We start from the raw sequence: 115343 nt of genomic DNA on the forward strand, positions 1-115343 counted from the left end.
GCGTCAGCTTACTCCCGATGTGACGCTCGCCTTTGCCGCGACCGGCAACAGCCTACAACGCTGGATGCAGGAAGCTCGCCGCACCGGCCATGAAATCCTTTTGCAGGTTCCTTTCGAGCCTTTCGATTACCCGGACAACAATCCCGGCCCTCACACGCTGCGCGTCGGGCTGGATGCAAAGAAAAACCTGTCGGAGCTGCATTATTCGCTGGCGCAGATCACCAATTATACCGGCGTCATGAATTTCCTGGGCGGGCGTTTTCTTTCTGACGCCGACGCACTGGAGCCGGTGATGCGCGACATCGGCAGACGCGGGCTGCTTTTCCTCGACGACGCCACATCGGCGCAGACGCTGACCGGAACGCTGGCGGGGACGATCGGCGTACCACACGGTTTTGCCGACATGGTCGTCGATGACCAGATCGATCGCACGGCGATCCTGAAGAAACTCGACGAACTGGAACGCATCGCCAGACGCAATGGCGGCGCCATCGGGGTAGCCTCGGCATTTGATGAAAGCGTTGCGGCCATTTCCCAATGGATGGACGAAGCCAGCACGCGCGGCATCGAATTTGTCGGCGTTTCGGCGCTCGTCAAAGATCCGCAACAACAATAGCTTAAGCCTGCAACAGGGCAGATTTCATCCGCCCGACACGGCAGGATCAGAAGAGGGCATGCACATGAGCAAGGACAAATCAAAACCGGTAAAGGCCGACGACCTGCCTTATCGCCCCTGTGTCGGCATCATGGTGCTCAACCGGGAGGGGCTCGTCTGGGCCGGGCGGCGCATTCCCATCGGTAATTCGGAATATGACGGCTCGGCGCAACTCTGGCAAATGCCGCAGGGCGGCATCGACAAAGGTGAAGATCCGCTGAAGGCAGCCTATCGCGAACTCTACGAAGAAACCGGAATGACCACCGTGTCGCTGCTGGCCGAAGCACCCGACTGGATCAACTACGACCTGCCTCCTCACCTGATGGGCATCGGCCTCAAAGGCAAATATCGCGGCCAGACCCAGCGCTGGTTTGCCTTCCGCTTTGAAGGCGACGAATCCGAAATTGCCATCAACCCGCCGCCCGGTGGCCATGAGCCGGAATTCGACGAATGGGCCTGGAAACCAATGCAGGCGCTGCCGGACTTGATCGTGACGTTCAAACGTAGGGTCTACGAGGATGTCGTGGCTGCGTTCGGGCATCTGGAGGGAACCGCGTCACTGTAAAGGCACGCTTCCAGCCGCTGCCTGTTGTGCGTCGAAATAACACGACAGATCAAGATAGGCGCAAACCCGTTGTCGCTATTACCGTAAACAGATGGCGGAAAGCACGTGACGGATACGCGCACGCCAGTGGAGGCTTTTGCAAGAGCCTGCCTGTTCGAAACCACACCGGATGGCAGCGCCGTAGGCTGGCGGCGTGTCTTCCGTCGCAGGCACGTTTCGCGTCAATAGCCCGGTCCCCGAAGGGACAACCAAGGGTCGGCCGGTTCCGGCAAAGGCGGCATTAAGCGCTCCGAATCTTGCAATTCTCTCTGAATGTTCGCAGCGGAGGCTTCGCTTTTCAGGCTGCCCAGATTTCCTAAGACCGCCGCGACACGCCCTGAGCATCTTGCGAGGCGGTTGGAAATCAAATTGAAGTTTACCGGAAGAGCTGCGTTCCCTCACTCGCCCGAAGTCTGATCGTTTGCGCGCTTGTTCGCCGCTTCTTCTGCGGCCTTTTTATGCCATTCCCGGTCTATGCTGCCTTCTTCCGCCTTGTGAAAATACTGCGCACAGACCAGCCACCCTTTAAGTGGCCGGAGCAACAGGAGCGACGCGAGCAGCGTCAGCGGCACGGTGGTCACCAAATGAACCCACAGCCGCGGTTCATAGGTGAACTGCAGCCAAAGCGCGAATGCCAGGGCCGGCACCGCCACGATGCTCATCGCAAAGAACGCCGGGCCATCGGCCGGGTCTGCAAACGAATAGTCCAGGCCGCAGGCCTCGCACCGCGGTGCCAATTTCAGGAGGCCCTGAAACAGATGACCGCGCTGACATCGTGGACATCTACCTTTGATACCCGTCAGGGCAGGATTGGTCGTTGGTGTGAAGTGTTCCGGCATTTGCGTGCTCCTTCTTAAAAGAAGGGCATATCAGGTAGCCGAGGGTGCCGTAAGCGGGTGCGCTCAAAACACGCAGGCATGGAAAGTCGGGGCTGCACTCCCGATGAGGGTGAAAAGCGGATCGAATTTGGGCCGATAGCCTGGCGTCAAAAAGCCCGCGCGGGGAAACCGGCGGGCTTTTCGTAAATTCGCGGAGGTCTTATTCGGCCTCGTTGGCCGGTGCTGCATTGAGCTGGCCGTATTTCTCGGCGCCGATCTTGTTGAACAGATCGAGCTGGGTTTCGAGGAAGTCGATATGGCTTTCCTCATCCATCAGCAGCTCTTCGAACAGCTTCATGGACACATAGTCGCCCGCATCATGACAGATGTCGCGGGATTTCTTGTAGGCCTTGCGGGCATCGTATTCGCCAGCGAGATCGGCCTCCAGCACTTCCTTGACCGATTGGCCGATGCGAAGGGGGGCAACCGTCTGCAGATTGGGATGGCCTTCAAGGAAGATGATGCGCGAAACCAGCTTGTCGGCGTGGTGCATTTCCTCGATGGATTCGGCACGCTCTTTCTTGGCAAGCAGCGTGTAGCCCCAGTCGTCGAGAAGACGATAATGAACCCAATACTGATTGACGGCCCCGAGCTCGAGATACAGCGCTTCGTTAAGCTGCTCGATGACTTTTTTGTCGCCTTTCAAGATCCGCTCTCCTGTTTTCTTCATGGAATTGTTTGAGGCGGCTCATGAAATCAAATATCTGGTCGCCCGTCGAGGGGCGGCTGGCGTGATATTGCTCGGTGGTGCGGATGATGATGTCGACGACATTGGGGAAACAGCCGCAACAACGGCCGCGCTTTTCCATCGCGTGATAGACTTTTGCGGGCACGATAAGCTGCCAACAGTCGGCATCGAGCATCTCGATGATGACGTCCTGAATGTCCTTATCGGTGATAAAATTGCAGCTACAAACCAGCATTTCGTCTGTCCGTGATACGCAACGCACTGAATTCTATCCATAAAGCAAAAGCGGATATTTGGTGTCAACAAAAAATGCCACATGATTATCACCGGCAAGTCCCGACTCCATATTAGAGCAATTCTAAACTTGATAAAAAACATCGTGTTTTCATTAGCTTAATAAGAGGACCGCTGAACACGGCCGGATTTTTGGTGGAATTCAAGTTTTCTTGAGTGACCAAAATGCCAAACAATTTTTGTTACAAAGGAGTGGAAAACGGGCACGGTGGGGGCTGCGCCCGATGAGGCGCTTCCCCTCCTGTCCCCAAGGTTTCCGCCTCAATGAAAATTGCGGCCCTTCGGCATGACGCTTACCGTCTCGACAATCTCACGATGGCTGGCCTTGCCTTCGTCCTCTCCATTGAGGGACACTGGCTGTCGTCCAGCTGGCCGTCTCTTTTGGCGATGATCCCTTGTTGGACGAAGGACTTCGTCTGCCCGCTCGCACGCTCCAAACCGGCGCACCTCCTGTTGAAGCAAACCCAGCATTGGCGTCATGTCCTCGATATGCTCGGCCACAACGTGGATCACCCCGCTCTCGCACTGCAATTTTCCTCTGATTTTGACCAGCCGGGCGCCCATGACGATGGATCGGTACCGGTCGAATGTCTTGGTCCAGACGATGGCATTGGCAACGCCGGTTTCGTCTTCCAACGTCATGAAAATTACGCCTTTGGCCGAGCCCGGCCTTTGGCGGACCAGAACAAGTCCGGCAATGGTAACCCTCTGCCCGTTCGGAACATTCAGAAGGTTCCCGTTCGGCATGACCCCGGCCTGCGCCAACACAGAACGCAGGAAAGATACCGGGTGCGCTTTCAAGGAGAGAGAAAGATAACGATAGTCTTCGATGACCTGTTCGCCCGGCAGCATGTCCGGAAGTCGAGTTTCCGGCTCCAATTGAAGGTCGGCGCGATCCGCGCGATCGAACAGAGGCAGGCTTTCCGCAGCACTTCTGGCATCCAGCGCCCGCACGGCCCAGAGCGCTTCGCGCCGCGAAAGCCCGATGGAGCCGAAGGCATCGGCATCCGCCAGCCGCTCGATATCGGATTTCTGTAATCTCGACCGTAGCCAGAGGTCGCGCACGGAAATGTAACGCTCGCCGCGATTGGCAACCAGGTCTGCCATGTCGCTTTCCGAAAGACCTTTCACCTGCCGGAAGCCAAGCCGCACGGCTCTCTGCGTCCTGATGATCCCCCGCATCGACGCATGCCTCTGGTCGATCGCGCCTGGGTCGAACTCGGCTTCTTCCAGAAGGCAATCCCATTTTGAAGAATTGATATCAACCGGCCGCACTTCAACGCCGTGCTCGCGCGCATCCCGAACCAGTTGCGACGGCGCGTAAAAACCCATCGGTTGCGAGTTCAACAAAGCGGCGCAGAAGACGTCGGGATAGTAAGCCTTGACCCAGGAGGATGCGTAGACCAGCAGGGCGAAGGAGGCGGCATGGCTTTCAGGAAAGCCATATTCGCCAAAACCCTCGATCTGCTTGAAGCAGCGTTCGGCAAAGTCACGCGTGTACCCATTGGCCACCATGCCATTGACCATATCGTCTCTGAACGAATTGACCTGTCCGGAGCGCTTGAACGTTGCCATCGAGCGCCGCAGACGATCCGCCTTTGCCGGCGAAAATTTTGCTGCCGTAATGGCGATCTGCATTGCCTGTTCCTGAAAGAGCGGAACACCATGTGTGCGCTCCAGAATGGGCTTCATTTCATCCTTGGGGTAATCCACCTTGAAACCGGGGAGATGGGCTCGCCCCCGGTTTTTGAGATAGGGATGCACCATATCGCCCTGGATGGGGCCAGGCCGAACGATCGCGACCTCGATGACGAGGTCATAAAATATGCGTGGGCGAAGGCGGGGCAGCATGCTCATCTGCGCGCGGCTTTCGATCTGGAATACGCCGATCGTATCGGCCCGGCACATCATGTCGTAGACCGGCTCGCCATCCTCGTGATCCTTGTTTCCAAGATCGGCGAGCGTCTTCTTCACGTCATAGTGGCTCTCCAGAAACTCAAAGGCTTTGCGCAAGCAGGTGAGCATTCCCAAAGCCAGGATATCGACCTTGAGAATCCGGAGATTGTCGAGATCATCCTTGTCCCATTCAACCATATACCGGCCCGGCATGGCCGTGTTCATGATCGGCACCACCTCGTCGAGCCGATCCTTGGTGATGACAAAACCACCGACATGCTGGGTGAGATGCCGGGGAAAGCCCAGAAGCTGGGTCGCATATTGAAGAACATTCCGGGTTACCGGGTCGGACAGATTGAGTCCGGCTGCCTTCGCCTCACGTTCGGACAGATCCTCCGCCGACCAGCCCCACACTGTGCTGGCAAGAGCCGACTGCACATCCTCCGAAAGCCCGAACGCCTTCGCCACCTCACGGCCGGCAGACCGGGCACGATAGCTTGTCACCGCCGCCGTCAGGCCGGCATGCTCCCGGCTATAGGTCTTGTAGATATACTGGATGACCTCTTCACGCCGATCATGTTCAAAATCGACATCGATATCCGGTGGCTCATCCCGATCCATAGACAGAAACCGGTCGAATAGAAGCGTGCTTTTCTCCGGATTGACCTCGGTTATCTCAAGGCAATAGCAGATGACAGAGTTTGCCGCCGAACCCCGCCCTTGGCACAGGATCTTCAGCACATACCGGGCATGCTGGATGATCTTGTAGACTGTCAGGAAATAGGGGGCATAGTCCTTGTCTCGGATGAGCTTCAGCTCATAACCGATCTGGGTTCTGACCTTATCCGGAATACCTTCCGAATCTGGGTAGCGTTTTCGAGCGCCTTCCCACGTCAAACGTTCGAGCATGTCGGAAGGTGTTTCTCCTTCGTCGCCTTCATCTGGATAGTTATGCTTCAGTTCATCCAAAGAGAATGTGAGGCTATTGAAGAAGGTCTGCGTGTTAGCAATCGCACGTGGATAGGCACGGAACACCCGCGACATTTCACGTGAATCCTTGAGGTAACGTTCCGCATTCGGCGCTAGCCGGAAGCCGGCTTCAGCAATCGTCACGTGTTCGCGAATGGCAGTGACGATGTCTGACAGCGGGCGGCGGGATTTGTCATGATAAAGAGGCTGGTTGCTTGCGATCAGTGGCACGCGATGGCGGTTAGAAAGTAGCGAGAGCGCGGCAAAGACCTCTGCATCCCGCCCGTCATAGGATGGCGACAGAATCATAAAGAACGTCTCGCGGAAGCGTTCCCTCAGGCGATCTAGGCAATCCTCCAGCCTTTTCCGCGCGTCTTCTCCATCCAGTAAAGAGGGATGAGGAACAAGGGCGAGCATCATCTCGTCACCCCACTCGATGAGGTCTGCTTCATTGAGAATGCACGCTCCCTTTAGCGCCTTAAGATTTCCGGCACTCAGCAGGCGGCAGAGATGCGCCCAGCCTTTTCTGGTCTGCGGGTAAGCGAGAATGTCCGACGTGCCATCGGCAAAGACCAGCCGTGCACCCGGCTGAACCTTGAAAGCTTCAATATGCTTTTTTCCCTCCGCCCCACCTCCATAAAGCATCGGGTGCTTCTCAAGGCTCTCTTCATACTTCTCCCGCAGCGCCTTGATCTGCGCATGCGCTCTGACAACCCCTGCGACCGAATTCCGGTCGGCAATCCCCAAGCCGGAAAGCTTAAGGAGGGCCGCCTGTGTCACCATTTCTTCCGGCCCCGAAGCGCCTTCGAGGAAGGAAAAATTCGAGCGGGCGCCGATCTCGAAAAAGACGGCATGGGCGTTCATGCGAAAAGTCCATGCATGAACCAGCGCGGTGGCGGCATCTGGCCGTAAAGACCTTCGCGGTAGAGCCAGAAGCGATGACCGGTATCATCCTCAAGGCGAAAATAATCCCTCGACTGCGCGTCTGCACCATCGATCCACCATTCCATGGCAAGCCTTTCCGGCCCCTGGCTGCGAGAGACGCGATGCACGATGCGGCGCCAACGAAAGCTTTCGGGCGGCCCCTCCGGTACTTCCGCCAAAGAGACGTCCACCAGTTCCGGCTTGCGAAAAAGCCGGAGCGGACGCTCGCTGCGGCACCAGGGAAAGCTGCTTACGGCCAGTTTTTTGCCCGGCGCAAGCGTATGAATAGCCGGTATTGCGGCCATCGCCCGCTCCGGCACATGGCTCTCGCGCAACTGAAAACTCTGCAGGCAGTCAGCGCCGAGACGGGCCGAAACGCGATCGACAAACCCTGCGAGAGAGACATCCTTTTGCCGGGCGCCGTCAAAATCCTCCTGCGGCGTATCGAAGGCTTCATACCGGATGACGTTGAGCCGCAGGATTTCGAAACCGTAGCCGGCATCGAGGTCGTCATGAACGGCTTGAAGACGTTCGGAAAAAAGGGCCGCAATTCGCTTTGGATCCCGCAATGGCTGCGAAGCGCCAGCGGCGATACGAAAGACCCGGCCATCGACCCGGAACAACATGAGCTCGAAAGCCCGTCCGCCGGCACCCCGCTCTTCTAGGCTTGATTTCAGCGACAGGGCGATCTGCCCGGTCAGAGAGAGGATATCGTCCTCCGCCTGAATGGGCTCGATGAGACGCCGCTCGGCAGACAGGCTGGCGACGGGCCGGCGCGGAGAGACGGGCTCTTCATCGCGGCCGAGTGCCTGATCGAGCCGCAGCAACACCTGCGCTCCGAAACGGCGTGCCAAAGGTGCCCGGGGGGCTGCGATGAGATCGCCGATCTGCTTCAGTCCGAGCTTCTGAAGCGCGGCGACAGTCTGCTCTTCCAGCCGGAGAGAGGCGACCGGCAAGGGTGCCAGCACCTGCTCCATGTCTTCCTCGGCGATGACGCCGCCGTACCCGAAGCGGGAGGCTGCCCAAGAGAGACCCGGCGCTGATGATATGGCACCACGGGCATCGATACCCATCTGGAAGAGCCGCATGAGAATGTCCTTGAGCAGCGCTTTCTCGCCACCGAAGAGATGAGAACTGCCGGTAATATCGAGGAACAATCCATCTGAGCCATCAAGCGCCACCAGCGGCGTGTAGCGGTCACACCAGTCAGCGATGCCATCGAGCAGGCGGCGATCTGCGGCCGGGTCTTCTTCCACGACATCGAGACTGGGGCACATGGCCCGTGCTTCCGCCACGCCCTGGCTTTTTCTGAGACCGAACGCTTCTGCCACTTCATCGAGAGCCGTCAGCCGCATCGCGTTATTGACCCGCCCCGAACAGACGATCGGCGGGCCGTCAGGACGCCCGGTCAAGCGCCAGGACAGACCCCAGTTTTTGCGGGAAATCCGGTCGGTTGGCAGATGCGGGAAGGCGAGGGCCAGGATGCGCTGCGAACTCGGCCGGAAGCCGAGCAAACTCGGGTTCGCGGAGAGGGAGAAACTGACGGTCATGGGGATTCCATTCGAGGAGTAGGGAGACCGGAGCCGGATTTCGGCTTTTCTCCAAGGTGAGACGGAAAACCGGATTGCCGATGCTGCCGCCAAGCATTGACCGATCCGGCAAAAACCGGCTTGTCGCGGGCGCGGGTTCAACCAGGAAGCGGAAGGGCGCACTGCTTGCCTCTTCCTCTCCGGACTGGCGTACAATGAGGAGAGGGCGTCCTGCCGCCTTTGCCCGCAGGCCCAGCCGCCGGCTTTCGGTCAGTCCGAAATGGGCCGGATTACCCTTGACCTCCAGAATGCTGACCGAAAAGGCACCACTTTCGACCGCGGTTTCGGCAAGCCAGAGCGCCTCCTCCAGCCTGCGTGGAACTGCATGTAGAAACCGCTCCGGCTTCAGGCCGAAATCCGCCAGCCCCAAGGCATAGGGAATGCCTGTTTCCATCGATGTAACCGTATCGCTGATCCACAGAACCGGCGAGCGATCCTCACCCGCCTCTCGCTGCAAAAGGGCGGCAAGCGCCAGTGCAAAGCCGGTTGCTGCCGTTGCATCCCGCATCAACTGCGACCGGATTTCGGACATGCCATTGAGCGGCAGGCCACCCTCCAATGCTGCATCAAGCGATGGCACGCCCAGCGAAAAACGATGGCTTTCCCGCCTCTTTCCCTGACCACTCTCGCCTGCCAACGCCTCCTGCCTGGCGGCGGCAATGGAACTGCCTTCCAGTCTAGCTACCTGTTCACGGAGCGCAAAAAGACGCTCGCGCGCCATGGGCGTCTGCGCCATGACGTACTCCAGTTCAAATTGTTCCTGTTATGTTCTTATAGATTCCAGAGCTTCAGGAAAGAGTCAACGGGAATCTCTAAGAATTTATTCCTTGACTGGGGACGTAGAAATTCAACCCTCGAAAAACACTGATGAAATGGCTATATCAGGGGGTAAGTAAGGAGTGCCCATGGCCCGCATAGACCAGAGCGATGATTGGCGGGAACGCCACGCGCCGACAATCAGCACATTCGAATCCCTGGCATTGGAGGCTTACAGCCACCTACCGGAGGAATTCCGGGCGCTGGCAACCAATCTGACCATCGAGATTGACGATTTTCCGACCGAGGACGTTTTCGAGGACATGGCGCTGGAAACGCCGTTCGATCTGCTCGGACTCTTCGAGGGACGCGGCATCGGCGAGCGCTTCACCATGGAAACCGGCGAAATGCCGAACCGGATCATTCTCTATCGCCGGCCGATCCTCGACTATTGGGCGGAGAACGAGGAGACGCTGGGCGATATCATCACCCATGTGCTGATCCACGAGATCGGCCATCATTTCGGCCTGTCGGACGACGACATGGAGCGGATCGAGGAAAGCGTCGAGCATGTGGGCGGCTGAGAGGGCTTGAAAGCCCTCCCGCCATCGTACAATCAGTGTTCGGACAGTTTGGTGTCGGCGGTGTATTCCTTGCCTTCGACATCCTTGACGACGGCCTGGCCGCACATCATCGCCCGCGTTTCCTGATTCCACGCATAGGTCGGCGAACCGTACAGGTCCCAGCCCTTGTTGAGGGCGGCCGTCACCTTGTGGCAGAAAGTGGCATCGTCGATGGCAGTCAGCAAGCGGTAGAGTTTCAAGATTTTTTTCCTTTTTTATGAATAGCATCGGCCTTGGCGACAAGCTTGAGCGCCTGCTCGAGATGCAGGCGCTCGACCATCTGGCCATTGAGGTTGATGACGGCTTTATCCGCATTTTCCGCAAGCGCAAAGGCATCGATGATCGATCGCGCTTCGGTCACGGCATTGTCATCGACCCCGAAGTGACGATTGGCCGGGCCGATCTGGACCGGGTGGATCAACATCTTGCCATCAAAACCCATGTCACGCCCTTGGGCGCACTCCGCTGCAAATCCAGCATCATCATGGAAATCGTTGAAGACCGCATCGATGACATCGAGGCCGCAGCTACGGGCAGCAAGCAACACCTGCATCAGCCAGGGGACGAGATAGACGCGGCCGGGCAGGGAGGGCACGCCGGTCTCCTTGCGCAGGTCGTTCAGCCCCGGCACGAAACAATCGAGCCTGCCGCCACGGGTGCGGCCGGTTTCGGCGATCGCCGCAGCATTGAGTACGCCGCGCGGAGTCTCGATCATCGCCCAAAGGCGCAGGCTATCCAGCGCGTCGTTTTCCGAAAGAAAATCAACGACGGACTGGATATCCTGCGGGCTTTCGACCTTGGGAAGCAGGATGACATCCGGCGCCATGGCAAGCGCGGCCAGCAGATCTTTTTCACCGAACGGGGTTTTCAGGCTGTTGATGCGGACGATCACCTCGATATCGCCGCGCCGCGCCTTGGCCAGATGATCGGCGAGCGTCTTTCGAGCGGCAGCCTTGTTGTCGTAGGAGACAGCATCCTCGAGATCATAGATCACCGCGTCGCAGGAAAGGCTCGCGACCTTGGCAAGAGCGCGAACATTATCGGCAGGCACACAGAGCACCGAACGGCGAAGGCGGGCGGGGTGGCGATCAAGGGATGAATTCATGCGGCTTTTGTGCCTGTGTTTCGCCACTTTCGCAAGGCAGGGATGCAATCCGAAAGTAGGCCTTGCAACGCGAGGCGGGCGGACCCACATTCCAGACAACGAAAGGGTAAGATCATGCAAAGCATTCGTTCTCTCCTCCTGACAGCCGTCGGCATTGCCTTCACGCTGATGGCGCTGGTGTTCACCGCATCGCTCGGCCTGGCACTCGCCGGCATCGCCACCGTGTTCGTCATCGGCAGCGCGATTTCCGCACGGCTTATGCCGAAACCGGTCCGCGCCACCGTGAACCGCAATACCGGCCGGCGTGAGCGCGAGCCGCGCATCTGGAACGACGGACGCGGTACGATCATCGACATGTAAGCGCCGGTCGCCTGTTGTTGGTGCCCTGAAGTGAGATTTTCCTTCATTTCGGCATGAAATTGATCTAAACGCTGGGCGGAAGTTTTTCCGCCCCGTTGAAATCGAAGGCCATAGCCATGGACAAGTTCGTCAAGCTCACCGGCGTTGCCGCGCCGCTCCCCGTCGTCAATATCGACACGGACATGATCATTCCGAAGGATTACCTGAAGACGATCAAGCGCACCGGCCTCGGCACGGGGCTTTTTGCCGAAGCCCGCTATCATGAAGACGGCTCGGTCAACGAGGATTTCGTCCTCAACAAGCCCGCCTACCAGAACGCCAAGATTTTGGTTGCCGGCGACAATTTCGGCTGCGGCTCGTCACGCGAACATGCGCCGTGGGCGCTGCTCGACTTCGGCATCCGCTGCGTCATCTCGACCTCGTTTGCCGACATCTTCTACAATAACTGTTTCAAGAACGGCATCCTGCCGGTCGTGGTCTCGCCGGAAGACCTGGAAAAGCTGATGGATGACGCCAGCCGTGGCTCCAACGCCATCCTGACGGTCGATCTGGAAAACCAGGAAATCACCGGCCCCGATGGTGGCAAGATCACCTTCGAACTCGATGCGTTCCGCCGCCACTGCATGCTGAACGGCCTCGACGATATCGGCCTGACGCTGGAAAAGGTTAGTGCCATCGACACGTTCGAAAAGGCCAATGCTGCTTCGCATCCCTGGGCCTGAGCCCCGATGTCCAGCCCGCGAAAGCTGATTTCTTCCGGCTCGCCGTTTGAAAAGACGGCGGGTTATTCGCGGGCTGTCGTGCAAGGCGACTGGTGCTTCGTTTCCGGCACGACCGGCTACGATTATCAGACGATGACCATGCCGCAGACGGTGGAAGAGCAAACCCGCAACTGCCTGAAGACAATCGAAGCGGCCCTGATAGAAGCCGGTTTCTCGCTCAAGGATGTGGTGCGCAACCACTACTACGTGACCGATGCCGCCTTTGCCGATCTCGTCTTCCCTATCCTCGGCGAGGCTTTTGGCGATATCCGCCCGGCAGCGACGATGGTGGTTTGCGACTTGATCCGCCCGGAAATGCTGATCGAGATCGAAGTCACCGCCTTCAAGGGGTAACTTCCCCTTCGACGAAGGGTGGCCCCAAGGGCTCGGCCAGACCGGCGTTTGCCAACTCCTGATGATAATGGAGAAATATGCTGCGCCGGAACGCGATCATCTCGCGCTCCTCGTTGGTGGTTGCCTGCTCCAGACTTTCCGTAACCCTTTCCGGTGTCGCGAGATCAATAGTGTCCGCGAGAAAATCAAGCATCCTGCTCGTCTCGGCACTGGATGCATCGCGAACGCATTGAGGCATCCCGAAATAGATCACAGGACCGAGGCAGCAGCTATTGCGGCGGCAGCGGCGCACGCGGCACCGAAGATGGTTACACCATGCCATCGCGGCAACGCGAAACATGATCGTTTTGGAGAGCGAGGGTTTCGGCGCGATATAGGGCATGAAATCACGTCCTTCCTGATGGCGTGCGAAACCATCACAGGAAAACATCCCCGCGCGGTGACCGCCGTGGTTTGGAGATTTGCAATCATCGGACGGGGCACTGGAAACCGCCTCTAATGAAAGTATATATGTGACGCTTTCCAGCGCCCCGTTTGGCGTTCTCTCGGGAGCTTTCCTCCCTACAGACCCCGACTCCGGACCCTCTGCCCCGGGACAATCGTCATCACGCAGCTTTCCGGATCCGGCATTCAGCAACACGGCCCGGTACGTCACGCTTCCTGTCCCGGCATGTGCATCCCACAGATGCGCCCACCCCATAAGGACGGAGGGAATCCATTTTCCGGGGGCTCTCCTTCCGGTCCGCCTGACGTTCGCGGCCTCCTTGCGGGAGACCACGAGGCTTCACGTGGAGCGCCAGCCCTGCCTCGCCGCCAACGTCTTGCGGTGTATCCGTGACAGAACGCCATCATCATGCCACGGGTTTTCAGGGCGGGGATTCTGGAGGAAGAAAACTCCAACAAAACTGTTCGATATCAACGCAGAGCGATGTAGCATCCGGCATAAACATGCACGCCAGAAGGGGAAAACGATGCTTTTGAGAATGGAAGCGAAACTCGCTGGCGTCTGTACGCCGGTTTTCACCAGCCATCCGGTCCGCTGGCTGGGGCTGGCGGCACTCTGCTCTGCCTATATTCTGAGTGGAGTGACCAAGCTGATGGATTTCGGCAGCGCCGTCGCCGAGATGGAGCGGTATGGGCTCCTGCCGGGAAGGCCCATCGCCGCCGTGGTCATCCTCTTCCAGCTGACCGCTTCAGCGATGGTCATCAGCGGGTTTTTGCGTTGGATCGGTGCGCTTTCGCTGGCTGTCTTTACATTGCTTGCGACATTCATCGCCTTTCGCTTCTGGGAGATGCCGTTGGGGCAGGACCGTTTCATGGCGATGAACATCTTCTTCGAACACCTTGGGCTGGCCGGGGCCTTTCTTCTCGTCTCCTGGTACGACCTGCACAGATGGCGCCGCGGCGAGACGGACTGGAGCTGATGTGCATATTCCCTGCTTCAATCGGCTTTGTTGCATCAGGCGATACAGCGGCCATTGCGCATCATGAATGATACGTGGCCCTTTAATCGTGTTGCAGTCGATGGGGACGACAGGCATTCTGCTGTCTTGCCTTTCACCCCGCGCCTGAAAAGGAAACGCACGAATGAGCAGCATCACCACAAAGGACGGAACGGAAATTTTCTACAAGGATTGGGGTTCGCGCAATGCGCAACCAATCGTGTTCCATCACGGCTGGCCATTGAGCGCCGACGACTGGGACAACCAGATGCTCTATTTTCTGGCGCAAGGCTTTCGCGTCATCGCCCATGACCGCCGCGGCCACGGACGCTCTTCGCAGACATCGGGTGGCCATGAAATGGATACCTATGCCGCCGACGTCGCCGAACTTGCCGATGCACTCGATCTCAAAAATGCATTCCATGTCGGCCACTCCACCGGTGGCGGCGAGGTCGTTCATTATGTGGCGCGCGCAAAGCCGGGCCGGGTCGGAAAGGCCGTGATCGCCGGTGCTGTGCCGCCTGTCATGGTGAAATCCGACAAGAACCCCGGCGGGCTGCCGATCGATGTCTTCGACGGCCTGCGCAGCGCCCTTCTTGCAAACCGCGCCCAGTTCTTCATCGATGTGCCGTCCGGCCCGTTTTACGGCTTCAATCGCCCGGGCGCCAAGGTTTCGCAGGGGCTGATCGACAATTGGTGGCGGCAGGGAATGATGGGTGCCGCCAATGCGCATTACGAATGCATCAAGGCGTTTTCCGAAACCGACTTTACCGAGGATCTCAAAAGGGTTGAGGTTCCGGTCCTTGTCCTGCACGGAACCGACGACCAGATCGTGCCCTATGGTGACTCCGCGCCGCTTTCGGCGAAGCTCCTCAAGAACGGAACACTCAAGAGCTACGAAGGACTTCCGCACGGCATGCTCTCGACACATCCTGACATCCTTAATCCTGACATGCTCGCCTTTTTCAAAGCGTAACGCCTGCTAGAACCAAAAACCCGGCTGCAAGGGCAGCCGGGTTTTTGGTGAGGGCGTCAGGGCAGGGGCACCTATTCGCAGACGCGGATTTTCTTGACGATCAGATTGCCATCGTAATCGTAGGTTCTGACCTTCTTGACATAGCAATAAGGCTTGCAGTCGTCGTTGTAGTAGCCGGCCTGCGAAGGGGCAGCGAAAGAAGCGGCGGCAATGATGGCAACGGCGGCGGTCAGAACGAATGTGCGCATGCGTGGTCTCTCCTTGAGATCGTGTGGATGAGCTTCCTCATCCAGTGACCGGACTATCCCACGCGGCAGATATCGGCGCTGTTCCAGATGGAACAGGATTTCCAACATGAACCGTAAGGTCGCGGGCCATGCCTGCGTGTGTCAGTCGTTTCAGCAGTCAAATTCGGAAAGACGTCCGCCCAACCGAAGAATCTCACGCTTGGCCGGCACCCGCCCGTTTCAGCAGGAACTGACGGTGCGCGCACAATTCTTTCCAAAAACGCATTTTCCTTGAACGGAAGTTGCGTTAAGAACGCGCCAACATCTGACACGCCCACTCTTCGATATAAGGAATGCCCCATGACAGTGCGCAATCTTTTCCTTCTGCCCGGCGACGGCATCGGCCCGGAAGCTATGGCGGAAGTCCGCAAAATCGTCGCCTATATGAATGCCGAAATGGCCGGTGGCTTCACCACCGACGAAGGCCTAGTCGGCGGCTCGGCCTATGACGCGCATGGCGCGGCGATTTCCGATGCTGACATGGAAAAGGCGATGGCAGCGGATGCCGTGCTGTTCGGCGCCGTCGGCGGCCCGAAATGGGATGACGTTCCCTACGAAGTGCGCCCGGAAGCAGGCCTTCTGCGCCTGCGCAAGGACATGCAGCTGTTTGCAAACCTGCGCCCGGCGATCTGCTACCCGGCGCTTTCCGATGCCTCTTCTCTGAAGCCTGAGCTGGTCGAAGGCCTCGACATTCTGATCGTGCGCGAACTGACCGGCGGCGTCTATTTCGGCGAGCCGAAGGAAATCATCGATCTCGGCAACGGTCAGAAGCGCGGCATCGACACGCAGGTTTATGACACATACGAAATCGAACGCATCGCCGGCGTTGCCTTCGAACTGGCCCGCACGCGCGGCAACCGTGTCTGCTCGATGGAAAAGCGCAACGTCATGAAGTCGGGCGTGTTGTGGAACCAGGTGGTGACCGCGACGCACAAGGCAAAATATTCCGATGTGGCGCTCGACCACATGCTGGCTGATGCCGGCGGCATGCAGCTTGTCCGTGCGCCAAAACAGTTCGACGTCATCGTCACCGACAACCTGTTCGGCGACATGCTTTCAGACGTTGCGGCGATGCTGACCGGTTCGCTCGGCATGCTGCCATCAGCCTCGCTCGGTGCCCCGGACGCCAAGACCGGCAAGCGCAAGGCGCTCTATGAGCCCGTACACGGCTCCGCCCCGGACATTGCCGGCAAGGGCATTGCCAACCCGATTGCCATGATCGCTTCGTTCGCCATGTGCCTGCGTTACTCGTTCAACCTCGTGAAGGAAGCAGACAACCTGGAAAAGGCGATTGCCAACGTGCTCGACAAGGGCATCCGTACCGGCGACATCATGGCCACCGGCGCCCGCCAGGTCGGCACCGTCGAAATGGGTGATGCGATCCTTGCCGAATTCAAGGCGCTTTCGGCTTAAGACGTCTTCTCTCCCGCAAGGGCGGTTCTTCGCGGCATCCGGAATCGGAAGATTTCGGGTGCCGTTTTTGTTTGGCGGGGTTGAATCTTCGCCAGGAGGACCACAGGTTCCCGGGGACATTGCTCCCACCCCGTCATTCCTGTGCCTGTCACAGGAATCCAGCCACGCGATGTCCATCGCGTGAAAAGAGTCTCCGGCACCGCGGACGCGGTGCCGCTGGATCCCCGCCACAAGGGCGAGGATGACGGGGGAGGTAGGCACCGCGTAAGACTAAAACATCGCCATACCAAGAAAGTGCCTCCATGAACCGACCACTCTCCTCATCCCTCTGGCTTCTTCTCGCAACCGCTATTCTTGTCGCAGCGCTGCTGCCGTTTGACGGCATGATCTCGCAGACGGCGCAGGCGCTGCCGGGTGGGGTCGTTGCCTTCAACAAGCGGATCACCGATTTCGGCACCTTCGCCTGGATGATCTACGGTTCGGGCTCGATCGTCATTATCGCCTATATCCTCCACCGGGTATCACGCAGTGAAGGGTTTTCGTCGAAGAGCAAGACGGGCTGGCGGCTGGCCCTGTATTTCCTGGCGACGATCGGCAGTGCCAGCATCGTGGTGCACGTGGCAAAGCTGGTCATCGGCAGGGCGCGGCCCGAGCTTTACAGCGAATATGGCGCCCACAGCCTATCGTTCTTCTCCGGCCATGACTGGGTGTTCCAGAGTTTTCCTTCCGGCCATTCAGCCGCCGTCGGCTCGTTCTTCGGGGCCTTTTCGATGCTGGCCCCGCGGCTGCGGATCGTCTTCGCGCTGGGAGCCCTGGTAATCGGCATCAGCCGCGTCATCGTCGGCGCGCATTATCCGAGCGACGTGGCGGCCGGGCTGCTGGTGGGATTGTGGACGGCGCTGATGACTGCCTTCTTCTTTGCCCGGCAGAACTGGTTGTTCCGGCTGGATGAGAGCGGTTGGCCACGGCCGAAGAACAGTTTTCTGCCTTCGAAATGAAGACATGGAATGAATGAAAAAGCCCGGCGCAAGGGGCTGCGCCGGGCTTTTCCGTATCAATATCCAGCCGGGATCAATCCATGGTGTGGATATCGCGATCCTTGGTCTCGGGCAGGAACAGCATGCCAATCACCAGCGTGATGCCGGCGAACACGATCGGATACCAGAGACCGTAGTAGATATCGCCCTGCGCGGCGCTCATTGCGAAGGCCGTTGCTGGAAGCAGGCCGCCGAACCAGCCGTTACCGATGTGGTAGGGCAGGGACATGCCGGTATAGCGGATGCGGGTCGGGAAGAGTTCGACCAGAAGCGCTGCGATCGGGCCGTAAACCATCGTCACATAGATGACCAGCACGGTGAGCACGGCGATGACGCTGATCCAGCTGACGCGAGCCGGATCGGCGACCATGGCGAACGAGCCGCCCTTGTCGATGGTGTAAACAGGCATTTCGGTAACGCCTGCGGCTTCTTCCGCCGTCAGGAGCTTGGCCGCAACCAGAGCTTCGCCGGTCATGGATGCCTTGTCGCCTCCGCGAACGGCTGCAGCATCCAGCGTCAATTCCGGATTGGCGGCAACGAAGCCGTCAAGCTTGCTTTCCGGAACCTTTGCAGCTCCACGAACGAGCGGATAACCGGCGTCGTGAAGAGCAATGTTGATCTGCTTTTCAAAGGCTGCACCCGATGCCTTGGCCTTGTCGCCAGCAGCAATCGCGTCGTAGCCGGTGACGGTTTCTTCGCCGATCTTGACCGTTGCCGCTGTTCCGGCAGCCGCTGTGGTGACGACATCATACGGAACCGAGTTGCGCGTCAGGAACGACGTGGCGATATCGCAGGAAGTCGTGAACTTCGCCGTACCGGTCGGGTTGAACTGGAATTTGCAGTCTCCTGGAGCAGCAGTAACGGTTGCACGGATGGTTTCCTGTGCCTCAGCGAGCGCCGGGTTGCCGGCCCAGGTCAAGGCCTTGAACAGCGGGAAGTAGGTCAGCATGGCAAGCACCAGGCCGGCCATGATGATCGGCTTGCGGCCGATCTTGTCCGACAGTGCGCCGAAGAGCACGAAGAAGCCGGTACCGATCAGAAGCGAGATCGCGACCATGATGTTTGCCGACTGGCCGTCCACCTTCAGGATGTTCTGCAGGAAGAACAGCGCGTAGAACTGGCCGGTGTACCAGACAACAGCCTGGCCGACGACGGCGCCGAACAGGGCCAGAATCGCGATCTTGGCGTTTCTCCACTGGCCGAAAGCTTCCGTCAGCGGTGCCTTGGAACCCTTGCCCTCTTCCTTCATCTTCTTGAAGGCTGGCGATTCGTTCATCTTCAGACGGATCCAGACGGAAACGCCGAGCAGAATGAACGACAGCAGGAACGGAATGCGCCAGCCCCAGGCTGCGAAGGCTTCCTTGCCGAGCATCATCTGCACGGCGACGATAACCACCAGCGACAGGAACAAGCCGAGCGTTGCCGTCGTCTGAATCCATGAGGTGAAGTAGCCGCGCCGGCCCTGCGGCGCGTGTTCGGCCACATAGGTTGCAGCACCACCATATTCACCGCCGAGCGCCAGGCCCTGCAGCATGCGCAGCACGATCAGAAGGATCGGAGCGGCAATGCCGATCTGCGCAGCACCGGGCAGGATGCCGACGAGGAACGTCGAGAGACCCATGATGACGATGGTGACAAGGAAGGTATATTTGCGGCCGACGAGATCGCCGAGACGGCCAAACACCAGCGCGCCGAACGGACGCACAAGGAAGCCTGCCGCAAACGCCAGAAGGGCGAAGATGTTACGGGTGGTTTCAGGATATTGGGAAAAGAAGGTCGCGCCGATATAGACGGCCAGCGAACCGTAAAGATAGAAATCGTACCACTCGAAGATTGTGCCGAGCGAAGAGGCGAAAATCACCTTCTTCTGCTCGCCGGTCATCGGTGCAGCCTTTGCACCGGGCGCTACTGCGACATCTGCCATTTCGTTTGTCCTCCACTCAAAAACGGCTTTGTGCGCACCCTCAATTGCTTCGGAATCCTCCCTGATTCCGAAGCGGAATGCGCCATGTAACCAAAATGGCAGAAAACACCCTGAGGTGGCAGAGAGGCTTTGGGATTATGACTTTAGTCGAATGCGACGATCAGGCGCGCAGCGCAGCCGCGGGCGACTGGCGATAGGCGAGAAGCGCCGGCGCGAGCGCAAGCAGGGCTGAAAACACCACGATAGCGGCCACGCTCTTCAGATCGTCCCGAATGAAGCCGACCGGCAGGATGATGCCGCTTTCGCCTGAAAACATCATCGATAGCAGCATCGCCGCACCATAGCCCAACGCGAAGCCCAACAGAATGCCAAGCGCAATAAGGATGAAAAGCTCCAACCAGACGATCGCCAGCACAGCCGATTGCGGTGCGCCAAAAGCCCGGAGCGCACCGATCTGGCGGCGGCGCTGGCCGATATGCATGACCGTCACCATCAGGACGGCGGCGGCCACCAGGATTTGTGCGCCGACCGCAACCGCCGACAGCACACGCTTGGCATCGCCGAGCGTCGCATAGAGATTGGTCAAGACTTCGCCGGGAAAGACCGCCAGCGTGCCATTGCCGCGATAGTCCTGGCGCAATTTGTAGGCATCGGCGATGGTTTTCGGCTTGACGAGGATTGCCGGAAGGCCTGGTGCCTCGGCCGTCCAGTGTTCATCGAGTGGCGCGTCGGGATCGACATGGACATGCTCGTGGTTGTGATCATGTCCCGGCTCTTCCGAGTGCGCGGCACCGGCATCGTCCTGGTGGGCTTCATCCGCTTCGGTCGCGTGACCGTGCTCATCCTCATGCCCACCCATTCCATGCAGGCTCCAGACCGACTGGATTGGCACCAGGATTGCGCGGTCCCAGGAGGTACCGGTCGGCGCCATCCGGCCGGTGATGCGATAGGCAAGTTCGGTATGGGTTTCGCCCCCGAGCGTGGCGAGCCCATGGGTGGGTTTTACCGCATAACCGAGTGGTAGATCGACGGCGGCACCAACGACGGCTTCGCCCGCTTTGAAGAATGGCCGACCTTGAGTCAGGGCCGATAGATTTGAGGTGAGGGCCGTGGACGTACCGACGATCGGATAGCCGGAGAAGGAATCGCCGAAACCGACGGGCGCTGCCCAGGAGACACGCGGATCGGCAGCGAGCTTGCCCAGCACATCGCCGGACATCAGCGGCAGGGGAGAGGGTTGCAGGAAAACGGAGGAGAGAAGCAGCTGCGTTTCGCTGCCCGGCGCGCCAATGACCAGATCAAACCGGTCTGCCGCGCGGGCGCTGCCAAGCCTCAGCGCCCTCTCCTGCAACGTAACGGCAACGCCAAGTGCTGTGGCAAAGGCGATCAGAAGTACCACGACCAGCGAACCTGCCCAGAGGCGGCGCAGATCGGCAAGAATGAAACGGGTCATGCCGCTTTCTCCCGATGCCCGCGATCCGACGCGATACGGCCGGCCGACAGGGTGATGCGCCGATCGAGCTGGCCGGTCAGGCGCGGATCATGCGAGACAACGATCAGCGTGCTTTCGTTGCTGACGGAAAGATCGATCAGCAAGCGGGCGACCGCATCGCCGCTTTCACTGTCGAGGCTTGCCGTCGGCTCGTCGGCGATCAGCACACCGGGTCTTCGAAGCAGCGCCCGGGCAATCGCGACGCGCTGCATCTCGCCACGCGACATGGTTTCGATCTTCTGGTCGGCGCGGCAAAGGCCGACGGCATAGAGCAGCATCAGCGCGCGATCCGGATCACCCGGTTGCATCGCGCGCGAGAGGCGGGCGGGCAGGAGGATATTATCGACCGCGCTCAAACCCGGAAAAAGATGGAAATCCTGCATGACGAGGCCGATATGCGCGCCGCGCCAGCGATCACGGCTGCGCTCGGACATCGCAGCGATATCGGTACCACCCCAACGGATATAGCCGCCCGCGCAACGTTCGAGACCGGTGAGAATATTGACCAGCGTGCTCTTGCCGGAACCGGACGCGCCGGTGACCGCTACCCGGCTACCGGCTCCTACTGATAGAGAGGGAATATCGAGGACCGGTGAAGGGAGACCTGGGTAGGAAACGGAGATCTGATTGAGGTCGAGCGACAGCATCGCGGCTACACGGACGCGTATTCGGCGTTGCGCAGGCGCAGCAGGCTGACGAAACCGGTTTCAGGGTCGGTCCATGATCCGAACTCAAGCACACCACGCGCCTCAATTGTCTGCGATGGCTGCACGAAGGTTTGCTTTTCGCCGAGATAGACCACGACGATATTATCCGGCCAGTCGGAATCGGAGGAGCAGAATGGGCAGAGCGACATCGGAATTTCGGTCAACACGAAGAAGGCTGCCTCGGCTTTGAGTGGCGGCGCCATGAAACCGTTGATAGTGATTTCCTGACCGGCGAGCGACTTCACCTTTTCGGAGAACTCCAGGCCGAGAACGCCGAACTTGCTGTAGAGCTCATCGAACGACAAGGACGGAACCGCGGCGGCGGCGGGCCGGGCAGCAGCCAGAAGCGGCAGACCGACCAGAAGGCATAACGCATCGCGGCGCGTGGTTCCTGCAAAAGGACGGGTCATCGGGCGTCCACCTTATTGTATGACGTCAGGCCGGTAGAACACACCCGCTGACGAGGTCGATTTCTTGTCATTCGATGTCGGTCCCCACCAGTCTCCCGGCGGGATTTTAGCGGCGGCGTACCCCACATCCGTCATCCTCGCCCCTGTGGCGGGGATCCCAGCAACCCGACGTCTGTCGGGTCAAAGGACTTTTTCAGCCTAAGAACTTGGGCTGACTCGATTCTTGTGACGAGCACAGGAATGACCGAGAGTGAGGGTTGCGTAACGCCAACCAACTGCGTTTCGGTTCCGGCGGACTGTTTCATCAGCCCACCGGGACGATTACAGATCAGTTGGTCTGCTTTGCACCGAGTGCCAGGGTATCGGCGAGAACGCGGTAGATATCGCTTTCTTCCATATAGCCCTTGAAGCCTTCAGCACCTGGACCGGCGGCCTGCAGCACGACATCATCGACAGCATGCACGCCGCTATCGCCTTCCTTCGGGATATTGCCCTGCACAAAAACGGCACCGGGAACGTCCTTATAGGCTTCGTTGGCGATGTATTCCTTCTTTTCGTCCTGGATCGCCGGAACGAAAGGCCCATCCATCTTCGGGCGGAAAGTCTCGTAGTGGTCTGGACCATTGTTGGCGCTGAGGAACAGGCGGCGGGTCACGTCGATCTTGTCCGGGTAACCATCGCCATTCTCGTCCGTGTAGTTCGGGAAGCCGGCTGAGGCGTAGGTGCCGACCTTTTCGCGCATTTCGGTACCCTGCTTTTCGTCATCGACCGTACCGATGATCGAAACACCGTGAGTATGGTCACCCGTGAAGACGATCAGCGTATCAGGATGCGCCTTGGCGAATTCGCGGGCAACGCCGACGACCTTATCGAGCTCGATGGTTTCAATGACGGCGCGATCCCAATCCAGCGGATGCGACATCTTGTCGATATTCGCACCTTCCACCATGAGGAAGAAGCCTTCTTCATTCTTGGACAGTTCGCCGAGTGCAGCCTTGGTCATGTCGACCAGGCCCGGCTGGTCCGGGAACTTCTCGACTGTGCCCTTCTTCAGGAATTCGCGGTCGAGCGTGGTGTCCATGTTGCCGGTGTGGAACAGGCCGAGGATCTTGCCAGTGTTGGTACCGGTTGCCGTCGCCAGCTCAGTCTTGCTCGTTGCCAGCGTGTAGCCGGCTTCCTGGAAGAGCTTGATATAGTCCTTGTCATCCTTGCGCTTGGAACCGGGGGTTTCCTTGCCGAGGAAATAGGCTGAGCCGCCGCCGAGCACGACATCCGGCTTGACGCCGAACATCATGCCGACGATCTGCTCCTTGTCGGCACGCTTGCGTGTGTGGGAAAAAACGGCGGCCGGGGTCGCATCCTCGAGTTCAGCAGTCGAAACGATGCCGATCGACTTTTTCGTCTGGCGGCGCAGCGCTTCAGCGATGGTTTCGACTTTCGGATCGTCGAAGGAGTCCGGGGTACGGTCGGCATAGACGCCGAGAGCATTAACGGCAGTCTTATGGCCGGTCATGTAGGCTGACATCGTATTGGCGCTGTCCGTGGCAACGGCGTCTGTCGCCGACGTACCGACGAAAGCCATGTGGTCAAGATCGTCAATGTTGAGACGGCCGTTGGCCTTGCCCTCGGTCATACCTTTCGACATGATACGGGCTGCGGTGCGATGGGCGACAGAGAGACCGTCGCCAAGGATAAAGATGATGTTCTTGGCCTTCTGGGTTTCGCCGGTGTTGTAGACGTCCCATGTCACCGACTTCGATTCCGAGCCGGCGCTCACTTCAATCTTGTAGGCGCCTTCAGTCGGCAGGACGAGGCCGCGGGCGATCATCGCCGAACCGAGGATCTTGTCTTCCTTACCCTTTTCTTCGGCGACAAATTCGGCTTCCTTGCCGAGAACCGCCTTATAATCCTGGCCGTTGACGGTGATCTTGACGTCTTCCGGCTTGACGACGGCCTTGAACTCGACCTTGAAGTCGAATGGCGATCCGGCCAGGATCGTCGCGCGATCGAGCGGATAAACGGTGGTGGCCTGTGCGGCCCCAGTGAGGATTGTCGTGGCGGCGAGCGCCGACAGAAGCATACGCATGGAAACCCCCTTGTGGTTTGCTTTAGAGCTGACGGGCCCGCAATAGTCACCGCGGATGACATCGGCGTGACACTTCCATAACGTTTTAACGGCAAGTGCCGGCATGCCTTCCTGACGCGCGCCCTCAGCTTTCTGTTGACTCTACGCCAAAAGCGCGTATGAGCAGCAGCGGAAAAGGACCCACCATGCACCGTTTTGGTTACGCCATCGCTGCGCTGATCGCCCCGGCATTTGCTGCCGGGCGGGTTCGTTCTTTCTCGATATCTTCCAAAACAACGGCCAAAACGACGACGAAAACCGTCTGACGTCTCTGGCCACCGCTCTCTCCCCGGCACGGCCGGGGACCCGAAACCCGCGCCTTTGGCCGGCGGGTTTCCCCCAAAGCCCCGCGGAGAGACAGAAAGAGAGCAAAGACAATGGGTTTCAAGATTGCTATTGCCGGCGCGACCGGAAATGTCGGCCGCGAGATGCTGAACATCCTCGAAGAGCGTGGCTTTCCGGCGGACGAAGTCGTGGCGTTGGCCTCGGCCCGCAGCCAGGGCACCGAGGTTTCGTTCGGGGACAAGACGCTGAAGGTCAAGAACCTCGAGAACTATGATTTTTCCGACACGGACATTTGCCTGATGTCGGCCGGCGGTGCTGTATCGCTGAAGTGGTCGCCGAAGATCGGCGCGCAGGGCTGCGTCGTCATCGATAACTCCTCGGCCTGGCGCTATGATCAGGACGTGCCGTTGGTGGTTCCGGAAGTGAACCCGGACGCCATCACCCAGTTCACCAAGCGCAACATCATTGCCAACCCGAATTGCTCGACCGCCCAGCTCGTCGTGGCTCTGAAGCCACTGCATGACTTTGCCAAGATCAAGCGCGTCGTCGTTTCCACATATCAGTCGGTATCCGGCGCCGGCAAGGACGGCATGGACGAGCTGTTCAACCAGACCCGCGCCGTCTTCGTTGCCGATCCGATGGAAAGCAAGAAGTTCACGAAGCGTATCGCCTTCAACGTCATCCCGCACATCGATGCGTTCATGGAAGACGGCTACACGAAGGAAGAATGGAAGGTGATGGCCGAAACCAAGAAGATTCTTGATCCGAAGATCAAGCTGACCTGCACGGCCGTGCGCGTTCCTGTCTTCATTGGCCATTCCGAAGCGGTCAACATCGAGTTCGAAAACGAGATTACTGCCGATCAGGCTCGCGACATCCTGCGCGAAGCACCCGGTTGCATCGTTATCGACAAGCATGAGAACGGCGGCTACATCACGCCTTACGAAAGCGCTGGCGAAGACGCGACCTATATCTCGCGTATCCGCGAAGATGCGACCGTCGAAAACGGCCTGAATATCTGGGTCGTTTCTGACAACCTGCGCAAGGGCGCCGCCCTCAACGCCATCCAGATTGCCGAGCTTCTCGTCAATCGCGGTCTTATCAAGGCGAAGAAACAGGCTGCCTGATCAGAAAATATAAAGTTTTAACCAATTATATCCAATCGTGATGATACCAACCGTTGGGTTTCTATCATCGCGATTGGGTAGAAAGCCTCGCATAATCCGTCAAACGGGATGCGAGGCTTCTTTGTAAAAAGGCAACTGCGACGATTTTTCATAGTCGAAAGGAGGATTCACGTGAAACACGCCCTCCTGATACTGTGCCACCATCGTGACAGATGCCGCAAAGACTGGCATTTTGCGGAAACAAATTTGGATTCGGGCAATACGGGGTTTTTCATGCACAAGGCGAAGTGCGTACTGGCAGGTTTCACAGCAATCATTGCAGCTGCAATATTGCCCGCGCAGGCATCTGCCGCGCAATGCAGCAACACATCGGCAGGCTTTGATACCTGGGTTCAGGATTTCAAGAGCGAAGCCGCAGGCCGCGGTATCAGCCCGGCCGTTCTGAACAAGGCTTTCGCCAACGTCACCTACAACAAGGCAACGATCCGCGCCGACCGTGGCCAGAAGAGCTTCAAGCTGTCGCTCGACCAATTCATGCAGAAACGTGGCGGCCAGACGATCATTTCGCGCGGCAAGAAGATGAAGGCGCAGAACGCCGCCCTCTTCAATTCCATCGAAAACCGCTACGGTGTTCCGGCCGGCCCGATCATCGCGATATGGGGCATGGAAACCGGTTTCGGCGGCTTCCTCGGTAAGGAACACACGCTCTCCGCCGTCTCGACATTGTCGTTTGACTGCCGCCGTTCCGACTTTTTCACCAACCAGCTCTATGCAGCGCTCACCCTCGTGCAACGCGGCGACCTCAGCCCCGACGCACGCGGCGCAGCCCATGGCGAAATCGGCCAGACACAGTTTCTGCCGGCCAACGTGCTGAAATACGGCGTCGATGGCGACGGCAACGGTCATATCGACATGGTTCGCTCCAAGGCAGACGCGCTTGCCTCGACCGCCAACTTCCTGCGCGGTCACGGCTGGACTGCCGGCGCCGGCTATCAGCCCGGTCAGCCCAATTTCGGTGCGATCCAGGGATGGAATGCCGCTAGCGTCTATCAGCAGGCAATCGCCATCATCGGCGCCGAGATCGACGGCGGCCGATAAGCCAGCGCAGTTTTGGAATGACATGGGTCCGCAGCCCGGGAAACCGGACTGCGGATTTTTTATTTCAGGTTTGGCGCAGGTGCACAAACCAAACCATCACGTGCGGACGGCAGGTTCGTAGACAAGATGGTGCGGCGACAGGCTCTGCAGGAATTGCCCGGCGTTCAAGCGTAACTCCGCATGAAAACACCGGCCGCCTCAACGAGCACGCCGCACACGAAAAACATCGATCTTTCAGAAACTACACGCCCGGCCGGGCAAAATCGCCGGTCTTGCCGTCCATCACCCAGAGTTCGCCGGTCGATATATCGAACCAGGAGCCATGCAGCTGCAGCTTGCCGCGCTGCTCGAGAATCTTGACGCAGGGAAATGTGCGCAGGTTGGCGATCGAATTGCGGATCGACACCCGCTCCAGCGCCCGCTGGCGTTCGGCGGCGGTCATGACCTCGTTGTTCTGTATCTGCTCGGCGGCCGGCTTGAGAAGATGCATCCAGCGTCCGATGAAGTCGCCGGGAGACAACGGCTCGGCATTGACATCCAGCGCAGCCTTGATGCCGCCGCAGCGGCCGTGGCCCATGACCACGATGTCGCTGACTTTCAAAACCTGAACCGCAAACTCCAGCGCGGCCGATGTCGAGTGATAATGTCCATCCGGTTCGTAGGGCGGCATCATGTTGGCAACGTTGCGCACCACGAAAAGCTCGCCCGGACCGCTGTCGAAGATGGTTTCCGGGGCCGCACGGCTATCACAACAGGCAATAACCATGGTTTTGGGCTGTTGACCAATTTCGGCCAAGGCCTTGTAGCGTTGCTGCTGCTCGTTGAAGCGGCCATTCATGAAGTTGTTGTAGCCGTTCAGCAAATAGTCCGGGAAACGCTGCATGGTGTTCGATCACTCCAACTATTTAAGACAATTGAGATGTACATTCGCATGTCAGCTGTGCAGCACATATCATCTTTGTGCGCCGCACACAGGCGAATTTACGGCAGCCCGCGCCGCCGGTGACATCCGTGACATTCTCCGTATCGTTTTGCGTAGGGTGGAAAAGGTTTATTCGGTCAGGGCATGCGCTGGCAAGTGGTAGATCGGCCGAACATTATCAAGACCTGCGTTTCTGACCGGGATGCATCAACCGGCGCATCTGAACCATGGCCATCGGTGTCGCAAGACTGGCAGCATCCCGCTCAAGCGTCAGTTCATCCGCACCACGCTTACTGGTGCGAGCAATAATTTCGAAGACGCTGGCGGTCGCCAGCTGTAAGGCACGCTCTTCGCTCAAGCCTTCCAGAAGCCGGGCAACAAACAGAGCCGCCAGAAGGTCGCCGGTACCGTTCGGCGGATTGTCGATCAGGCGATGCTCGGCAAGCAGCGCGTGATTGCCGGATAAATAGAGATTGCCGGTGCTACCCTGCATCATCGGCATCGCCGACGTCACCAGCATGCGTGACGGCCCAAGCGACAGGGCGGCCTCCAGAATGGCGGTATTTGTTTCAAGTTCGGCGCCACAGAGCCACGACAGTTCGAACCGGTTCGGCGTCGCAAGCGAGGCCAGCGGAAGCAGCCGGTCACGCATCGCAATTGCCGTCGCCTCCGGCACGTAGAGCCCACCGACATCGCCCATCACCGGGTCGCAGGCATAAAACAGGTCCCGATTTTTGACCCGCAAAGCCTCGACCAGACGGGCAACGCCTTCCGCCTGATGGGCGGCACCGAGATATCCGGACAGCACGGCGCGAACTTCGCCTGTCCACGGCGCGCGGATGAGATCGTCGATCAATCTGTCGAAATCCTCGGCAGCGACCGTCACCCGCGTCGATTGCCCATGGCCGGGATGCCAGGGCAGGATAACCGTTGGCAGAGCCCATACCGGATAACCCAAAGTCTCGAGCGCAAAGACAGCGGCGCGATTGCCCACGGATCCGCGAATCACATGACTGGAAATGACGATGACGGCGCCGGGGGCAGGCTCGGACATTTCTGATTTTCCGCTGTTTCGACCTGCCCAGATCGCCCGACAGTCATGCCGCTGTCAACTGTGACTGCCAAAAGATCGGAAGGGTTCATTTTGGACTTGTTCATGAGAACAACGAAATATGCGATTATAACCGATTGAATTCGAAAATCAGTCAAACCTTGTCGAAAATTTCATAAAACCATTCCGATTTGGATCAATCTGACCGAAAAATAGCCACAAAAACAATCGCCATGGGCAATTCTTCTGTTAGGTTCGGCCAAAATGGTGATTGCGGGGAGTTACGTCATGGGCACCAAATACAATCCAAAAAAAGACCGTCATTTCGAAGCGGTGAGCGAAGCCGGCAAGTTGCTGGGGGTTAAAATGCTCGCTCCAGAGATCCTGTTTCGCCGTGCCAGCCATGACGATCTCGATGCCTATACGCCGGACATGCTGGCGCTGACCGCCGCTCATGCACTGACGGCCATCAGTTCCAAGGAAAGCGACAGGCCGGTCATCAGCGTTCAGACGATCGAAGGCATCGCCCCCAACGGCGACGACGTTTCGGTCCTGTCCGTGACCGATCGCAACATGCCATTCCTGTTTGATTCGATCATGGGCGAGGTGACGAGCACCCACCGCGACATCTTTCTTGCCGTGCATCCAATTCTTGTTATCGAAGCAGGCAAGCCGGCTAAGATCTTCGACCCCGAAGAAAAGAGTGAGCCTGCCAGCCGCGTCAGCCATATCCAGATTCACCTTTCCAAGCTGACCGCGGCGGAAGCGGAGGACCTGAAGGAACGCGTCGCCAACGTGCTGTCGCAGGTTCACCAGGCTGTCGGCGACTGGAGCCAGATGACGGTGCTGCTCGACCAGGCAATGAACGAGCTGGAAAATCATGCGCCGAGCCGTAAAAAGGGTGATCGCGACGAAGCCCTGGACTTCCTGCGTTGGCTGCGTGGAAACAATTTCACCTTCCTCGGCATGCGCGAATACACCTATTCCGGCAAGGGCGAGAATGCCGTCGTAGAGCGCGGCGAGGGCCGCGGGCTGGGTATTCTGTCCAATCCCGATGTCCGTGTGCTGCGCCAGGGCAAGGATGCCGTGCTAACGACGCCGGAGATCCTCGCTTTCCTGAATGGCCCAGATTTCCTCATCGTCACCAAGGCCAACGTCAAATCGCTCGTTCATCGCCGCGCCTATATGGACTATATCGGCGTCAAGCGTTTCGACGAGGCAGGTAATGTCACCGGCGAGTTGCGCATCGTCGGCCTTTTTACCTCCAGCGCCTATACGCGCCCGGCGGCGGAAATCCCGCTGCTGCGCTTCAAGGTGGAAAAGATCGTCGATCATTTCGGCTTCGATCCGCAGGGTCATTCCGGCAAGATGCTGACCAATACGCTGGAATCCTACCCGCGTGACGACCTGTTCCAGATCGACGTCGGCCTTTTGGCCAGCTTCTGCGAGCAGATCAACGAACTGGCTGACCGGCCGCGAATCCGGGTTCTTCCCCGTATCGACCATTTCGATCGTTTCGTGTCCGTTATCGTCTACGTGCCGCGTGAACAGTATGATTCCGACGTGCGCGAAAAGATCGGGCTCTACCTGAAAACCGTCTATGACGGCCGCGTTTCTGCCTATTACCCTGCCTTCCCGGAAGGCGGTCTTGCCCGCGTCCACTTCATCATCGGCCGCTCCGGCGGCAAGACCCCGCGCGTGCAGCAGGCCAAACTGGAAGAGGCCGTTCGCGATATCGTCACGCGCTGGATCGATCGGTTTAATCTGCTTGCCCGCCATGACGGCGTGTCGATCAACGTCAATGAAGCCTATCAAGCGGCTTTCACGCCAGCTGAGGCCCATGCCGATCTCGCCGATATCGCGGCCTGCTCGCCGGAGGACCCGATCCACATCGCGTTTTACCAGAAGCGAGGCAAGGGTACGGAATCACTCGAGCTGAAGATCTTCCATGCTGGCGAGCCGGTCTCGCTCTCGCACCGCGTTCCGCTGCTGGAAAACCTCGGCTTCCGGGTCATCAGCGAACAGACCCATGATATTACCGTTTCCTGTGCCAAGGGCGGCGAACGGCTCGTCGTTCTGCACGATATGGAACTGATCCATCGTGACGGGCATCTGCTCAATCTCGACAGGACCGGTCCAATGCTGGAGGAAGCCTATCTTTCCGCCTGGAACGGCGTCATCGAGGATGACAGCTTCAACCGGCTGATCCTGCTTGCAGGGCTGAGCGCCCGCGACGTGACGGTGTTGCGCGCCTATGCGCGCTACCTGCGCCAGACCGGCATCACCTATTCGCAAGGCTACCTTGCCGACACGCTGAACAAGTATCCCTCGATTGCTGCCGACATCTTCAAGCTGTTCGTCACCCGGATGGACCCCACGCTTGAGGATAAGCTGAAGACGAAGCTAACAACCAAGCTCCTTTCCGGCATCGAACAGGCATTGAACGATGTTCCAAGCCTCGACGAAGACCAGATTCTGCGCCGCTATATCAACGCCATACAGGCAACACTGCGTACAAACTATTTCCAGCGTGATGCCGATGGTAATCCGAAGCCTATGCTGGCCTTCAAGCTCGATCCAAAGGTTCTTGACGGCCTGCCTGAGCCACGGCCATTCCGCGAAATCTTCGTTTACGGAACGCAGGTAGAAGGCGTTCATCTTCGCTTCGGCAAGGTGGCACGCGGCGGCCTTCGCTGGTCCGACCGTTCGCAGGACTACCGCACCGAAGTGCTCGGTCTCGTCAAGGCGCAACAGGTCAAGAACGCGGTCATCGTGCCCGTCGGCGCCAAGGGCGGCTTCGTTCCGAAGCAGCTTCCGGTCGGTGGTACGCGCGACGACATCTTCAAGGCCGGCACCGAAGCCTACAAGACCTTTATCCGCACAATGCTGTCGATCACCGACAATATCGTCGGCCAGGATGTCGTACCGCCTGCCGATACGCTGCGGCTCGATGGCGACGATCCATACTTCGTCGTCGCGGCCGACAAGGGAACGGCGACCTTCTCCGACACGGCCAATGGCCTGGCACAGGAAGCCGGCTTCTGGCTTGACGACGCCTTCGCCTCCGGCGGCTCTGCTGGTTACGACCACAAGAAGATGGGCATTACCGCGCGCGGTGCTTGGGAAACCGTCAAGCGGCATTTCCGCGAGATGAACATCGATATCCAGACGACCCCCTTCAGCGTCGCCGGTGTTGGCGACATGTCAGGCGACGTTTTCGGAAACGGCATGCTGCTGTCGGAGAAAATCCGCCTGATCGCAGCCTTCGACCATCGCGACATCATCATCGATCCGGATCCGGATATCGAAAAATCCTTCGCTGAACGCAAACGGATGTTCGATCTGCCACGCTCGAGTTGGCAGGACTATGACCGATCGACACTTTCTGCCGGTGCAATGATCATTCCGCGCACCGAAAAATCAGTGTCCCTGACGCCGCAGGCGATGGCGGCGATTGGCCTTGAGAAAAGCCAGGCGACACCGTTCGAAATCATGACGGCGATCCTGAAGAGCCCGGTCGATTTACTCTGGTTCGGCGGTATCGGCACCTATGTCCGTGGCCCAACCGAAAGCGACGCCGAAGTCGGTGACCGTGCCAACGACCCGATCCGCATTACCGCCGACGATGTCGGTGCCAAGGTGATCGGCGAGGGCGCCAACCTCGGTGTTACCCAGCGTGGCCGCATCGGCTTTGGCCTCAAGGGCGGGCGTTGCAACTCCGACGCCATCGATAACTCGGCCGGCGTCAACTCATCCGACTTCGAGGTCAATATCAAGATCGCGCTTGCTTCCGCCATGCGGGACAACCGGCTGACGCGCGCCAAGCGCAACACGCTTCTGGCCTCGATGACCGATGAAGTGGCGGCTCTGGTTCTGCGCAACAACTACGAACAGTCGCTGTCGATTTCGCTGACGGAAATGCTCGGCGCCGGCAACCGGACGGCTCTTGCCCGGCTCATGACCCGGCTTGAAGCCGATGGCCATCTCAACCGCAAGGTTGAAGTGCTGCCAAACGATCCGGCACTGAGCGAACGCTACCAGAGCGGCAAGGCACTGACACGCGCCGAGATCGGCGTCCTGCTTTCCTATTCGAAGATCGTTCTGTTCGATGAAATCGTCGCCAGCGACCTGCCCGACGATGACTATCTGCTGACGACGCTTCGCGACTATTTTCCGGCGAAGATGCACAAGGCGCATGCGAGCGATATCAGCGAACACCGGCTGCGCCGCGAAATCATCGCAACAGTTCTCGCCAACGATGTCATCAACCGCGGCGGGCCTGCTTTCGTCAGCACACTGATCGACCAGACGGGCTTCATGCCGGCGGACGTGGTCAAGGCCGCAGTGCTGACACGCGACGGCTACGACCTGAAGCGCATCTATGGCGAGATCGACGCACTCGACAACGTCATCAGCGGCGCGGTGCAGAACGAGCTTTACCAGGAGGCGGCGCGGATCTTTTCCATCGTCACCGAACGGACACTCAGGACCTCGGCAATGCAGGCGCCACTCGGCGAGGCGATCGAGCGGCTGCGTGAAGCACTGCAGAAGTTGAAATCTGCGCTGCAAAGCTCTATTCCGGAGGACGCAACAGCGGACGTACAGCAAAGGGCTGCCTATTTCGTCGAGCGCGGCGTGCCACCGGCGCTTGCCGAGGAGATCGCAGCTCTCGCTGTGTTGACCTTCGTGCCGGAAATCATCCAGATCGCCGCCGATACCGGCGTGACTCTGGCACGCACGGCGCAGAGCTATTTTGGCGTGACACAGAACCTGCGGATCGCGCGGCTGCTCGCGGCTGCCGAACGTGTTTCGGCAACGGAGCAATACGAGGCGATGGCCCTTTCGCGCAGCATCAACGACATCGCGACTGCACGCAAGGACATCACCATCGCGGCACTCACCGGCAACAAGGACGAGAAAAATCCGGTCGGTGCCTGGCGCGACAGCGACCGGATCCGGATTTCCCGGGTGACCGACCAGCTGACCCAGTTGACGGAGAAGGGCGAGACAACGCTCGCCAAGATTACCGTTGCGGCGGGTTTGCTGAGCGATCTTGCGCAGAACAGGATGAGGTGACACTGTTTGCCCTAAACCGGGCAGACAGGCAGTGGAGAATCGGGTGAGCAGCATTACAGCACCGGCCGGCGACGAACCGAAAGTATCGCGCGCCGGCCTTGGAGGCTGGATGCTGTTTGACTGGGCAGCCCAGCCATTCTTCACCGTGATCATCACCTTCATCTTCGGTCCCTATTTCGTTGCCAGGCTCACCGATGATCCGGTTCACGGTCAGGCGATGTGGGGCTATACGCTGACCATTTCCGGCATCGTCATCGCGGTGCTTTCGCCCATACTCGGCTCGATCGCCGACCAGACCGGCGCGCGAAAACCCTGGATCGCCTTTTTCGCCGTCATCAAGATTGTCTCGCTGGCGCTTCTGTGGTTTGCGGTACCTGGCTCTTCGCTGATCTACCCGTTCATCTTCATCATCCTGGCATCGATCGCGGCGGAATTCTCGATTGTTTTCAACGATTCGATGATGCCGCGGCTGGTCGGCGCAGCGCAGATTGGGCGGATCTCCAATATGGCCTGGGGGCTCGGCTATCTCGGCGGCATGATCGTTCTAATCGCGGTCGTAACGCTTCTGGCGGCAAGCCCGGAATCCGGCAAAACACTTCTCGGCCTTGATCCTTTGTTCGGACTAGACCCGGCAACAGGTGATGACGCCCGTATCACCGGCCCGATTTCAGCCGTCTGGTATCTCATCTTCATCCTGCCGATGTTCCTGTTCACGCCGGACGCCCACAAGGCGGCTATGCCAGTGGCAACTGCGGTGCGCAGGGGAGTTGCCGAGCTGAGACACACCATCGGCGAGCTGAAACAGCGCTCAGGCATCCTACGCTTTTTGATCGCCCGCATGATCTTCCAGGACGGCGTCAATGGCCTTGTGGTACTTGGCGGCACGTTCGCCGCCAGCATGTTTGGCTGGCGGACTCTCGAGCTTGGCGTCTATGGCATAATCCTCAATGTCGTGGCGATCGGCGGCTGCCTCTATGCCAGCCGACTTGACGCGAAACTCGGCTCGAAGGTGATTGTCATGGCCAGCCTGATCTGCCTGACCATCGCAACACTCGGTATCGTCTCTACAGGGCCTGGCTACACGTTGTTCGGCTTGCTCCCGCTGTCGATGACTGATACCGGCGGCCTTTTCGGCACCGCCGCAGAAAAGGCCTACATCGTCTTCGGCCTTCTGGTCGGGATTGCCTTTGGCCCGGTCCAGGCCTCCTCACGCTCCTATATGGCGCGCAGTGTCAGCCCTGACGAGGCGGGACGCTATTTCGGTATCTATGCCTTGTCCGGGCGCGCTACGACTTTTCTGGCGCCCGCCGCTGTCGCCACCGTCACCTTGATGACCGGTTCCGCCCGCATTGGCATGATGGCCTTGGTCGTCTTTTTGGCTGTCGGCCTGCTCATTCTGATCCGGACTCCTTATCCGGCGAATAAACCTGCATAAAAAAACCCGCCGAAGGGGCGGGTTTCTGATTGATCGTACCGGGCTAAAGCCTCAGTGCCGGAAATGACGCATGCCTGTGAAGACCATAGCAACGCCAGCTTCGTCGGCGGCGGCGATGACTTCCGGGTCGCGCATGGAGCCGCCGGGCTGGATAACGGCAGTCGCACCGGCAGCGATCATCGACAACAGTCCATCGGCAAATGGCAGGAAGGCTTCCGACGCAACGGCCGAGCCGTGTGTCAGCGGTGCGGGAAGGCCGAGCGCCCTCGCGGCCTCTTCCGCTTTCAGGCCGGCGATGCGGGCTGAATCGATCCGGCTCATCTGACCCGCACCGATGCCGACGGTCTGGCCATCCTTGGCGTAGACAACGGCATTGGACTTCACATGTTTCGCCACCTTGAAGGCGAACTTCATGTCTTCCAGCTCCTGCGCGGTCGGTGCACGCTTGGTAACAACCTTCAGCTCGAGATCCTCGACCATGCCGTTGTCCCGTGTCTGCACCAACAGGCCGCCAGCGACTGTTTTTGCCGTCAGACCCGGTATGCGGGGATCGGGCAGGGCCCCGGTGATGAGCAGGCGCAGGTTCGGCTTGCTGCCAATGATGATCTTTGCGGCGTCGCTGACCGATGGCGCGATGATGACCTCGGTGAACAGCTTGACGATTTCTTCCGCCGTGGCGCCATCAAGCTCCTGGTTCAGGGCAATGATGCCGCCGAAAGCCGAGGTGGAATCACAGGCGAGCGCACGCTCATAGGCCTCAAGCAGTGTGTCGCCGGTGGCGACACCGCATGGATTGGCATGCTTGATGATGGCAACAGCCGGGGATTTTGCGGCCGGGAATTCGGCGACCAGTTCGAAGGCCGCATCAGTATCGTTGATGTTGTTGTAGGAGAGCTGCTTGCCCTGCAGGAGAGTAGCGGTCGCAACGCCCGGGCGGTTCTCGCCGGTGATGTAGAATCCGGCTTTCTGATGCGGGTTTTCGCCGTAGCGCATCTCTTCCTTGAGAATACCGCCGATAGTTCGGTGAAGCGGCATCGGGGTGTCGAGCACTTCGGCAAACCAGCCGGAAATCGCGGTGTCATAGGCAGCCGTGCGGGCATAAGCCTTCGCGGCCATTTTCTGGCGGAAAGCGAAGGATGTGGCAGCGCTGGTGCCGAACTCAGTCAAAAGAGCCGAATAATCGGACGCATCGGTGATGACGGTGACATAAGCGTGGTTCTTGGCCGAAGCACGGATCATCGCCGGGCCGCCAATATCGATATTCTCGACTGTCGTCGGGTAATCGCCACCCTTGGCGCGGACATCTTCAAATGGATAGAGTTTGATAACAGCGAGATCGATGCCGGTAATGCCATGCGTCGTCATTGCCTGAACATGGTCCTCATCATCGCGGATCGCCAGAAGACCGCCATGCACGCCCGGGTGCAACGTCTTGACCCGGCCGTCCATCACCTCCGGAAAACCGGTCAGTTCCGACACGTCGGTGACCGGAAGGCCGGCATCGGCGAGCGCCTTGTGGGTGCCGCCGGTCGAAACCAGGTGCACACCCTTGTCATGCAGGGCCCGGGCCAGATCGACGATACCGGTCTTGTCGGAAACGGAGAGGAGAGCGGTACGGACAGTGACCTGATCCGGGGCGGGAATCTTCTTGGAGGCGACAGCCATCATCAAGCTCCTTGGTAGGGCCGGATATCGGGAGGGTCTTCCGGCAAATGTCCGCCTGCCGTTAACACAGCTTTCTCCCCGAAGAAACCGCAGTCACGGCAATGAGCGCCCTACCGGAGAGATTGTCAGGCTTCGCGGGAAAAAATCCACTGGATTTCCGGCTGCGAAGCCACGGCGAAGGTAATGGTCAACTGCGACGACTTGCGCACGCCAGACGGATCAGCAAAGAAAATGTCTTCCTCGACCAGAACCTCGCCGTCACGGCAGGTGAACAACCAGACTTCGCCATCCGGTGCGCTCAGATAGACTTCATGAGCGCTGTGCTGACGGAGATTGATCGACGGGTGGATATGAAACCGGGCGACAGCGACGGCACTATTGGTTTCCGCTGGTTCCGAACCATCCGGCTGGAACAGCCGATCACGCCCGCGAACCGCATTACCCTGGCCGTTGATGCTGATATCGCGCTCATGCTGCAGACCAAAGACCTGGGTATAGCCATCGTGACTGGCGATGACCGCATCCGGCTGGCCAGCACGCTCTTCGCGGCGGACAGCAACCTTGGAAACGCCGCCGGTGACGATCGGACCGAGAAAACCCGATTGCGATAGGCGCGATGACGAGCGATCATTGATCGTCACGGTCGAATGCGCTGCGGTCGAACGCGCCAGTTGACGGAATCGTTCGCCGGCAAACTTTGGCGATCCGGAATTGATGACAAACCGATGGCGGCCGGACGACATTTCAAACGACAGGCATCCGGCATGCGCCGTGCGCGACAATTCCGGAGATAGCGGCTTACCCGTGTCCATGATGACAACAACATTGTTGTGCGCGAGACGTTCGTACTGGAGATGCGGCAGGCCTTTAAAGGGCGCACCGGCAGTCTCGTCATAGCGCAGCACCGCCATAAGCTCATTGGCAAGCGTGGAGGTCGCTCCATTGAAGAGAGCCAACTCGCCACCCTCATGACGGAAGAACCGCAGGGCGGGATACATCCGGTCGATGCACGGGATCAGCTTGGCCGGCACCTCGTGACCGAGATTGACATATGTCTGGCGCAACGGCAGCAGATCGATCAGCAATTCCAGACCTGTGCGCGGGTTGCGTGAGCTGTGGCCGCCATCCGGCAGGATTTGCCGGTCGAGTTCCACATCAAGATTGCGGGCAGCCTTGCGGATCGTCGCTTCAGAGGCCGGCATGGCCACGGAAGCCATGGCAAGCGCGATTCGCGCCCGCAGCCGCGCTTCCCCATCGCAGGTCGTGTCGGTGATATGGCGCAGATAGCGTACCTGAAACGCAAGGCTTTTCAGAAACCGCCGATAGAATGGATGCTCGGCGTTGCGCAGGATGATCGGCGAATGCGACAACCAGGCAATCAGCCGTTGGGAAATGATATCGGCGTCCCAGGCAATACCGCCGATGTAACGCCCATGCGTTGCCATCCAGTCGTTGACGATATGACGCAGATGCGCGAAGGCCTCCTCCTCCTTGGAGGCACGCATATGACGTACCCATCCGAAAGAATGCAATCTGACGGCGAATTCGTGGGACGGCAGATCCATCTCGAAAGGTGATTCGCCCTCGGTTTCGAGCACGCGTCCGGCCAGCGGGAAGCGCCCCTGAAGGATTTCCTGTGCGACGAAAGGATCGACTGCCCTGAGATCAGTGGGGGCGACGATCAGCCGGTCGGGTGCTGTGCCGGTAAAACGGAACGCGGTATTGCGGCCCAAGGCGAGGCGGCGCGAGAAGCGGCGCCAGCCCTCGCGTGCATACAGATAGAGAAGCCTTTGCCGGTCTGAAATCTGCATTTTCGACGCTTGCGCGTCTCCCTACTTCCGGACAGGCCTCATGCGGCATCGAAAACCGGAATGACTGCTGTCCGCACCAGATACTACCAGGACCACGATCGTGCCTGAAAAGTCGTTAAACTTTTATGGATCGCACCCTGTATTGTTTAGGCAAACGCACATAGGGCGTCAATTGACGCCCGCAATGTGCCTGTTGACAGAGATGTAGCTAAATCTTGCGGCGCAGAATGACGGCATAAAATCCGTCCAGCCCGCCGGAGAAACCGTCCTGCGGATCAATCATCGCCGGCGTGGTGCGGAATTCACCCAGAGGTGTCACCGCATTTTCGAGGCCCGGCCAATCTGCCGGCACAATCACCACCCGTTCGCAATTGCCATCAGCCAAAACGCGTTCCGCAACGGTTTCGCCTTCCCGCACATCGAGCGAGCAATTGGAAAAGACGACGAGGCCGCCTGGTTTTATCAGCGTCAACGCATGACGCAGGAGTTTTTCCTGCAGCACAGCCAGCTTCTCTATATCCTCCGGGCCTTTCGTCCAGAGAACGTCCGGGTGGCGGCGGATCGTGCCGGTCGAGGAGCAGGGCGCATCAAGCAGCGCGGCATCGAAGAGCTCTTCGGTGCGGAAATCGGCCATGTTGATTTCCTGGGTGGATGCTTCCAGCCCAAGACGAGCCAGATTACCCTGGAGGCGCTTGAGGCGGCTTGCCGACTGATCGAGAGCGGTAACCTCAGCACCAGCGAGAATGAGCTGTGCCGTCTTTCCGCCAGGGGCGGCGCAAAGGTCAATGACGCGTTTGCCAGCGAGAGACCCGAAAAGCTTGGCAGGAAGCGCAGCAGCGGCATCCTGCACCCACCATTCGCCATCATCAAAACCCTCGAGGGAAGGCACCGCGCCGGAAAACCCGGCGAGACGGACGGAGCCAGTCGGCAGGAGACGGCCATTCAGGCGTTCTGCCCAGCCTTCGGCATCCGATTTGACGGTCAGATCAATGGCTGCGGGCGTCAAAAGCGCGTCTGCAATGCGGGCGGCTTCATCAGCGCCGTAATAGGTCACGAGCCGCTTATGGAACCAGCTGGGAATTGCCGGGATTTTTTCACCGACATTGGCTAATAAGTCCTGCTTTTCGCGGGACATGCGACGCAGCACGGCATTGACGAGGCTGGCAAAGCGCTTGTTGCGCGGATCGATCTGCGCCTGCTCGACCGCGAGATCGACAGCGGAGTGATCCGGTATATCGAGATAGAGGATCTGCGCCGCAGCCACCGTCAAGACATGATCAAGCGCGCGGGCGCCTTCCGGCAACGGGTTCTGCAAAAGCGAACCGATCATCGCGTCGATGCGCGGCAATTGCCGCAGCGCCGAATTGAGAATCGCCCGAACCAGAGCCCGGTCGGCCTCATTGAGTTCCCGATAGGCCGGATTTCCGTTACCGGCGTCCAGCATGCCGTCCAGAGACGTCTTGCGATCAACAACGGCGGCGAGCATCTTTGCAGCAACCTGCCGGGCCCGGATTCCGGGCTTGTCGCTGCGTTCAAAGGCCGGATTCTCCGAACCTTGGCCACGCGAACGGGCAGGGCGATTATTTCGTTTCGGATTCGAATCGTTTTTATTATCGTCAGACGTCAAGACCAGGGACCTTTCGGTGGTTCGGAACCACCGCGACCCCAGCCTGTCGGCGGCACAGAGCGCGATTTGCGGACGGGATTATCAGCCCTGACCGGCGGCGTCGAGACCGGTTGCATCTCTTGCGCCATCTGCTGCAGTGCAGCGATGCGATTTTCCGTCGCCGGATGGGTGGAAAACAGGTTGTCCATGCGCTCGCCGGACAGAGGATTGATGATGAACATATGGGCGGTGGCAGGATTGCGCTCGGCCTCGGCATTCGGCACCTGATGGGCGAAATTCGAGATCTTGGCGAGCGCCGATGCCAGCGCCAGCGGCTTGCCGCAGATTTCCGCACCCCGACGGTCGGCCGAGTATTCCCGCGTGCGGCTAACCGCCATCTGTACGATCCCCGCGGCCAACGGCGCGACAATCATCGCCACTAGCGTCCCGATGAAACCAAGCGGATTGTTGTTTTCCCGGTTGCCGCCAAAGAAGAAAGCAAAGTTGCCAAGCATGGAAATGGCGCCGGCCAGCGTTGCCGTCAGCGTCATTGTTAGTGTGTCGCGGTTCTGCACATGGGCAAGCTCATGCGCCATGACGCCCGCGACTTCATCATAATTCAGCGCATTCAAAAGACCAGTAGAGGCAGCCACCGCGGCGTTTTCGGGGTTACGCCCCGTTGCAAAGGCGTTTGGCTGCGGATTGTCTATGACATAGACTTTCGGCATCGGCAGGCCAGCATTCTGGGCCAGATCACGGACGATACCGTAATATTCAGGCGCCGATTGCGCATCGACCTCCTGGGCGCGATACATGCGCAGCACCATGCTGTCCGAATTCCAGTAGGAAAAGAAATTCATACCGGCGGCGATAACGAGAGCGATCATCATGCCACCCCGGCCGCCGATGAGAAAGCCGACCGCCATGAACAATGCGGTCATAAAGGCCAGAAGCATCGCGGTGCGCATCAGGTTCATCAGGTCAGGTCTCCAAAGTTTGCCAATGTTTCACGTGAATCATGGGTTTCGCTTGAACAAAGGTTTCCTATATGATGGGGACATTAGGCGCATTCTTCAACTTTTTCGCGGAAATTCGCATGCAGAACGACAACGACAATCTGGCGGTCGAACCGCGCAAGCCTCTTTCTCCTGCCGCCAAGCGGGCGCTGGCGGAAGCCGCCGAACGCCGCAAGGCGCAAAAGCCCATGGAACTCCCGGAAGAACTGGGTGGTCGTGGCGGAGCAGAGCCTTCGCGTTTCGGCGACTGGGAAATCAACGGCCGGGCGATCGATTTCTAAGGAAATAATTCCTGTTGAAATCACATGAATATCGGTATATTTTCCTATTCATGATGTTTCGCTTCTCACCACTCCTCATTTCCGCGTTGATACTGCCGTCTTTGGCCATTCCTTTGCACGCGGCAGAATCCGGCAGGAGAGTAGAAATAGCCGGTCCGGTCACAGCTGAGGTCCTGCGTGTCATTGATGGCGATACGATCCTGGTGGCGGCAAAGCCCTGGCCGCAACAGACGATGGAAGTCTATGTGCGGCTGCGCGGTATCGATGCGCCCGAGCTTAAATCCGCCTGCTCCGCCGACCGCGATGCCGGCCAGCAGGCACGCGCGGCACTTACAGGCCTGACCGATGGTCAGGGTGAAATCCAGCTGACGCATATTTCCGGCGACAAGTATTTTGGCAGGGTCGTTGCCGATGTCAGCTTTTCGGACGGACGGAATCCGGCTCAGGAAATGCTGTCGGCGGGCTACGTCGCGCCTTACGATGGTGGCCGCAAATCAAAAACCTGTTCTTCCTGGTAGGTGACCCGAGCCATCCGGACAGCGGATGGCTCGGGGTCGCTTTACTTCTTGTTCTGACGATTGGCGATGAGGTCATCGACAACGGCTGGATCGGCAAGCGTCGATGTATCGCCGAGCGACCCGAAATCATCCTCGGCAATCTTGCGCAGGATGCGGCGCATGATCTTGCCGGAACGGGTTTTTGGCAGGCCGGGCGAAAACTGGATCTTGTCCGGTGACGCGATGGCCCCGATTTCCTTGCGGACATGGGTTACCAGCGCCTTGCGCAGATCGTCTGATCCGGTCTCACCGACCATCAACGTTACATAGCAATAGATGCCCTGGCCCTTGATGTCATGCGGATAGCCAACGACTGCGGCTTCCGACACCGAATCATGGCTGACCAGCGCTGATTCGACTTCCGCCGTGCCCATACGGTGACCGGAGACGTTCAGGACGTCATCGACACGACCGGTGATCCAGTAGTAGCCGTCGTCATCACGGCGGCAGCCGTCACCGGTGAAATACTTGCCCTTGTAGGTGGCGAAATAGGTCTGGATGAAACGCTCGTGATCGCCGTAGACCGTCCGCATCTGGCCGGGCCAGCTGTCGGTGATGCAGAGATTGCCGTCTGCGGCTCCCTCGATCACCTTGCCTTCGCCATCGACCAGCTGCGGCTGCACGCCGAAGAACGGGCGGGTGGCAGAGCCGGGCTTCAGGGCCGTGGCGCCGGGCAGGGGCGTAATCAGAATGCCGCCGGTCTCCGTCTGCCACCAGGTATCCACCACCGGGCAACGGCCATCGCCGACAACATGATAGTACCATTCCCAGGCCTCCGGATTGATCGGCTCGCCGACGGAACCGAGCGTGCGCAACGATGTGCGCTGAGACCGCGTGACGAAAGCGTCACCCTGGCCCATCAGGGCGCGGATGGCTGTCGGCGCAGTATAGAAAATGTTGACCTGATGCTTGTCGACGACGTCCCAGAGACGGCCAGCGTCCGGATAGGTCGGCACACCTTCGAACATAAGCGTTGTGGCGCCATTGGCGAGCGGGCCGTAGACAATATAGGAATGGCCGGTCACCCAGCCGACATCGGCGGTGCACCAGTAGATATCGCCGTCGTGATAGTCGAAGACGTATTGATGCGTCATCGAAGCATAGACGAGGTAGCCACCCGTCGTGTGCAGCACGCCCTTTGGTTTTCCAGTCGATCCGGAGGTGTAGAGGATGAACAGCGGGTCTTCCGCGTTCATCTGCGCTGGCGGACAATCCGCTTCGACATTGGCAACGGCCTGATGGTACCAGACGTCACGCTCGGAGAACCAGGCGATCTTGCCGGCCGTGCGGCGCACGACAATCACCGACTTGACCTCGACGCCACCGCGCGAAGCGATCTCGATAGCCTGGTCGGTATTGGCCTTCAACGGGATCGGCTTGCCGCCACGCAGGCCTTCATCAGCCGTGATGACAACGGTGGATTCGCAATCAACGATACGGCCGGCCAGTGCGTCTGGCGAAAAACCGCCGAAAACGATGGAATGCACGGCGCCGATACGCGTGCAGGCCAGCATCGCATAGGCCGCTTCCGGGATCATCGGCATGTAGATGGTAACGCGATCGCCCTTCTGGACGCCTTTTGCCTTCAGCACATTGGCGAGGCGGCAGACATGCTCGTGAAGCTCGCGATAGGTGATCTTCTTGTCGTCATAGGGATTGTCGCCTTCCCAGATGATCGCCACCTGGTCGCCACGCTTTTCGAGATGCCGGTCGATGCAATTATAGGAGACGTTGGTGACGCCATCCTCGAACCACTTGATCGAAACATCGCCCTCGAAAGAGGTGTTCTTGACCTTGGTATAGGGTTTGAACCAGTCGATGCGCTTGCCATGCTCGCCCCAGAAAGCTTCAGGATCAGCGACGCTTTGCTTGTACCAGGCCTGGTAAGTCGCATCGTCAATAAGAGCACGGTTCCGGGCGGATTCCAGGATTGGATAGGTTTTGGCAGACATGATGATTTCCTCCCTGCACAGGCAGTTTCAGACGGCACATCTCCTCGTGCTCGCCCGCTTCGGGCGCCATACATATCAGGTCAAGACACGGCGTCCATTAGACAAAAGGTCATTTATTCAAGAAGAATTGCATTTCTGAGAGGACGAGGGTATAGAGGCGCTAATTTCCCGGAAATTAAGTGGTTACACCCCCACGGCCCGCGACACCGGCGCGGACGGACAGAAGGACTATATCCATGGCTCAACAACTGCTTATGCCCAAAGCGACGGCCGTATGGCTTGTTGACAACACTGCCCTGTCGTTCGAACAGATCGCCACGTTCTGCAAACTTCATCCGCTGGAAGTCAAGGCAATCGCCGACGGCGAATCCGCGCAGGGCATCAAGGGCCTTGATCCGATCGCCACCGGCCAGCTGTCGCGCGACGAGATCGCCCGCGCTGAAAGCAATCCAAACCACAAGCTGAAGATTTCCGAACCGAAGGTTCGCGTCCCGGACAGCAAGCGCAAGGGCCCGCGCTATACCCCGGTTTCCAAGCGCCAGGACCGCCCGAACGCCATTCTGTGGCTGGTGCGCAATCATGCAGAATTGAAGGATGCCCAGATCTCGCGTCTCGTTGGCACCACCAAGTCGACGATCGAGCAGATCCGCGAGCGCACCCACTGGAATTCGACCAACCTGACGGCGATGGACCCGGTCACGCTGGGCCTCTGCACACAGATCGACCTCGACCTTGAAGTCGAACGCGCCAATAAGGGCCGTCCGCTGCCAACCGCTGCCGAACTCGGCGCGACGCTGGAAGCTTCGAAGGAAACCGAAAAGCTGCCGTTCTCCTACGACCGCGAAGAAGAAAAAGAGATCGACGCCGACGCTGTTTTCTCCAAGCTCAAGGCCCTCAAGTCCGACCGCAAGGACGAGGACGAAGACAACGCTTACTGATCGGAACCAATTGTTCACGATGGAAAACCCGGATCAGCTGATCCGGGTTTTTTTGTGCTTTTAGAGCGAACTTCCTTGTCTGGCCTTTTGAGAGGTGACTCCGGCTAAAGATAATTGTGGGCGGCTAGACTCCGATACCTCGCCCATTCAGAGCAGTCGCGATTTCGTCCAGCACTGTCGGATCATCGATCGTTGCCGGCATCTTCCAGCTTTCGCCGTCCGCAATCTTCTGCATCGTCCCGCGCAGGATCTTGCCCGACCGGGTCTTCGGTAGCCGCTTGACACAGATCGCCGTCTTGAACGCTGCGACTGGCCCGATGCGTTCGCGAACCAAACCAATAACCTCCTTCTCGATATCGTTTGTTTCACGGGAAACATTTGCGTTGATGACCAAAAAACCGGCCGGCACCTGGCCTTTGATGGGATCAGCAATGCCGATGACGGCACATTCTGCGACATCGGGATGGCTGGCGCAGATTTCTTCCATCGCTCCAGTGGACAGACGATGGCCGGCGACATTGATGATATCGTCGGTGCGCGACATGATGAAGATATAGCCATCCTCATCTATGTAACCGGCGTCAGCCGTGCGGTAATAGCCGGGAAACTCGGTTAGGCAGGTCTCGCGAAACCGCTGATCTGCATTCCAGAATGTCGGCAGACAGCCAGGAGGCATCGGAAGCTTGATGACCACATTGCCCAGCGTTCCGGATCCGACCGGATGACCGGCATCGTCGAGCACCTGAACATCATATCCTGGCAACGGCACGGCGGCGGATCCGTATTTCACCGGCAATAACCCAAGGCCCATCGGATTTCCGGCAACCGGCCAACCCGTTTCCGTCTGCCACCAATTATCGATGACGGGAACCCCGAGCTTTTCCTCCGCCCACGCCACCGTATCGGGATCGGCGCGCTCGCCTGCCAGAAAAAGCGCCCTGAATGTCGACAGATCGTAACGGCGAATCAAATCGCCCTGCGGATCCTCCTTGCGAATGGCGCGAAAGGCTGTCGGCGCAGTGAACAGCGTGGTCACGCCATGCTGCTCGATCACACGCCAGTAGGCACCGGCGTCAGGCGTGCCCACCGGTTTCCCCTCATAGAGGATTGCCGTGCTGCCATTCAGCAGCGGCCCGTAAACGATGTAACAATGACCGACGACCCAGCCGATATCGGAGGCCGCCCAGAAGACTTCGCCTTGCTTGATGCCGAAGAAATGCTGCATCGACCATTTGAGCGCGACCATATGGCCGCCATTGTCACGCACGACACCTTTTGGCTGGCCGGTCGTCCCTGACGTATAGAGGATATAGAGCGGATCGGTGGCCAGAACCGGGGTGCAGGCAACCGCAACGCCACGTTGCTTTGCCGATGCTGTGGCAGCGGCGAAATCGATGTCGCGCCCCACTTGAAGGTCTGCCGTGAGCACATCCCGTTGGAAAACAAGGCAATGAGCTGGCTTGTGCTGGCTGATCTCGATTGCGGCGTCGAGCAGCGGTTTATACGGGATGATCCGGCCAACTTCGATACCGCAACTGGCTGAGACGACCAATTTAGCCTCGCAATCAGTGATGCGGGTCGCCAGTTCACTTGCGGCAAAACCGCCGAAGACAACGGAATGAACGGCGCCGATGCGCGCCGCCGCCAGCATGGCAAACACGGCCTGCGGGATCATCGGCATGTAGATGATGATCCGGTCGCCCTTGCCGACACCCAGATCACGATAGACCGCCGCAAGCGCCACGACCTCGCCGAGCATGGCGTCATAGGTCCAGTGCTCGACTGTGCCAGTCACCGGGCTGTCGTAGATCAAGGCATTCTGATCGCCGAGACCTGCGGCCACCTGGCGATCCAGGCAATTGAAACAGGTATTGGTTTCGCCAGCGGGAAACCAGCGTCCGTAGACACCCTGGCTCGGGTCGAAAACCTGATCGAACGGCCGGAACCAGTCAATTTCGCCGGCTGCATCGGCCCAAAAGCCTTCGGGATCCTGTTTCCACGCGCCATAAACGTCGGAATAGCTGCTCGCCATAGCCGTCTCCTCCACTCCCATACCGGGCGAACCGGCCTCCGGAAGAGACCATAGGGGATTGCCCGGACACGGAGAAGCCAGACGAAAGCGTTAGAGCGTTCTAGCCGTCAGAGAAGACTAACGTGTTCCGAAGATCGCTGAGCCGACGCGCACGCTGGTGGCGCCGAACTGCACGGCAATATCGAAATCACCGGACATGCCCATGGAGAGCTTGTTCACGCCGCACCGTTCGGCAAGCTTGGCCAGCAGTGCAAAATGCGGACTGGGATTTTCGTCCGCCGGCGGAATGCACATCAGTCCTTCCACCGGAATACCGATCGTTTCACGGCACAACGTCACGAAGGCCACGGTATCATCCGGAGCGATGCCTGCCTTCTGTGGTTCCAGACCCGTATTGACCTGAACAAAGAGGCGAACCGGTTTGTCCTGCCGAATGATTTCAGCAGCGACAGCGTGGGCGATCTTTTCCCGATCGATGGTTTCGATGACATCGAACAATGCCACCGCATCCGCCGCCTTGTTCGATTGCAGCGGGCCGATCAGATGAAGCTCGATATCGGCGGTTTCAGCCTTCAGTTCCGGCCACTTGCCTTGCGCTTCCTGCACGCGGTTTTCGCCAAAGGTCCGCTGGCCCGTCGCAATCACCGGGCGGATTGCATCGGCATCGAATGTCTTTGAAACCGCAACGAGAGAGGCGGCACCTATGGGACGATTGGCAGCGTGCTCTGCATCGCGAATCCGGCTCAAAACGCCGTTCAACCGTTCTTCCACGCTCATTGCCGTCATCTCCATCAATTTCCAGCCCTTTTGGCGCAATAGTCAAACTGGACGTGGCTGCCAACCCGTAATCGCCAGATGCCAGCCAAATGCTTCAAAGTTTTGCCTCAAAGCCTTCCAAAACTTGACGCTACGCTTGTTTCATGGTGAAGGTCACGCCAAATATCCAGGGGACTGATTTCCCCTCGCCCAATTTTCCGGAACATCGATCACATGGCTACCGAACGTTACAATCCGCGCGATTCTGAACCCCGCTGGCAGCAGGAATGGGACCAGAAGAACGTCTTCACCACCGACAACGATGACCCGCGCGAAAAATATTACGTGCTTGAGATGTTCCCGTACCCATCGGGCCGGATCCACATGGGCCATGTGCGCAACTATGCGATGGGCGACGTTGTAGCGCGCTACAAGCGTGCGCGCGGCTATAACGTGCTGCATCCGATGGGCTGGGATGCCTTCGGCATGCCCGCCGAAAATGCCGCCATGGAGCGCGGCGTGCACCCGGCCGCCTGGACCTACCAGAACATTGCCTCGATGAAGGCGCAGCTGAAGGTCATGGGCCTTTCGCTCGACTGGTCGCGCGAATTCGCCACCTGCGATGTCGAATATTATCAGCACCAGCAGCACTTGTTCGTCGATTTCCTCGAGAAGGGCCTGGTCTACCGCAAACAATCGAAGGTCAATTGGGACCCGGTCGATAACACGGTTCTGGCCAATGAACAGGTGATCGACGGCCGCGGCTGGCGCTCGGGCGCTCTGGTCGAGCAGCGCGAACTGACGCAGTGGTTCTTCCGCATCACCGATTTCAACCAGGACCTGCTCGATTCGCTCGACACGCTGGATCAATGGCCGGAAAAAGTCCGGCTGATGCAGAAGAACTGGATCGGCCGCTCCGAAGGCCTGACGATCCGTTGGGAAATCGTTCCGGGCACGGGTGCAGCGGACGCGACCGAGGTCGCAGTCTATACGACGCGGCCAGATACACTGTTTGGTGCTTCCTTCCTTGCGATTGCTGCAGATCACCCGCTGGCACGTCAAGCGGCTGCGGGGAATGCTGAAATCGAAACCTTCTGCGAGGAGACCCGCCGCGCCGGCACATCGCTGGCAGCGCTGGAAACGGCCGAAAAGAAGGGCATCGACACCGGCATCCGCGTCAAGCACCCGCTGGATCCAAGCTGGGAACTGCCTGTTTACGTCGCCAATTTCGTTCTGATGGACTATGGCACCGGCGCGATCTTCGGCTGCCCTTCCGGTGACCAGCGTGACCTCGATTTCGCCCGCAAGTACGACTTACCGGTTGTTGCCGTGGTGATGCCGAAGGATGGCGACGCTACGAGCTTTACCATTGGCGATGAGGCCTATGTCGGCGACGGCGTGATGATCAATTCTCGCCACCTCGACGGTCTGACGATCGAAGACGCTTTTGAAAAGGTGGCATCGACGCTGGAGCAGGCCTCGATCGGCAACGCCCCGCAGGCTGAGCGCAAGGTCAATTTCCGTCTGCGCGACTGGGGTATTTCACGCCAGCGCTACTGGGGCTGCCCGATCCCGGTCATCCATTGCGACGATTGCGGTGTCATTCCGGTGCCCAAGGCCGATCTTCCGGTCAAGCTGCCCGATGACGTCACCTTCGACAAGCCAGGAAATCCGCTGGACCGGCATCCCACGTGGCGCCATGTTTCCTGCCCGCAATGCGGCAAGGACGCGCGCCGGGAAACCGATACGATGGATACGTTCGTCGATTCCTCGTGGTATTTCGCCCGTTTTACGGCACCATGGGAAAACAAGCCGACCAATCCGGCAGCAGTCGATCACTGGTTGCCTGTCGACCAGTACATCGGCGGCATCGAACACGCGATCCTGCATCTGCTCTATTCGCGCTTCTTTACCCGGGCAATGAAGGCCACGGGGCATGCCGGCCTCGACGAGCCCTTCAAGGGCCTGTTCACGCAGGGCATGGTCGTGCACGAAACCTATAGCCGCGGGCAGGGTGCTCAGCGCGAATGGGTCACACCGGCTGAAATCATCATCGTCGAGACCGATGGCAAACGGCAGGCGAGCCTGATTGAAACCGGCGAACCGATTACCATCGGCTCGATCGAGAAAATGTCGAAGTCGAAGAAGAACGTTGTCGACCCCGACGATATCATCGCCTCCTATGGTGCCGATACCGCGCGATTCTTCGTTCTCTCCGACTCGCCGCCCGATCGCGACGTGATCTGGTCGGAAGCCGGCGTCGAAGGTGCCCATCGCTTCGTCCAACGCCTGTGGCGATTGATCTCCGAAGCATCCGATGCGCTGAAATCGATCGAAGCCGAGCCCGCTTCCACGGGGCCAGCTCTTGCGATCTCGCAGCTGACCCACAAGACGCTGAAAGCGGTTCAGGCTGACTACGACAAGCTCGCCTTCAACAAGGCCGTGGCGCGGCTCTATGAGCTCGTCAATGCCCTTGCAAACCCGCTGACACAGGTTGCGGCTGGAACGGCAGATCAGGCAACCACCGCCGCCGTCAAGGATGCGGTATCGATCCTGATTAGCCTTGTTGCCCCCATGATGCCGCACCTGGCCGAGCAATGCTGGCAGGAGATCGGCGGAACGGGCTTGGTCGCCCAGACAGCCTGGCCGGTCTACAGCGAAGCGCTTGTTGCCGAGAACGAAGTGACAATGCCCGTTCAGATCAACGGCAAGAAGCGAGCAGATTTGACAATTGCGCGCGATGCAGATCAGACTGCAATCGAGAGTGCCGTTCTGGCGCTCGAGCCGGTCAAGACTGCACTGAACGGCCAAAGCCCGAAAAAGATCATCGTCGTGCCGCAGAGGATCGTGAATGTCGTTGTCTGAAAAAGCTCAAAAATACGTGCAGTTTCTGGCTTTCGGCACTCTCGTGGTTCTCGCTGGCTGCCAGGTCAAACCGCTTTATTCGGACGGCCCGCAAGGCAAGCCTGCAAAGGCACTTGCATCGATCGAGATTTCAGAGGCCGATGACCGCGTCGAGCAGGAAGTCCGCAACGCGTTGATCTTCCTGACATCCGGCGGTGCTGGTGAACCGAAGAACGCGCAATACAAGCTGGCTTTGAACGTCACAAGCGAGATCCAGGGCGTTCTCTACGATCAGAACACCACCGACGATAACACCGATACCGCTGGCGCTGGCCGCGTCGTCGTCATGGCTGATTATAACCTGACCCGTGTCGACACCGGCGAAACCGTACGCTCCGGCAACCGCACCGCCGTATCGCTCGTCGACTTTCCGGAGCAGGAATTTGCCAAGGTTCGCGCCAGACGCGATGGCGAAAAGCGTGCTTCCAAAGAACTGGCTGAGATCATCCGCGCCGATCTCGCTGCAGCGCTTGGCCGCTGAACTATCAGCGGCATAAGGTGGCGGTATGACCGAGATCAAATCGCACGAATTTGAGCAGTTCCTGCAGCGTCCGCTGCGGGACAATCGTATCTATCTGATCTACGGCCCTGACCGCGGACTGGTTTCCGAGCGCGCCGGGCAGATTGCGGGCAAAACCGGCGTCGCTCTCGATGATCCGTTTTCGCTCATCCGGCTGGATGGGTCGGACCTTCAGCAAAGCCCCGGACGGCTGCTGGACGAAGTCAATACGATCGGTCTTTTTGGTGGCGAGAAGCTCGTCTGGATCCGCGCGTCGGGGACGGAAAAAACACTGGTCGATGGCCTTACCGTGCTCTCAAAAGAGCCGCCGGAAGCGAGCTATGTAATCATTGAAGCTGGAGATCTCAAGAAGGGTACCGGCATTCGCAAGATCGGTGAAACCAGCCGTGCGGTAGTATCCATTGCCTGTTATAGTGACGACGCTAGAGCAGTGAATGCGCTGATCGATCAGGAGCTTGGACAGGAAGGATTGCGCATCTCGCCAGCAGCACGGGAGCGGCTGAACGAAGCTCTTGGGGGCGACAGAATCGCCTCTCGCAACGAGATCCGCAAGCTGGCGCTCTATTGCCGTGGCATGGGTTCGATCGAAGAGGATCATGTGCTGGAAATCGTCGGCGATGCCAGCGCCGTCTCTGTCGATGACGCGATCGATGCCGTGCTCAAGGGCGATGCCGACGGCCTTCAGCATGCCATCCGCAAGATCGTTGCGTCGAAGACTGCCATCTTCCTGGTGCTGCAGGCCTGCCTGAAGCAGTTTCAGTTGCTTGATGTGATGCGCTCTGAGATGGACGACAAGCGGCAACAACCCACCCAGGTGGTGGCTACACTGGGCCGCCATCTGCATTTCCGGCGCAAGCCGTTGATCGAAGCCGCGTTGAAGACCTGGACACTACCAGCAATCCGCCGCGAAATGGGTCGCCTTCAGGCCGCTATTCTTCAGAGCCGCACCCGGCAGAGCCTCGAAGACAGCATCGCGATGCAGACATTGCTGGCGATTACCCTGCAATCGGCGCGCAAATAGAGTTACCTATTTGTTATTACTCAATTAGAATATTTGTTTCGTTTCCGAATCGATATCAGCGCCGCTCGAGCAAGCGGCAGATTTCTTCCAACTGATCCAGGGTCTTGTACGAAATTCGGAGCTGACCGCCGGATGCCTTGTGGTTGACGGTGACGTCGAGCCCGAGGCTGTCAGACAGCGTCCGCTCAAGCGCCAAGGTATCAGCATCCTTCTCCTCTTTGGGGGAGGGCTTGCCATATGTTGGGTCGTTTTGGGCACGGATATCGTTCTGCGCCAACCGTTCCGTGTCACGAACCGACAGGCCCTTGGCAATAATCGAACGTGCCAGCATGACCGGATCAGACGTCGGGATCAGGGCGCGGGCGTGACCTGCAGACAAGGTGCCCGATGACAACATATCCCGAACCGGTTCGGGCAGCTTCAACAGCCGCAGGCTATTGGCCACATGACTGCGGCTCTTGCCGATGATCTCGCCGAGATCGTTCTGGGTGTAACCGTGCTCAGCGATCAGCTGATCGTAGCCCAGCGCTTCTTCAAGCGGATTAAGGTCGGATCGCTGAACGTTTTCCACGATCGCGATTTCCAGGGCGGTTCGGTCGTCCACGTCGCGGACAATGACCGGGATATCCGTAAACCCTGCCAGTTGAGCCGCACGCCAGCGGCGCTCGCCGGCGATAATCTCGTAACGTTCATCGGCGATAGTGCGAACCACGACTGGCTGAACAATACCATGCTGACGGATCGAGCTTGCCAGATCCTGCAGTTCGGACTCATCAAAGGTCCGGCGCGGATTGCGCGGATTGCGGGCGACAAACTCGATCGGGATACGCCTGTCGGCATTGACCGCAGCAACAGGACTGCTCGCCTGCAAGGGCTGGTCCATTTCACCAATCAAGGCAGCAAGACCACGGCCAAGTCTACGTCTCGAATTGTCGTCATTCATCGTCAGTACTCACACTTATTCGTTACGATGTCGAATCGATTGCGGGTCAAGCTGCCTTCCGCAACCGCTCCCGCTGGATCACTTCGGATGCCAGCTGAAGGTAGGCCTGGCTACCCGCGCATTTCAGATCATACAGGATCGCCGGCTTTCCATAGGACGGCGCCTCGGAAACGCGAACATTGCGGGGGATCAATGTATGATAGACCTTCTCCCCAAGATGCGTACGAACATCGTTGACCACCTGTTGCGCCAGGTTGTTGCGGGAATCAAACATAGTCAGCACGATGCCCTGAATATCCAGGGTCGGATTGACCGAGCGTCGAACCTGATCGACGGTTTCCAACAACTGGCTCAGCCCTTCGAGAGCAAAGAACTCGCATTGCAGAGGAACCAGCACCGAATGCGCGGCCGCCATGGCATTCATCGTCAGGAGATTGAACGAGGGCGGGCAATCAACAAGCACATAGGAATAGGCAAGCGCCTCGGGGGAGGATAGCGCCTTGCGCAGGCGAAACACCCGGTCGCTGGCTGCCGAAATCTCCATCTCGACGCCGAGAAGATCCATTGTCGATGGCACAATGGAAAGGTTGGGAACGACTGTGTCCTGAACGATATCAGCAATGTTGTGAGAGCCGATCATCAACTCATAAGAGGATAGCTTTCGATCCCGCCGCTGGATACCGAGACCGGTGCTCGCGTTGCCCTGCGGGTCCAGATCGACGATCAGTACCTTTTCGCCGATAGCAGCCAAAGCGGTTGCGAGATTGATGGCCGTCGTGGTTTTCCCCACGCCGCCCTTCTGGTTGGCAATCGTGATAATTCTATTCTTCTCGCCTATCATGCCGCATTCCGCCGTTATTGAATTTTCCGCGAAAGATTTGCGATTTCGAGAACCACAGAGTCCGGCTCGACGACGCTTGCATGTTTTACCAGATCAAACTGAAAGCGACTAACGGCTTTGTCCACTTCCTGCTGATAATCCCGGCCTTTGTGGAAAAAGGCTCGTGGTTTGTTAGCCATGGTCATCCATGGGGCACAATAATCGAGCAGTTGACTGAGATCAGCAAGCGCTCGCGCCGAAATAACATCGCACTGCGGAATGATGTCACGTGCATCTTCGATCCGAATCGGATGCACAGAGCCGCGGGCGCCGGTTTCATTCAGCGCTACGCGAAGGAATGCCGCCTTTTTATTGTTGCTTTCGACCAGGTGAACCCAGCCATCTCCCAATTCAGCCAGGAAGATCGCCGTTATAATACCAGGGAAACCACCGCCGCTACCGAGATCAACCCACCGTTTCCGGCCCGGAAATAGCTGAAAGATCTGTGCGCTATCGGCTATATGACGCTGCCATAAGTCCGAGAGCGTCGATGGGGCTACGAGGTTGATCGACTTAGCCCATTTCTGAAACAAGGTGGAAAAATGTTCGAGCCTCTCCGACGTTTCACGTGAAACACGCAATCCGTTTAGCTCACGGGAAGGACTCGCAATCATTGAATCGCCTGCTTTAAATGCTCTGTTTGGGTGTGGTACCCCTTGCGCATATGCGCCAGGATCAGTGATATAGCTGAAGGTGTTATTCCATCCACCTTCATGGCCTGCGCCAGATTGCGTGGTTTCGCAGCTTTCAGCTTCTGCTTCAGCTCGTTCGACAGACCTGACAGAACCTGAAAGTCAAAATCATCCGGAATGACACGGCTCTCTTCGCTGCGAACGCTGGCTATATCGGATGCCTGGCGATCCATATACACTGAATAGGTCGCGTCAATTTCGAGCGCCTCTGCGAGCTTACCATCAATCCCAGACAGTGCCGGCCAAACAGCGCTCAGCGATTGGATGGAGTGATCGGCATAGGACAGAAGCTCGAACGCTGAGCGGCGTTGACCATCAAGGTTCAACTTCAGTCCGTGGCTTCGCCCTTCTGTGGGCGTTACCGTCAACGACTTCAGCAACTGCCTGTTACTCTCAATATCCCCGACCCATTTATCAAATTTAGCGCTACGTTCCGCCGAAACGCACCCCAGCGACATCGCCTCGGGCGTCAGCCGGACGTCGGCATTATCGGCGCGAAGTGACAAGCGATACTCGGCGCGTGATGTAAACATCCTGTAGGGTTCAGCCACGCCGCGGGCGGTAAGATCATCGATCATGACGCCGATGTAGGAGTTGGTGCGGCTGAATACATGCGGTGTATTGCCGGCGCAGAGAAGCGCTGCATTCAAACCCGCGACCAGACCTTGGGCGCCAGCTTCTTCATAACCTGTCGTGCCATTGATCTGGCCAGCAAGGAACAAGCCGGGGATTTTTCGGACTTCCAGGGAGAGGGAGAGCTCACGCGGATCGACATGATCATACTCGATGGCGTAACCCGGTTGAATGATCGAAACGTTCTCCAGTCCAGGAATTGTTTGGATGAAAGCCTGCTGTACATCTTCCGGCAGCGATGTGGAAATTCCGTTGGGATAGACGGTATCGTCGTCTAGACCCTCTGGCTCCAGAAAAATCTGGTGGCCATCGCGTTCACCGAATTTGACAATCTTGTCTTCGATCGACGGGCAGTATCTCGGACCGACGCCTTCGATCTGCCCGGAATACATCGCGGACTTCATAAGATTATCGGAAATGATCTTATGCGTTGCGTCGGTCGTCCGCGTCACACCACATTCTATCTGCCGGTTGAGGATGCTTTCAGTCATAAACGAGAAGGGAACCGGATCTTCGTCCGCACCTTGGCGGCCGACGGATTGCCAATCAATGGTCTTGCCATCCAGACGAGCGGGCGTGCCGGTCTTCAGCCGCCCGAGCCGTAAACCAAAACGCTCCAATGTTGCAGACAAACCGAGGGATGGATTCTCGCCGACCCTTCCGGCGGGAATTTTGCGATCCCCTATATGAATGAGGCCCCTTAAAAAAGTTCCCGTGGTCAGGACTGCAGCGCCACAGGAGAAATGGCGACCATCGGCAAGGATGACGCCGCAAACACGGCCGTCCTTCAGCTGCAAATCAAATGCGTCACCTTCAACGACTTCAAGATTCTCGATTGCGTTGATTTCCGACTGCATGGCCTGGCGATAGAGTTTGCGATCTGCCTGGGTTCGTGGGCCGCGCACGGCCGGTCCTTTACGGCGGTTCAACAGCCGAAACTGGATACCAGCCGCATCGGCGACACGCCCCATGAGCCCATCCATCGCGTCGATCTCACGAACGAGATGGCCTTTTCCCAAGCCGCCAATAGCCGGGTTGCACGACATCACGCCTATCGTGTCGCGCTTGTGCGTCACCAAGGCAGTTTTGGCGCCCATTCGCGCAGCAGCGCTGGCAGCCTCGCAACCCGCATGGCCACCGCCGATGATAATGACATCATAATCGAACATCTTAGACCGTCTCCATCACGGTGTTACGGAAGCGAATCGTTTCACGTGAAACATCCTTTAAGACTCGCCAACGTTGTATAAATTGTTGCACCTCATTTACCGATGCAAAATTCAGAAAAGATCACGCCAAGTAGATCCTCGACATCAACTCGCCCGGTAATTCTCCCAAGCGCATCGCCAGCCTGTCGCAAGTATTCTGCTTGAATATCAAGTCCGCTATTTGATTGCGCCAAACTGATCTCGATCGCGGAAAGCGTTTGCTTCAAGCAACTCACGTGCCGCTTTCGGGTCGGTAAGGACAGCGCATTTTGACCGGACACGTCAGGCAGGTGATCAGCAAGGATTTCAATGAGCCGATCAATTCCTGCGCCCGTCTCCGTTGAGATCAACACGTCAGCGCTGGCCTTATCCCACAAAAGAGGGGATCGATCAATCTTGGTGCCGATTCGAATAACCGGCTTCGTCGGTTGGAGTTTTTCGAAAGGGATAAAGCCTTCTGGTGTATCAGCCAGCAGCAAAACGACATCGGCCTGATCGATCGTCAGATAGGCACGCCGAATGCCTTCCTGTTCCACCTTGTCATCGGTTTCTCGCAGCCCTGCGGTGTCGAAAAGCTGAACACGGAATCCGGCTAATGATAAATCGACAGAGAGAATGTCTCGTGTGGTTCCGGCAATATCGGTGACAATGGCAACATCGCGGCGTGCCAGGTGATTGAGCAGGCTGGATTTTCCGGCGTTCGGTTCACCAGCAATGACAATCTTCAAGCCATCACGGATGATCTCCGCGACGCCGGCTCCCTCCAGATGAGACGTGATCTCGGACGTCAATTCGTGCATGTCCACCCAGATTTTCTCGGCGACCGAGCCCGGAACATCATCCTCGTCGGCGAAATCCAGTTCGGCCTCAATCATTGCTCTTGCATGCGTCAGCCTGTGGGCCCAACCCTCGTAGATCGTCGAGAGGTTGCCGCTGGAATGCTCCTGCGCAAGCCGCCGCTGCATTTCAGTTTCGGCAGCAATCAGATCGGCAAGACCCTCAACTTCCACCAGATCGAGTTTGCCATTCTGAAATGCACGTCGCGAGAATTCGCCAGCCTCGGCATGTCTCACACCCGGTGAAACCTCAAGTTCAGCAAGGATGGCATTCACCACAGCGCGACCGCCATGAACCTGCAGTTCCGCGCAGTCTTCACCGGTAAACGACGCCGGAGCGGCAAAATAGAGGACAAGTCCCTGGTCCAACACATCATTGTTTCGATTGCGAATCGATCGCAAAACAGCATGCCGAGGTAAGGGCAAGGAACCACATAGGCCGTTTAAAACCTCCGACGTACGAGGGCCACTGATGCGAATCACCGCGACGCCCGCCGGCAGCGCGCCGGAGGAAAGGGCGTAGATCGTGTCGGACATGGACTGCTGCGGCTGGTTCAACGTGCGTATCCCTATTTGCCGATATCCATCGCAATGGGCGATGCTTTGAGCAAGTTTAGAATCCGGACAATGAATCCGGCTATGAAGTTTTCGCTAGAAACACAAAAGCCCAGGCTGAACCTGGGCTTCGCGTAGAAATAAAATAGTCGATCAGGTGTTCATCGAATCGAAGAAGTCGCCGTTGGTCTTGGTCTGCTTCAGCTTGTCGATGAGGAACTCGATCGCATCGGTTGTTCCCATTGGGGCAAGGATGCGGCGCAGAACGAAGATCTTCTGAAGATCTTGACGCGGCACCAGCAGGTCTTCCTTACGTGTACCCGACTTGAGGATGTCCATCGACGGGAAGATGCGCTTGTCGGCAACCTTGCGGTCTAGAACGATTTCCGAGTTACCAGTACCCTTGAACTCTTCAAAGATAACTTCGTCCATGCGGCTGCCGGTATCGATCAGGGCCGTCGCAATGATCGTCAGCGAGCCACCTTCCTCGATGTTACGGGCAGCACCGAAGAAGCGCTTCGGGCGCTGCAAGGCGTTTGCGTCCACACCACCGGTCAAAACCTTGCCCGATGATGGAACAACGGTGTTGTAGGCGCGGCCAAGGCGGGTGATCGAATCGAGCAGGATGACGACGTCGCGGCCATGTTCAACCAGACGCTTGGCCTTCTCGATGACCATTTCAGCGACCTGAACGTGGCGCGTTGCCGGCTCGTCGAAGGTCGAAGACACCACTTCGCCCTTCACGGAGCGCTGCATGTCGGTCACTTCTTCCGGCCGCTCATCGATCAGAAGAACGATTAGGTAGCATTCCGGATGGTTGGCGGTGATCGAATGGGCGATGTTCTGCAAGAGAACGGTCTTACCGGTACGCGGCGGCGCGACGATCAGGCCACGCTGGCCCTTGCCGAGCGGAGCAATCAAGTCGATGACGCGGGCGGACAGATCCTTCGACGTCGGAACTTCGAGTTCCATCTTGAAGCGCTCATTTGGATAGAGCGGCGTCAGATTGTCGAAATGAACCTTGTGGCGGATCTTTTCGGGATCCTCGAAATTGATCGTGTTGACCTTCAGGAGCGCGAAATAGCGTTCGCCTTCCTTCGGGCCTCGGATCGGGCCTTCAACGGTATCACCGGTCTTCAGTGAGAAACGGCGGATCTGCGAAGGGGAGATATAAATATCATCGGGGCCTGGCAGGTAGTTGGCATTCGCCGAGCGCAGAAAGCCGAAGCCATCCTGCAGCACTTCGACGACGCCTTCGCCGATAATTTCGACGTCCTGGCTCGCCAGCATTTTCAGGATCGCAAACATCAGCTCCTGCTTGCGCATGACACTGGCGTTTTCGACCTCGACCGACTCGGCGAATGCCAGGAGATCGGTTGCAGTTTTATTTTTAAGTTCTTGTAGCTTCATTTCAGCCATGAAGGGGACCACACTTGGAAAATCGGAAAGGAAAGTCGGCGTGCTTGATGTAAGGGGAGCTGCAGCGGAAGGGGCAGGCTCGTAACGTTTACACATGCCACGAAAGAGGAGATAGCGGGAAAATAGCGACTCACTGGCTGCGCCGCAAGGGGGCAACCGAAATTACCGAAAGTTTCCTTCTTCAACGCGCGAAGCTTAAAAAGGTTTCACCACCGCTACGATAACGATGAGGATCATCAACAGCGTCGGGGCTTCGTTCATCAGCCGCCAATAGCGGGCACTACGGGTGTTTTCATCGCGCGCAAAAGCTCTCACCGCACGGCTGAACATCATGTGGACGCCGGTCAGAAGAACAACAAGCAGAAGCTTGGCATGCAGCCAACCACCTTGAAAGCCGTAGACGCTCCAGGCCAGATAAAGACCGAGCACCCAGGTGATCATCATCGCCGGGTTCATGATCACCTTCAAAAGCCGCTGCTCCATCATCTTGAAGGTTTCCGACTGTTCGGAGCCGGGTGCTGCGTCGGTGTGGTAGATGAACAGGCGCGGCATGTAGAGCAGGGCAGCCATCCACGACATCACGGCGATGATGTGCAGCGCCTTGATCCAGAGATAGAGATCATCCGGCTGCCAGACGAACAGCCCAGCGAGCAGCGCGACGAACAGGCCGATCGCGATGAAGGCGCGGGTCCGCGCTTTTTTCCCCGGTTGGACATCCGTCTGGCGCTCGATCATTGGCCTGTCCCTCGAACACGGGCGACCAGCTGCGAAACATGGTCGGGATTGGCCTGTGGCGTAATACCGTGACCGAGGTTGAAAATCAGCGGTCCATTCCCGAGCTTTTGCAGGATCGCGTCGATCCCGTCATCCAGCGACTTTCCGCCGGCCACAACCCGCATCGGATCGAGATTGCCCTGAACAGGTCCATCCTTCTGAAGCTCAGCAGCAAAAGACAAGGGTACCGACCAGTCAAGACCGATGGCATCGGCGTCAGTTACCTGCCGGTAATCCTTCAGGAGAATTCCAGCACCTTTCGCAAAGGCAATAATTTTCGCTTGCGGTCGGCGGGCACGAACACTGTCGATCATCCGGCGAACCGGTTTGACAGCATATCGGCGGAATTCTTCCTCACCCAAAACCCCTGCCCAGGAATCGAAGATCTGCACCGCGTCGGCACCCGCATCGATCTGCTCGACCAGATAGTCAGCAGAGACCTCAGCAAGGACCGCCAGCAGCCGATCGAACATTTCGGGGTGCTGGTAGGCAAAAAGCCGCGCTGGCGCCTGGTCAGGCGTTCCGTGCCCGGCAATCATGTAGGTGGCAACGGTCCAGGGGGCACCGCAAAAGCCGAGCAGCGTCGTTTCATCCGGTAGCTCCCGGCGCAAACGGCGAACCGTTTCCATGACCGGCTGCAAATGGGCCGATACCGGCCGGATATCCAGTTTTGCAATCTCAGAAACGTCTATGGGGTCCATACGTGGTCCATGCCCTTCTTCAAAGCGAACATTGCGCTTCAGGGCATCGGGAATAACGAGGATGTCGGAGAACAGAATAGCGGCATCAAACGCATATCGCCGGATTGGCTGCAGGGTGACTTCCACCGCCATCTCTGGCGAATAACAGAGATCGAGAAAGCTGCCGGCCTTGGCACGAGTCTGCTTGTATTCGGGCAGATACCGACCTGCCTGCCGCATCAGCCAGATTGGGGGAGGTGAGAGAGTTTCACCCTTCAACACCTGTAGCACCTTACGGATTTGCGCAGTCACCGGACACGTTCTCCCACTATAAAAGATATCTATATCTAAGGATTCTATTTCTTAGAGTCTGTGACTATCGAGGATTAAACGCCATCCGACTCTTTTCCACATGCTGACCTGTTCAATAGAATCTCTTGCGTGATTTTTCCATGCGACAGATAGGAGCGGGGACGATTTCAAAAAACGATGAAGAGTCATAAGCTTCGCTTGCCGTTTGAACCGATGCAGTCATGTGGACGGCTTGTGGATAAAGTTGGCGCTTCGCAACGTGATGAGTCTTCTCCACATGCCCTTGGAATCCCGGTCCCCGGAATCCAGATTGTGAATAACTCGCAGGTTTTCCCCTTGCCTTTGAACCGTCCCGGTCCTTAGCTGTCGCTGTCCCGGTTTATCAACAGCCCTCGGAGAATAGCGTGGAGAACCAGAAAAACTATTTCCACCTCCACCTGATCTCCGATTCGACCGGCGAAACGCTGATCGCCGCGGGGAGAGCGGCGGCATCGCAATTCCAATCAGCGCACGCGCTCGAACATGTCTATCCGTTGATTCGCAATCGCAAGCAGCTGATGCAGGTGATGGAGGCGATCGATGGATCTCCGGGGATCGTACTTTATACGATCGTCGATCGAGAACTCGCCGACATCATCGCATTGACCTGCAAGGACATGGGGTTGCCTTGCGTCTCGGTTCTCGAGCCGATCATCGATCTCTTCCAATCCTATCTGGGCGCAACGTCGCGCCGGCGTTCCGGCGCGCAACACGTGATGGATGCGGATTATTTCGCCCGTATCGACGCGCTGAATTTCACCATGGATCACGACGACGGCCAGTTGCCGGCGGATTTCAACGATGCGGATGTGGTGTTGATTGGTATCAGCCGGACATCGAAAACGCCGACCAGCATCTATCTGGCCAACCGCGGTATCAAGACAGCCAATATCCCGATCGTGCCGGGTGTCTCCTTGCCCGACCGGTTGATGGAGGCGACCAAGCCGCTGGTTGTCGGTCTGATCGCCACGGCGGATCGAATCTCACAGGTCCGTCAGAACCGTATTCTGGGCACGGCGACCCACAGCTATCACGCCGAGGATTACGTCGACCGAGCCTCGATAACCGAAGAACTGAAATATGCGCGGTCGATTTGCGCGCGCAACAACTGGCCGATGATCGATGTGACGCGTCGCTCGATCGAGGAAACAGCTGCCGCCATCGTTGCCCTCCGGCCACGGCTACGTTAAGGCGAATCCGGTCAATCAGGATAAATGACAATGGCAGCCTCTCTTGTCCTCGCTTCGGCGAGCCCGTTCCGGCGCATGCTGCTGGAAAATGCCGGCATCGCTTTTCAGGCAAAAGCGGCTGATATCGACGAGCGGGCGATAGAAGGCGAAGTCGAGCGGCAAGGATCGTCACCGCAAGAGGTGGCGCTGATCCTGGCCGAAGCCAAAGCCCGAAATGTCGGGGGCGTATTTCCCGACGGTATCATCATCGGGTCAGACCAGACCATGTCGCTGGGCGCGCGGGTCTATCACAAGCCCCGCGATATGAATGAGGCCCGCGACCATCTGCTGTCGCTGTCCGGGCAGGTCCACCAGTTGAACAGCGGCATTGTGCTGACGCGCGGAAATGACATTCTCTGGAAGCACGTCTCTTCCGCCCGGATGTCAGTGCGGGTTCTCAGTCCAGAATTCATCGATGCGCATCTTGCGCGCGTCGGGACGAAGGCGACGTCCAGTGTCGGCGCTTATCAATTGGAAGGCGAAGGCATCCAGTTGTTCGATAAAATAGAGGGTGATTATTTCACCATTCTCGGGCTGCCCATGCTGCCGCTGCTTGCAAAACTCAGGGAACTACGGGTGATTGATGCGTGATTCACGTGAAACATTTGTTAACCACGCCTTCGTCACGGGCTACCCTATCAAGCATTCGCGCTCGCCGCTGATCCATGGATACTGGCTGAAACAGCTTGGATTGCAGGGAAGCTACCGGGCACATGCCGTATCGCCGGACGCGTTTCCGGATTTCATCGCGTCGCTCAAAAGCGGGCAGTCCGGTTTCACAGGCGGGAATGTCACCATCCCGCACAAGGAGCTGGCTTTCACACTGTGCGACCGCCCGGACGTGTTGAGCACAGAACTTGGCGCCGCCAACACATTATGGATCGAGGACAACCTTGTTCATGCGACCAACACCGATGGTTATGGTTTCAGCGCCAATCTCGATGAACGATCACCCGGATGGGATTTCTGTCAGACCGCCGTCATTCTCGGCGCTGGTGGTGCCAGTCGCGCGGTGATCCAGGCGGTGCGCGATCGCGGCGTCAAGACGATCCATGTGGTCAACCGCACCGTTGCACGGGCCAAGGAACTGGCGGACCGGTTTGGACCAGCTATTCACGCGCAGCCCATGGAAGCCTTGTCCGAAGTGATGACCGGTGCGGGCCTGTTCATCAACACGACCTCTCTCGGAATGGATGGCTCGGACGTCCCGCCGATCGATTTTACCGTCATGACCGCCGGTAGCATCGTGACGGACATTGTCTATGTGCCGTTGAAAACACCGATCCTCGCGCAAGCGCAAGAACAGGGGTTTGTGACGGTCGATGGTCTTGGCATGCTCCTGCATCAGGCGGCGCCCGGATTTGAAAAATGGTTTGGTAAAAGGCCAACGGTCGATGATGCCCTGCGCCAGATCATCATCGATGACATGGCGAGCCACGCATGATCGTTCTTGGCCTCACCGGTTCTATAGGCATGGGCAAGTCGACCACCGCCGCGATGTTCGCGGAGATGGGTTTGCCGGTGAATGATGCCGATGCCGTTGTGCACGCGCTTTATCAGGACGAAGCCGTCGCGCCGATTGAGGTTGCGTTTCCCGGAACGACGAAGGCGGGCAGCGTCGACCGTGCGGAGCTTTCCCGGCAGCTCGCCAACAATCCATCCCTGTTCAAGACGTTGGAAGCGATCGTCCATCCGCTGGTGCGGGAAAAGGAGCGGGCGTTTCTCGATCATCATCGTGCCGCAGGTCAGCCACTCGTTGTGCTCGACATCCCACTTCTGTTCGAGACTAAGGGCGAAAATCGCGTCGATGCGGTTGCCGTCGTTACCTGCGATCCGGAGATTCAGAGGGAGCGTGTGCTGAAAAGGCCGGGGATGACGGAGGAAAAATTCGCTCTCATCCTGTCGCGTCAGGTCCCCGACCGGGAAAAACGTGCGAAAGCGGATTACATCATTGATACGGGCCACGGACTTGATTCGGCCCGCGACCAGGTGGCGACGATCGTCCAGCGGCTGACAAGCCAGAAGAGGCCATGATGCGCGAAATCATTTTCGATACGGAAACGACAGGTCTCGACAACAAACTCGACCGTGTGATCGAAATCGGCGGCATCGAGCTCGATAATCACTTTCCGACCGGCCGGAGCTTCCATGTCTATATCAATCCTGGCGACCGCAAGGTGCATCCGGATGCACTGGCGATCCATGGCATCTCCGACGAATCGCTGAAGGACAAGCCGAACTTTGCCGGCATCGTCGACGAACTGCTGGCATTTTTCGCCGACGCGCGCTGGGTGGCGCATAACGCGACCTTCGACATGGGGTTCATGAACGCCGAATTTGCGCGGTTGGGCCTGCCGGCGATCACCAATGATGTGGTCACCGATACGCTGGCACTCGCCCGCCGCAAACATCCGATGGGTCCGAACTCGCTCGATGCACTCTGCCGGCGCTACGGGGTGGACAATTCGCACCGGACAAAGCACGGCGCTCTGCTCGACTCCGAGCTTCTTGCTGAAGTTTATATCGAGCTGATCGGCGGCCGCCAGACGACATTCGGTCTGCATTCCAGCGACAACAACGGTCAGACATCGGATGTGGACGATATCATCGTCGTTGCCGGGCAAAGACCGCATCCGCTCGGTTCACGGTTGAACTCGGAAGAAGCCGAAGCTCACACCCAGCTCGTCACCAAGATGGGCGCAAAAGCCATTTGGGCCAAATACGAAGCCGCGAAATAAAAAATGCCCGGTTAATAACCGGGCATTGGAACACTCATATTCAGGCTAAAGCCGGATCAGTTCGCAGTTGTCGAGACCTGCGAGCGAACCTTTTCCTCGGCCATGCGCTGGCTGAACATCTGGGCAAAATCGATCGGATCGATCATCAGTGGCGGGAAGCCGCCGTTGCGCGTTGCATCGGAAACGATCTGGCGGGCGAACGGGAAGAGCAGGCGCGGGCACTCGATGAAGAGCAGCGGCAGCATGTGTTCCTGCGGGAAGCCGGTCACGCGGAAGACGCCGCCGTATGACAGCTCGACGTTGAACAGCATCTTGTCGCCGTCCTTGGCTTCAGCGTTCAGCGTCAGGATGACGTCGAATTCCGCATCCGACAACGGATTGGCATTGACGTTGACATTGATGTTGATCGCCGGAGCCTTTTCGCGCGCCTGAAGCGAACGCGGTGCACCCGGGTTCTCAAACGAAAGGTCCTTGATGTACTGGGCCAGGATGTTCAGGGACGGGTTCTCGGCAGCGCCGTTTGTCGGGGATGCGGTATCGGTCATAAGGCCATTTCCTTCGGACATGAAATTTGGTCAGGCATCTAGCATTTCGCACCCGGGCTTACAACCCGGTGCCGCCGTTCACTTGAGGCGGTCGCGCTCGTTCGGGTCGGTGCGCCCCCGGCCGTCGGTGCGCGAAAATTCGTCGTCATCGAGATCGATCACCTGAGGACCACCGCGCCGATTGCCGTCACGGTCTGGTTCAGGCCCGCGAGAAAAGCCACGCCCACCAGTCGCCATGCCGGCTGTAACGATCGTCAGGCGATTTTTGACGAAGGACCAGCCGATATCCCGGACGGCGGGTATAAAGAGCAGCAGCCCGATAACGTCGCTGATGAAGCCTGGAATGATCAACAGGAAGGCGGCGATGACGATCATGACACCGTGCACCAGTTGCCGACCCGGATCGGTACCGGTTTGCGAAGCTTGCTGGATCTTTCTGAGAACACCGAATCCCTGGATGCGCAACAGAACCGCGCCGGCGATGATGCTGGTCAATACGAGAAGAAGCGTCATGCCGACGCCGATTTCGCGGCCGACGATAATGAAGGTCGCGATCTCCGCGATCGGCATCAAAAGGAAAAGGATCGGGATGATAAGGGAGCGCATTGATATCTACTCAGGTGAAATGGGATTGAGCCGAACAGCACCGGCAATTGCAAAGAAGTGATATAGCCATTTGAATGATCGTGTCATGCAGACTATATGGGATGATCGCACGGCATATTAACAGCGGTTCTGGGTGGAAATGGGCTCTTTCGACTTCATCACATTGTTTTTCTTGGTCGCCGCGGTGATCATATTCCTCCAACTGCGCAGCGTTCTGGGCAAGCGGACCGGCAACGAACGTCCGCCGGTCGATCCTTATTCGCCACGCGAAGCAGCCGACGGCCCGGAAGCATCCGGCAAAGTGGTGCAATTGCCACGCCGCGACGGCGCCGGCGAAGAGATTTCCCGCTATGCGGCAATCGATGCCTTTACCAAGGCAGGAACACCGCTGAACGACGCACTGCGCCGCATGGCCGATAACGATCCTTCCTTCGATCCGAAGGAATTCGTCAATGGTGCCAAGATGGCCTATGAGATGATCGTCATGGCTTTCGCCGACGGCGACCGCAAGACGCTCAAGGGTCTTCTCTCCCGTGAGGTTTATGAAGGCTTCGACGCCGCGATTTCCGAACGCGAAAGCAAGGGCGAAGTCGTCAAGTCCACTTTCGTCGGCATCGAGAAGGCCGACATGGTGCATGCCGAGATCAAGGACAGCGAAGCCAGCATCACGCTGCGTATCATCAGCCAGTTGATTTCAGCGACCTACGACAAGGCCGGCGCGATCGTCGATGGCGATGCCGAAGCGGTTTCCGAGGTCAACGACCTCTGGACCTTCTCGCGCGATACCCGTTCCCGCGATCCGAACTGGAAGTTGATCGCGACGGAATCAGAAAACTGATCAGGACTGGCGGCGATGGATTTCGATTTGCAACGGGTCGCCTTTTCCGACCTTCCCGGTTGGCAGGCCGACGATCCTTCACCGCTTCTGCCGGCGCTTGAGCGCTGTCGCCGGCAGGTTACCGAGATCAAGCCACACAAGACGGCTTCGCTCGGTATTTCCAGCGATGATCTGATGCCAGCCTATGAGGCGGCCGGAGAGGCCCGTCCGCAGAATGCGGACGAAGCCCGGGCTTTCTTCGAAGACAATTTCATTCCATTCAAGATTGTTCGCCGCGATGGCAAATCGGGCTTCGTCACGGCGTTTTTCGAGCCTGAAGTTCTTGTAAGCGCGACAAAGGATGAGACCTTCCGTTTTCCCTTCTATCGGCGCCCGGACGATCTCATCGACATCCATGACGGCAATCGTCCGGAAGGCATGGATCCTTATTTTGCTTTCGGGCAGAGCGGGGATGGCGCCATCTCCGAATATCCAGACCGGAAGGCCATCGAGCAGGGGTATCTTGCTGGACGTGGGCTAGAGATTGCCTATGCCCAATCGAAGACCGACGTGTTCTTCGCCCACGTTCAGGGCGCTGCCCGCCTGATCTATACCGATGGCGCGATGAAGCGGGTCACCTATGCGGCCAAGACCGGCCACTATTTTTCCGCCACCGGCAAGCTTCTGATTGAACGTGGCAAGATCGAAGCGGCTAATGTCTCGATGCAGACGATCAAGCAATGGCTGGACGATCATCCGGGCGAAGCAGACGAAGTACTCTGGCACAATCGTTCCTTCATCTTTTTCCGTGAGGCCGAGGTCGATGATACCGGGCTTGGCCCGGTCGCAGCCGCAAAGGTGGCGCTGGAACCGGGCCGCTCGCTTGCGGTCGATCGGCTCATCCATACGTTCGGCGTACCCTTTTTCATCTCGAGCGACAGCCTGACCTCTATCGAAGGCGGCCGTCCCTTCCGAAGGCTGATGCTGGCGCTCGATACCGGGTCGGCAATTGTCGGCCCTGCGCGTGGCGATATCTTCACCGGCTCCGGCGACGAGGCTGGACGGTTGGCGGGTGCCGTGCGCAACGAGGCCGATTTTTTCATTCTGATCCCGAAGGCCGCGGCGGCAAGATACGGTCATGGCTAAGGGAAAGAAGCTCACCAGCGAAGACCGCATCCTCTGGGGCAAGGTCGCCCGCACGACGCGCCCGCTGCCGGGGCGCATGGATCTGCTCGCCGAATTCGAAGAGCCGAAGCCTGAAGTGGTGCCGGAAAAACTGCCGCCTCCGGTGATCAAGGAAGGCAAGTCACTCGCCGAAGCCTTCGGCGCGGCTGCGCCGGAAGCTCCGAAACGTCCCGCCCGCATGCATCATCCGCTTGAAAAGCCGGTAAAGCGCAAGCTTGCGAAGGGTCATCTGGCGATCGAAGCGCGGATCGACCTGCACGGCATGATCCAGAGCGAAGCGCATGGACTGCTACTCCACTTCCTGATGCGGGCCTATGATCGTGGCCTGCGGCATGTGCTGGTCATTACCGGCAAGGGAACGTCGCTCGGCAGTGATGGTGCCTTGAAGCGGGCTGTGCCGATGTGGTTTTCACTGCCGGAATTCCGCATGCTGATCTCGTCCTACGAGCCTGCCGCGCGCAACCATGGTGGCGAGGGCGCGCTTTATGTCCGTCTGTCACGGCCACGGGGCATGGCGCCATGACCCCGTTCGGGGAAGCGGTGCACCGGCTGCGGCGGCAAAAGGGTGTCTCGCAGAAGCAGATGGCTGCGGCGATCGGCGTTTCGCCTGCCTATCTCTCCGCGTTGGAGCACGGCAAGCGCGGAGCGCCGAGCTTTGAATTTCTGCAGAGGGTCGCTGGTTATTTCAATGTGATCTGGGATGATGCCGACGAATTGTTCGGGATTGCGGCCATCTCCGATCCGAAAGTGGTGCTTGATACATCCGGCCTGTCGTCGGCGCATACGGCATTTGCCAATCGCCTCGCAGGCCGTATTCGCACCTTATCCGGCGAAACCATCCGTATCCTGGAAGATGTTTTGGAAAAAGCCCGCTTTCCTGATAAGGAACTCTGATGATCCCCTGATTTCTGCCGCTTTCAGGCTGCACGGGATTTGGAACTATGGACAAAATCCCTATATTCGGGGAGCGCCATCGAGGGGTGATTCGCACGGAATCAAATCTCCGAAGACATGGCATCGAAACCTGGAAAGACTTATAGCCGAATGACCGATTTGCCTGAAACCGAAGCCGGCGCAAGCGCCGAATATGGTGCTGATTCCATCAAGGTTCTGAAGGGTCTCGATGCTGTCCGTAAGCGGCCGGGCATGTATATCGGCGATACCGACGACGGCTCAGGTTTGCACCACATGGTCTACGAAGTCGTGGATAATGCGATCGATGAGGCATTGGCCGGACATGCGGATATCGTCACCGTGACGTTGAATGCGGATGGCTCGGTGACCGTGACCGACAATGGTCGCGGCATCCCGACCGACATCCACAAGGAAGAGGGCATTTCGGCGGCCGAAGTGATCATGACGCAGCTGCATGCCGGCGGTAAATTCGACCAGAATTCCTATAAGGTTTCCGGCGGTCTGCACGGCGTCGGCGTCTCGGTCGTCAATGCGCTTTCGGTCAAGCTTCAGCTGAAGATCAAGCGCCAGGGCAAGATCCACGAAATCAACTTCACCCACGGCGTTGCTGATGAACCCCTGAAGGTGATCGGCGACAGCAATGGCGAGACAGGAACGGAAGTCACCTTCCTGCCGAGCACCGGCACTTTCACGATGATCGAATTCGATTATGGAACGCTGGAGCATCGCCTGCGCGAGCTCGCCTTCCTCAATTCGGGCGTCCGCATTCTCCTGACCGATAAGCGGCATTCCGATGTCCGCGTGACCGAGATGCTCTATGATGGTGGTCTTGAGGCCTTCGTTGCCTATCTCGACCGCGCCAAGAAGCCGCTCGTTGCCAAGCCGGTCTCCATTCGGGGCGAAAAGGATGGCATCACCGTCGAAGTGGCGATGTGGTGGAATGACAGCTATCACGAGAACGTTCTCTGCTTCACCAACAACATCCCGCAGCGCGACGGCGGCACCCATATGGCAGGCTTCCGTGGCGGCCTGACGCGCCAGATTATTTCCTACGGTGACAGCTCCGGCATCATGAAGAAGGAAAAGGTCACGCTGACTGGCGAAGATTGCCGCGAGGGCCTGACTGCCGTTCTGTCCGTCAAGGTTCCCGATCCTAAATTCTCTTCGCAGACCAAGGACAAGCTCGTGTCCTCCGAGGTTCGACCTGTTGTCGAAAGTCTCGTCAACGAGGCGCTCAGCACCTGGCTTGAAGAGCACCCGGGTGATGCAAAGATCCTCGTCGGCAAGGTGATCGAGGCCGCCGCTGCCCGCGAAGCAGCCAAGAAGGCCCGCGAACTCACACGCCGCAAGGGCGCACTGGATATTTCATCGTTGCCCGGCAAGCTTGCCGACTGCTCCGAGCGTGATCCGGCCAAGTCCGAACTCTTCCTAGTGGAAGGGGATTCCGCCGGCGGCTCCGCCAAGCAGGGCCGTTCGCGTGAAAATCAGGCGATCCTGCCGCTGCGCGGTAAGATTCTCAATGTCGAGCGCGCGCGTTTCGACAAGATGCTGTCCAGCCAGGAAATCGGCACGCTGATCACGGCGCTCGGCACATCGATCGGCAAGGACGAGTTCAACGCGGACAAGTTGCGCTATCACAAGATCATCATCATGACTGATGCTGACGTCGATGGCGCCCATATTCGCACGCTGCTTTTGACCTTCTTCTTCCGGCAGATGCCGGAACTGATCGAGCGCGGGCACCTCTATATTGCCCAGCCTCCGCTCTACAAGGTAGCGCGGGGCAAGTCGTCGCAATATCTGAAGGATGAAAAGGCGCTGGAGGATTATCTGATCTCCACCGGTCTCGAAGATGCTGCCCTAGAGCTCGGTTCCGGCGAAGTGCGGGTCGGGCAGGATCTCCGCGAGGTTATCGTCGATGCGCTGCGGTTGCGGACATTGGTCGAATCCCTGCATTCGCGCTACAGCCGATCCGTCGTCGAGCAGGCCGCGATTGCCGGCGCTCTCAATCCGGAGCTGAACAACAATCAGGCGCAGTCGGAAGCGACCGCAGCCGAAGTGGCCAAGCGGCTGGATCTGATCGCCGAGGAAACCGAGCGCGGCTGGGTTGCCGTGGTTGCCAGCGATGGTGGCTTGAAGTTCGAGCGCATGGTGCGCGGCGTCAAGGAAGTGGCCTCGGTGGACATGGCATTGATCGGATCGCAGGACGCGCGCCATATCGATTTGATGACCCCGCGTCTCAAGGAAATCTACGGCATCCCGCCGATCCTCAAGCGCAAGGACGGTGCGGTCGAAATCAGCGGCCCGCGTGCGCTTCTCGATGCCATCTTCGCCAGCGGCCGCAAGGGCCTGTCGATGCAGCGTTACAAGGGTCTCGGTGAAATGAATGCCGAGCAGCTCTGGGAAACGACGCTCGATCCGAACGTTCGCTCGCTGCTTCAGGTGAGAGTGCCGGATGCGACCGATGCCGATGGCCTATTCTCGCGCCTGATGGGCGACGAAGTCGAGCCACGCCGCGATTTCATTCAGGAAAACGCGCTGAACGTTGCCAATCTGGACATTTGATGAGCCTCTTCCCGTTAGAGGGAAGAGCGTTGCCGGCCCATAAAAAACCACGCCTTCCGTCAGGAAGGCGTGGTTTTCTTTTTCAGATTAGTCGGCGATGAAGGTGCCGTTGAAGGCGACTTCCGAAAGCGGACGCCGGGGGCTGGGTGTTTCCCGAGCCTGCAGGTATTCAGGCAACTGGGCCTTGTCGCCCAAGCGGCCGATGGCGGCTGCTGCTTCGATGCGATAGCCTTCCGGAAGGCCGAGGATTTCGGTGGCCTTGTCGAAATGCAGGCCAGTCATGCCGTGTGCCTGGAAGCCGAGGAGCTGTGCCTGATGGGCGATCGCGCCCCAGGCTGCACCTGTATCGAAACTATGGCTGTGCGATAGTTTGGCTTCCGTCGCACCGGGGGCGACGAAATGGGTTTTCGAGATCAGAATAACCAGAGCCGAGGCGGATTTGACCCAGCTTTGATTGAATTCGACCAGGATCGGGAAAAGCCTCTGCCATTCCGGTGTATCGCGCAGCGCATAGACGAACCGCCAGGGCTGCGAGTTGAAAGCCGAAGGCGCCCAGCGCCCGGCTTCCAGGACGGTCATCAGTTCGGTTTCGGAGATGGTCTCACCCGTGAAGGCACGTGGAGACCAGCGATTGAGAAAGCTCGGCTCGATCGGATAGTCGGCCTGGCGGTAGTTGCTGGAAGTTGCCATTGTAAAATTCCTGTCTCGGGAGGTCCGAAGTCTGGGAGGTCGGGAGTTCGTTGAAACGGACACAGTCCGTATATGGCGATCGCGTCCAGCCACGATAGGTGGCGGATTGGAGATGGACCGTTTCCAAAATGAGGACAACCGTCTGGCCAGCGGCGATCATTGCGGCGGAAGCCGATGATAAAACCACCTTAAGGGATATTGTCGAACGTCGGAAAAAAGTTGTATAAGTTCTGTAGATTTTCCGAAGCAAAGGATTTGCTGCTGATGACCGTGACCTTGAAAGACCCTTCGCTGTTCCGCCAGGCTGCGCTCGTCGGCGAAAACTGGATTGAAGCCGATCCGAAGAATGCCATTGAGGTGAACAATCCGGCGACCGGTGAGATCATCGGCCGTGTGCCGAAGCTCGGCGCGGCTGAAACCAAGGCGGCCATCGAGGCGGCGCGGATCGCGCAGAAGGGTTGGGCGGCAAGGACAGCCAAGGACCGCTGCGCTGTCCTGCGCAAATGGTACGACTTGATGATCGAGAACAAGGATGATCTCGGGAGAATCCTGACTCTGGAACAGGGCAAACCACTGGCCGAAGCCACCGGCGAAATCGTCTATGGCGCCTCCTTTATCGAGTGGTTTGCCGAAGAGGGCCGCCGCATTTATGGCGACCTGATCCCCGGTCATCAGCCGGACAAGCGCATCATGGTGATGAAGCAGCCGATCGGCGTCGTTGCGGCAATCACGCCGTGGAACTTCCCGAATGCGATGATTACCCGCAAGGCTGGTCCGGCTTTTGCCGCCGGTTGCGCTATGGTTCTGAAGCCGGCTTCGCAAACGCCATTCTCGGCGATTGCCATTGCGGTTCTCGCCGAACGTGCTGGCCTGCCGAAGGGCCTGTTCAGTGTTATCACCGGCTCTGCCGTCGCCATCGGTGGCGAGATGACCTCGAACCCGACCGTGCGCAAGCTGACCTTCACCGGTTCGACCGAAATCGGCATGGAACTCTACAAACAGAGCGCACCGACGATCAAGAAGCTCGGGCTTGAACTGGGTGGCAACGCGCCGTTCATCGTCTTTGACGATGCGGACCTTGATGCCGCCGTCGAAGGCGCGATGATCGCCAAATATCGCAACAACGGCCAGACTTGCGTCTGTGCTAACCGGATCTATGTGCAGGACCGTGTTTACGACGCTTTCGCTGAAAAGCTGGCAACGGCTGTCGGCAAACTCAAGACCGGCAATGGTTTCGATGAAGGTGTGATTCTTGGACCGCTAATCGACAAGGCAGCGCTGAACAAGGTCGAAGAGCACATTGCCGATGCCTTGAAAAAGGGTGCGCGTATCCTGCAGGGGGGCAAGCCCCATCCGCTCGGCGGCACCTTCTTCGAGGCAACGATTCTGGCAGATGTCACCAAGGACATGGCCGTGGCCAGAGAAGAAACCTTCGGTCCTCTTGCACCGCTGTTCCGCTTCAAGACCGAAGCGGATGTTATCGAACAGGCGAACGATACTGAGTTCGGTCTGGCCTCCTATTTCTACGCCAAGGACTTGTCGCGGGTCTTCCGCGTTGCCGAAGCGCTGGAATACGGCATGGTCGGCGTCAATACCGGTCTGATTTCGACAGCGGAAGCGCCGTTCGGCGGCGTCAAGCTGTCCGGCCTTGGCCGTGAAGGCTCGAAATACGGCATCGAGGAATTCACAGAGATGAAATATGTCTGCCTCGGCGGCATTGCCTGATCTGCCAGTCAGGTTTTGATGAGGACCGGCCGGATAGCTCTGGCCGGTTTTTTTATTTGCGGGTACAAACCCATAGATACAGCAGGAGAGAGCCATGCCCGCCCCGAAAAACACGTTCAAAGCCGCGATCCGCGAAGATCGTTTTCAACTGGGTCTCTGGGTGGCGCTGGCCAGTCCCTATGCGGCTGAAGTGGTTTCGGGCAGCGGTTATGATTGGCTGCTGATCGATGGCGAGCATGGGCCGAATGATATTCCGCTTCTGTCCGCACAAATTCAGGCTGTGGCCCGGTCCGGTAGCCATCCGATGGTCCGGCTTCCGGTCGGTGAAACCTGGATGATCAAACAGGTCCTCGATACGGGCGCCCAGACATTGCTGATCCCCATGGTGGAAAGTGTCGAGCAAGCGCAGGCTCTGGTCCGCGCCGTGCGCTATCCGCCGCATGGCATTCGCGGTGTCGGTGCGGCCCTTGGCCGGGCGTCGCAGTTCAGCCGGATCGGCGATTACCTTGAAACAGCCAATGACGAGATTTGCCTGATCGTGCAGATCGAAAGCCGCGCCGGTCTTGCAGCACTTGATGAGATTGCCGCGCTTGACGGGATTGACGGCCTGTTCATCGGTCCGTCCGATCTGGCGGCAGACATGGGATATCTCGGTCAGCCCGGACATCCCGAGGTAACTGCGGCGATCAGGGATGCCTTCGAACGTATCGAGAAGGCAGGAAAGGCACGCGGTATCATGACGCTGAGCCTCGATCAGGCCCATATGTACCGCGAAATGGGCGCTACATTCATGGCGATCGGCACCGACGTGACGCTTCTTGTCAGCGCTACGACCCGGTTGCGGGAGGATTTCCTGTCGGGTGGAAAGAGCGACGCCAAGCCGGTTGCCGGCTACTGATCAGCGCGTTTCAATGATCGCCGTGAGCTTCGGCATCGCGACATCCGGGCTCCAGACCCTGAAATCGGCAAGCCGCCGGGTGATTTTCTCGGCGTGGTGGTTGGCAATATCGCGGATCCGGTGATCGAGAAACGGATTTCGGAACCGGTCCAGGGTCAGAGCCACGTAACCGGCCGCCTCGCTGCCGAGGTTGTTCGCGGCAAAGCCGGGAATGACCTCGTTTTCATAGATGTCCATCAGCGTTGCGAATACATCCGGATCTTTCAGTATGGCTTTCACGGTTTCATCCTGCGGCCGCCCGGCTTTCAGCCAGAGATCGGCCAGCACCGTGTGACCGAGATTGAGGATATGCAGCTTCAGTTTTTCGTAAGGGGCGAGATCGTCGACCAGCAGAATGGACGGATGGGCGCAGGGAAGTGTTAGTCCGGGTTGCGCCTCGATGGCCCAGAGTGCATAGGGTTCGGCCACGGCTCCGGCTGGCTGCAGCGGTTCGGAGACTATCCGGTCCACCAGGGTATTACCCCAGATAACCTGGCTTTCCAGCCAATCCCTGAATGCAGCGTCGGCAATCCGGATGGATTGAAGATCGAGCATCACCGTTTTCAATGTGTCACCGTTGCGGGCGACCAATTCACAAGGCAGAATCGTCAATACCTTGCCTCCCGCGCGGTAGCGTTCGTGCAAAAGGATCAGCAATTTTCCGGGAAACGAGGCCGGGATTTCAGTCGTTAGATCGTCAGCGCCGACCGCATAGCCAGTATCGCCGGTATTCGAGATCAACACCTCCGCTTCCGTCGCAACGATCCGCTTCACCTCTTCCCAGTCGGTTGCTGCCGACAGGGCCCGGGCAACGCTGGTGACCTGTTGAGTCCGATCGACTTCGGCACCCTCGACAAGCCCGCGAACGATGACTGGGAAGCCTTCATGGGAGGCCAGTGCTTTCAAGCGCCCGGCGCGTTCTGCTGATCCCGTGGTCTGGACGATCGTGATTTTGCCCAACGCTTCGCCCTTTTCCAGCGCTTCGCTGACGAAGAGATCGGCATGCGCCTGCAGGAAGCGGCTGGTTCCAAACTGAATAATGGGCGTGGGCATGGTGCTGTGAATCCGGCTATTGAATGGATTGGAGCAGAGTTTCGCGGGCGGATTTCAGATGACGCCGGCAGGCCGTCTCGACGCGCGCACGATCGCGAGAGCGAAGGGCCGCGATATAATCAAGATGTTCCTCAAGCGCCCGGGCGTTGCGTTCTCGCGCATTCGTCTTGTTCCATTGGTAATGATAGTGGAAGACGATGGTGATGATGTCGTAGAAATCGACGATGAACCGGTTGCTGGATGACGTGTGCACCAGGAGGTGGAAGCGTTCGTCGAGCTCCGAGAATTCCTTGTAGCGATTGTCGATATCAGCGAGGATGTCGTGGTGCAGGGTCTCGATTCGGTCGAGATCGGCCCAGGCCGGGTGCTCTGGAGCAAGGGCTGCAAAGCTTGCGGCCGAGCGCAGCTCGAACATCTCGCGCACTTCCGTCAGTTCCAATGCAAATTCGCGGGTAAACCCTTTTAGGATCCAGTGACTGTTCGGCCGTTTCTCGATCAGGCCGAAACGGCTGAAGCGGATGAGGAATTCGCGCACGCTGGTCGTTCCGGTGCCGATGTCTCGGGCCAATTCCAGCTCGTTGATCTGCATGCCGGGCTCGGCACCGCCGGCCAGAATCCGGCGCATGAAACTGCGCTCGATGATATCGGAGAGCGAATCGGTTTCTTCCGCCGGATAATAATCCTCCGGCTTCGGCTGGCGCAAAACCACTTTTGCCCGCTTGTCCCAGGCAAGCAGCTGTAGTTCTTCCATGCGTGTCAGTATGGCGCGGATGGTGGTGCGGCTAACGCCGAGCGTTGTGCCAAGCTCCGGCTCAGAGGGCAGACTGGAGGTCTCCGCCAAAAGCTTGAGGCAGCGGTTGAAGGCGTCCTTGAAGACGGTATTCTGTTTCGCCATGACTGTATCGACCGGATATGGGTTTCTGTAAGCCCGACGAGCGGGCAAGCTTTTGCAGCTGCTCTATCCGGTCCGTCCAATCCTGTCTTCGATTTTGCTCTGCTGTTTCACGGTTGTTTCGTCCCTTGTCTGCTTTTGTCGCGACCGCTGTCGTCTTGCTCGCGAGTCTTGGTCACATAATACCCATTGACGATAAACTGTCTATTGTGGATAAAAGACAAAATGAATGAGAGGCTCATTCGGATAAAAACTGTCCAGGGAGATACCAAGGGTGACCGCACCTTCCTTCATCGTTTTATCGCCGCAAGACAATGTCGCCGTTGCATCGCTGGCCATTGAACCGGGTGGCGAGCTTCCGGGTGGCGTCCGTGCCAATGGCAAGATCGACCCCGGCCACAAAGTAGCAATCCATCCCGTCCATATCGGCGAACCGGTGGTGAAATACGGCCAGGCGATCGGCCGCGCCACCGTCGAGATCGCGCCGGGCGACCATGTGCATTCGCACAATCTGGCCTTTGATCAGGACCGGCTGTCGATTGGCGCTCCGGTGCCGCCGGAAGCGGCAAGCCTCAGTGACAAAGCCCGGACATTCATGGGCTATCGCCGCGCCGACGGTCGTGCGGCGACCCGCAATTTCATCGGCATCATCGCCAGCGTCAACTGTTCCACCACCGTCTGTCGTGCCATCGCCGAGGAGGCCAACAAGGTCATCCTGCCGCGCTATGACGGCATAGACGGTTTCGTGCCGATCGTCCACGATCAGGGTTGTGGCATGAGCTCGACAGGCGATGGCATGAAAAACCTGCACCGGACTCTCGCCGGCTATACGCGCCATGTCAATTTCGGTGGCGTGCTGATGGTTGGGCTTGGTTGCGAGGTCAACCAGCTGACGCTCTATGGTCAGTCGGGTGCCGGAGCCGGCAAACGGCATTTCAACATTCAGGATGCTGGCGGTTCGCGCCGAGCCGTTGCCCGGGCGCTTGGCGTGCTCGAAGAGATCGCGGCTGAAGTCGGAACGGCCAAGCGCATTCCGATTCCGGTCAGTGAGATCATCGTCGGGCTGCAATGTGGTGGTTCGGATGGGTTGTCGGGTATTACTGCGAATCCGGCTTTGGGTGCCGCCGTCGATATCCTTGCCGGTGCCGGTGGTACGGCCATCCTTTCGGAAACCTCTGAAATCTACGGTGCCGAGCATCTGCTGCGTAGCCGCGCCGTCAATGATGGCGTCGCGGAAAAGCTCGATGGGCTGATTTCCTGGTGGGAAGCGTATGTCGCCATGCATGGAGCTTCGCTCGACAACAATCCTTCGCCGGGCAATAAGCGTGGCGGGTTGACGACCATTCTTGAAAAGTCGCTCGGTGCTGTTGCCAAGGGCGGCCGTTCGCCGCTGACGGCTGTCTATCATTATGCGGAGCGCGTCACGGAACACGGCCTCGTCTTCATGGATACGCCTGGTTATGACCCGGTCTCAGCGACGGGACAGGTCGCCGGTGGTGCCAATGTTATTACCTTCACGACCGGCCGAGGCAGCTGTTTTGGCTCGCGCCCATGCCCGTCGATCAAGTTGACGAGCAACACGGCGCTCTATCAGGCGATGGAAGAGGACATGGATATCGATTGCGGCACCATCGCCAGCGGCGATGCGACCATTGCCGGCATGGGCCGCGAGATTTTCGACCTGATCATCGATACGGCGTCCGGCAAGAAGACCAAGAGCGAGCTGTTCGGTTACGGTGACAATGAATTCGTGCCCTGGCACCTGGGCGCGACACTCTGACGGGCGTCCGTTGGAGCGGAGGAGAAAATTGATGCAAACACGCAAAATCGGCCAAACTGATCTGTCCGTCACCGAATACAGCTTCGGAACTGCGCCGCTCGGCGGCATGTACCGGGCCTGCCCGCGCGAGGCAGCGATAGAGACGCTGGAGGTGGCGTGGGCTGCTGGGCTCCGATTCATTGATACTGCACCCTGGTATGGGTTCGGTCTCGCGGAACGTCGCGTCGGCGATTTTCTGCGTGACAAGCCCAAGGGCAGCTATGTTCTGTCGACGAAGGTTGGCCGGCTACAGCGCCCGGTGGCCGACGACAAGGTGCCGAGCTATGGCTTTGTTGATCCGTTGCCGTTCGATACGGATTACGACTATACCTATGACGGCATCATGCGGTCGGTCGATTTCAGCTATGCGCGACTTGGTCTCAACCGGATCGATATTCTCTTTGTCCATGATATCGGCGTCTATACGCACGGCGCCGAACGCAATGCGGTCTATCTTCGCCAATTGCTGGATGGCGGTTTGAAGGCGTTGGATCAGCTGAAATCGAGTGGCACCATTTCCGCTTATGGGCTTGGCGTCAACGAAGTTCCCGTTTGCCTGGATGTGATGGCTGAGGCGGATCTCGACTGTATCCTGCTCGCCGGGCGCTATACGCTGTTGGATCGTACCGCCACCGCCGAATTGCTACCCCTTTGTGAACAAAAGAAAACCTCGCTGGTGGTTGGCGGCGTCTTCAATTCAGGTATTCTGGCAACGGGTCCGGTGGAGGGATCGCATTTCGACTATATGCCGGCAGCCCGGGAGGTTCTGGACAAGGTGGGAGCGATGGAAAAGATTGCGCAGTCGCAAGGCCTTCCGCTTGCGGCACCCGCTATTCAGTTCCCCTTGCAGAGCCCCGTGGTCGCCTCGGTCCTTCTCGGCACAGCAAAACCATCAAGTCTGATACGCAATATGGAACTGACGGAGCGGCGCTTGCAGCCGCAAGACTTTACCGCCTACGAAGCGCATACGCTGGTCGCGGCCGAACTGGGAACAGACGCCGTCCGGGTTTAGCCGTCACAGGATAGAGGGAACAGGAATGCTCAAGGGAATACATCCATTGCTCGGGCCGGAATTGCTGCATGCGATCCGCACCATGGGCCATGGTGACGAAATCGTCATCGCCGACGCCAATTTTCCGGCAAGCACCATGGGGCCGAAGGTCGTTCGCGCCGATGGCGTCGATGCACTAAGCATTCTGGAAGCGATCCTCGCGCATATGCCGCTCGATACGTTCGTCGACGAATCCGCCTGGCGAATGGAGGTTGTCGGCGATCCGGAGGCCGTTCCGGACGTCTGCGTCAAGTTCCAGAGCATGGTCAAAAAGCTCGCCGGGGACTTCAAGGTCGTGCCGATCGAGCGCTTTGCATTTTACGAGCGCTCCCGGAAGGCTGCCTACATCGTCGCGACCACGGAGTTCCGGCTCTATGGGAATATCATCCTGAAGAAGGGTGTCGTGCACCCGCAGGAACTTTACCGCGTTTCATAGCAGAAGCGCTGACCCATGGAGGTGGGGCAGCGTGCCTTTACAATGAAAAACAGTGACTTGGCATTGGGAGGAGATCAATGTTCAGGGACTTTAGCAGCCGCTTGCATTTTCAAAATTGCTGAGATAGCTTGCCAAAGTTAAATGTTTTTTATGGATAAAAGATCGAGCTGTCTGCGTCTTGCGGCCCGGTCGGAGGAGAACTGAACAAGACGTTGTTGGAGGAGAACAACAGCATGACCCTTATGAAGAATATCCTATCGCGCCGCGCATTCACGAGCCTAGCCGGTGCCGCCGTTTTCGCGACCATGATGCCGATGGCATCGTTCGCGCAGGACGTCACGATCCCGATCATCGTCAAGGACACAACGTCATTCTACTGGCAGATCGTGCTGGCCGGCGCCCGGGCGGCTGGCAAGGATCTCGGCGTCACTGTGCCGGAACTCGGCGCCCAGTCGGAATCGGACATCAACGGCCAGATCACCATTCTGGAAAATGCCGTTGCCGGCGCTCCGGTTGCTGTCGTCATCTCGCCAACGGAGTTCAAGGCGCTTGGCAAGCCGATCGATGAAGCCGCCAAGACCGTGCCGATCATCGGCATCGACTCCGGTGCAGATTCCAAGGCCTTCACGTCCTTCCTGACCACCGACAACACTCAGGGCGGCCGCATTGCTGCTGACGGTCTTGCCGCGGCTATCAAGGAAGCGACCGGCAAGGAAGAGGGCGAAATCGCCATCATCACCAGCCTGCCTGGCGTCGGTTCGCTGGATCAGCGTCATAACGGTTTCGTCGAGCAGATCACGGCCAAATATCCGGGCCTGAAAGTCGTTGCCGATAAATATGCCGACGGCCAGGCCACCACCGGCCTCAACATGATGACCGACCTCATCACTGCAAATCCGAACCTCGTTGGCGTCTTCGCATCAAACCTGATCATGGCGCAGGGCGTTGGCCAGGCGATCGCTGAAAACAAGCTCGGCGACAAGATCAAGGTTATCGGCTTCGACAGCGATGAAAAGACGGTCGGCTTCCTCAAGGAAGGCGTTCTCGCCGGCCTCGTCGTGCAGGACCCCTATCGCATGGGCTATGACGGCATCAAAACCGCTCTGGCCGCCTCCAAGAAGGAAAAGGTTGAGGCCAATGTCGATACCGGTGCAAACCTGGTGACCAAGGCCAATATGGCTGATCCGAAGATCGATGCTCTTCTGAACCCGAAGATCTGATTGGCCGGGACGGCGGGCAACTCTGCCGTCCCGTGAATATTGCGATCTTGGCCTGCCTCAAACCTCTATACCCGTTTGAGGCAGGTTTCGGGATCCGGGAGGAGAGCCGAATGACCGGACTTCACGATGTCAGTCACCGACACGACGGTGGTGCGATGACGATTGCCAAACATCCCGTTCCCAAGGGCGAGCCGATCCTGGAATTGCGCGGCCTGCAGAAGAAATACGGTGCTGTCGAGGCGCTGAAGCCGGCAAATATCACCTTCCTTTCAGGCGAGGTCCACGCGATTGTCGGTGAAAACGGTGCTGGAAAATCGACGCTGATCAAGCTTCTGACCGGGGTTATTCGGCGAACCTCCGGCGAGGTTTTCTGGTGTGGCGATGCGGTGCAGCTCGCCACTCCCAACGAGGCGATTTCGCGCGGCATCAATGCCGTGCATCAGGAGGTGGTGCTTTGCCGCCACCTGTCGGTGGCGGCCAATATGTTTCTCGGCGACGAGATCAACAAGAACGGCCTGATGCGCAAGCGCGCCATGACCGATGCGGCACAGGCCGTACTCAATGATCTCGGATTCAACCTGCCGGCCGGCGCCCTTCTCAGCGACCTGACGATCGGCCAGCAGCAACTGGTCGCGACGGCGCGCGCGGCGATGCGCGGCACGCAGTTCCTGATTTTCGACGAGCCGACCGCCTATTTGACCCGTCAGGAATCGGCGCAGCTGTTCCGGCTTATTCGCCGGCTACAGGCTGAAGGCGTGACGATTGTCTACATCAGCCATCGCATGGAAGAGGTTTTCGAGCTTGCCGACCGGGTTTCGGTCCTGCGCGACGGCACCCATATCGGGACACGCAAGATCGCGGAGACTAATGATGCCGAGCTGATCTCGATGATGATCAACCGCACCATCGAGCAAATCTATCACAAGGAAACACTGCCCATCGGTGCGACGATCGTTGAAACGCGTGGTCTTTCCGGCCCGGGTTTTTCGGATGTTTCTCTGTCAGTGCGGGCAGGGGAAATCGTCGGGTTGTATGGCTTGATCGGTGCCGGACGCAGCGAGTTTGCGCTTGGGCTCTATGGCCGCCAGCCTTTGAGCGCCGGGGAAGTCTACTGGCAGGGCAGCAAGGTCAGGATCCGCAACGAGCGGGATGCGATGGACCTCGGCATTGCGCTGGCACCTGAAAGCCGCCGCGACCAGGGGCTCTGCCTCAATCTACCGATCGGCCTGAATATCAATCTACCGGTTTTCGACCGGCTGTCGCGCGGTCTGACCATCAATCGCGGACGCGAAATCGAGAATGCCGACCGCCAGATCAAGGACCTGAAGATCAAGACGCCGACGCGGCGTGTGCTGGCGTCCGCCATGTCCGGCGGCAACCAGCAGAAGATCGTCATCGGCAAATGGCTGAGCCATGGCGCCAAACTATTCATCTTCGATGAGCCGACCGTCGGCGTCGATGTCGGCACCAAGGCGGAAATCTACCGGCTGTTTGCAAGGCTTCTGGAGCAGGGAGCCGGCATCATCCTGATCTCGTCCTATCTCCCTGAGGTCTATGAGCTTTCAGACCGCCTGCATGTGTTCCGGCAGGGAAAGTTGGTCGCCAGCCATACCTATCGCAGCGCGTCGCATGAAGAAGTGCTGACCCAGGCAATCGGCGTCTAGCATCATGAAAAGACCGAATAAGAAAATGCGTGGAGGAAAGTCATGACCGTAGAGACGACGACGGAAACCGCACCGGTGCCGAAGAAAGGCATGAACATCCTGTTCGGCCTGACCTTGCTCGGGCTCTTGCTGTTTCTCTGGCTGCTCCTCGGCATCTCGACGACGAGTTTTTGGACTTCCAACAATATCAGCAACCTGCTGAGGCAGGGGTCGATGACCGCGATCCTCGCCGTCGGGCAGACATTTGTCATCATCACAGCCGGTATCGATCTTTCCGTCGGTGCCGTTGTCGGTTTCTCCAGCGTCACCGTCGCCTGGCTTTTGCAGCATGGCGTGCCGCTCTGGCCGGCCATGGGCATCACGTTGCTCGTCGGTGTGGCGATCGGCGCTTTCCATGCCTTCGGCATTGTGCGCATGGGGCTTCCTGCCTTCATCATCACGCTTGCGACGCTGACTTCGCTCCGCGGCATCGGCCTGCTGGTGACCAATGGTTCGACGATCTCGATCAGCGACGAGTCCTTCACAAACTTCTCGCGTGCCGATTTCCTCGGCATTCCCAGCCTGTTCTGGATGGTGATCGTTGTCGCGATACCGGCCTACATCTTTCTGCACCTCAGCCGCTGGGGTCGTTATCTCTTCGCCGTCGGCTCCAACAGTGAGGCGGCGCGTCTCTCCGGCGTCAATGTCAATCGGACGATCTACCTCGCATATATCCTGTCTTCGACCTGCGCTGCCTTCGTCGGCCTGCTGCTCGCCTCGCGCATCGGCATCGGCAATGCCACCCAGGCAGAAGGCTGGGAATTGCAGGCGATCGCCTCCTCGGTCATCGGCGGCACCAGCCTGTTTGGTGCGGTTGGCTCGGTGCACGGGCCGCTGCTCGGTGCCTTCATCCTGGCAACCATCAACAACGGTGCCAATCTGCTCAACGTCAATGCGTTCGTACAGCGGATCATCACCGGCGTGCTGATCATCGTCATTGTCTATTTCGACCAGCTGCGCCGCCGCGGTTCGCGCTGATCATTGCGGCATGCCCGGCCGGTCCGATCCCGGTCGGTTGCCGATTGTTATCTATCCATCTGTGAATTGAGACTGCAAGGAACTGTCTGCCATGAAAGCGGCTATCTGCCCGGAGCCCGGGCGCCTGGAGATCATCGACCAACCAGCGCCCGGTTCGCCGCCGAAAGGCTGGGCGCGGCTGGCGGTCAGCCATGTCGGCATCTGCGGCACCGACTATCATATTTTCGAGGGCAAACACCCCTATCTCGAATATCCGAGAGTTATGGGCCACGAGATCTCCGCAACGGTGATCGAATCCGGCGAAGGAGTTTTGCTGCCGCCGGGTACGCCGGTCATCGTCAATCCCTATTTGTCCTGCGGATCCTGCGTCGCTTGCCTGAAGGATAAGCCGAACTGCTGTACGGCAATTAAGGTTCTGGGTGTTCATACCAACGGTGCGCTGTGCGAGGAAATCCTCGTGCCCGAGACAAATCTCTATCCGGCTGGAGACCTTTCACTGGAGGCGGCGGCAACCGTCGAATTCCTGGCCATCGGCGCTCATGCGGTACGCCGTTCTCTTGCGCCTGCCGGATCACGGGCGCTGGTCATCGGTGCCGGGCCGATTGGCCTTGGAACGGCACTTTTCTCTCGCATCGCCGGTCATCAGGTGACGCTGCTCGATACCAGCGCAGAACGTTTGCAGATGGCGGCCGAGCGGTTGGGTTTTGCGGAAGGAATATTGGCGGGGGATGGCGCGCTGAAAGCCGTGCTGTCTGCCACGGATGGGGACGGTTTCGATGTAGTGTTCGATGCCACCGGCTTCGGTGGTTCGATGGAGAAATCCTTCTCATTCGTTGCACATGGTGGATGCCTGGTCTTCGTTAGCGTGGTGAAAGACGATATTCGCTTCTCTGATCCTGAATTTCACAAGCGGGAAATGATGCTGGTTGGCAGCCGCAATGCAACGCGGCAGGATTTCGAGCATGTAGCAGCATCGATCCGAGCCGGACATGTCCCGGTGTCGTCGTTGATCACGCATCGCACAACATTGGATGCTGTCGTCACGGATCTACCGCGCTGGGCGCATGAGAAGGCCGGGTTGATCAAGGCGGTGGTCAAGGTTTCGCAGTAGAGCACATCGCTGGAAGCAAGGCTCGGCCCTCTGCATTCATCGGAAAGCAGCCTCGGGCAAGCGTCTTTACGGACTATCAAGCCCTCAGTGACATGCTTGTGAAGGCCTTGTCATGAGGGCGTTGCGGCATATTTATTGCGCCGCACAAGAAAAGTGCTAATGTTTGCCTGACTTGCGGACACGAAAAACAAGAATTGCAGGGTTGCGTCCGGTTGGGAGCGGCGTTGTCGTTTACGGTAACAAGGAGAACGCTTCCGATGTTCTACCAGCTATACGAACTCAATCATGCGATGATGGCGCCCTGGCGCGCTGCGGCGGATGCTATGCGACTGGCCTACGCCAATCCGCTCAATCCTATTTCGCACACCTATATGGGCAGGGCCGCCGCTGCCGGTCTCGAGGTCTTTGAACGCACCACCCGCCGTTACGGCAAGCCGGAGTTCGGCCTTCCCGAGACCGTTATCGATGGTGTGCCGGTCGCGGTTCAGGAGCGCATCGTCTGGCGTGAGCCATTCTGCAATCTCATCCATTTTGAGCGTGCCGTGCCGAAGGGGAGAGCCTCCGATCCGAAGGTGTTGATCGTCGCGCCGATGTCTGGCCATTATGCAACGCTGCTGCGCGGTACAGTCGAAGCGCTGTTGCCGCAGTCGGATATCTATATCACCGACTGGATCGATGCCCGCACGGTGGCGTTGAGCGAAGGCACGTTCGACCTCGATGACTATATCGACTACGTCATCCAGATGCTGCATTTCCTCGGTCCGGACACTCATGTCATCGCGGTCTGTCAGCCGGCGGTGCCGGTTCTGGCTGCTGTGGCGCTGATGGAAGCCAATGACGACCCGCTGTCGCCATCGTCCATGACGCTGATGGGCGGGCCGATCGACACCCGCATCAATCCGACAGCAGTCAACCAGCTCGCCAAGGACAAGCCGATCGAGTGGTTCCGCGACAATGTCGTGATGCCGGTACCATTTCCGCAGACCGGTTTCATGCGTCCGGTCTATCCGGGCTTCCTGCAGCTGTCCGGCTTCATGTCGATGAACCTTGACCGCCACCTGACAGCGACCAAGGATTTCTTTGAGCATCTGGTCAAGAACGACGGCGACGCCGCCGAAAAGCACCGCGATTTCTACGATGAATATATGGCAGTGATGGATCTGACGGCGGAGTTCTATCTGCAGACCGTCGAGGTCGTCTTCATGCGTCATGCGTTGCCGAAGGGCGAGATGATGCACCGCGGCGTGCCTGTGGATACGACAGCGATCCGCAAGGTGGCGCTTTTGACAGTGGAAGGCGAGAACGACGATATTTCCGGCGTCGGCCAGACACAGGCGGCACAGACGATCTGCACCAATATCCCCGACAACATGCGCCTGCACTACATGCAGCCGGATGTCGGTCATTACGGTGTTTTCAACGGCTCGCGTTTCCGCCGCGAAATCGCGCCGCGCATCGCGGCATTCCAGCGCGAGCATGCCCGCAGCGCCAAGCCGGTGCGCCGGGTGATCAAGGGTGGAAAGACCGCCTGATCCATAAGTATATCGATTTCATAGATCGATATCAGAGGCTTGCCGGAATCTGCGGACAATTATCTTGCAGAGGGGCAAGCCTCTTCCCATCTCGTAATAAGCGGGCCCGAAGGAGAGGCCCACTTTTAGCGAGGACTTCTGAACATGAACCAATCTGCATTGATCCGTCCTGACTGGACGCCAGCGACCATTGCTATGATGGTGCTCGGTTTCGTGATTTTCTGGCCGCTTGGGCTCGCCATGCTTGCCTATATCCTGTTCGGCGAACGGCTGAAGAGCTTCAAGAAGGATGCCAACAACAGCGTTGATGGCTTTTGCTCATCCTTCAAGCGGAAGAGCCAGCGTTATGGCCGCCCGAACTTCGGCACCGGCAATGTTGCGTTCGACGACTGGCGCGATGCTGAGCTTTCCCGTCTCGACGAGGAACGCCGCAAGCTCGATGAAATGCGCGAACAGTTTGACGAGTATGCCCGCGAACTCCGCCGCGCCAAGGACCAGGAAGATTTCGACCGCTTTATGCGCGATCGCAATTCCGGAGGTTCCGGTTCGGTCCCGGGTTTCCCGGCCAACTGATTCAGCGATCAGACAGACAAACAAAACCGGCATCCCCAAAGGTGCCGGTTTTTCTTTTCTATGAAGTCTTGCTTGTTCAAGATCATGCGCCCTTCAAACGAATCGGTTATCAAGACACTCATGTTCTCCCTGCTTCGAAAACCGCGTCAGCCCAAATCTCCGCCACCACCGGTGACGCGGACGATTGATGTCGCCGGCAAGGTCATGCCGCTGACCATTCGGCAGAACGCCCGGGCGACGCGCATGACACTGCGCATCGAGCCAGGCGGCCGCGCCCTGAAGATGACCATTCCGGCCGGATTGCCCGAACGCGAGATCAACGCCTTCCTCGATCGCCATCAGGGGTGGCTGATGACCAAGCTTGCCCGGTTTTCCGGCGAGAGTGTTTTGGAAGAGGGCGGCACCATTCTTCTGCGTGGTATCGCCCACCGGATCGAGCGCACCGGCAAGCTGCGCGGCCTGACGGAAGCGGTGATCATCGATGACGAAGCGGTGCTGCTTGTCAGCGGTGCCGAGGAGCATCTACGCCGCCGGATTGCGGATTTCCTGAAGAAGGAAGCCCGCAAGGACCTGGAGCGGCTGGTTTCGAACTATGCGCGTATGGTCGGCCGCCAGGTAAAGTCCTTGAGCTTCAAGGATACCCGCAGCCGTTGGGGCTCCTGCGCCGCCGATGGTGCCCTGAGCTTTTCCTGGCGCATCGTCATGGCGCCGCCGAAGGTGATCGACTATCTCGCCGCCCACGAGGTCGCGCATCTGCGCGAGATGAACCACGGGCCGGATTTCTGGGATCTGTGCGAAGAGCTCTGCCCGGCGATGGACGATGCTAAACGCTGGCTGAAGCGCAACGGCACCATGTTGCACGCAATCGACTTCGATTGAGCCGGCCCGGCTTAACGCCGGTACTGATTGCCCAGCGCTTCCCTGATCTTCTCGTCCGTCTTGTACTGGCTGAGCGCATAGACCGACCAGATGGCGGCGGGAATCCAGCCGATCAGTGTAATCTGCAGGATGAGGCAGACAAAGCCCGCAATCGGCCGGCCGATAGTGAAAAACTGAAGCCAGGGCAGGATGATGGCAAGCAAAAGGCGCATGATGTTCTCCGTGATCGTTGCTGTCGATATGGGTCGATCACGAACCATATGCAATGGCTGAAGCGCTGTGGGTGCCTGTGTTTGGCGTGTTTTAGGCTCGACTCACGGCCCATTTCATGTCAGTTCGCTGTGCATGAAAACGGAAGTCAAAATTTGCGGACTGACGACTGCCGAGGCCGTGGATCGGGCCGTGGCGCTTGGCGCGCGTTACGTCGGCTTTATCTTCTTTCCGAAGAGCCCACGCAACATCGAGCCAGATGATGCTGGCCGACTGGCGGAGCGTATTCGCGGCAAGGCGAAGATCGTTGCTGTCACCGTCGATGCCGATAATGACGATCTCGACGAGATCGTTTCGGCGCTATCGCCGGACATTCTCCAGCTTCATGGTCATGAGAGCCCGCAGCGTGTTCTGAACGTCAAGGCTGTCTACGGATTGCCCGTCATCAAGGCATTGTCCATTCGCGAAGCCGATGATTTGAGGCGGATCGAACCTTATATAGGCATTGCAGACCGCTTCCTGTTCGATGCCAAGCCACCGAAAGGCTCCGATCTGCCGGGTGGTAATGGTGTGTCGTTCGACTGGAAGCTCTTGCACATGCTTGACGGAAGCGTCGATTACATGCTTTCCGGTGGTTTGAACGCGCTGAATATCGGTGAAGCCATGGTTCTGACAGGCACCAAGGCCATCGATACGTCCTCAGGCGTCGAAAGCGCACCGGGCGTCAAAGATCTGAAGCGTATGGAAGAGTTTTTCGATGCCATTGCCCGCGCCGAAGCGGATATGGCCGAAGCATCGGCAGGGAGAAGCAAGTGAACGAGACGCCAAACCTGAATTCGTTCAAGACCGGCCCCGACGAGGATGGCCGCTTCGGCATTTTCGGCGGCCGCTTCGTTGCTGAAACCCTGATGCCGCTGATCCTCGACTTGCAGGCTGAGTGGGACAAGGCCAAGACCGATCCGGAATTCCAGGCCGAGCTGAAGCATCTCGGTGCTCATTATATTGGCCGCCCGAGCCCGCTCTATTTCGCCGAGCGCCTGACCGAGCATCTCGGCGGCGCCAAGATCTATTTCAAGCGCGAAGAGCTGAACCATACCGGTTCGCACAAGATCAACAATTGCATCGGCCAGATCCTGTTGGCCAAGCGCATGGGCAAGACCCGCATCATCGCCGAAACCGGTGCCGGCCAGCATGGCGTGGCCTCCGCCACCGTTGCTGCCCGCTTCGGCCTTCCCTGCGTCGTCTATATGGGCGCAACCGATGTCGAGCGTCAGGCGCCAAACGTATTCCGCATGAAGCTGCTCGGTGCCGAGGTCAAGCCGGTAACGGCCGGTTCCGGCACGCTGAAGGATGCGATGAACGAAGCCCTGCGCGACTGGGTCACCAATGTCGACGACACCTATTACCTGATCGGCACCGCTGCCGGCCCGCATCCCTATCCGGAAATGGTCCGCGACTTTCAGTCGGTGATCGGCATCGAGGCCAAGCAGCAGATGCTGGAAGCCGAAGGCCGCCTGCCGGATCTGGTCATTGCTGCCGTTGGTGGTGGTTCGAATGCCATCGGCATCTTCCATCCGTTCCTTGATGACGAATCCGTCAAGATCGTCGGTGTCGAAGCTGGCGGTAAGGGACTGGACGGCGACGAGCATTGTGCGTCGATCACCGCCGGATCGCCAGGCGTCCTGCACGGCAACCGCACCTATCTGCTGCAGGACAGCGACGGCCAGATCAAGGAAGGTCATTCGATTTCGGCCGGCCTCGACTATCCCGGCATCGGTCCCGAACATTCCTGGCTCGCCGATATCGGTCGCGTCGAATATGTACCGATCATGGATCATGAGGCGCTGGAAGCGTTTCAGGTGTTAACCCGCCTTGAGGGCATCATTCCGGCACTGGAGCCGAGCCACGCGATCGCCGAGGTGATCAAGCGCGCACCGAAAATGGGCAAGGACGAGATCATTCTGATGAACCTCTCCGGCCGCGGCGACAAGGATATCTTCACCGTCGGCAAACTGCTTGGAATGGGGCTGTAAGAGCATGACCGCACGCATGGACAAACGATTCGCCGATCTGGCCACTGAGGGCCGCCCGGCACTGGTCACCTATTTCATGGCCGGGGATCCGGATTTCGACACGTCGCTGGCGATCATGAAGGCCCTGCCTTCGGCCGGTTCCGATATCATCGAGCTCGGAATGCCTTTTTCCGACCCTATGGCCGATGGTCCTGCGATCCAGCTGGCCGGCCAGCGCGCCTTGAAGGGCGGGCAGACACTGGTCAAGACCCTGGAAATCGCCCGCCGCTTCCGCGAAGACGATCAGGACACGCCGATCGTCCTGATGGGCTACTACAACCCGATCTATATCCATGGCGTCGAGCGCTTCCTTGATGATGCGCTGGCGGCTGGTATCGACGGCCTGATCGTTGTCGATCTGCCGCCGGAAATGGATGACGAGTTATGCATCCCGGCCTTGAAGAAGGATATCAACTTCATTCGCCTGGCGACGCCAACCACCGACGACAAGCGGTTGCCGAAGGTTCTCGAAAATACCTCCGGTTTCGTCTATTATGTCTCGATGAACGGTATCACCGGCTCGGCTCTGCCGGATCCCACTGTTGTCGGCAGTGCCGTGCAGCGGATCAAAGGCCATACGAAACTTCCGGTCTGTGTCGGCTTCGGCGTCAAGACGGCTGAACATGCCCGCGCCATCGGCGCTTCGGCCGACGGCGTGGTCGTTGGCACCGCTATCGTCAACCAGGTGGCGTCAAGCCTCACCGAGGACGGAAAATCAACAGGGGCAACGGTACCGGGCGTGGAAACGCTGGTGCGTGGCCTCGCAGCCGGCGTTCGTTCCGCGAAACTTGTCGCGGCCGAATAAATGCCCATATTCTGGGTCACGACCGGTTTTGACTATTCAGGAGTTTGGATTTGAACTGGATCACAAATTACGTTCGACCGAAGATCAACTCGATGCTCGGTCGCCGGGAAGTTCCGGAAAATCTCTGGATCAAATGCCCGGAAACCGGCGAGATGGTGTTTCACCGCGATCTCGAGGAAAACAAATGGGTCATCCCCGCATCCGGCTTCCATATGAAGATGCCGGCCAAAGCACGGTTGAAGGACCTGTTCGATGACGGTGTCTACGAAGCCCTGCCGCAGCCGAAGGTGGCGCAGGACCCGTTGAAGTTTCGCGATTCGAAGAAATATGTCGATCGTCTGCGTGACAGCCGCATCAAGACCGATCTTGAAGACACGATCGTTGCCGGTGTCGGCCGCTGCCGTGGCGTCAAGCTCGTCGGCGTCGTGCATGAATTCAACTTCATGGGCGGTTCGCTCGGCATGGCCGCCGGCGAAGCGATCGTCAAGGCGTTCGAAAAGGCGATTGCCGAGAAATGCCCGCTGGTGATCTTCCCGGCTTCGGGCGGCGCCCGCATGCAGGAAGGCATCCTGTCACTCATGCAGCTACCGCGCACAACGGTTGCGGTTCAGATGCTCAAGGAAGCTGGCCTTCCCTATATCGTCGTGCTGACAAACCCGACGACGGGTGGCGTGACCGCCTCCTATGCCATGCTGGGTGATCTGCATCTGGCCGAACCGGGTGCCGAAATCTGCTTCGCCGGCAAGCGCGTGATCGAACAGACCATCCGCGAAAAGCTGCCGGAGGGTTTCCAGACATCGGAATACCTGATGGAACACGGCATGATCGACATGGTCATCAAGCGTCACGATATTCCTGACACGCTCGCTCGCGTGCTGAAAATCCTGATGAAGAAGCCGGTCGATGCTGCCAAGCTCAATGGCAGTGCTGCACTTGCCGCCATTCCGATGGCAGCCAGCGCCTGAGCTTCAAAATACTAGGGGCGGCCGGGAGTGTCCCGGGCGCCCGTTCACGATTGGATCATTTGGGATTGGCGCGTCTTGAGCGCGCTTGAATGAGCGCCCGGCGCTCCAGCGGCAGTTGGAGAAGCGGTGATGACGACGGCGCAAATCAGCGAAGCGGGACAGGAAATCGACAAGCTGCTTGCTCTTCATCCGAAGGGCTTCGATCTGTCGCTTGACCGCATTACCCGGCTTCTCGATGTGCTCGGCAATCCGCAGGATAAGCTCCCACCGGTGATCCACGTGGCCGGCACCAACGGCAAGGGCTCAGTTACGGCCTTTTCCCGCGCTATCCTGGAGGCGGCAGGCCTCAGTGTCCACGTTCACACCTCTCCGCATCTGGTCAACTGGCATGAGCGTTATCGCATCGGCAAGAAGGGCGAACGCGGCGCGCTGGTTAGCGATGCCGTTCTGGCCGATGCCGTCCGCCGCGTCGGTGAGGCCAATGGCGGTCAGAAGATCACCGTTTTCGAAATCCTGACAGCCGTCACCTTCGTGCTGTTTGCCGAACACCCCGCCGATGTCGTCATTATCGAAGTCGGCCTCGGTGGCCGTTTCGACGCGACCAATGTCATCAAGACCCCCGCCGTTTCCGTCATCATGCCGATCTCGCTCGATCATCAGGCCTATCTCGGCGATCGTGTCGAGCTGATTGCGGCTGAAAAGGCCGGGATCATGAAGCGCGGCTGCCCGGTGGTGATCGGTCATCAGGAGGAAGACACTGCGCGCGACGTGCTCATCTCTATCGCTGAACGGCTGAAATGCCCGGTCTCGGTCTACGGGCAGGACTTCATGGCGCATGAGGAGTTTGGCCGTCTGGTCTATCAGGATGAATTCGGTCTTGCCGATTTGCCGGTACCGCGTCTGCCGGGCCGCCATCAATATGCCAACGCCGCCGCCGCCATCCGTGCGGTGAAGGCTGCGGGTTTTGATGTGTCCGATGCCGTCATCGACAAGGGATTGGTCACCGTCGAATGGCCGGGCCGGTTGCAGCGGTTGACCGAAGGCAATCTGGTCCGTCTGGCCCCGCAAGGGTCGGAAATCTGGGTGGATGGCGGGCACAATCCGGGCGCTGGCCAGGTCATCGCCGAAACAATGGCCAATCTGGAGGAACGTGATCCGCGGCCGCTGTTCCTGATCATCGGAATGATCAACACCAAGGATCCGGTGGGATATTTTCAAGCGTTCAAGGGCCTGGCTGAACAGGTCTTTACCGTGCCGATCCGCGCCTCGGATGCTGGCATAGATGCGGTGGCACTCGCCGACGATGCAGCTTCTGCCGGGTTCGAGGCAGGCGCGATGGCAACTGTGGCCGAGGCGCTCGGTGCCATCACCGCGATGTTCAACGATGACCCGGCCGCGCCCCGCATCCTGATTGGCGGCTCGCTTTATCTGGTCGGCGACGTTCTGGCCGACAACGGCACCCCGCCACGGTAAATGGTTGCGCCGCCGATTTGAGTTCCTGAGCAGAGAAACAAATGTACGACAACAATCCTGTAGTGCCCGAGGGCTATTCGCCCATCCCACCCGGCAAGGTCGCCAATGTGGTGACATTTCTGGAAATGCGAACGCGCCCGGCACAATTGCCCGGTTTGCCGGAGTTGCCGCTTAGCCTGGTGCGCCTCGGCCCGCAGAACCTTGATATCTACCGTCACCTGTTTCGCGAGGTCGGCGAGGACTGGCTGTGGGTGTCGATGCTGGAGATCGGCGATGAAGAGGTGCGCGGCATTCTCGCTAACCCATCGGTGGAGACCTATGCGTTGCGCGATGGTGACAGCGATATCGGTCTGGTCGAGCTTGACTTTCGCGTGACCGGCGAATGCGAAGTGGTTTATTTCGGTGTGATCAAGGACGCGATCGGCAAGGGAACGGGACGTCTCCTGATGAACCAGGCGATCGCCAAGGCGTGGGCGCAGCCGATTGATCGCTTCTGGCTGCACACCTGCACATTCGATCACCCGGCCGCCATGGGGTTCTATCAGCGTTCGGGCTTCAAGCCTTACAAGCTGATGGTCGAGGTCCATGACGATCCGCGGCTGATGGGCCTGCTGCCGAAAACCGCTGCCCCGCATGTGCCATTGCTCTAAGCTGCAACCAGCACTGAGTGATTGATAGACATAAAAAAAGCCCGGTTTCCCGGGCTTTTTGTTTAAATCTGAATGTTACTTACGCAGCAGCGTTGGAAATCCAGGAGGTCAGGGCCGTCTTCGGTGCAGCACCGACCTTGATGTCGGCGACTTCGCCGGCCTTGAACATGGCGAGAGTCGGGATAGAGCGCACGCCATACTGGGCGGCGATTTCCGGGTTCTCGTCGATGTTGACCTTGGCAACCTTGACCTTACCGGCCATTTCAACGGAAATTTCTTCCAGGCTCGGAGCGATCATCTTGCACGGGCCGCACCATTCGGCCCAGAAATCCACGATGACAGGCTCGACGGAGTTCAGGACTTCGTCCTGAAAATTGGAAGTATCGACTTTTACGGTAGCCATAGGCTGCTCCTTGGTTTCGAAATCGGCGTTCTTCGAACGGTTATCCATCATGTGATGGTTGAGCGTCAGCTTTTCAATCCCATTCCTATCTCACTTTGTCGCGAGGTCCACAAGACTCCGATCAAGCATCGTCTGTGGCAGGGTGAGAACGGTAGGGCCACCGGTGTAAATCAAAGCACACTGGATGATGTGATCGGGGTAGAGCGGTTCCAGCAGGGCGCGATAGATCGCCAACTGTGCCCTGTAGACCAAGGGAACCGCTTCGGCGGAAGCCGGGACTTCACGGTTGGTCTTGAAGTCGGCAATGATCACCGTGTTGCCGGATACAGCCATCCGGTCGATTCGGCCGGAAACCGCAAAATCCCTGGTGCCGAGCTTGAGCGTGCCCATGACGGACACCTCCGCCCGGCTGCCTTCAGAAAACAGCGCGGCGAGGTCCGGATGATCGATCACGTTCAGAACCGATTCGGTCAGCGCTTGCCGTTGCGGCGCAGACCAGCGCGGAACGGAGCGCAGCAGATAACGCTCAGCCGCCGCCCGGCGCTCATCCGGTGCGATCGATGGCAAGACCTGCAGGAACCGGTGCAGGATTGCGCCGCGCAGCAACGATGTGTCGGCGCCAGGCTTTTGGGAGAACAAGGCAGATCCGACAATAGGACTTCCGTCCTCTTCATCAATGACGGCACCCGCGCCGGAAGGGCTGAGCGGCCGGGGCAAATGTTTCTGCGGCGGCAATGGCTGCAGCAGTGCCGGCGGCAGGCCCATGCGTTGAGTCTCCACCGTCTCCTCGCCGTCCTCCCTGGTCTGCAGATCGCGGCTCAGCGAGGAAACCTGCCAGCGATAACCGGTCCACTCCTGATCCCCGGCGGCAAATGTCATCGGCGCGCTGCGGCCGCGCTCATCAGCGGACAGGCTCGCGGTCACCATCGCATGCCAGCTTTCGGGATTGCCGCGCTTACCCTGATAGCCGCAAACGATTAACCGGTCGGCCGCGCGCGTCATGCCGACATAGAGAAGCCGGCGGTATTCTTCTTCCGCCGCTGTTTTCAGCCGCTCCGTATCTGCATCCACCAGCGTGGTGGATGCAGCGCCCGGCGGACGCCAGACGGGTAGCGGCATCGTGTCCTGATGATCGTCCTGCTTGATCATTCTGAGGCCGGAGACATGCTGTGAATTAAAAGCCTTGCCGCCGCCATCGACCAGGAAGACCACCGGCGCTTCCAGTCCCTTGGCCGCGTGGACGGTCATGATGCGAACTTCGTTACGTTCCTTGTCCTGTTCGCGCTTGACCGTCGGTGCTTCCATCTCCAGGCCGGAAATGAAGGCCTGCAGGCCGGGAAGGCCGTTCTTTTCATGGTCGAGCGCAAAGGTCAGGAATTCGTCGAGGATGTCGCTGACTTCGGTGCCGAGCCGTCCGAGGTAGGCAGCGCGTCCGCCATCCTGGCCGAGGATCTGCGCGTAGAAATCATGAACGGGCAGGGTGCGCGACAGCGATCTGTAGCGCTGCAGTTTCTGCAAGGCGAGATGATACCGGCTTGTCTCGTCAGCACCGAAGTCCAGCAGGTTTTTCCAGACACTGACCGATGATGGCCTTCCCACCGCCAGTGCGGCGATATCGTCCTCGCCAAGATTGAACAACGGGCTCTTCAAAACTGCCGCCAGCGACAGGTCGTCCTGTGGCAGAAGCACGAAGCGGCCAAGCGCCATCAGATCCTGCACGGCGATATGGTTGGTCAGCACCAGCCGGTCGGCGCCGGCAACAGGAATATTCTGCCGCGTCTTCAGGGCCCGCGTCAGAGCGTTGACGAAGGCATCGCGCTTTCGCACCAGCACAATGATATCGCCCGGCTGCATCGGCCGTTTGACACCCTTTTCGATCACCGTTTCCTTGCCGATCCAGTCGGCAAGGACATTGGCGATGCGCTGGGCCAGAATGTTGGCCGGCGCATCCTCCGGCGTCGCATCGAAGGCGGCCGTCCAGTCGTCTTCCTGAATGCTGTCGGCCGGCGCGATCGTGTCCCAGACCTCAACCAGTCCCGGATGGCCGATCCGGTTGGAAGCGTGCACCACGGCATCGTTTCGGGCGCTGAGGCCGCGGGCATGGACCGGATTTTCAAATACGGCATCGACGGCAGAGAGCACGTCTTCGGTGGATCGGAAGGAAAGCTGCAGCCGGATTGGGCTGAAAGCCTTGCCGCCATCGCGGACCCGCCGTTCGGTCTCGGTGCTTTCGTCGGAAAACCGCTCGGGCCGGGCGCCCTGAAACGAATAGATCGACTGCTTCTCGTCGCCAACGGCAAACATCGTCCGGTTGCCACCGCGCGCCGTCTCACCGGAAAAGAAATCCTCGGCCAGCGACTGGATGATTGTCCATTGCACCGGACTGGTATCCTGTGCCTCGTCGACGAGGATATGGTCGATGCCCTGGTCGAGCTTGTAGTGGATCCAGCGGCTGACGTCGCCGCGCGACAGAAGCGTCGCCGTACGGTTGATCAGGTCGTCAAAGTCCAGTTGGCTGCGACCTTTCTTGATATCCTCATAGTCATTGTTCAGCCGGTCGGCGAGCACCAGCGCGGCCTTGGTGGCTTCGAACATGGAAATCAGGTTGAGCCGGTCGGTCGCAGCGACGACATGGTCGCGCGCGGCGTTGACGAGGTCTTCCAGATCCGGCGCCTTGTCGCGCATGCCTTTTGACAGAAAAGCCGAATCCGCTTTCGGCTTGCCGGCCTGAGTGAAGAACAATCCATTCAGCACATTGTAGCGTTGCAGCGGATCAGCGAGCTTCGCGACTGCGCGCAGGCCATCGGCGAACTCGGTAACCTTGGCGCCACCGGCGGAAAGCGCCATGCTGATATAGCGTTCGAGCGCCGCGCCGTTCAGACCCTTTAGCGGCCAGAATCCGGCTAATGCTGTTTGTGTTGTCTCATCGTGATCGAGGCCAAGCGCTTGGCGAAGCGCCGGATCGATACCACCATTACTGGCGGCTCCATCGAGAAAAAGCTGGATCGGCGTGCGTTGCGCAACGATGGCCGACAGAAGTTTTTCAAGTCCGGTATCGTCGGCAAGGTCGAGAACCGTTGCAAAAGCTTCCGTCAGTTCCACATCGTCTTCGCTCGCCGTTGCCGTCAACAGCGCCCGCCGTGCATCGGCCAGAAGCGTGGCAGAGGCGCGGTCGTCGAGCACCGAGAAATGGCCGGCAACATTCGCCTCCAACGGAAACTGGTGCAGTAGCGCTTCGCAGAAAGCGTGGATCGTCTGGATCTTCAAACCGCCAGGCGTCTCAAGCGCACGCGCGAACAGCCGCCGGGCCTCCTGGCGTTTCAAAAGATCCGGCCGCTCGCCCTCGATGGCCGCGATCCGGTCATCCAGAGCGTCATCGTCCAGCGTCACCCATTCGGCCAGCCGCTCGAACACACGGTTGGACATTTCCGATGCGGCTGCCTTGGTATAGGTCAAGCAGAGAATAGCCGACGGCCGGCAGCCGGCCAGCAGAAGCCGGATAACGCGCTGGGTCAGAACATGCGTCTTGCCAGAGCCGGCATTGGCGGAAACCCAGGCCGAGCGGGCAGGATCTGAGGCCAGTGCCTGCTTGGCTGAAGTCCAATCCAGCCAGGCCTGTGGCGTCGGCTCGAGCGGGCCGAAATCGTCATCCTTCATTGCTGTCATCCTCGCCTTCCGCCGTCGCCCATTCGGCAACCCGTGCCAGATGATCATACTCGCCGCCGTAATCGCGCTCCTTTTGCACGATCAGCCGGGAGGCAAAGCCGTATTTACCGCTCATCAGGGCGGCAAGAAGCCCGGTCAACTCCTTCAGCGAATCCTCCGCCAGTTGCTCTGCAGACTTGGTCTCGACATTGGCGCGGGCCTTGGCATGCTCGTTGTTGACTTCCTGAACGGCAAATCGTTCGCCGGGTTTGAGGCGGACATAAAGAAGCGATAGCGGGCGTTTTGCGCCCGCCTTCTGGAAAGCACCGGCCTTCAGCGCCGCTGCTTCCAAAGCCAGTTGTGGATCGAGCAGGGCGCGGGCCTCGTTGATCGAGGGGGTCGATCCCGTCTTGTAATCGACGATCACGGCGCTGCCGTCACCAAGAATATCAATTCGGTCGGCAATCCCGGTCAGCTTGATGTCGGAAACGCCAAGCTCCATCGAGGCATAGAGTTCGGTGAAACTCTTGCGGATATCGGCCTGACGGCTGATTTCCCAGTCGATAAAGGCCCTGCCAACGGCAGCGAAGCGCGGCCTCCAGACGATATCGATCTGGGCGGGTAGGGCCTGTTCGTCAAAAGCTTCATTGAGAATCCGGCTCATTTCCACCTGCGCTTCCGGCGATGCAGCATCCAGCTGGGCGCGTACGAAACGTTCGACGATCTTGTGGTACAACGTGCCGCGTTCGGCAGCACCGGGATCACGGTTGAAGGGTTCGATCGGCTGCAAGCGCAGGATTCGCCGCGCGTAAACGGCATAGGGATCGCGCCGTAGCCGGCTCACTTCGCTGAAGGAATAGCTTCGTGGCTGATGCTCAGCCGGAGGCTTCGGCTCCGGCCTTTTGGCCAGCGGCTGGGTGACGCCCTGATCGAGCATGCCGGCCCATTGCTGATAATCCCTGCCATTTTCGCGCAACGCCGCTGCAAATGCCTTGCCACCCACCGCGAGAAGCCTCTGCAGCCAGCGGGATGCAACGGTCGGCGTCGCACCCTTGCGCATGGCGCGGGTCAAAATAAGCTTGCGGGTGCCGCAGGCCATCTGGAAATCGTGTGCCAGCTGGCCGATCCGCCGCTCCGGCGGTTCCAGTCCCATCGAGGTTTTCATCGTTCGCGACAGGAACGGATCGTTGGCCGTTTGGCCCGGCCATGTGCCTTCGTTCATGCCACCGAGAACCACGAGATCGACGCTCTGCAGGCGGGATTCGAGCGCGCCGAAAATGAACACGCGCGGATGGCGCATCGAGCGCGGCTTGATCGATTCGCTTGCCGAAAGCGCCTCGACAATGTCGCTCCATTGCGGCCCGTCAGCGGTCAGCTGGCCTTCTGTATCGATGACGGAGCGCAACTGTGTCGCCAATGCTTCGCCGGCTTCACCCGACCAGAGCCCGGCAAGGCTGCCCTGTTCATCAATGGCGGCCGCTTCCAGAGCAGCACCCGTTTTCTCGGCCCATTGTGAAAGTGGCAAGGCTGCGGTCAGCCCGCGGCCGCTTCTGTGGTGGCGTACCAAGGTACCCGCCAGAGGCTCGGCTGCCGCCGCGATGCGCCGGGCAAGATCACGGGCCTGCGCGATGGCCTCATCATCGATATGTCCGCGCCATTCCGGCAGATGCCTCTTGCCGATTTCTTGCTGCAATGTCTGATCAATAAGGGTTTCAAGCTCGGAAATATCGGCGCTGCCGGTGCCGCCGCGCAGAGCCATCAGCTCCAGCGTCGCCGCCGCCACATTCATCGCCTCGGCGGAGAGGCCAAACCGGGCTAGCGGATGCTTCAGAAGCGCCACAATCGATACCGGATCGCCCGGCCGCAAAGCCGCTTCGAGCAGCAGACGCGCAAGACTGCCAGGGCCAGTGGAAGAAAGCGGCGTACCGGCGGAATCGTCGGCTTCGATACCGAAGCGCATCAGTTCAGCGGCAACCCGCCGTGCGAGGTCGCGGTCGGGAGTGATCAGGGCCGCCTGGCTTTCCTCATTGCCGTGCAGCGCCAGACGAAGGGCAATGGCGATGGCGGTCGCCTCTTCGCGTTCATTGGCTGTTTCGATCAGCGCCGCGTCGGCAAAGGCAGCCGTCAGCCGGGCGGGATCAACGTCACTGCGTATCGCCGTCCAGCTGCTGGTCGCCTGAACAGGCAGAAGAGCGTGGGAAATCAGCTCTGCGCGGTAATCGAGATCAGTATCCGAAATACCGAGAACCGCAACATCCTGCCGTGAAACCTCCATGCGTTTCAGCAGGCGGAAGAAGCCGTATTGCGGGTGGCTGCGGCTTGCCGGATCAGGTCTGCCCGGACGCTTTTCAGTCTCCGGCGCGATCATCATCCATTCGGCATCGCTCATCGTCTGGTCGAGGCCGGGAAGGACAATGGTGCCGTTCGGAAGTTTTTGGATGGCGGCAATCAGTTTGGCAGTTGCCGGGATGGAGCCGGTGGAGCCGGCAATGATGATCGGGCCGGCGACCTTGCCGCTGGCGATGCGCTGGGCCTCGGCATCCAGAATAGCGTTGCGATGGCGGGCGGGGGAGGATTGCTTCAGTTCCTCCAGCCGTGCCGGCCAATACATGCTGGCGATCTTGAGAAACGCCAGCGTCAGCTGCCACCAGAGGGCATGGTCGGCATCATCGAGCATGTCGAGTGCGTTCCAGTCCAGTTCCTCCGTTTCCATCGCATCGATGATTTCGGAGAGATTGCGCGCCAGCCAGATGGCGTCGGCGGGGCTGGCCGGTGCAATCAGCGGGCTTTCCGCGTGTACGTCGAGCACAGCCTTCGGTAGCTGGTTTCGCCAGGCAAGGATGAGGCAACCAAGCTCGATCAGCCGGGCGATGTTGGGCAAAGGTGGCGCGAGATCGAGGATCGCCGGGATTTCGGCGTCGAAGAAGCCGCTGTCGTCATCGGTTTCACCCAGCGCCCGGATCATCGGAAGGATCGCCGAGCGCCCGCCAAGGCAATCCACCAGCTCGGAGCGCAGCACGCGTGCCGAGCGCCGGGTCGGCACGAAAATGGTCACGCCGGCAAGCGACAGGGGATCGGCCGCATCGTAGCGAAAACCTGGGATCAGATCGCCTGAACACAGTTTTTCGACCAAAGTCTTCAGGAATGGAAGGCCAGGCGGAATGGTGAAGACGTTGGAGACAGTATCCGTCACGTCGTCAGCCTCCCACTTCGAACTGGTGGATGACAGCCTCGGCTTGTCCCACTGCGTCGGGCGTTCCGACCGTCAGCCAATGACCGTCGAGACCGATGCCGAAAAGCCTGTTTTGCTCGATTGCTCGGTCGAAATAGATATTGAGGTTGAAGGCATCATCCGGGGCATCGGCGAAAAGGCGGCTGTTCAGCGCTATTGCACCCGCATAGACGACAGGATTGTCCATGCCGTCCTTGTAGCGTGAAAGCTGTCCATCCGGGCCGAGCGAGAAATCCAGCTTGCCATTGTGTCCGGTCGTGTCCTCGTTGCGCACGCAGAGAAGCGCCATGTCCATGGTTTCTGGGTCGAAGAAGGATGCGAGGTGTTGAAGATTGGAAGGCGCCCCCGGCTTTTCTCCAACCCAGAACAGGTCGGCATTCATCACCAGAACCGGACCTTCCGGCAGCAGCTTCAGTCCTTTGACTAGGCCGCCACCGGAGTTCATCAATGCCGCCCGCTCGTCGGAAATGATGATGCTTGGCCGGCTTCGTTTTGCCAGGTGTGCTTCCATCCGATCGGCGAAATGATGAACGTTGACCGCTGCCGTCGTCACGCCCGCAGCCTCCAGCAAGTCCAGCACATAGTCGATCATCGGCCTGCCAGCGATCGGAACCAGCGGTTTCGGCATGGTGTCGGTGATAGGGCGCAGGCGGGTTCCAAGCCCCGCAGCAAGCACCATGGCGTTTTCGATGATGGACATGGCAGCACGTATTCCACTGAAGCTTCGGCCGCTGATTCGGCCTAAAGGATTCCAGCCTTTATGCACCAATCGCGCAAGGGCGCGAGCGCTTCGTGCTGGAGCGCCACTTCAAGGTAGGAGAATGTTCGCGGCATGTGCTTCATATAGAAGGGTTTTCCGTCGCGCTGCATCAGCCGCACCCAGATGCCAACAAGCTTGCAATTGCGCTGCGCGGACATCAGGTGCCAGTCACGCCGGAACATCGTCTCGTCGAACGGGCCAAGAGCATCGCGCTCGGCGCAATAAAGCGACAACATCGCGTCGCGCAGATCCGGCTCGATCGTGACACGCGCATCCTGCGAGATGGAGGCGACGTCATAGGCGGTCGGCCCGATCATCGAATCCTGGAAATCGATGATGCCGATGCGGTCAAAGCCGGACCGGCCTTCACGCCAGATGATGTTCGGCGAATGGAAGTCGCGCAGCAGCAGTTTCTTTTCCGATGAGCCTAGCAGATCGATCAGATGGTCCCAGACGGCGAAATAGCTGGCACGCTCGGCATCGGAAGCCGTGTTGCCGCGTTTCCAGGGCAGGTACCAGTCGATCAGCAAGCTGGTCTCGATCTTCATCGCGGTGCGATCGAAATCAGGGATGTTGTGGGTGACGGACCCGAGCGAAATATCCCGTGTCACCGGTTGCGCATGCAGATGCGCAAGCGCTCGGACGCTTTCCAGATAGCGTTCGTCAATCGGCTGCCCCTCGGCATCGAGAATGCCGTCACTGCCGAGGTCTTCGATCAGTAGGATGCCTGCGTCGAGGTCGCTTTCATAGATATCCGGCGCGCAAAACCCCTTTTCCCTGATATCGCCGGCGATGGCGACGAAGGGGATAACGTCCTCGGCCAGATGGGCAAGCTGCTGGTAATATTTGCCGTCCTGAAGGATGGGGCCGGGCGTGTGTCGGGCCGAGTCCATCAGGATGCGTGCCGGTTCCCCGGGCCTGAAAATACGTTCATAGGCACGCGCCGAAGCATCACCGCTCAGGTGGCGGCGCTTCGCATGTCCGTATCCGCGTTCTCTGAGGAAGGCGCGGATAGTGAGGCTGCGCTCGATCCGCGCAAGGGCTGCGGCTTCACCGGTGATCGAAACGACACGCCCGTCGCCGAGGTGAGAAAACGTGGCGGTCAAACGCGACTTCGGCAGCGCCGAAAGCGCATTCTCGGGCCATTCCACCAGGCAGATACCCTCGGACAGAGCCTCATCAAATCCCAACTCATCGAGTTCCGACACATCGGCCAGCCGGTAGAGATCGAAATGCGAAACGGGAATGCGCAGCTCGTAGCTCTGCACCAGCGTGAAGGTGGGGCTTGGAACCTCCAGTGCTTCATCATCGGCCATGGCCCTGAGAAAGGCGCGCGCCAATGTCGACTTACCTGCTCCGAGATCACCCGATAGCGCAAGGCAGTCGCCGGCCTTCAAAGCCAGCGCTAGGTCCTCGCCGAGCTCGATCGTGGCCGCCTCGTCCGTGAGGGTGAGCTCGATCACCTGCATTATTCCGCTGCGGCGATTTTCGGCAGATCGCCGGATGGGATGCGGCAGGTTACTTCCGTGCCTTCGCCTTCGCGGCTGCGGATCGATACGGTGCCGTGGTGGAGGCTGACGAAGCTTTCGACGATTGACAGGCCAAGGCCCGCGCCGCCGTGCTGGCCATGACTCTCGAAACGCTTGAACACGGTGTCGAGAACATCCTGCGGAATGCCGGCACCATTATCGGTAACGCTGAAGACAAAATCGCTGCTCTCGCGGCGGCATTTCAGGCTGACCGTGCTGCCATCGGGCGCAAAATTGGCGGCATTGGTCAACAGCTTGATGAGGATCTGCTTCAGCCGCTGGTGATCGGCGACGAACAGGCCAAGCATATCCGGTGTGTCGATTTGCAGCGTGACAGCGCTTTCCTGCAGCCTGTCGGCCATCTGCAGCGACACTTCATCGAGGAAATCCGTCAGGTTGATTTCCGACAGGTCGAGTTCGACGATACCGGCATCGACGGTGGCAAGATCGAGGATGTCGTTGACGATCGTCAGAAGCAGCGAAGATGAAGTCGAGATGTGATCGACATATTCCGCCTGCCGCTCCGTCAGTGATCCGAAAGCCGGCGTCTTCAGGAGATCGGCAAACCCGATAATATTGGTAAGCGGCGATCGCAGCTCATAGGACACGTGCTGGACGAAGTCGTTCTTCAGATGGTCTGCCATCCGAAGCGCATCGTTCTTTTCCGTGAGCGCGCGCTCGACCCGAGCGCTGTCGGTGATGTTGACGAAGGTCAGCATGGTCTGGGCGTTGGGCAGCGGAATGACGGCGAAATCGAGGATCAACCCGGTCCGCAACTCCAAAATCCCCTGACAGGACGGGCGTTCGTCATCAAAGCTGGTGATGAGATGCGAAAACCGCTTCCAGCCGTCCGGCTGGTCGTAGGATGGCGCGCAGGCCTGCTCGATGGCGCGAATATGCGTGCCGGGCTTCGCCTCGATCTCGCTGACGCCCCAAAGAGCGCGGAAGGCCGGGTTGGACAGCTTGATACGGCCGTCGGGGCCGAACACCGCAACGCCTTCCGATAGATGGTCGATGGTTTCGCCTTGGACCTGCACCAGCGTGTTGTAGCGGGTTTCCAGATCAACCTTTTCCGTCAGGTTTTCAAACACCCAGGTTGCGCCGCCCTGTGGGCGGGCAGTTGCGAACACGCGCAGGGTCTGGCCGTTGGGCAGGTGCCAGAGATCGGACTGCGTCTCGATCGCCTGATAGACGGCGAGAGCCGCGTCTTTCCACTGTTTCCAGTTGAGCTGTTCCGGCAGCTTTCCGACGGCGCGCAGCCGGTCGAGGATCTCGCCGTTGCCCGGCTTGCGCTCGAGGAAGCCCATGTCCAGGTCCCATAGGCGCTGGAAAGCCTGATTGTAGAATTGCAGTTGCTGGCTGCCGTCGAAGATCGCGACTGGCGTTGCCAGATGATCGAGCGTTTCGGCATGGCTCTTCAGGGTGCGGTTGAGTTCTTCGCGCACAGCCTCGGCGTCGGAGATGTTGATCGCCATCCCTGCCGAGCCGCTGGTGCTCTTGGTGTCCACGACGTCGAAGAACGTCCGGTTTCCGCGCACGACGGTGGAAACCTTCTCGCGATAGGGCGAATCGTAAGTGCTCATGACGCGGATTTTTTCACGCGCGACTGTTGCGAGAAGCTCGCGGCTCTCCTTGACAGCGGCGGAGGGATCGGTGGCCTCAACGGCTTCGGCGTAAGCTTCGTTCACCCACAGAATGGTGCCGTCCGGCCCGCGCTGCCAGACAGGCAGGTCGATCGCATCGAGCAGTGTATTCAGATTGGACAGCGCGCCGTGCAGGTGGTCGCGTTCCATTTTCACTTCCGCAAGCTCGGCCCGCAGATTGTTCAGTGCGACAAACCGGACGAAGGCGCGGCCGCCGGATACGCGGCCTTGGGCTTCGATGATTTCGCTACGGGTGGTTTCTACGATGAGGTCAAAGCTCTCGGCATTCGAGCGCAGCCGTTCGATAGCCTTTTCCAGCTCGGATGCCGATTGCGATTTAATCCAGCGGCCGAAAGCGAGGAAATCGCGGTCATCCTGTGGCGCGCCGGTTTCGGCGGGCAGCTGGCCGAGAAATTCGGGTTTGTTCGACTGGCCTTCCCAGACGACGATGCGGCGGTTCTTGTCGGCAATCAGCGCCTGGAAACGCGAAATCCGGTGGTTTGCATCGGCCAGTGCCGTGTTCAGCTCGCGGTTTTCTGTCTCCATATTGCCGCGCTGGCGGATCAACCATATGGCGGAGAGCATTGCCGCAGAAATGATGCCGATGAGGACGGAAAAGGTCACGACTTCGGACGAGCCGAAGAGGTTGGCTGTCGCCACACCCTCAGCCGCTGCAAAAGCCGGCCAGGCGAAAGCCACCAGCGTCGAGCTTGCCATGAACCGGCGCAACAAGGACGGAATCCGGCCGCCAGCGCGTTTCAAAGGACCTGTTTCCATGGCGTGCTTCCCCGTTTGCACCACACATGATCGATGCGCCGGAAAATCCGAATCACGCGATCATCTGTGTATTCAATACTTTGAAGCGTGCCCCGGCCTTTCGGCGGAGTCCGTTCAAAGCTCATTGGTCCGGTTGCAAATCGCCACGCAGTGCTAAATCGAAATCCCGCCAAAGCAGGCCTCGTTCAATTCCGATTGCAGTCCGGCATGTCTTCGTCTGTTTGCCGCCTCAACGACAAGACATCCCATCCGTGACGCGTCTGTTCCGCATCTTCGTCACGAATCATTGTGCCAAAAACATACGCCTTCGGGGAATCCTCGGGAAGGGCAGAGCAAAAAAAGAGGCCGCGATCTCGTGTCAAGATCGCGGCCTCTATATGTTGTGGATTATCCGGGTAAGGACTAGTAGCGGTAGTGTTCAGCCTTGAACGGGCCCTGCGGCTTCACACCGATATAGCCAGCCTGCTCTTCCGAAAGTTCGGTCAGCTTGGCGCCAAGCTTGGCGAGGTGAAGGCGTGCGACCTTCTCGTCGAGATGCTTCGGCAGGATGTGAACACCCTTTTCATACTGGTCACCCTTGGTGAACAGTTCGATCTGGGCCAGTGTCTGGTTCGTGAACGAAGCCGACATGACGAAGGACGGATGGCCGGTCGCGTTGCCGAGGTTGAGCAAGCGGCCTTCCGACAGGAGGATCATGCGGTTGCCCTTCGGGAACTCGATCAGATCGACCTGCGGCTTGATGTTGGTCCATTTCAGGTTACGCAGGGCGGAAACCTGGATCTCGTTGTCGAAATGGCCGATATTGCCGACGATGGCCATGTCCTTCATCTCGCGCATGTGGTCCATGCGGATGACATCCTTGTTGCCGGTCGTCGTGATGAAGATATCGGCGGACGAAACAACGTCTTCCAGCTGAACGACTTCAAAACCGTCCATGGCGGCCTGCAGGGCGCAGATTGGATCGACTTCCGTGACCTTGACGCGGGCGCCGGCGCCAAGAAGCGAAGCGGCAGAACCCTTGCCGACGTCGCCGTAGCCGCAGACGACGGCAACCTTGCCGGCCATCATCACGTCGGTGCCGCGGCGGATGCCATCGACCAGCGATTCCTTGCAGCCGTACTTGTTGTCGAACTTCGACTTGGTAACCGAATCGTTAACGTTGATCGCCGGGAAGGGCAGCAGGCCCTTGGCGTGCAGCTGGTAGAGACGGTTGACGCCCGTGGTGGTTTCTTCCGTCACACCCTGGATGGCATCGCGCTGCTTGGTGAACCAGCCCGGAGAAGCGGCGAGGCGCTTCTTGATCTGTGCAACGAGGATTTCTTCTTCTTCCGATTCCGGCTTCGAGAGAACGTCCTCACCAGCTTCGGCGCGGGCACCGAGCAGGATGTACATGGTGGCATCGCCGCCGTCATCGAGGATCATGTTGGAAACGCCGCCATCGGCCCACTGGAAGATCTTGTCCGTATAGGTCCAGTAGTCTTCCAGGCTTTCACCCTTGATGGCGAAGACGGGGACGCCCGTTGCAGCAATGGCAGCGGCAGCATGGTCCTGCGTCGAGAAGATGTTGCAGGAAGCCCAGCGAACTTCCGCGCCGAGCGCTGTCAGCGTCTCGATCAGCACAGCCGTCTGGATGGTCATATGCAGCGAGCCGGTGATACGGGCGCCCTTCAGCGGCTTGGACGTGCCGAATTCCTCGCGGGAGGCCATCAGGCCCGGCATTTCTGTTTCCGCAATGATGATTTCCTTGCGGCCGAAATCGGCAAGGCCGATATCTGCAACAACGTAGTCGTTTTTCGTGCTCATGAGTATCTCCGGGCTGGTGCCATGCACGAATACCTGACGTTTTGGCAGGGCCGGGCAGGGCGCACTAGAATTCGCCACTTCCTGCTGTCAGCAGGAAGTTTGTTCCTCAATTATCAGGAAATGCGAAAAGGGGCAACAGGACATAAAGAAGTCTTTATATCTTTATGTGTTCCCGCTCAGGATCAGATTTCTTCGCCGAACTTGTCGGCAACCAGCGCATCGAGTGCGTCGAGCGCTTCCTGTGCCTGTCGGCCACTGGAGGTGACGGAAACCGAACAGCCGGTGCTGGCGGCCAGCATCATCAGGCCCATGATCGAGGTGCCGCCGACGGTCATGCCGTCCTTCGAGACGTGAATCTCGGCATCGTAGCCCTCAACCGTCTGGACGAACTTGGCAGAAGCGCGGGCATGCAATCCGCGTTTGTTGACGATCAGAAGGTCACGGGAAAGGGTCACGACCGACGCCCCGTTATTTGCCACTGAGGACACGGCTTGCGACATTGATATATTTCCTGCCTGCTTCGGACGCTTCGACGAGTGCCTTGTCCATATCGCTTTCGCCACGGACGCCGGCCAGTTTGATCAGCATGGGAAGGTTGACTCCGGCAATAACCTCGACGGTGCCACTCTGCATCACCGAGATTGCCAGGTTGGACGGCGTGCCGCCGAACATATCTGTGAGGATGATGACACCATTGCCTTCGTCGGCTGCGAGAACAGCGTGCAGGATGTCCTGCCGGCGCTGATCCATATCATCCTCGGGGCCGATGCAGACAGTCTCGATTGACTTTTGCGGACCAACGACATGCTCCAGCGCATGACGAAACTCTTCAGCTAGCTTGCCGTGTGTGACAAGCACAAGTCCGATCATGGTGTCTTCGCTCCAACTGCATCTGCAAATCTATAAGGAGGGTCAGATATCGCAACGCAGCAATTTCGTCCACCTTTAGGGCGGCCATCTTGGCAAGGAAAAGGCGAATGGCAAGTTAAAAATCCGGAAATGCTGCCTTAAAAGGCATCAATGTCCTTGAAAATTGGCATTTTGAGGTAAAATAAGCCGCAAAATTTCAAAAGAATTCAAGCCTTCGGCCAAGGGAAGGCGATACAAAGGTAAAAAATCACCGGAGGGCAAAGAAAACCTCTCATTTTCCGGGGGTAAACGTGGCTCAAACGGCGGTTTGACGGGCAGTATGGCAAAATCAATCACCGCGGCCGGTATCGTCTCGACTGCAACGATCCCAGCGCCACGAACCTCCGCAAGGCCTGCAATCGAGGCCGGACGGCGGCCGATGATACGGCCGTTGCACACGGAAATCAGCACCTGATCGTCAGATACGAGGGCCGCAAACAGCCCGGAATTTCTTGCCGCCGCCATGCAGGAGAGTGCAAGCATCGTCTTGCCTGCACCAGACGGACCGACAAACAAGAAACCCTGGGTTCCGAGCACCACAGCGGTCGCGTGAACATTGACCGCCGGGCTCGTCACGAATGGTTCTCGATCGGAAGCGAAAGGATGAAACGGGCGCCGGTAATCTTGCCGTTCGCATCCAGCATGTTCTCGGCCTTCAGCGAGCCGCCATGGGCCTCGGCGATCTGGCGGGAAATGGAGAGGCCAAGGCCGGAATTCTGGCCAAAATCCTCGCCATCCGGCCGGTCCGTGTAGAAGCGCTCGAAGATGCGGTCGATGTCTTCGGCCTGGATGCCCGGTCCGTTATCCTCGACATAGATGATGCAGCGGCTGCGCGTCCGGGTCAGGCGCAGGACGATGCGCCCACCCTGGTCCGGAACGAACGACCGGGCATTCTCGATCAGGTTGGTGATGATCTGGCCGATGCGCAACTCATAGCCGCCGACATCGAAGCGCGCCTTCGGATTGTCCTTACGCTCGACGGCGAAGCTCAGTTCGACAACCTTCTTGCCGCTGCGGATCTGCCGGGAAAGATCGACAAGGCCACCGAGCAGCTTTTCCAGATCGACGGCCTTTGCGTCGCTGCGGGCAAGCTCCGCATCGAGCCTTGAGGCATCGGAGATATCGCTGATCAGCCGGTCAAGACGGCGCACGTCATGCTGGATGACATCCATCAGCCGCTTCTTGGAATCGTCTGTACGGGCGAGTGGCAGCGTTTCGACGGCGCTGCGCAGCGAAGTCAGCGGGTTCTTAAGCTCGTGGCTGACATCGGCGGCAAAATTCTCGATCGCGGCAATACGGTCATAGAGCGCTGTGGTCATTTCGCGCAGCGCCACGGACAGGTTGCCAATCTCGTCCTGACGCGAGGAGAAGTCAGGGATTTCCTCACGCTCCTTGGCGCCGCCACGCCGCACGCGGATGGCAGCCGCCGACAGGCGCCGCAAGGGGTTGGCAATGGTGCTCGACAACAACAGCGACAGGATGACGTTGACGAGCGCTGCAACGCCGAACACGCGGATGATGGCCAGCCGCTCGGCGTGAACGATCTTGTCGATATCGCCCGCCTGCGTCGACAGCAGCAGCACACCGAGAACCGCACGAAAACGCTGGACGGGTACGGCGACGGAGACGATTAGCTCGCCTTTTTCGGTGACGCGCACCACGGCGCCGCGCACGCCGGTCAGCGCATTCATGACTTCGGGATAGATCGCGCCGTTGCCGCCTGGTGGCTCCTTGTAGAGCGGCAGGTTGCCCGGCTGCAGCACACGATTGAACCAGGAGTTCAGCCGTTCGGACCATGTCACGGGTTCTGGCTCGATCGGCGGCAGGTCGAAGCGCAGCACCTGGCCGCCGGTATAAAGGTGACGGGAATCCAGGAGAAGATCGGCGTCTGCATCGAACAGACGGGCGCGGGTACGGGTCGGCGAGATCAGCCGCCGCAGCACCGGTGCCACGCGTTCCTGGTTGATCGGGAATTCGAGGTCTTCGTCGCTTGGCAGCGGTGTGATGCTCTGCCCGGCCTGCAATTCAAGCAGCTTTTCGGGATCGATGGTGATCGAATTGGTATCGACGGAAGCGGACGCGGCGATCGCGCCGGCGATGATTTCCCCTTGTGTCAAAAGGCTTTCGACGCGCGCGTCAATCAGCCCTTCGCGAAACTGGTTCAGATACATGATGCCGCCGACGAGGACGACAAGCGCAACGAGATTGAAAAACAGGATACGGCGCGTCAGGCTGGAAAAGACAGCATTGCCGAAGATGCGGCGAATCAACGTGAAGGGATGCGCCCACTTCCGGCCGGAAGCCGCCCGCGTTTCGCCCTCATCCATATCGATGTTTCGCAAGACTTCGACCAAGCCTTCAACTCCCGCTTTCGCGGCCCCTGTCAATCAATTGCAGCTTTGCTGCGGTTCCGATGGCAGACCCGGCTGCCGTCCGCCCGAGAGCAGAATGGAGATTACGCCCTTGCGTCTCTCTTTGGCGCGGAGCCGTATCATACAGCTCCGCCCTTGACCACGCCAGACTTGCACCCCGCGGCGACATCCGGCTTAGCGGGAGACAAGACCCGGCCTCAGGCCGATTCGCGGAAGCGGTAGCCAACGCCGTAAAGCGTTTCGATCATATCAAAGTCGTTATCGACCATCTTGAACTTCTTGCGCAGCCGCTTGATGTGGCTGTCGATGGTGCGGTCGTCGACATAGACCTGTTCGTCATAGGCAGCATCCATCAAGGAATCGCGGCTCTTCACCACGCCCGGGCGTTGGGCCAGCGAGTGCAGGATCAGGAACTCGGTCACCGTCAGGGTCACAGGCTCGTTCTTCCAGGTGCATGTGTGGCGTTCCTGGTCCATCGATAGCTGGCCGCGCTCCAGCGAGCGTGCCTGGATGTCCGCGGCACTCTTGGCTGCGCCGCTGCCGGTGCTTGCGGCAGCCGCAGCTTCCCGGTTGGCGGAACGGCGCAGGATCGCCTTGACGCGCTCGACCAGCAATCGCTGCGAGAAAGGCTTGGTGATGAAATCGTCGGCGCCCATCTTCAAGCCGAAAAGCTCGTCGATCTCTTCATCCTTTGAGGTCAGGAAGATCACCGGAATATCGGATTTCTGCCGCAGACGGCGCAAAAGCTCCATGCCGTCCATGCGCGGCATCTTGATATCGAAGATCGCCAGTTGTGGCGGCCGCGCAAGCAGACCGTCGAGAGCCGAGGCACCGTCGGTATAGGTTTCGACCTTGTAGCCCTCTGCCTCCAGTGCAATCGACACCGAGGTCAGGATATTCCGGTCGTCATCGACAAGTGCAATCGTCTGCATCGTATAGGGCTCCACCATTTCGCTGCGTCTCCGAGGCCGGCCCGGTTGTCCGGGCTCTGCTGCGGTTAGACGCGTTTCATGAGTATAAAGGTGGAACAAATTGTGGCGAAGGAAATAGCAAAAGCAATCGGACCGGGTGAAAGATGTGTCTTTCAACGAAAAAAGGCCATTCAAAAAGCACCGATTCAACCGATTAAAAAAGCGATATTTTCTTTTAAATCGATTAATATACTGAAATCATTATATTTTTTACGACAGCAATCTTGTCTTTTCTCCCCGGTCCTTCTATGGTTGCTAACATTCAACGTTCTGTCAGCAAACCACGGAGGAAAGCTGGACCATGCAGGAACTCGGCATTCGCAACCCATCCCTTGGGCTGGAATCAATCGGCTTTAACAACCTGGATGTGGTTCGCTACAACTTTGGCACCGCTGAACTCTATGAGGAAATCTTGCGCCGCAGCGAAGCGCAGCTGACCGCAGACGGTGCCGTGCGTGCCTTGACGGGCCAGCACACCGGCCGTTCACCGAAGGACAAGTTCGTCGTTCGCGACGAAAAAACCACGGACGAAATCTGGTGGGACAACAACAATGCAATGTCGCCTGACCATTTTGCGGTGCTGCATCAGGACATGCTCGATCATGCCAAGGGCAAGTCGCTCTATGCGCAGGATCTGATCGGCGGTGCCGATGCCGAAAATGCCCTTCCGACGCGTGTCATCACCGAGTTCGCTTGGCATTCCCTGTTCATCCGTAATCTTCTGATCCGCCCGGAAAAGGCAGCACTCGCCGCCTTCACGCCGAAGCTGACGATCATCGATCTGCCGGATTTCAAGGGCAATCCAGCCCGCCACGGTTGCCGCACGGAAACGGTGATCGCCTGCAACTTCACCAAGGGCATCATTCTGATCGGCGGCACGTCCTATGCCGGCGAGATGAAGAAGGCCGTCTTCACCATGCTCAACTACCTGCTGCCGGCCAAGCGCGTCATGCCGATGCATTGCTCCGCCAATGTTGGCCCGGATGGGGACGCAGCGGTGTTCTTCGGTCTTTCCGGCACGGGCAAGACGACGTTGTCTGCCGATCCCAAGCGCACGCTGATCGGTGACGACGAGCACGGCTGGGGCGAGCACGGCATCTTCAATTTCGAAGGTGGCTGCTATGCCAAGACCATTCGCCTTTCGGCCGAAGCCGAGCCGGAAATTTTCGAAACCACGCGCCGCTTCGGCACCGTGCTCGAGAATGTCGTGCTTGACGCAAATCGGGTTCCTGATTTCAATGATGGTTCGCTGACGGAAAACACCCGTTGCGCCTATCCGCTGGATTTCATCCCGAATGCCAGCAAGAGCGGCACGACAGGTCACCCCGGTACGATCATCATGCTGACGGCGGATGCCTTCGGTGTCATGCCGCCGATCGCGCGTCTGACGCCGGATCAGGCCATGTACCACTTCCTCTCCGGCTACACGGCAAAGGTTGCCGGTACCGAGAAGGGGGTGACCGAACCGGAAGCGACGTTCTCGACCTGCTTCGGCGCGCCGTTCATGCCGCGTCATCCATCCGAATACGGCAATCTGCTCAAGGCCCTGATCGCCGAACACGGTGTCAATTGCTGGCTGGTCAACACCGGCTGGACCGGCGGCGCTCATGGCACCGGCCACCGCATGCCGATTAAGGCGACGCGCGCACTGCTGGCCGCTGCCCTTGATGGTTCGTTGGCCTCTGCCGAATTCCGCACGGACAGCAATTTCGGCTTTGCCGTGCCGGTTTCGGTTTCGGGCGTTGACAGCAGCATCCTTGATCCCCGCTCCACCTGGAGCGATGGTGCTGGCTATGACGCGCAGGCCCGCAAGCTGGTCGATATGTTTGTCGCCAACTTCGCCAAGTTCGAAAGCCATGTCGATGGCGGCGTCCGGGATGCAGCCCCCGGCGTGAAGCTCGCAGCCGAATAAATCAGCCCTCACAGAGGGTTGCAGACGATGATTCACGTGAAACCCGGCGCGAAAGTGCCGGGTTTTTGCGTTGCGGGCGGGTTCCTGCGTTTTCAAGGCTGCCGTCGTGTGAGATAGAGCGAGGGAAGGGAAGAAACGTCATGGCCAGCGATCCGCTGTATATCAACGATAGAATTGTCATCGCCGGCTGGGAGCTGACCGAGCAATTCGTGCTGGCCGGAGGTCCCGGCGGACAGAACGTCAACAAGGTTTCGACCGCCGTCCAGCTTTTCTACGGGATTGCCGCTTCCCCCGCCTTGCCCGAGCGCGTCCGCGACAACGCCATCAAGCTTGCCGGGCGCAAGGTCTCCAAGGACGGCGTGCTGATGATCGAGGCGAGCCGGTTTCGTAGCCAGGAGCGCAACCGCGAGGATGCCCGCGAACGGCTGAAGGAACTGATCCTGAAGGCTGCCGAGCCGCCACCGCCGCCGCGGCGCAAGACCAAGCCGACCAAAGGTTCGATCGAGCGGCGGCTGAAGGCAAAGACCGGACGCGGCGAAGTCAAGAAGATGCGCGGCCGCCCGGAAAATGATTGATTGCCGCAATTTTCATCCAGGCCTTGTTTTTTTCCCATCACTGCACTCTGTTAGGGTTGAAGAAACCCGCAAAAGGAGATGCGCCATGGGTCTGTTCAGCTTTATCAAGAATGCCGGTAAGAAACTCGGCATCGGCGGCGATGAT

101 protein-coding genes (2 of these 101 cut by a window edge) are annotated in these 115343 nt (G+C 58.7%); 51 read left to right on the forward strand and 50 right to left on the reverse strand.

The window, feature by feature from the left end; all coding sequences use genetic code 11:
- Positions 1 to 616, forward strand: partial view of a divergent polysaccharide deacetylase family protein gene (locus R6X40_RS16440; RefSeq protein WP_318414862.1) — the 3' portion only. It extends 584 nt beyond the left edge of the window; 616 of the gene's 1200 nt are visible here — the last part of the coding sequence; its start codon lies beyond the left edge, outside the window; it ends in the stop codon at positions 614 to 616.
- A 64-nt stretch (positions 617 to 680) separates the two neighbouring features.
- Positions 681 to 1220 carry an RNA pyrophosphohydrolase gene (locus R6X40_RS16445; protein ID WP_318414863.1) on the forward strand — a complete coding sequence of 180 codons (540 nt, stop codon included), beginning with the start codon at positions 681 to 683 and terminating at the stop codon, positions 1218 to 1220.
- 437 nt (positions 1221 to 1657) lie between these two features.
- Here R6X40_RS16445 and R6X40_RS16450 read toward each other — a convergent pair whose 3' ends face one another.
- The 6 genes from R6X40_RS16450 to R6X40_RS16475 form a co-directional block, all read right to left on the reverse strand.
- Positions 1658 to 2098, reverse strand: coding sequence for a DUF983 domain-containing protein (locus R6X40_RS16450; protein WP_318414864.1), 441 nt, complete (start codon positions 2096 to 2098; stop codon positions 1658 to 1660).
- A 199-nt stretch (positions 2099 to 2297) separates the two neighbouring features.
- Positions 2298 to 2783 (reverse strand): bacterioferritin, encoded by a 486-nt coding sequence (gene bfr / locus R6X40_RS16455; protein ID WP_113317359.1) that lies wholly within the window; start codon positions 2781 to 2783, stop codon positions 2298 to 2300.
- Positions 2749 to 3060, reverse strand: a complete 312-nt coding sequence (locus R6X40_RS16460; RefSeq protein WP_318414865.1) for a (2Fe-2S)-binding protein — start codon at positions 3058 to 3060, stop codon at positions 2749 to 2751. Before R6X40_RS16460 ends, bfr begins: the two co-directional genes overlap by 35 nt.
- 320 nt (positions 3061 to 3380) lie before the next feature.
- Positions 3381 to 6848 (reverse strand): error-prone DNA polymerase, encoded by a 3468-nt coding sequence (locus R6X40_RS16465; protein ID WP_318414866.1) that lies wholly within the window; start codon positions 6846 to 6848, stop codon positions 3381 to 3383.
- Complete coding sequence (locus tag R6X40_RS16470; protein ID WP_412178398.1) at positions 6845 to 8422, reverse strand: Y-family DNA polymerase; 1578 nt, start codon at positions 8420 to 8422, stop codon at positions 6845 to 6847. Before R6X40_RS16470 ends, R6X40_RS16465 begins: the two co-directional genes overlap by 4 nt.
- On the reverse strand, positions 8304 to 9233 hold the full coding sequence (locus R6X40_RS16475; RefSeq protein ID WP_318414867.1) for a hypothetical protein: 930 nt from the start codon (positions 9231 to 9233) through the stop codon (positions 8304 to 8306). Before R6X40_RS16475 ends, R6X40_RS16470 begins: the two co-directional genes overlap by 119 nt.
- 169 nt (positions 9234 to 9402) lie before the next feature.
- On the opposite strand from R6X40_RS16475, the gene R6X40_RS16480 reads away from it, so the two are divergent.
- Positions 9403 to 9837, forward strand: coding sequence for a metallopeptidase family protein (locus R6X40_RS16480; protein ID WP_318414868.1), 435 nt, complete (start codon positions 9403 to 9405; stop codon positions 9835 to 9837).
- A 32-nt stretch (positions 9838 to 9869) separates the two neighbouring features.
- Here R6X40_RS16480 and R6X40_RS16485 read toward each other — a convergent pair whose 3' ends face one another.
- Positions 9870 to 10076, reverse strand: coding sequence for a DUF1737 domain-containing protein (locus tag R6X40_RS16485; RefSeq protein WP_318414869.1), 207 nt, complete (start codon positions 10074 to 10076; stop codon positions 9870 to 9872).
- Positions 10073 to 10981: a CoA ester lyase gene (locus R6X40_RS16490; protein ID WP_318414870.1), complete on the reverse strand. Its 909-nt coding sequence runs from the start codon at positions 10979 to 10981 to the stop codon at positions 10073 to 10075. Before R6X40_RS16490 ends, R6X40_RS16485 begins: the two co-directional genes overlap by 4 nt.
- Before the next feature lie 114 nt (positions 10982 to 11095).
- Between R6X40_RS16490 and R6X40_RS16495 the strand changes: the two genes are divergently transcribed.
- The 3 genes from R6X40_RS16495 to R6X40_RS16505 all read left to right on the forward strand — a co-directional run bounded on the left by R6X40_RS16495 (position 11096) and on the right by R6X40_RS16505 (position 12456).
- Positions 11096 to 11341 (forward strand): hypothetical protein, encoded by a 246-nt coding sequence (locus R6X40_RS16495; protein ID WP_318414871.1) that lies wholly within the window; start codon positions 11096 to 11098, stop codon positions 11339 to 11341.
- Positions 11342 to 11457: 116 nt separating this feature from the next.
- A complete protein-coding gene (gene leuD / locus R6X40_RS16500; RefSeq protein ID WP_318414872.1) occupies positions 11458 to 12063 on the forward strand; it encodes a 3-isopropylmalate dehydratase small subunit in 606 nt (201 codons plus the stop codon).
- A 6-nt stretch (positions 12064 to 12069) separates the two neighbouring features.
- Positions 12070 to 12456: a RidA family protein gene (locus R6X40_RS16505; protein WP_318414873.1), complete on the forward strand. Its 387-nt coding sequence runs from the start codon at positions 12070 to 12072 to the stop codon at positions 12454 to 12456.
- Here the strand turns inward: R6X40_RS16505 and R6X40_RS16510 are convergent.
- Entirely contained in the window at positions 12446 to 12838 is a 393-nt protein-coding gene (locus R6X40_RS16510; protein ID WP_318414874.1) for a hypothetical protein, read from the reverse strand. The two genes, R6X40_RS16505 and R6X40_RS16510, sit on opposite strands and share 11 nt — an antisense overlap.
- 589 nt (positions 12839 to 13427) lie before the next feature.
- Between R6X40_RS16510 and R6X40_RS16515 the strand changes: the two genes are divergently transcribed.
- Both R6X40_RS16515 and R6X40_RS16520 read left to right on the forward strand, forming a co-directional pair.
- A complete protein-coding gene (locus R6X40_RS16515; protein WP_412178394.1) occupies positions 13428 to 13880 on the forward strand; it encodes a DoxX family protein in 453 nt (150 codons plus the stop codon).
- Between the two features lie 163 nt (positions 13881 to 14043).
- Positions 14044 to 14874, forward strand: coding sequence for an alpha/beta hydrolase (locus tag R6X40_RS16520; protein ID WP_318414875.1), 831 nt, complete (start codon positions 14044 to 14046; stop codon positions 14872 to 14874).
- 71 nt (positions 14875 to 14945) lie between these two features.
- Here R6X40_RS16520 and R6X40_RS16525 read toward each other — a convergent pair whose 3' ends face one another.
- Positions 14946 to 15122 carry a hypothetical protein gene (locus tag R6X40_RS16525; RefSeq protein WP_318414876.1) on the reverse strand — a complete coding sequence of 59 codons (177 nt, stop codon included), beginning with the start codon at positions 15120 to 15122 and terminating at the stop codon, positions 14946 to 14948.
- A 339-nt stretch (positions 15123 to 15461) separates the two neighbouring features.
- Between R6X40_RS16525 and leuB the strand changes: the two genes are divergently transcribed.
- Together leuB and R6X40_RS16535 are read left to right on the forward strand one after the other, a co-directional pair.
- Entirely contained in the window at positions 15462 to 16574 is a 1113-nt protein-coding gene (gene leuB, locus R6X40_RS16530; RefSeq protein WP_318414877.1) for a 3-isopropylmalate dehydrogenase, read from the forward strand.
- Between the two features lie 302 nt (positions 16575 to 16876).
- Positions 16877 to 17572 carry a phosphatase PAP2 family protein gene (locus R6X40_RS16535; protein WP_318414878.1) on the forward strand — a complete coding sequence of 232 codons (696 nt, stop codon included), beginning with the start codon at positions 16877 to 16879 and terminating at the stop codon, positions 17570 to 17572.
- Positions 17573 to 17645: 73 nt separating this feature from the next.
- Here R6X40_RS16535 and R6X40_RS16540 read toward each other — a convergent pair whose 3' ends face one another.
- The 5 genes from R6X40_RS16540 to R6X40_RS16560 all read right to left on the reverse strand — a co-directional run bounded on the left by R6X40_RS16540 (position 17646) and on the right by R6X40_RS16560 (position 24230).
- Complete coding sequence (locus tag R6X40_RS16540) at positions 17646 to 19535, reverse strand: MFS transporter (protein ID WP_318414879.1); 1890 nt, start codon at positions 19533 to 19535, stop codon at positions 17646 to 17648.
- 160 nt (positions 19536 to 19695) lie between these two features.
- Positions 19696 to 20988, reverse strand: a complete 1293-nt coding sequence (locus R6X40_RS16545) for an ABC transporter permease (protein WP_318414880.1) — start codon at positions 20986 to 20988, stop codon at positions 19696 to 19698.
- Positions 20985 to 21674 carry an ABC transporter ATP-binding protein gene (locus tag R6X40_RS16550; RefSeq protein ID WP_318414881.1) on the reverse strand — a complete coding sequence of 230 codons (690 nt, stop codon included), beginning with the start codon at positions 21672 to 21674 and terminating at the stop codon, positions 20985 to 20987. The genes R6X40_RS16545 and R6X40_RS16550 overlap by 4 nt, the downstream gene beginning before the upstream one ends.
- Before the next feature lie 5 nt (positions 21675 to 21679).
- Positions 21680 to 22144 (reverse strand): hypothetical protein, encoded by a 465-nt coding sequence (locus tag R6X40_RS16555; RefSeq protein ID WP_318414882.1) that lies wholly within the window; start codon positions 22142 to 22144, stop codon positions 21680 to 21682.
- A gap of 328 nt (positions 22145 to 22472) precedes the next feature.
- The gene (locus tag R6X40_RS16560; protein WP_318414883.1) at positions 22473 to 24230 is read right to left on the reverse strand and encodes an alkaline phosphatase; all 1758 of its coding nucleotides are present in this window, start codon (positions 24228 to 24230) and stop codon (positions 22473 to 22475) included.
- Positions 24231 to 24646: 416 nt separating this feature from the next.
- Here R6X40_RS16560 and R6X40_RS16565 point away from each other — a divergent pair, with 416 nt between their 5' ends.
- Positions 24647 to 25681 (forward strand): aspartate-semialdehyde dehydrogenase, encoded by a 1035-nt coding sequence (locus R6X40_RS16565; protein WP_318414884.1) that lies wholly within the window; start codon positions 24647 to 24649, stop codon positions 25679 to 25681.
- Between the two features lie 273 nt (positions 25682 to 25954).
- The gene (locus R6X40_RS16570) at positions 25955 to 26779 is read left to right on the forward strand and encodes a lytic transglycosylase domain-containing protein (RefSeq protein WP_318414885.1); all 825 of its coding nucleotides are present in this window, start codon (positions 25955 to 25957) and stop codon (positions 26777 to 26779) included.
- A 241-nt stretch (positions 26780 to 27020) separates the two neighbouring features.
- Here the strand turns inward: R6X40_RS16570 and R6X40_RS16575 are convergent, their stop codons facing one another.
- Together R6X40_RS16575 and pdxY are read right to left on the reverse strand one after the other, a co-directional pair.
- Positions 27021 to 27662 (reverse strand): carbonic anhydrase, encoded by a 642-nt coding sequence (locus R6X40_RS16575; RefSeq protein ID WP_318414886.1) that lies wholly within the window; start codon positions 27660 to 27662, stop codon positions 27021 to 27023.
- Positions 27663 to 27879: 217 nt separating this feature from the next.
- Entirely contained in the window at positions 27880 to 28755 is an 876-nt protein-coding gene (gene pdxY, locus R6X40_RS16580; RefSeq protein WP_318414887.1) for a pyridoxal kinase PdxY, read from the reverse strand.
- Between the two features lie 285 nt (positions 28756 to 29040).
- On the opposite strand from pdxY, the gene R6X40_RS16585 reads away from it, so the two are divergent.
- Together R6X40_RS16585 and R6X40_RS16590 are read left to right on the forward strand one after the other, a co-directional pair.
- Positions 29041 to 33828 carry an NAD-glutamate dehydrogenase gene (locus R6X40_RS16585; protein WP_318414888.1) on the forward strand — a complete coding sequence of 1596 codons (4788 nt, stop codon included), beginning with the start codon at positions 29041 to 29043 and terminating at the stop codon, positions 33826 to 33828.
- A gap of 43 nt (positions 33829 to 33871) precedes the next feature.
- Positions 33872 to 35263, forward strand: a complete 1392-nt coding sequence (locus R6X40_RS16590) for an MFS transporter (protein WP_318414889.1) — start codon at positions 33872 to 33874, stop codon at positions 35261 to 35263.
- 51 nt (positions 35264 to 35314) lie between these two features.
- Here the strand turns inward: R6X40_RS16590 and purH are convergent, their stop codons facing one another.
- The 4 genes from purH to htpX form a co-directional block, all read right to left on the reverse strand.
- On the reverse strand, positions 35315 to 36928 hold the full coding sequence (purH, locus tag R6X40_RS16595; protein ID WP_318414988.1) for a bifunctional phosphoribosylaminoimidazolecarboxamide formyltransferase/IMP cyclohydrolase: 1614 nt from the start codon (positions 36926 to 36928) through the stop codon (positions 35315 to 35317).
- A gap of 125 nt (positions 36929 to 37053) precedes the next feature.
- Positions 37054 to 38739, reverse strand: a complete 1686-nt coding sequence (locus R6X40_RS16600) for a heparinase II/III family protein (protein WP_318414890.1) — start codon at positions 38737 to 38739, stop codon at positions 37054 to 37056.
- Positions 38740 to 38947: 208 nt separating this feature from the next.
- Complete coding sequence (locus tag R6X40_RS16605; protein WP_318414891.1) at positions 38948 to 40366, reverse strand: RsmB/NOP family class I SAM-dependent RNA methyltransferase; 1419 nt, start codon at positions 40364 to 40366, stop codon at positions 38948 to 38950.
- Positions 40363 to 41322 carry a zinc metalloprotease HtpX gene (gene htpX / locus R6X40_RS16610; protein WP_318414892.1) on the reverse strand — a complete coding sequence of 320 codons (960 nt, stop codon included), beginning with the start codon at positions 41320 to 41322 and terminating at the stop codon, positions 40363 to 40365. Before htpX ends, R6X40_RS16605 begins: the two co-directional genes overlap by 4 nt.
- A gap of 71 nt (positions 41323 to 41393) precedes the next feature.
- On the opposite strand from htpX, the gene R6X40_RS16615 reads away from it, so the two are divergent.
- Together R6X40_RS16615 and R6X40_RS16620 are read left to right on the forward strand one after the other, a co-directional pair.
- A complete protein-coding gene (locus R6X40_RS16615; protein WP_412178395.1) occupies positions 41394 to 41642 on the forward strand; it encodes a DUF1674 domain-containing protein in 249 nt (82 codons plus the stop codon).
- A 113-nt stretch (positions 41643 to 41755) separates the two neighbouring features.
- Complete coding sequence (locus tag R6X40_RS16620) at positions 41756 to 42160, forward strand: thermonuclease family protein (RefSeq protein ID WP_318414894.1); 405 nt, start codon at positions 41756 to 41758, stop codon at positions 42158 to 42160.
- A 41-nt stretch (positions 42161 to 42201) separates the two neighbouring features.
- On the opposite strand, the gene acs is transcribed toward R6X40_RS16620, so the two are convergent.
- Entirely contained in the window at positions 42202 to 44151 is a 1950-nt protein-coding gene (acs, locus tag R6X40_RS16625; protein WP_318414895.1) for an acetate--CoA ligase, read from the reverse strand.
- Positions 44152 to 44387: 236 nt separating this feature from the next.
- Here acs and R6X40_RS16630 point away from each other — a divergent pair, with 236 nt between their 5' ends.
- Positions 44388 to 45089 (forward strand): DUF1013 domain-containing protein, encoded by a 702-nt coding sequence (locus R6X40_RS16630; RefSeq protein WP_318414896.1) that lies wholly within the window; start codon positions 44388 to 44390, stop codon positions 45087 to 45089.
- 124 nt (positions 45090 to 45213) lie between these two features.
- Here R6X40_RS16630 and R6X40_RS16635 read toward each other — a convergent pair whose 3' ends face one another.
- Together R6X40_RS16635 and R6X40_RS16640 are read right to left on the reverse strand one after the other, a co-directional pair.
- The gene (locus R6X40_RS16635) at positions 45214 to 47121 is read right to left on the reverse strand and encodes a propionyl-CoA synthetase (protein WP_318414897.1); all 1908 of its coding nucleotides are present in this window, start codon (positions 47119 to 47121) and stop codon (positions 45214 to 45216) included.
- A 117-nt stretch (positions 47122 to 47238) separates the two neighbouring features.
- The gene (locus R6X40_RS16640) at positions 47239 to 47898 is read right to left on the reverse strand and encodes a YggS family pyridoxal phosphate-dependent enzyme (protein ID WP_318414898.1); all 660 of its coding nucleotides are present in this window, start codon (positions 47896 to 47898) and stop codon (positions 47239 to 47241) included.
- A 213-nt stretch (positions 47899 to 48111) separates the two neighbouring features.
- Between R6X40_RS16640 and leuS the strand changes: the two genes are divergently transcribed.
- The 3 genes from leuS to holA are packed head-to-tail and all read left to right on the forward strand — an operon-like array spanning position 48112 to position 52322.
- A complete protein-coding gene (gene leuS, locus R6X40_RS16645; RefSeq protein ID WP_318414899.1) occupies positions 48112 to 50742 on the forward strand; it encodes a leucine--tRNA ligase in 2631 nt (876 codons plus the stop codon).
- Positions 50729 to 51262 carry an LPS assembly lipoprotein LptE gene (lptE, locus tag R6X40_RS16650; protein ID WP_318414900.1) on the forward strand — a complete coding sequence of 178 codons (534 nt, stop codon included), beginning with the start codon at positions 50729 to 50731 and terminating at the stop codon, positions 51260 to 51262. Before leuS ends, lptE begins: the two co-directional genes overlap by 14 nt.
- A 25-nt stretch (positions 51263 to 51287) precedes the next feature.
- A complete protein-coding gene (gene holA, locus R6X40_RS16655; RefSeq protein ID WP_318414901.1) occupies positions 51288 to 52322 on the forward strand; it encodes a DNA polymerase III subunit delta in 1035 nt (344 codons plus the stop codon).
- A 55-nt stretch (positions 52323 to 52377) separates the two neighbouring features.
- On the opposite strand, the gene R6X40_RS16660 is transcribed toward holA, so the two are convergent.
- The 8 genes from R6X40_RS16660 to hemE all read right to left on the reverse strand — a co-directional run bounded on the left by R6X40_RS16660 (position 52378) and on the right by hemE (position 61254).
- Complete coding sequence (locus R6X40_RS16660) at positions 52378 to 53265, reverse strand: ParB/RepB/Spo0J family partition protein (RefSeq protein ID WP_318414902.1); 888 nt, start codon at positions 53263 to 53265, stop codon at positions 52378 to 52380.
- 46 nt (positions 53266 to 53311) lie between these two features.
- Complete coding sequence (locus R6X40_RS16665) at positions 53312 to 54106, reverse strand: ParA family protein (protein ID WP_318414903.1); 795 nt, start codon at positions 54104 to 54106, stop codon at positions 53312 to 53314.
- 14 nt (positions 54107 to 54120) lie between these two features.
- Complete coding sequence (gene rsmG, locus R6X40_RS16670) at positions 54121 to 54759, reverse strand: 16S rRNA (guanine(527)-N(7))-methyltransferase RsmG (RefSeq protein WP_318414904.1); 639 nt, start codon at positions 54757 to 54759, stop codon at positions 54121 to 54123.
- Positions 54756 to 56639 carry a tRNA uridine-5-carboxymethylaminomethyl(34) synthesis enzyme MnmG gene (gene mnmG, locus R6X40_RS16675; RefSeq protein ID WP_318414905.1) on the reverse strand — a complete coding sequence of 628 codons (1884 nt, stop codon included), beginning with the start codon at positions 56637 to 56639 and terminating at the stop codon, positions 54756 to 54758. The genes rsmG and mnmG overlap by 4 nt, the downstream gene beginning before the upstream one ends.
- A 92-nt stretch (positions 56640 to 56731) precedes the next feature.
- Positions 56732 to 58051, reverse strand: a complete 1320-nt coding sequence (gene mnmE / locus R6X40_RS16680; protein ID WP_318414989.1) for a tRNA uridine-5-carboxymethylaminomethyl(34) synthesis GTPase MnmE — start codon at positions 58049 to 58051, stop codon at positions 56732 to 56734.
- A 171-nt stretch (positions 58052 to 58222) separates the two neighbouring features.
- On the reverse strand, positions 58223 to 59488 hold the full coding sequence (rho, locus tag R6X40_RS16685; protein ID WP_099050890.1) for a transcription termination factor Rho: 1266 nt from the start codon (positions 59486 to 59488) through the stop codon (positions 58223 to 58225).
- A 195-nt stretch (positions 59489 to 59683) separates the two neighbouring features.
- On the reverse strand, positions 59684 to 60223 hold the full coding sequence (gene hemJ / locus R6X40_RS16690) for a protoporphyrinogen oxidase HemJ (RefSeq protein ID WP_318414906.1): 540 nt from the start codon (positions 60221 to 60223) through the stop codon (positions 59684 to 59686).
- Positions 60220 to 61254 carry a uroporphyrinogen decarboxylase gene (gene hemE / locus R6X40_RS16695; protein WP_318414907.1) on the reverse strand — a complete coding sequence of 345 codons (1035 nt, stop codon included), beginning with the start codon at positions 61252 to 61254 and terminating at the stop codon, positions 60220 to 60222. Before hemE ends, hemJ begins: the two co-directional genes overlap by 4 nt.
- A gap of 404 nt (positions 61255 to 61658) precedes the next feature.
- On the opposite strand from hemE, the gene R6X40_RS16700 reads away from it, so the two are divergent.
- The 5 genes from R6X40_RS16700 to dnaQ are packed head-to-tail and all read left to right on the forward strand — an operon-like array spanning position 61659 to position 65260.
- A complete protein-coding gene (locus R6X40_RS16700; RefSeq protein WP_318414908.1) occupies positions 61659 to 62483 on the forward strand; it encodes a pyruvate, water dikinase regulatory protein in 825 nt (274 codons plus the stop codon).
- Between the two features lie 30 nt (positions 62484 to 62513).
- Positions 62514 to 63113 (forward strand): Maf-like protein, encoded by a 600-nt coding sequence (locus R6X40_RS16705; RefSeq protein WP_318414909.1) that lies wholly within the window; start codon positions 62514 to 62516, stop codon positions 63111 to 63113.
- Positions 63106 to 63966 carry a shikimate dehydrogenase gene (locus tag R6X40_RS16710; RefSeq protein WP_318414910.1) on the forward strand — a complete coding sequence of 287 codons (861 nt, stop codon included), beginning with the start codon at positions 63106 to 63108 and terminating at the stop codon, positions 63964 to 63966. Before R6X40_RS16705 ends, R6X40_RS16710 begins: the two co-directional genes overlap by 8 nt.
- The gene (gene coaE, locus R6X40_RS16715) at positions 63963 to 64556 is read left to right on the forward strand and encodes a dephospho-CoA kinase (protein ID WP_318414911.1); all 594 of its coding nucleotides are present in this window, start codon (positions 63963 to 63965) and stop codon (positions 64554 to 64556) included. The genes R6X40_RS16710 and coaE overlap by 4 nt, the downstream gene beginning before the upstream one ends.
- Entirely contained in the window at positions 64556 to 65260 is a 705-nt protein-coding gene (dnaQ, locus tag R6X40_RS16720; protein ID WP_318414990.1) for a DNA polymerase III subunit epsilon, read from the forward strand. The genes coaE and dnaQ overlap by 1 nt, the downstream gene beginning before the upstream one ends.
- Positions 65261 to 65316: 56 nt before the next feature.
- On the opposite strand, the gene secB is transcribed toward dnaQ, so the two are convergent.
- Both secB and R6X40_RS16730 read right to left on the reverse strand, forming a co-directional pair.
- A complete protein-coding gene (gene secB / locus R6X40_RS16725; RefSeq protein WP_318414912.1) occupies positions 65317 to 65805 on the reverse strand; it encodes a protein-export chaperone SecB in 489 nt (162 codons plus the stop codon).
- A 78-nt stretch (positions 65806 to 65883) separates the two neighbouring features.
- Positions 65884 to 66411, reverse strand: coding sequence for an FxsA family protein (locus R6X40_RS16730; RefSeq protein ID WP_318414913.1), 528 nt, complete (start codon positions 66409 to 66411; stop codon positions 65884 to 65886).
- A gap of 139 nt (positions 66412 to 66550) precedes the next feature.
- Here R6X40_RS16730 and R6X40_RS16735 point away from each other — a divergent pair, with 139 nt between their 5' ends.
- The 5 genes from R6X40_RS16735 to gyrB all read left to right on the forward strand — a co-directional run bounded on the left by R6X40_RS16735 (position 66551) and on the right by gyrB (position 71893).
- Positions 66551 to 67249 carry a Tim44/TimA family putative adaptor protein gene (locus tag R6X40_RS16735; RefSeq protein WP_318414914.1) on the forward strand — a complete coding sequence of 233 codons (699 nt, stop codon included), beginning with the start codon at positions 66551 to 66553 and terminating at the stop codon, positions 67247 to 67249.
- A 15-nt stretch (positions 67250 to 67264) separates the two neighbouring features.
- Positions 67265 to 68374, forward strand: coding sequence for a murein transglycosylase A (locus R6X40_RS16740; protein WP_318414915.1), 1110 nt, complete (start codon positions 67265 to 67267; stop codon positions 68372 to 68374).
- Positions 68367 to 68936 (forward strand): Smr/MutS family protein, encoded by a 570-nt coding sequence (locus R6X40_RS16745; RefSeq protein WP_318414916.1) that lies wholly within the window; start codon positions 68367 to 68369, stop codon positions 68934 to 68936. The genes R6X40_RS16740 and R6X40_RS16745 overlap by 8 nt, the downstream gene beginning before the upstream one ends.
- The gene (locus R6X40_RS16750) at positions 68933 to 69307 is read left to right on the forward strand and encodes a helix-turn-helix transcriptional regulator (protein WP_318414917.1); all 375 of its coding nucleotides are present in this window, start codon (positions 68933 to 68935) and stop codon (positions 69305 to 69307) included. Before R6X40_RS16745 ends, R6X40_RS16750 begins: the two co-directional genes overlap by 4 nt.
- A gap of 150 nt (positions 69308 to 69457) precedes the next feature.
- A complete protein-coding gene (gene gyrB / locus R6X40_RS16755; RefSeq protein ID WP_318414918.1) occupies positions 69458 to 71893 on the forward strand; it encodes a DNA topoisomerase (ATP-hydrolyzing) subunit B in 2436 nt (811 codons plus the stop codon).
- Positions 71894 to 71980: 87 nt separating this feature from the next.
- Here the strand turns inward: gyrB and R6X40_RS16760 are convergent, their stop codons facing one another.
- Positions 71981 to 72583 (reverse strand): nitroreductase family protein, encoded by a 603-nt coding sequence (locus R6X40_RS16760; protein WP_318414919.1) that lies wholly within the window; start codon positions 72581 to 72583, stop codon positions 71981 to 71983.
- Positions 72584 to 72853: 270 nt separating this feature from the next.
- Here R6X40_RS16760 and gabD point away from each other — a divergent pair, with 270 nt between their 5' ends.
- Both gabD and R6X40_RS16770 read left to right on the forward strand, forming a co-directional pair.
- Positions 72854 to 74308 (forward strand): NADP-dependent succinate-semialdehyde dehydrogenase, encoded by a 1455-nt coding sequence (gene gabD, locus R6X40_RS16765; protein ID WP_318414991.1) that lies wholly within the window; start codon positions 72854 to 72856, stop codon positions 74306 to 74308.
- 94 nt (positions 74309 to 74402) lie between these two features.
- Entirely contained in the window at positions 74403 to 75206 is an 804-nt protein-coding gene (locus R6X40_RS16770) for an HpcH/HpaI aldolase/citrate lyase family protein (protein ID WP_318414920.1), read from the forward strand.
- On the opposite strand, the gene R6X40_RS16775 is transcribed toward R6X40_RS16770, so the two are convergent.
- Positions 75207 to 76298, reverse strand: coding sequence for a mannitol dehydrogenase family protein (locus R6X40_RS16775; protein ID WP_318414921.1), 1092 nt, complete (start codon positions 76296 to 76298; stop codon positions 75207 to 75209). It abuts the gene before it with no gap.
- A gap of 16 nt (positions 76299 to 76314) precedes the next feature.
- Positions 76315 to 77193 (reverse strand): GntR family transcriptional regulator, encoded by an 879-nt coding sequence (locus R6X40_RS16780; RefSeq protein ID WP_318414922.1) that lies wholly within the window; start codon positions 77191 to 77193, stop codon positions 76315 to 76317.
- A 271-nt stretch (positions 77194 to 77464) separates the two neighbouring features.
- On the opposite strand from R6X40_RS16780, the gene R6X40_RS16785 reads away from it, so the two are divergent.
- The 10 genes from R6X40_RS16785 (at position 77465) to R6X40_RS16830 (ending at position 88492) form a co-directional block, all read left to right on the forward strand.
- On the forward strand, positions 77465 to 78970 hold the full coding sequence (locus R6X40_RS16785; protein ID WP_318414923.1) for an altronate dehydratase family protein: 1506 nt from the start codon (positions 77465 to 77467) through the stop codon (positions 78968 to 78970).
- Between the two features lie 31 nt (positions 78971 to 79001).
- Entirely contained in the window at positions 79002 to 80021 is a 1020-nt protein-coding gene (locus R6X40_RS16790; protein WP_318414924.1) for an aldo/keto reductase, read from the forward strand.
- Between the two features lie 25 nt (positions 80022 to 80046).
- A complete protein-coding gene (locus R6X40_RS16795; RefSeq protein ID WP_318414925.1) occupies positions 80047 to 80496 on the forward strand; it encodes an RbsD/FucU family protein in 450 nt (149 codons plus the stop codon).
- 233 nt (positions 80497 to 80729) lie between these two features.
- A complete protein-coding gene (locus R6X40_RS16800; protein WP_318414926.1) occupies positions 80730 to 81716 on the forward strand; it encodes an ABC transporter substrate-binding protein in 987 nt (328 codons plus the stop codon).
- Between the two features lie 110 nt (positions 81717 to 81826).
- On the forward strand, positions 81827 to 83380 hold the full coding sequence (locus R6X40_RS16805; protein ID WP_318414927.1) for a sugar ABC transporter ATP-binding protein: 1554 nt from the start codon (positions 81827 to 81829) through the stop codon (positions 83378 to 83380).
- Positions 83381 to 83422: 42 nt separating this feature from the next.
- Positions 83423 to 84397, forward strand: a complete 975-nt coding sequence (locus tag R6X40_RS16810; protein ID WP_318414928.1) for an ABC transporter permease — start codon at positions 83423 to 83425, stop codon at positions 84395 to 84397.
- A 91-nt stretch (positions 84398 to 84488) separates the two neighbouring features.
- Complete coding sequence (locus tag R6X40_RS16815; RefSeq protein WP_318414929.1) at positions 84489 to 85508, forward strand: zinc-binding alcohol dehydrogenase family protein; 1020 nt, start codon at positions 84489 to 84491, stop codon at positions 85506 to 85508.
- Between the two features lie 257 nt (positions 85509 to 85765).
- The gene (gene phaZ, locus R6X40_RS16820; protein ID WP_318414930.1) at positions 85766 to 87040 is read left to right on the forward strand and encodes a polyhydroxyalkanoate depolymerase; all 1275 of its coding nucleotides are present in this window, start codon (positions 85766 to 85768) and stop codon (positions 87038 to 87040) included.
- Positions 87041 to 87184: 144 nt separating this feature from the next.
- A complete protein-coding gene (locus R6X40_RS16825; protein ID WP_318414931.1) occupies positions 87185 to 87613 on the forward strand; it encodes a DUF2852 domain-containing protein in 429 nt (142 codons plus the stop codon).
- A gap of 120 nt (positions 87614 to 87733) precedes the next feature.
- The gene (locus R6X40_RS16830) at positions 87734 to 88492 is read left to right on the forward strand and encodes a SprT family zinc-dependent metalloprotease (RefSeq protein WP_318414992.1); all 759 of its coding nucleotides are present in this window, start codon (positions 87734 to 87736) and stop codon (positions 88490 to 88492) included.
- Positions 88493 to 88503: 11 nt separating this feature from the next.
- Here R6X40_RS16830 and R6X40_RS16835 read toward each other — a convergent pair whose 3' ends face one another.
- A complete protein-coding gene (locus tag R6X40_RS16835; RefSeq protein ID WP_318414932.1) occupies positions 88504 to 88704 on the reverse strand; it encodes a YqaE/Pmp3 family membrane protein in 201 nt (66 codons plus the stop codon).
- Positions 88705 to 88837: 133 nt separating this feature from the next.
- On the opposite strand from R6X40_RS16835, the gene R6X40_RS16840 reads away from it, so the two are divergent.
- The 6 genes from R6X40_RS16840 (at position 88838) to R6X40_RS16865 (ending at position 94667) form a co-directional block, all read left to right on the forward strand.
- Positions 88838 to 89518 (forward strand): phosphoribosylanthranilate isomerase, encoded by a 681-nt coding sequence (locus R6X40_RS16840; protein ID WP_318414933.1) that lies wholly within the window; start codon positions 88838 to 88840, stop codon positions 89516 to 89518.
- Positions 89515 to 90735 carry a tryptophan synthase subunit beta gene (gene trpB / locus R6X40_RS16845; RefSeq protein WP_318414934.1) on the forward strand — a complete coding sequence of 407 codons (1221 nt, stop codon included), beginning with the start codon at positions 89515 to 89517 and terminating at the stop codon, positions 90733 to 90735. Before R6X40_RS16840 ends, trpB begins: the two co-directional genes overlap by 4 nt.
- 4 nt (positions 90736 to 90739) lie before the next feature.
- Positions 90740 to 91579 carry a tryptophan synthase subunit alpha gene (gene trpA, locus R6X40_RS16850; protein WP_318414935.1) on the forward strand — a complete coding sequence of 280 codons (840 nt, stop codon included), beginning with the start codon at positions 90740 to 90742 and terminating at the stop codon, positions 91577 to 91579.
- A gap of 50 nt (positions 91580 to 91629) precedes the next feature.
- Positions 91630 to 92544 (forward strand): acetyl-CoA carboxylase, carboxyltransferase subunit beta, encoded by a 915-nt coding sequence (gene accD, locus R6X40_RS16855; protein ID WP_318414936.1) that lies wholly within the window; start codon positions 91630 to 91632, stop codon positions 92542 to 92544.
- A 129-nt stretch (positions 92545 to 92673) separates the two neighbouring features.
- Positions 92674 to 94017: a folylpolyglutamate synthase/dihydrofolate synthase family protein gene (locus R6X40_RS16860; protein ID WP_318414937.1), complete on the forward strand. Its 1344-nt coding sequence runs from the start codon at positions 92674 to 92676 to the stop codon at positions 94015 to 94017.
- A 41-nt stretch (positions 94018 to 94058) separates the two neighbouring features.
- Positions 94059 to 94667 (forward strand): GNAT family N-acetyltransferase, encoded by a 609-nt coding sequence (locus R6X40_RS16865; RefSeq protein WP_318414938.1) that lies wholly within the window; start codon positions 94059 to 94061, stop codon positions 94665 to 94667.
- Positions 94668 to 94746: 79 nt separating this feature from the next.
- Here R6X40_RS16865 and trxA read toward each other — a convergent pair whose 3' ends face one another.
- From trxA to R6X40_RS16925, 12 genes are all read right to left on the reverse strand, one after another.
- On the reverse strand, positions 94747 to 95070 hold the full coding sequence (gene trxA, locus R6X40_RS16870; protein WP_060640366.1) for a thioredoxin: 324 nt from the start codon (positions 95068 to 95070) through the stop codon (positions 94747 to 94749).
- Between the two features lie 90 nt (positions 95071 to 95160).
- Entirely contained in the window at positions 95161 to 98727 is a 3567-nt protein-coding gene (gene addA, locus R6X40_RS16875; protein WP_318414994.1) for a double-strand break repair helicase AddA, read from the reverse strand.
- Positions 98717 to 101908, reverse strand: coding sequence for a double-strand break repair protein AddB (gene addB, locus R6X40_RS16880; protein WP_318414939.1), 3192 nt, complete (start codon positions 101906 to 101908; stop codon positions 98717 to 98719). Before addB ends, addA begins: the two co-directional genes overlap by 11 nt.
- A 4-nt stretch (positions 101909 to 101912) precedes the next feature.
- On the reverse strand, positions 101913 to 102647 hold the full coding sequence (locus tag R6X40_RS16885; protein ID WP_318414940.1) for a nucleotidyltransferase family protein: 735 nt from the start codon (positions 102645 to 102647) through the stop codon (positions 101913 to 101915).
- 41 nt (positions 102648 to 102688) lie between these two features.
- Positions 102689 to 104176, reverse strand: a complete 1488-nt coding sequence (tsaE, locus tag R6X40_RS16890; protein ID WP_318414941.1) for a tRNA (adenosine(37)-N6)-threonylcarbamoyltransferase complex ATPase subunit type 1 TsaE — start codon at positions 104174 to 104176, stop codon at positions 102689 to 102691.
- Complete coding sequence (locus R6X40_RS16895) at positions 104176 to 106656, reverse strand: ATP-binding protein (RefSeq protein ID WP_318414942.1); 2481 nt, start codon at positions 106654 to 106656, stop codon at positions 104176 to 104178. The genes tsaE and R6X40_RS16895 overlap by 1 nt, the downstream gene beginning before the upstream one ends.
- A 402-nt stretch (positions 106657 to 107058) precedes the next feature.
- Positions 107059 to 108459, reverse strand: a complete 1401-nt coding sequence (gene ahcY, locus R6X40_RS16900) for an adenosylhomocysteinase (protein ID WP_318414943.1) — start codon at positions 108457 to 108459, stop codon at positions 107059 to 107061.
- A 182-nt stretch (positions 108460 to 108641) separates the two neighbouring features.
- Entirely contained in the window at positions 108642 to 108959 is a 318-nt protein-coding gene (locus tag R6X40_RS16905; RefSeq protein WP_318414944.1) for an HPr family phosphocarrier protein, read from the reverse strand.
- The gene (locus R6X40_RS16910; protein WP_037096714.1) at positions 108928 to 109329 is read right to left on the reverse strand and encodes a PTS sugar transporter subunit IIA; all 402 of its coding nucleotides are present in this window, start codon (positions 109327 to 109329) and stop codon (positions 108928 to 108930) included. The genes R6X40_RS16905 and R6X40_RS16910 overlap by 32 nt, the downstream gene beginning before the upstream one ends.
- Before the next feature lie 147 nt (positions 109330 to 109476).
- The gene (locus R6X40_RS16915) at positions 109477 to 109944 is read right to left on the reverse strand and encodes an HPr kinase/phosphorylase (RefSeq protein ID WP_318414945.1); all 468 of its coding nucleotides are present in this window, start codon (positions 109942 to 109944) and stop codon (positions 109477 to 109479) included.
- Positions 109941 to 111695: a sensor histidine kinase gene (locus R6X40_RS16920; RefSeq protein ID WP_318414995.1), complete on the reverse strand. Its 1755-nt coding sequence runs from the start codon at positions 111693 to 111695 to the stop codon at positions 109941 to 109943. The genes R6X40_RS16915 and R6X40_RS16920 overlap by 4 nt, the downstream gene beginning before the upstream one ends.
- Before the next feature lie 242 nt (positions 111696 to 111937).
- The gene (locus R6X40_RS16925) at positions 111938 to 112672 is read right to left on the reverse strand and encodes a response regulator transcription factor (RefSeq protein ID WP_037097523.1); all 735 of its coding nucleotides are present in this window, start codon (positions 112670 to 112672) and stop codon (positions 111938 to 111940) included.
- A 340-nt stretch (positions 112673 to 113012) separates the two neighbouring features.
- Between R6X40_RS16925 and R6X40_RS16930 the strand changes: the two genes are divergently transcribed.
- The 3 genes from R6X40_RS16930 to lysM all read left to right on the forward strand — a co-directional run.
- Positions 113013 to 114623 carry a phosphoenolpyruvate carboxykinase gene (locus R6X40_RS16930; RefSeq protein ID WP_318414946.1) on the forward strand — a complete coding sequence of 537 codons (1611 nt, stop codon included), beginning with the start codon at positions 113013 to 113015 and terminating at the stop codon, positions 114621 to 114623.
- A 140-nt stretch (positions 114624 to 114763) separates the two neighbouring features.
- Positions 114764 to 115198, forward strand: a complete 435-nt coding sequence (gene arfB, locus R6X40_RS16935; RefSeq protein ID WP_318414947.1) for an alternative ribosome rescue aminoacyl-tRNA hydrolase ArfB — start codon at positions 114764 to 114766, stop codon at positions 115196 to 115198.
- Positions 115199 to 115283: 85 nt separating this feature from the next.
- A protein-coding gene (gene lysM, locus R6X40_RS16940) for a peptidoglycan-binding protein LysM (protein WP_318414948.1) crosses the window boundary here: on the forward strand, positions 115284 to 115343 show its 5' portion. The gene runs 414 nt beyond the window's last position; only the first 60 of its 474 coding nucleotides appear in the window; its start codon is at positions 115284 to 115286; the stop codon falls past the right edge of the window.

It is taken from the genome of Rhizobium sp. PL01 (assembly GCF_033447125.1).
Taxonomy (GTDB): Bacteria; Pseudomonadota; Alphaproteobacteria; order Rhizobiales; family Rhizobiaceae; genus Pararhizobium.

Bases quoted from the DNA above. Each gene is read 5' to 3' on its own strand.
- R6X40_RS16795 (WP_318414925.1), top strand. From the start codon at position 80,047: ATGCTCAAGGGAATACATCCATTGCTCGGGCCGGAATTGCTGCATGCG.
- coaE (WP_318414911.1), top strand. From the start codon at position 63,963: ATGATCGTTCTTGGCCTCACCGGTTCTATAGGCATGGGCAAGTCGACC.
- R6X40_RS16830 (WP_318414992.1), top strand. From the start codon at position 87,734: ATGTTCTCCCTGCTTCGAAAACCGCGTCAGCCCAAATCTCCGCCACCA.
- ahcY (WP_318414943.1), bottom strand. From the start codon at position 108,459: ATGAGCACGAAAAACGACTACGTTGTTGCAGATATCGGCCTTGCCGAT.
- R6X40_RS16575 (WP_318414886.1), bottom strand. From the start codon at position 27,662: ATGCAGCGTTTCCCGGACTATTTGCTGAACGGCTACAACAACTTCATG.
- R6X40_RS16815 (WP_318414929.1), top strand. From the start codon at position 84,489: ATGAAAGCGGCTATCTGCCCGGAGCCCGGGCGCCTGGAGATCATCGAC.
- R6X40_RS16905 (WP_318414944.1), bottom strand. From the start codon at position 108,959: ATGTCGCAAGCCGTGTCCTCAGTGGCAAATAACGGGGCGTCGGTCGTG.
- R6X40_RS16515 (WP_412178394.1), top strand. From the start codon at position 13,428: ATGCTTTTGAGAATGGAAGCGAAACTCGCTGGCGTCTGTACGCCGGTT.
- hemJ (WP_318414906.1), bottom strand. From the start codon at position 60,223: ATGATCGAGCGCCAGACGGATGTCCAACCGGGGAAAAAAGCGCGGACC.
- R6X40_RS16555 (WP_318414882.1), bottom strand. From the start codon at position 22,144: ATGACCCGTCCTTTTGCAGGAACCACGCGCCGCGATGCGTTATGCCTT.
- R6X40_RS16865 (WP_318414938.1), top strand. From the start codon at position 94,059: ATGTACGACAACAATCCTGTAGTGCCCGAGGGCTATTCGCCCATCCCA.
- R6X40_RS16895 (WP_318414942.1), bottom strand. From the start codon at position 106,656: ATGGAAACAGGTCCTTTGAAACGCGCTGGCGGCCGGATTCCGTCCTTG.
- R6X40_RS16520 (WP_318414875.1), top strand. From the start codon at position 14,044: ATGAGCAGCATCACCACAAAGGACGGAACGGAAATTTTCTACAAGGAT.
- R6X40_RS16505 (WP_318414873.1), top strand. From the start codon at position 12,070: ATGTCCAGCCCGCGAAAGCTGATTTCTTCCGGCTCGCCGTTTGAAAAG.
- pdxY (WP_318414887.1), bottom strand. From the start codon at position 28,755: ATGTCCGAGCCTGCCCCCGGCGCCGTCATCGTCATTTCCAGTCATGTG.
- R6X40_RS16660 (WP_318414902.1), bottom strand. From the start codon at position 53,265: ATGAATGACGACAATTCGAGACGTAGACTTGGCCGTGGTCTTGCTGCC.
- R6X40_RS16525 (WP_318414876.1), bottom strand. From the start codon at position 15,122: ATGCGCACATTCGTTCTGACCGCCGCCGTTGCCATCATTGCCGCCGCT.
- R6X40_RS16630 (WP_318414896.1), top strand. From the start codon at position 44,388: ATGGCTCAACAACTGCTTATGCCCAAAGCGACGGCCGTATGGCTTGTT.
- R6X40_RS16770 (WP_318414920.1), top strand. From the start codon at position 74,403: ATGCCCGCCCCGAAAAACACGTTCAAAGCCGCGATCCGCGAAGATCGT.
- R6X40_RS16860 (WP_318414937.1), top strand. From the start codon at position 92,674: ATGACGACGGCGCAAATCAGCGAAGCGGGACAGGAAATCGACAAGCTG.
- trpA (WP_318414935.1), top strand. From the start codon at position 90,740: ATGACCGCACGCATGGACAAACGATTCGCCGATCTGGCCACTGAGGGC.
- R6X40_RS16460 (WP_318414865.1), bottom strand. From the start codon at position 3,060: ATGCTGGTTTGTAGCTGCAATTTTATCACCGATAAGGACATTCAGGAC.
- R6X40_RS16570 (WP_318414885.1), top strand. From the start codon at position 25,955: ATGCACAAGGCGAAGTGCGTACTGGCAGGTTTCACAGCAATCATTGCA.
- leuB (WP_318414877.1), top strand. From the start codon at position 15,462: ATGACAGTGCGCAATCTTTTCCTTCTGCCCGGCGACGGCATCGGCCCG.
- addA (WP_318414994.1), bottom strand. From the start codon at position 98,727: ATGAAGGATGACGATTTCGGCCCGCTCGAGCCGACGCCACAGGCCTGG.
- R6X40_RS16885 (WP_318414940.1), bottom strand. From the start codon at position 102,647: ATGTCCATCATCGAAAACGCCATGGTGCTTGCTGCGGGGCTTGGAACC.
- arfB (WP_318414947.1), top strand. From the start codon at position 114,764: ATGGCCAGCGATCCGCTGTATATCAACGATAGAATTGTCATCGCCGGC.
- R6X40_RS16775 (WP_318414921.1), bottom strand. From the start codon at position 76,298: ATGCCCACGCCCATTATTCAGTTTGGAACCAGCCGCTTCCTGCAGGCG.
- R6X40_RS16810 (WP_318414928.1), top strand. From the start codon at position 83,423: ATGACCGTAGAGACGACGACGGAAACCGCACCGGTGCCGAAGAAAGGC.
- R6X40_RS16565 (WP_318414884.1), top strand. From the start codon at position 24,647: ATGGGTTTCAAGATTGCTATTGCCGGCGCGACCGGAAATGTCGGCCGC.
- R6X40_RS16450 (WP_318414864.1), bottom strand. From the start codon at position 2,098: ATGCCGGAACACTTCACACCAACGACCAATCCTGCCCTGACGGGTATC.
- rho (WP_099050890.1), bottom strand. From the start codon at position 59,488: ATGGCTGAAATGAAGCTACAAGAACTTAAAAATAAAACTGCAACCGAT.
- R6X40_RS16805 (WP_318414927.1), top strand. From the start codon at position 81,827: ATGACCGGACTTCACGATGTCAGTCACCGACACGACGGTGGTGCGATG.
- R6X40_RS16495 (WP_318414871.1), top strand. From the start codon at position 11,096: ATGCAAAGCATTCGTTCTCTCCTCCTGACAGCCGTCGGCATTGCCTTC.
- purH (WP_318414988.1), bottom strand. From the start codon at position 36,928: ATGGCTGTCGCCTCCAAGAAGATTCCCGCCCCGGATCAGGTCACTGTC.
- leuS (WP_318414899.1), top strand. From the start codon at position 48,112: ATGGCTACCGAACGTTACAATCCGCGCGATTCTGAACCCCGCTGGCAG.
- R6X40_RS16730 (WP_318414913.1), bottom strand. From the start codon at position 66,411: ATGCGCTCCCTTATCATCCCGATCCTTTTCCTTTTGATGCCGATCGCG.
- R6X40_RS16925 (WP_037097523.1), bottom strand. From the start codon at position 112,672: ATGCAGACGATTGCACTTGTCGATGACGACCGGAATATCCTGACCTCG.
- htpX (WP_318414892.1), bottom strand. From the start codon at position 41,322: ATGAACCTGATGCGCACCGCGATGCTTCTGGCCTTTATGACCGCATTG.
- R6X40_RS16745 (WP_318414916.1), top strand. From the start codon at position 68,367: ATGGCTAAGGGAAAGAAGCTCACCAGCGAAGACCGCATCCTCTGGGGC.
- R6X40_RS16930 (WP_318414946.1), top strand. From the start codon at position 113,013: ATGCAGGAACTCGGCATTCGCAACCCATCCCTTGGGCTGGAATCAATC.
- R6X40_RS16490 (WP_318414870.1), bottom strand. From the start codon at position 10,981: ATGAATTCATCCCTTGATCGCCACCCCGCCCGCCTTCGCCGTTCGGTG.
- R6X40_RS16705 (WP_318414909.1), top strand. From the start codon at position 62,514: ATGGCAGCCTCTCTTGTCCTCGCTTCGGCGAGCCCGTTCCGGCGCATG.
- R6X40_RS16710 (WP_318414910.1), top strand. From the start codon at position 63,106: ATGCGTGATTCACGTGAAACATTTGTTAACCACGCCTTCGTCACGGGC.
- R6X40_RS16540 (WP_318414879.1), bottom strand. From the start codon at position 19,535: ATGGCAGATGTCGCAGTAGCGCCCGGTGCAAAGGCTGCACCGATGACC.
- R6X40_RS16760 (WP_318414919.1), bottom strand. From the start codon at position 72,583: ATGGCAACTTCCAGCAACTACCGCCAGGCCGACTATCCGATCGAGCCG.
- trxA (WP_060640366.1), bottom strand. From the start codon at position 95,070: ATGGCTACCGTAAAAGTCGATACTTCCAATTTTCAGGACGAAGTCCTG.
- R6X40_RS16780 (WP_318414922.1), bottom strand. From the start codon at position 77,193: ATGGCGAAACAGAATACCGTCTTCAAGGACGCCTTCAACCGCTGCCTC.
- R6X40_RS16550 (WP_318414881.1), bottom strand. From the start codon at position 21,674: ATGCTGTCGCTCGACCTCAATCAGATCTCCGTTTCCTACCCAGGTCTC.
- R6X40_RS16735 (WP_318414914.1), top strand. From the start codon at position 66,551: ATGGGCTCTTTCGACTTCATCACATTGTTTTTCTTGGTCGCCGCGGTG.
- R6X40_RS16475 (WP_318414867.1), bottom strand. From the start codon at position 9,233: ATGGCGCAGACGCCCATGGCGCGCGAGCGTCTTTTTGCGCTCCGTGAA.
- R6X40_RS16445 (WP_318414863.1), top strand. From the start codon at position 681: ATGAGCAAGGACAAATCAAAACCGGTAAAGGCCGACGACCTGCCTTAT.
- R6X40_RS16600 (WP_318414890.1), bottom strand. From the start codon at position 38,739: ATGCAGATTTCAGACCGGCAAAGGCTTCTCTATCTGTATGCACGCGAG.
- R6X40_RS16750 (WP_318414917.1), top strand. From the start codon at position 68,933: ATGACCCCGTTCGGGGAAGCGGTGCACCGGCTGCGGCGGCAAAAGGGT.
- dnaQ (WP_318414990.1), top strand. From the start codon at position 64,556: ATGCGCGAAATCATTTTCGATACGGAAACGACAGGTCTCGACAACAAA.
- R6X40_RS16545 (WP_318414880.1), bottom strand. From the start codon at position 20,988: ATGACCCGTTTCATTCTTGCCGATCTGCGCCGCCTCTGGGCAGGTTCG.
- R6X40_RS16640 (WP_318414898.1), bottom strand. From the start codon at position 47,898: ATGAGCGTGGAAGAACGGTTGAACGGCGTTTTGAGCCGGATTCGCGAT.
- R6X40_RS16585 (WP_318414888.1), top strand. From the start codon at position 29,041: ATGGGCACCAAATACAATCCAAAAAAAGACCGTCATTTCGAAGCGGTG.
- holA (WP_318414901.1), top strand. From the start codon at position 51,288: ATGACCGAGATCAAATCGCACGAATTTGAGCAGTTCCTGCAGCGTCCG.
- tsaE (WP_318414941.1), bottom strand. From the start codon at position 104,176: ATGCAGGTGATCGAGCTCACCCTCACGGACGAGGCGGCCACGATCGAG.
- R6X40_RS16465 (WP_318414866.1), bottom strand. From the start codon at position 6,848: ATGAACGCCCATGCCGTCTTTTTCGAGATCGGCGCCCGCTCGAATTTT.
- R6X40_RS16910 (WP_037096714.1), bottom strand. From the start codon at position 109,329: ATGATCGGACTTGTGCTTGTCACACACGGCAAGCTAGCTGAAGAGTTT.
- R6X40_RS16665 (WP_318414903.1), bottom strand. From the start codon at position 54,106: ATGATAGGCGAGAAGAATAGAATTATCACGATTGCCAACCAGAAGGGC.
- R6X40_RS16800 (WP_318414926.1), top strand. From the start codon at position 80,730: ATGACCCTTATGAAGAATATCCTATCGCGCCGCGCATTCACGAGCCTA.
- R6X40_RS16635 (WP_318414897.1), bottom strand. From the start codon at position 47,121: ATGGCGAGCAGCTATTCCGACGTTTATGGCGCGTGGAAACAGGATCCC.
- rsmG (WP_318414904.1), bottom strand. From the start codon at position 54,759: ATGATTGCGAGTCCTTCCCGTGAGCTAAACGGATTGCGTGTTTCACGT.
- R6X40_RS16835 (WP_318414932.1), bottom strand. From the start codon at position 88,704: ATGCGCCTTTTGCTTGCCATCATCCTGCCCTGGCTTCAGTTTTTCACT.
- secB (WP_318414912.1), bottom strand. From the start codon at position 65,805: ATGACCGATACCGCATCCCCGACAAACGGCGCTGCCGAGAACCCGTCC.
- leuD (WP_318414872.1), top strand. From the start codon at position 11,458: ATGGACAAGTTCGTCAAGCTCACCGGCGTTGCCGCGCCGCTCCCCGTC.
- R6X40_RS16840 (WP_318414933.1), top strand. From the start codon at position 88,838: ATGAAAACGGAAGTCAAAATTTGCGGACTGACGACTGCCGAGGCCGTG.
- R6X40_RS16790 (WP_318414924.1), top strand. From the start codon at position 79,002: ATGCAAACACGCAAAATCGGCCAAACTGATCTGTCCGTCACCGAATAC.
- R6X40_RS16560 (WP_318414883.1), bottom strand. From the start codon at position 24,230: ATGCGTATGCTTCTGTCGGCGCTCGCCGCCACGACAATCCTCACTGGG.
- lptE (WP_318414900.1), top strand. From the start codon at position 50,729: ATGTCGTTGTCTGAAAAAGCTCAAAAATACGTGCAGTTTCTGGCTTTC.
- R6X40_RS16740 (WP_318414915.1), top strand. From the start codon at position 67,265: ATGGATTTCGATTTGCAACGGGTCGCCTTTTCCGACCTTCCCGGTTGG.
- R6X40_RS16510 (WP_318414874.1), bottom strand. From the start codon at position 12,838: ATGCCCTATATCGCGCCGAAACCCTCGCTCTCCAAAACGATCATGTTT.
- mnmE (WP_318414989.1), bottom strand. From the start codon at position 58,051: ATGTCCGACACGATCTACGCCCTTTCCTCCGGCGCGCTGCCGGCGGGC.
- R6X40_RS16920 (WP_318414995.1), bottom strand. From the start codon at position 111,695: ATGGATGAGGGCGAAACGCGGGCGGCTTCCGGCCGGAAGTGGGCGCAT.
- phaZ (WP_318414930.1), top strand. From the start codon at position 85,766: ATGTTCTACCAGCTATACGAACTCAATCATGCGATGATGGCGCCCTGG.
- R6X40_RS16535 (WP_318414878.1), top strand. From the start codon at position 16,877: ATGAACCGACCACTCTCCTCATCCCTCTGGCTTCTTCTCGCAACCGCT.
- acs (WP_318414895.1), bottom strand. From the start codon at position 44,151: ATGTCTGCCAAAACCTATCCAATCCTGGAATCCGCCCGGAACCGTGCT.
- R6X40_RS16615 (WP_412178395.1), top strand. From the start codon at position 41,394: ATGATGGGGACATTAGGCGCATTCTTCAACTTTTTCGCGGAAATTCGC.
- gyrB (WP_318414918.1), top strand. From the start codon at position 69,458: ATGACCGATTTGCCTGAAACCGAAGCCGGCGCAAGCGCCGAATATGGT.
- mnmG (WP_318414905.1), bottom strand. From the start codon at position 56,639: ATGTTCGATTATGATGTCATTATCATCGGCGGTGGCCATGCGGGTTGC.
- R6X40_RS16480 (WP_318414868.1), top strand. From the start codon at position 9,403: ATGGCCCGCATAGACCAGAGCGATGATTGGCGGGAACGCCACGCGCCG.
- R6X40_RS16825 (WP_318414931.1), top strand. From the start codon at position 87,185: ATGAACCAATCTGCATTGATCCGTCCTGACTGGACGCCAGCGACCATT.